The sequence below is a fragment of the Streptomyces sp. NPDC019443 genome, from assembly GCF_044389785.1.
Taxonomy (GTDB): domain Bacteria; phylum Actinomycetota; class Actinomycetes; order Streptomycetales; family Streptomycetaceae; genus Streptomyces.
On sequence record NZ_JBIRYJ010000002.1, the window covers coordinates 112,613 to 226,225 of the forward strand.

Here is a 113,613-nt window from a genome sequence, read left to right on the forward strand (position 1 = left end):
TCGTCAACGACGCAGACGCCGCCCGGTCCATCACGACGCTGCTCAGCCAGCTCCCCGATGCGGAACCCGCTGCACCGGTAGGTGACTCGACCTCGCTGCTCGACACCCTCGCCCGCCTGGCGGGGGAGTCACTCGACGAGCTGCCCGAGGTTGTACTGGTGCATGAGCGGATCGGGCCGGTGCCGGCGCTGGAGTTGATCCGGGAGGTCGCCCTCCGCTTTCCCGCGGTCGGCGTCGTACTGATCACCGCGGACGCCAGTCCTGGACTGTTCTCGGCGGCGATGGACTCCGGCGCGCGAGGCCTGATAGGGCTGCCGCTGTCGTACGAGGAACTGACGGCCCGGGTCCAGGCAGCGGCCCAGTGGTCGATCGGAGTGCGGCGCCACCTGGGAGCGAGCGGGGACGTCTTCACCGGCCCCGGTGGCACCGTGGTCGCGGTCACCGGCGCGAAGGGCGGTGTCGGCACAACGGTCACGGCTGTCCAACTGGCGCTCGCGGCACAGGCCTCAGGCAAGAGTGCCGCGCTTGTCGACATGGATCTGCAGACAGGGGACATCGCGTCCTACCTCGACGTCCAGTTCCGCAGGTCGATCGCCGACCTGGCCGCGATCACCGACATCTCGCCCCGCGTGCTGCAGGACGCCGTCTTCAGCCACCAGACCGGTCTGGCCCTGCTGCTCGCCCCTGGCGAGGGCGAGCGCGGCGAAGAGGTCAGTGACAGGGCAGCGCGACAGATCGTCAGTGCCCTGCGCAATCGTTACGAGGTAGTCGTCGTCGACTGCGGCACCCAGATGAACGGTGCCAACGCCGCAGCCATCGAGATGGCGGACGTGGCGCTGCTGATCACCACCCCGGACGTGGTGGCGGTGCGTGCCGCCAAGCGCACCGTGCGGCTGTGGGAGCGGCTGCAGATCCGCAAGGCGGAGGAGACCACGACCGTGGTCAACCGCTACTCCCGGAGCACCGAGATCCAGCCCCCGTTGATTGAGCGCATCACCGGAACTCGCGTGGCGCACGTCGCGGTGCCTGCGAACTTCAAGGAGTTGCAGGCCGTGGTGGACGCCGGCCGCATGCAGGACCTGGAGAGCAAGAGTGTCGTCAAGCAGGCTCTGTGGGGGCTGGCGGGAGAGCTGGGAATCGTGAAGGCCCCCGAGGGGGCCGAGAAAGCCGGTAAGTTCCGCAACGATCGCGGATCCGTGGGTCCGCGCCGCCGTCGCGGGACGCTAGGCGCCGAAAACGCGCACAACACGTCACGAAGGGGCGAGGGGGAGGGCTGAACAATGCTGCGTCCGGAAGCACGAACGGGCAACACACGAACGGGCTGCGGACAGGATCGCGGTCAGGTGTCCATCGAGTTTCTGGGCATGGTGCCGGTCATCCTGTTGACCTTGGTTCTGCTGTGGCAGTTCGTTCTGGTCGGCTATACCTACACGCTCGCCGGGAACGCCGCGGACGAGGCCGCTCGGACGGCGGCCGTGACTCAACTCGAGTATCGCCAGGCGGAGTGCGAAAGAGCCGCGCGCGCCAGGCTCGACGGTGCCTGGATGACAGGTGACGTGGCCGACTGTGACACGCATGCGGAGGAGGGCATGGTGACGGCCAAGGTGACGCTTCAGGTCCCGGTGCTGTTCCCCGGAAGCATCGACTTCCCGTTCCCGGTGGTGGCCGACGCAGGTGCCGTTCTGGAAGAGAGGTACTGACACATGTCCGGGGGAACAGAGGCAAGGAAGCGCGGCAAGGACCGCGGCCAGGTCGCGATCGAATACCTTGGGTTCCTCCCCATCCTGCTGTTGTTGGCGGTCGCGGGCGTCCAGTTGGGCCTGGCGGCGTACACGGCACAGCAGGCCGGTACCGCGGCACGCGCGGCCGCGCGTGCCGCGGCGGACGACAATGCCCGCTCGACTTCGCGGCAGGCGGGCAGAGCGGCCATGAGTGACTGGCTGGCCAATGACCGACGCACCCACATCGACCCCGCCCGGAACGGTGACGAGGCCGAGGTGACGGTGAGAGTGCACATCCCGTCGGTCGTCCCCGGCTGGGACTTCGGTGACGTGGTGAAGTCCGCCACCATGCCCGTCGGCTGAAGCACCCGAAGTACGAAACTGAGGAGCACGGATCCATGAGCCTGCGGGCACGCATCAGCGCCCCTGAGGAGAACGGCGGGGGGCGGGAGGACGGCCATTTGGTCGCCACGTACCGCTCCAAGCTGCTCGAGGAGATCGACCTCGCCGAGATGTCCGCGCTCGCCGCCACCGAGCGCCGGGCCAGGCTGGAGCGCGTGCTCGGGCACATCATCAGCCGGGAGGGCCCGGTCCTCTCCACGGTGGAGCGTGCCCAGCTGATCCGCCGGGTCGTCGACGAAGCCCTCGGGCTCGGGGTCCTCGAACCTCTCCTCGAAGACGCCTCCATCACCGAGATCATGGTCAACGGTCCCGATCAGATCTTCGTCGAGCGGGCCGGCCGGGTTGAACAGCTCCCGCTTCGCTTCGCCTCCAACGAGCAGCTGATGCAGACGATCGAGCGCATCGTGTCAACCGTCAACAGGCGCGTGGACGAGTCGAATCCGATGGTCGACGCCCGTCTGCCGTCCGGCGAGCGTGTGAACGTCATCATCCCGCCGCTGTCGCTGACAGGCGCGACGCTCACCATTCGGCGCTTCCCCCGGGCCTACACTCTGCGCGAGTTGATCGGCCTCGGCTCGCTGGACGAGCCCATGCTGCTCCTGCTCTCCAGCCTCGTGCAGGCCAAGTTCAATGTGATCGTCTCGGGTGCGACCGGTACGGGCAAGACCACTCTGCTCAATGCGCTCTCAGGGCTGATCCCCGAGGGTGAGCGGGTCATCACGATCGAGGACTCCGCGGAGCTCCAGCTCCAGCAATCCCATGTCATCCGGCTGGAGACCCGCCCCCCGAACGTCGAGGGCAAGGGGCAGGTCACCATCCGCGACCTGGTCCGCAACTCACTGCGTATGCGGCCCGACCGCATCATCGTCGGTGAGGTCCGCGGCGGCGAGACCCTCGACATGCTCCAGGCGATGTCCACCGGTCACGACGGCTCGCTTGCGACCGTCCACGCCAACACGGCCGAGGACGCGCTGATGCGCCTGCAGACGCTGGCGTCCATGTCCGAAGTGAAGGTTCCCTTCGAGGCGCTCCAGGACCAGATCAACAGTGCTCTTGATGTCATTGTCCAGCTGACCCGTAACGCCGATGGCTCCCGAAAGATCACCGAGATCGCCATTCTGGCCTCGAACGGACGTGAGCAGTTCAAGATCGCCACCGTCTGCCGGTTCGCCGCCCAGCCCTTGGCCGCAGACGGAAGGGTCTACGGCAAGTTCGAGTACTACCCGCTCCCACGACGCGTTGCCGAACGCATGTACATGGCGGGCCAGCCGATACCCCAGGCCTTCGGTGTGGCCTCGTCCGACGAACAGCTCGCCACCCGAGAGGCCAAGTAGGTAGCCGGACATGAACAATCTCGCTCTGCTGACGATCGGTGTCACGCTGATCTGCTGCACGCTCGGCGTCATGGGTGTGCATGCCTACTCTTCCGGCAAGGATCAGCAAGCTGCTCTTGTCGAACGCCTCTCCCAGACCGGGCAGATACCCGTGGTCGGTCGCCGACGACGATTCCGCGGTGTGGACCGGAGGGTTCGGCGTACCAAGCTCGGCAAGAAGCTCGAACTGCGTATCGGCGTCACCGGCCTCGACATCACACCGGGCGAATTCTTCATCTACATGACGGCGACGGTGGTGGGTCTGTGGTTGATCGGCCAGGCCATGCTCGCCTCGTTCTTCGGTCCGATCTGCGGACTCCTCGGTATTTACGTCGCGGTCGCTTTCCTCAACTGGCAGCGGCAGAAGCGTATTGAGAAGTTCATCAACCAACTGCCCGACCTGTCACGCATCCTCGCCAACGCCACCCAGGCCGGCCTCGCGCTGCGGATGGCGCTCAGTATGGCGGCGGACGAACTCGAGGCTCCGGCCGGCGAAGAACTGGAGAAGGTGGCCAACCAGCTGGCGGTCGGTCACTCCATCGACGACGCGCTGGGTGAACTCGCCGACCGGCTGCCCTCACGCGAACTCGTGGTTCTGGTCACCACTCTTGTGCTCTCCAACAAGGCGGGAGGTACGGTCGTCGGCTCACTGCGCAACCTCACCGAGACGCTGGAGGAGCGCAAGGAAACCCGTCGGGAAGTCCGTACTCAACTGTCGCAGGTGAGCATGACCGCCTACGCCGTCCCTGTGATCGGCGTGGGCTCACTGCTCCTCATCGACAACATGCAACCGGGTGCGCTCGACAAGATGACGGGATCAGGCATCGGCCAGATTTGCGTCATCGTTGCGTTCGCTCTCTACGCAGTGGGCTTCGCCATCATTCGCCGCTTTTCCAAGATCGACGTCTGACAGGGGGACCATGGACCTGCTGCTTGCACTGATATTCGGACTCTCTGTGGCCGGAGTGTTCTACAGCATCCGGATGTACCGGGCCGAGACCAAACTCCCTGGCGACCTTGCCGTTGCCCTGGAAGTGGGCTCGACCCGCACCGGTGCCATGGACTCGGCCGTGGACCGGCTCGGCATGCGCTACTCCCCAGCGGTGCTGCGCATGATGGGACCCAAGCGAGTCAGCATCGTCCGGCGAAAGATCGACCTCGCCGGTAACCCCGGCGGTCTCACGATCGACCGGTACGGTGCCCGTCGCGCGGTCTACGGATTCCTCGGCGGCCTCGGTGGTCTGGTCATGCTGTCGAAGGGCAGCGTGTTCGTTGCCCTGCTGCTCTTCGCCTTCGGCGCCTTCTGGACCGAAGTCGGTATCTGGTCCGCAATCAGGGTCCGCAAGGACCAGATCGAACGCACCCTGCCCGACTTCCTCGATGTGCTTGCCGTCGTCGTCAGCGCCGGTCTCGGGTTCCGGCAGGCACTCGACCGCGTGGCGGAAAAGTACGAAGGCCCATGGTCCGACGAACTCCGCATCACCCTGCGGCAGATGGACATGGGTGTCAGCCGTCGTCAGGCCTTCGAGGAGCTGCGCAAGCGCAATGACTCGGAGCAGGTCGCCCAGTTCGTCACCGCCCTTCAGCAGGGCGAGGAGCTCGGTGCCCCGATCGTCGACACTCTGATCCAGATCGCCAATGACATGCGCAGGACAGATGCGCAGAACGCCCGCCGCAAGGCTGCGAAGGCGGTGCCGAAGGCCACCATGGTGATCACCTCGCTGATGGTCCCGGCGACCATGATCCTGCTGGGCGCCGGCCTCTTCCTCGGCAGCGGCACCAACTTCGGTGCCATTACGGGGGAGTGAGCAGGTCGTGACGTTACGCGTGCCCCGGTCGCTGCGGATGCGACGCAACTCCGCGAACGGCGTGTCTCAGGACGGCATTTCAGCCGCTGCTGCCCGCTCGTGGCCCGTCCGCTCTCGGGACTTGGGCACCGGCGACACTGCGCAGCCGGCCATGCCTGCACCTGCGCTCAACATTCAGATCAGCGCACTCCAGGCCATGTGCCGTCAGGTCTTCGGGTTCCGCCTCGCGATGATCGCGCTGTCTGCGCCGACGGCCCTGGTGAATGCCGCCCCCGGACTCGCCAGTCAACTGGTCGGCGCCGCGGTGCTGGTCACCTTCATGGGCTCCTACGTTCTGTTCCGGGACTGGGAGCGCTTCGGCCCGCTGCTGCTGAAGTATCCGGTGCTACTCGCCGCGGACACCCTTTTCGGATCGCTGCTGCTGGTGGCGGCCGGCCCGCAGAGCACACTCGCCTACGTCGGCGTCTGCACCCCGCTCCTCGCCGGAATTGTCTACAGCTGGCGGGGTGCGGCGTTCTTCGCGGTGATGCAGTCCTTGATCCTCTTCGCGGCGTACGCCGCCGACCCCCGCCTCGACGCGAGCCTCGCCCAATCCACCATGCTGCCCGGGCTCTGCATCGTGGCCGGCGCGGCGGGTGTGACCCTGCGCAATCTGCTCCTGCGCTTCGGGACTGCCACACAAGCCCTCACCGAAGTACGGGCGCGGCTGGCCGTCACCGAAGCAGTCGACGGTGAACGGACCCGGCTGGCACGCGAGATGCACGACTCGGTCGCCAAGACCCTGCACGGCCTGGCCCTCGCCGCCGACGGACTCGCCTCTTCCGTGGACCGGATGGATCCGCTCACGGTGAAGCACCAAGCCGAGATTGTCGCCCGCTCTGCCCGCCGCGCCGCGTCCGAGTCGCGGGAGCTGCTCGCGGATCTGCGTCGTGAGGGCGATTTCGACACGACGGGCGTGCTGCTCGTCGACGAACTGTCCGCCCGAGTCTCCGACTTCGCCCGCCGGACGGGGATCTCCGCCGACTTCCGGGCGATCGGCTCCCAGGTTGTCCCGGCCATTCCCCATGCGGTGGCCCGGCAATTGCTGACAGTGGCCTCGGAAGCCCTGGAGAACACCCACCGCCACGCCCACGCTGCGCATGTGACCGTCGAGACCGGCATCGTGGCGGGCCTGCTGCGGGTCAGCGTGCAGGACGACGGGCGCGGTCTGCCGCCGGGTACCACCCTCGATGAACTGCGCCGGTCTGGTCATTTCGGGCTCGTCGGCATGGTCGAGCGGGCGGCCGGCATCGGTGCCCGTATCCGCATCGGGAAGGGCCGTGCCACCTCCGGCACCGAAGTCCGCCTCGATTTCCCGGTCACGGCACTGCCGGCGCCCGGTGCACCACCACCACTACCGCTTACGCACTGACCTCGTCCCCCACGCCTTCCGAGAGGAGGCCGCACCATGCCGGATGAATCGTCCCGCACCTCGGGGCAGCACTCGGTGTCGCCGCACGTGTCTCAGCACACGTCCTCACACACCGCTCCGCTCCGCTCCGAGCACACCCCTGCGCAGGTTCCCCTTCCCCCGCCGGCCGCTGCGTTCCCCGATCCTTCCCGGGCCCCCTTCACCACGGCTGCCCTCAGAGTCGTGGTTGCCGACGACAATCCGGTGGTACGGGCGGGACTCTCCGTTCTGCTCACAGACCGCGCCGACATCGAGGTCGTCGCCGAGGCCGCCGACGGCCGCCAGGCCTACGAGATGGCACAGCACCACCAGCCGGATGTTGTTCTGCTCGATGTCCGAATGCCCGGGGTGGACGGCATTTCCGTACTGCCGTACCTGGTTCAGGTCGCGCCGGTGGTGATGCTGACCTACAGCCGGGAGAGCGAGATCGTCCGCGAGGCACTGCGTCTCGGTGCGGGCGGGTACCTGGTGCATGGGGAGTTCACAGCGGAGCAACTCGTGGGCGCGATACGGGACATCAAGGAGGGTCGCGCCCCTTTCACCGCGACGGCCGCGAGCGCGCTCCTCGCCCAGGTGCGGGACGGATTGCAGCGGCAGTCGCTCCCGGAAGGCCTGGGGCAGTCCTATGCCTCAACGCTGCCGCATTCAGGAGGCGACCAGGCGCCGGCCGCTCCGTACCAACAGGTTCCTCCTGCGCATGGCGTACCGCCCCAACCGTCACAGTCCTGGCTCCCTGGATCGCCTCAGCAGGCTGTACCCGATGTGTCAGGTCCACCAAATCCTGGCCAGTCCTCTTCGCAAAAGCAACGAGATGTGGCAGGGTGGTCCGGGCAGCTTCGCAACAGGGCGGAGTTCGGGCTCAGTTCGAGGGAGGCGGAGGTGATGGACCTGATCGCGTCGGGTATGAGCAATCAGCAGATCGCCGCCACCTGCTTCATCAGTGAGAAGACCGTCAAGAACCACATCAATCGTATCTTCGCGAAGCTGCACAGTACGAGTCGCAGCGAAGCGGTGGCGGTGTGGCTCGGCACGGTCCGTGGCACGGGCAACGGGGGAAACGGGAAGGGGCTCGGCGGTGATGACTGAGCGGGGGGAGCGGGGCATGGGGCGAAAGACCCACGCCGGAAGGGGAAAGGCCCAATCCTCGTTTTGGGCCCTGGAATGGGCCCTGGGACCCTGTGGTGGGCCGGTTGCTCCGGCGTACGTTTCTCGTGTCGAAAGCGGCACCGGCCAGGAGGAAGCCGGAGCCGCGGAAGACGCCACAGAGACTTGCGTGTCGGCAGGCCGAGGATCGGCCGAATCCGGAGGGGACCATCATGAACGACCTGATGCTGAAGAGCATTGCCACCTACTCGGTTTACATGAACAGCTGGACGGACTCCGCTGCGACCCGCTTCCAGAAGCGCTACGAGAACAAGGACCGGGGTCAGACAGCGGTCGAGTATCTGGGCATCATCGTGGTGGTTGTGGCGATCGTGGTGGCGCTCTCGGGTACGTCGATCGGCGGCAAGATCAAGGGCGCAATCACCAAGAAGATCGGCGAGCTCACGGGCGGAGGCGGGGGCGAGGAGGAGTGACCTCGCGCTCCTCCAGGGATTCAGGGCAGGCCTTCCCCATCTACATCACGGTGGTGGCGGGTCTGCTCTTTCTCGCGTTCGCCTACTTTGCGGTAGGCCAGGCCGCCGCTACTCGTAACGGTGCTCAGACGGCGGCGGACGCTGCCGCCTTGGCCGCCGCTCAGGACGCGAGGGAGCAGCTTCGCACGGGGTGGCTCGAGGTCATCCTGAATCCTGCCGAGTGGGAAGACTTCCTTGAGGGCAGGCGCTTCGGCGAGTACACGGCCTGCAGGAAGGCAGAGGACTTCGCGGCCAGGAATGACGCGGAGGTCGTGAAGCCGCTCGACTGCAGATCCCTCCCAGGCGCGGGTGAGCAAGGCTTCACCGTCAAGGTGCGCACTCGCGGCACGGTCGGTGAATCCGTAGTCCCGGGTACGGAGACCAAGCACGCCACGGCGAAGGCGAAGGCTGTCATCAAGCCTCGCTGCACCTTCGATGAGCCGGAGCCGGAGCCGGAGGAGACCGGGGAGCCGGATCCGGGGGAGACCGGCAAGCCGGATCCGGACGAGGACAAGGATGAGAAGCCGATCCTCGGTCTTTCGTGCGACGGCGTTCCTTGGGACATCGATCCGAAGCACCCCAACCTCCCGAGCGCTGCAGACCTCTTCACTGTCCGGCTGGCCGACTGACAGGCGAACGACGAACAAAGGAAGCACACTTCATGAGCATTCGGTACACGACGAAGGCCCGTAGGGGGATGGCCGCAGCCGCGATCGCGGTCGGCTTGGCCCTTGCTGTGGCCGGCTGCGGTGGAGACGACGAGCCGAAAAATGAGGCCAATGGGACTGCCTCTTCGGCCTCCAAGGGCAACGGATCCAACAAGGACAAGAAGTCCGAAGAGCCATCCGAAACTCTGGCTGTGCTCAAAGGCCAGGAGGGGCTTGAACTCACCCTCAATTCCGCAAAGCGGGACTCCGGTGGCTTCCTTACGGTGACCGGAGTACTGAAGAACACCTCTGATGACTTGGTTGTACTCCCACCTGCGATGCGAGGGGATGAGACCGAGATCGTGAAGCACGACACCTCATTCGGTGGGGCGACTCTGGTGGACTCCGTCGGTAAGAAGCGTTACTACGTGCTGCGTGACACTGAGGGGCGCCCACTCACGACAATTGGGCTGGACGACCTTGCGGCCGGTGCGCATACATCCGTCTTCCTTCAGTTCCCTGCCCCTCCGTCCACCACGACCGAGGTCAACTTCCAACTGCCGACGTTCCGTCCCGGCACGATCAAGCTTTCCAAGTGAGTGCCGCCATGACGACGACCCGCTTCCCCAAAAAGCTCGCCCGCCACCACTGCATGGCGGCCTTCGCTACTGCCGTCATCGGCGCATCCGTGCTCACAGGCGTGACTGCGGGCACCGCCTTCGCCGACGATCCCCCCGGCTCCACGACCAGTGCTTCTCCACCAGTGGAGGTCGACCCGAACGCGCCTGGTCTCATGCTTCCGGACGGTGCGACTCTGGCCCCGCCCAAGGTCCTTGACATCAAGCAGATCGTCGAGGACGAGGGCGGTGAAGAGCGCCGCGAGGACACGAACGTGGATGTGACCTTCGCCCTCCAGGCCGAGGTCCTCTTCGGTAAGGACAGCGCGACTCTCAATGCTCGGGCCAACGCCCGCATCGCGGCGATCGCCGCGGAGATCAACAAGCAGGGTGCGAAGCGCGTCCGCGTCTTCGGCTTCACCGACAACCTTGGCTCGTACGAACACGGTTCGAAACTTTCCAAGCAACGAGCCGAAGCCGTGCAGAAGCAATTGGCCACGACTCTGGATCCGGGTGTGACGTTCGAGATCCGTGGATACAGCGAGGATTACCCCATCGCCAGCAACAGCACTGAAGAGGGCCGTAAGAAGAACCGCCGAGTCGAGATTTCCTTCCCGCGCGGAGCCGGCAACTGAGAGTCGGTCCTGGTCCTGACGGAATGGCCGTGGAAGACTGCGGGCCGCTCTCTTCATTGTGGAGACAGGGGGCGGAACCCCCGCCGTCAAGTCGGAGGAGTTGAGCGATGGCAAGGAGCGGAGCCGGTGTCGTCGCCATGAAGGCCGTGTGCGTACTCATGCTGGTTCCGGGCGTCGCGGGGGCGGCCTCCCAGGACCCATCCGGCGACGTCCCCAGGTACAGAATGGGCAAGGACGCGAGTCCCGTCCATGGCGCAGCAACCAACACCGGCGGGCCAGTGCTGGTTGCGGGTACGTACACAGATACCATCGCCGCGGGGGACAAGAAGTACTACAGGGTGAGACTCGACGCGAAATCCAATGCCTTCGTCTCGACGGTGCTCGCGCCACCCCCTGCGACCAAGGTCGGACTCATGGACGGAATCCGCGTTTCATTGGCGTCCCTGGACGGCACGGAATGCAGTTCCGGCGACACCGTCGTGTTCGCAAGCAACACTGCCCGTCCGCTTGCGGGGTACGGCACCCGCCGCATCCAAGCGAACGGGCCGTGCCAGAGAGCAGGAGAATACCTGTACACGGTGGCGCGGACCGGTTCGGCCAACTCCGGCTCGAAGGCGTGGCCGATTGAGCTGAAGTACATGTCAGAGCCGGGCCTCAAGTCTGATGCGGTGGCGCCGACGGCCCCGACGAAGTGGAGCTCGAAGGCTCCGGTGCCGCCGAAGACGTTGGCGAAGCCCGTGATTGGGGGCACGGGCTTCAACGATGCAGCACCAGTGGGTGAGGGGGCCTGGAAGGACGAGATCCGCCCTGGCGAGAGCCGCTTCTACAAGGTTCCTGTCGGCTGGGGGCAGCAACTCTTCGTCGACGCGGAGATGGCCAATTCCGGCACTGACCAGCAGCCCGTTGTTGTCGACGGCGTCAGGATGGCGCTCTACAACACGGCCCGAGGGTTGGCGGACAGTGAGCAGACCCAGTATTCCGGCAAGCCGTCGGTACTCGAACTCGGTACGGCCCCTGCGTCCTTCTCCAATCGATTCGGGGCAAAGCCCGAGGCGGTGAGCGCCCTGCGCTTCTCCGGCTGGTACTACGTGCAGCTCACCCTTGACCGCCAAGTCGCACAGAGCGTGCCCATGAGGCTGAGCGTGTCTGTCGAGGGTGATGAGCGGCCGGGACCGGAGTACGACGGGGATCCGGTCAAGGCCGGGTTCGGCATCTCGGACGCAGACAAGGAAGCGGTTCGGCCAGGTGGTGAAAGCCTGACAATGCAGACGATCGGTTTCACCGGGATCGGTATCGGGACACTCCTGCTGCTGAGCCTCGGCGGGTGGACGATCGTCGCGCACCGCAGGCACCTGCAGTAACTGCTCGCGGACGGCATGCTGCTGGGCCGGCCGGGTCGGTCATCACAGCAGTGAGAGGCCCGCTGTCGTGAGGAGTTGAGCCCGGTGTTGGGCCCAGGGGCCCATGACGGGTGCCCCGTCCACACCTAGCGTGGCGTCATGTCTGTTCTGGGGGATGTACGCCGAGGGGGCCGCCGGCTACTGCGGGCCCTCACTCCGCGGACCGATGCGCGGTTGCTCGGACTGCGCAAGCGCCGCCGGCGCGATCGGGGCCAGACCGCGATCGAGTACGTCGGCCTGGTGGTCGTCGTGGCGGCGATCGTCGGCGCTCTCGTGGGTACCGGCATCGGGCCGACGCTGGCGGAGGGGATCAGCAACCAGGTCTGCCGCATCACCGGCGGGGGCGAATGCGGCGGAGGCGGGCAGCCCGAGGCGCAGGACGACCGGACGACCGGTGACGACGATCCCGGCGGCGACAAGCCGGTCAACGACAACACGGGCACGCCGAAGTCACCGGAACAGATCGCGTACGAGAAAGCCCTGAAGGGCCTTCAGGATGCGCAGGACGCGGAAAAGGCGGACCGGGACAAGGCGATCGAGGCAGCCAAGGAGCTGGCGAAGATCCTGGCCGATGAGCTCGGCATCACGGACGCCCTCGACTGTGTCATCAAGGGCGACATGGGGGCGTGCACCGAAACGCTCGTCAATGTGCTGCTGAGTCTGGTCGGTGGCGCGGTCGGCAAGCTGGCCGCGAAGTACGGGGCGCCGTGGAAGTGGAAGAAGGCCGTGGAGCTCGTCAAGAAGCTCAAGAAGCACGGCGGCGACCTGTACGACGGCCTCAAAGGGCTGATCAAGAACCGCAAGAAAGTCAAGGACGCCGAGAAGGCGCTCGAGGACGCGAAGAAGAAGTACGACCCCAACCAGAAGAAACCGGATGAGAAGAAACCGGACGACAAGCCGACGACCTGCCCCGCCCGGCACAGCTTCCTGCCGGGCACGCTCGTCCTCCTCGCCGACGGGCGCCGGGTCCCGATCGAGACCGTACGCGCCGGTATGCGGGTGGAGGCGGCCGACCCTGGGACAGGGGTGGCCGGCGGGCGACAGGTCACGCGGACCTTCACGACGTACGACGACAAGGAGTTCACCCGGCTGACGGTGCGGACTCCGTCCGGTACGGCGCTCGTCACGGCCACGGACACGCACCCCTTCTGGCTCACCGACGAGCGCCGCTGGGCGGACGCCGGCGACATCCGGCCCGGCGCGCGACTGCGTACGGACATCGGCAGCAGCCTGCAGGTCCTGACCGCCCGCCACTATGTGCAGCGGCAGACGACGCACGACCTCGCCGTCGAAGGAGTGCACACCTACTTCGTCGGCGTGGGCGGGGCCAATGCCCTCGTGCACAACAACGACTGCGACATGTCGGACGGTGAGGTCGAGGCGGCGCGGAACCCGGATGTCGGTGAAGGGGACGCCAAGAAGTTCAAGGACCACTTCCTGCGGCACAAGAAGCTCGTCGAGGACGCGCTGGGCACCAAGTACAAGAAGCTCAAGGAGGACGGCCCGCGGTTCCGGGAGGACATCGCGAAGGCGATCAAGGACGGCACGTTCGAACTCGTAGGCAAGGGCACGCTGAAGAAGGGCGAGCCGGAGGGCCTGATCTATCGTGGCAAGGGTGTGACGGTCGTCCTGAGGGAGAACGGTGACTTCTGGACCGCCCTCAAGTCCGGCGAGGGCATGGACACCGGGATCGAGATCACCAAAAAGGTGCCGAAGAAGAAGGGCTGACCCATGAGCAGCGTGGCGCGGCAGGTCGCTGAGATGCTCACGGGGCGCCGTGTCCGTGACGTCCTCGTCCCGGGGTGGATCGACCGGGACGACGACCTCCCTGAATTCCGCCCGCAGCCACTGGTCCTCTGGCTGCGCCTGGACCAGGGCCTGATTCGGCTCGCGTCCGAAGGGCAGTTCGGCCACTTGGCCGCCCGCCCGGTCACGGCCGCCGGGTGGACCGATGTCGACCTGCTCGCCGAGGCGGAGGACGAGGTCGTCCTGGCCTCGTGCGGCGAGCAGCTGTTCGGCGACGGACGGGACCAGCTGACCTGCACGGAACTGCGCGGGTACGGGGGAGACGCCGGAACCACCATCGGCCTCGCACTCGACTTCGAGGGCGGACACACCCTCTTCCTCGACCCGGCGTGGACGTTCGGCATCCGCATGGGCAACAGGGCGGACGAGGCCCGCTGGGTGGAGGAGTACGGCAGTGACACCGTGCGGGAAACGCTGGTTCCGGGCGCGCCGAACGGCGCGTGAGGAATGGGCCCGTGGACCCATGCGCCGCCGGGAGCACCGTTGCTAGCGTGCGACGCATAAACACGATCAGATGGGAACGGGATGAGCACGGGGACCCGGAGTAAAACGCGGCGCGTCGTGACGGCCGTTGCCGCCGCCGCGCTCGCGATCGGAACGGCTACCGCCTGCGAGGGCGACGACAAGGGCATGAGCGAGGGCAAGCCCGCCAAGACGTCCGCGGCCCCGTCCGACCCCGCGACGGACGCCTCGCCGCCGTCCGAGTCCACCGCGCCGCCCGTCCCCGAGAAGCCGAGCAGCGGCAAGACCCTGACCAAGGCCGAACTGACGAAGGCGGCGCTGGTCAGCGGAGAAGTGGCAGGCTTCGACGTCACCCCGATGCAGGGCGGCGAGGGACCCGGCACGGAAAAGTCGGACAAGCCTGCCTGTGAGCCGCTCGCCGCCGTGATCAACGGAGCGCCCGAGCCCGCTGCCGCCGCCACCTTGTACCGCACGGCGGTCGACTCGACAGAGGAGGGCGAGGAGACCCAGACCGTGGTCACCTTGATTCTCACCTCCCACGCGGACGGGGGAGCACAGCAGGTCATCACGTCCCTACGAACTGCCGTGGACGCCTGCGCCGGTGGATTCACCACTCACGGCGGGGACGGGGTGTCGACCTACTCCGAGGCGAAGAAGCTCCCCACCCCGAAGGCCGGCGACGAGTCGATCGCCTACCAGGTGACGGGCGCGGTCGAAGGTGACAAGGTGCCGCTCGTGTTCTATGTCGTACGACGGGGAGCGAGCCTCGTCACGTTCTACACGGCCAACTTCATCGACGAGACGACGCCCGAGGTCCCGTCTGAGCTCATCCGGAAGCAGTCGGGGAAGCTTCCCTGAGGCCGCTGATACTGCAACCACATTCCGGGAATCGCCGCAGGTCGGGATAGGTCGGACACCCGCCCTTGCGTGACGGGGCGTAGTGCTCCGTCGGCGCGGCGCCGACCAGGCGGTTCGCGTCCCTTGGCCGGACACCGCGGAGTCGCCGACGGAGCCCGAAGGGCGAGTCCGGTTTGCAGTACTAATCCGCGTGCGACGCAGCCTCGATCGCCACCCGGACACCTGGCCGCAGCCCCCACTCCGCCATGGCGCCGGCTTCCGCCTCCAGCACATGACGCCCCCGGAAGCGGACCATCCCGAGCCGCCCCGGCTCCATCGTCCGCACGTCCACGACCTTCAACTCCTTGTCCAGATAGGCCACGTCGATGGTGAACCGCATCCGGAAGGTGTGAACGCTATTGCACGGCGTGAGCATGATCGCGCCGTCGATCCCGTCCCGCCCCAGCAGGCCGCGCCGCCTCGCCTTGTACGACGCGGCGATTTCCACCTTCACTGCCGTGTCCGTGTCCGCGGCGTCGACCTGTCCCGGGACGGTCATCGTGCCCACCCCATTGCGCCATTTCCTCATGGACGAAGACGGTAGCGGTAGTTGGCCGGCCGCTACGGTTCTGGGCCCCTGGTGCCCCGAACGTGGGCCCCCGGGCCCATGACCGTGCCCCAGGCACCGCTTACGCTCGCTGCGTGTACGCCACGTTGATCGCCGCCGCTGCCCTGTGGGGCGCCGCCGCCGGGCTGCTCGTCCCGCGCGCCGTGTACCGGCTCTCCGTCGAGCCTGAGGAGGCGTGGCGCGAGAGCTGCCCCGCCGGGCACGCGTTCACGGGGCCCGCGCGGGGCTGGCTGGGCGGCGCGCGTTGTGCGGACTGCGCCGCGGCCGTTCCGGTCCGCAAGACGGCCCGGAAGACGGCCCGGACCGCGGCACCCCGCGACACCGAAGCGCCCACACCGCGTCCCGTCCCCCTCGTCCCCCTCGTCACCGCCCTCAGCTGCGCCGCCCTCGCCGCCGCCACCGGGCCGCGCCCCGAGCTCGCCGTCTGGCTGCTCCTCACGCCCTTCGCCGTACTGCTCGCCCTCGTCGACCGCAACGTCCACCGGCTGCCCGACCAGCTGACCCTCCCGCTCGCCGCCGCGGCCGCCACGCTCCTCGGGCTCGCCGCGCTGCTCCCCGGTGACGCGGGCTCCTGGCCCGCGGCGCTGCTCGGCGGACTCGTCCTCGGCGCCGCCTACTTCTTGCTCTTCCTCATCCACCCCAACGGCATGGGCTTCGGCGACGTCAAACTCGCCCTCTCGCTGGGCGTCGTCCTCGGTTGGTACGGCTGGGCGGTGCTCTTCACCGGTGCCTTCGCCGGCTTTCTGCTCGGCTCGGTCTATGGGCTCGGGCTCATCGTCCTGCGTCGCGCCGGCCGCAGGACCGCGATCCCGTTCGGGCCTTTCATGATCGTGGGGTCGCTTGCGGGACTGCTGCTCGGCGGCCTTGCGGTGTCTGGTTTCTGATGTCCCCTTCCATGTGTTGTGGCCCCTGTCTGGCTCAGGGGACAGGGAAGTTGGACGTGCAGGTGTGCCGGAGTTCCCCTGCTCTGCGATCTACGAGTCGCGGCTCGAGCTGACACGACTGCTCTATGCGGAATTTGCCCGCGAGGTGACGGGCTTCTTCGCGCAGCCGTTCCTCCTCACCGCCGATGTGTCGCGCAAGATGTGCAGGCACATCCCTGACCTGCCGATCCTGCGGGACGGCGATGTCCCGCCAGTGGTGGACGTCAGCCCCATGGTCCGCGCCGCATACCGGGACGATGGCAGATCCGGTGGCGACTGGCCCGGAGCTTCAGCGTTCGGGGGCGTCGGCCCTGGCGGTCACCTTGATCACGAGCTTCTTCGCCCTATGCGGAACTGTAATGCGCCGCGCCACAACCCCACCCGCCCCCCGCGTGTCAGTTCTGTGCGCGGATAACGGAATCCGCGCCTCAGGTCTCGTGGGGGGACCCTTTGGAAACGCAGGACACACAGGCGCTGGAGCCCGTGCCGCAGCCCGCGCAGGAGCTCGCGGCGTTGCCGGTGCCGACAGCGGCCCCGGCCCCGGAGCCGGTAGCCGAGGGCGAGCCCGTGAGCCGACCCGCCCGCCGCCGCGGCCGCACCGCGCTGATCGTCGCCGCTGCCGCCGTCATCGGCCTCGTCGGCGGTACGGCCGTCGGCTACGGAGTGCAGGCCGACCGCGAGCCCACGCCGCTGCCCGCGCTGAGCCGGGCGGATGTGGCGTACCCGGCGAAGCCGCTCCCGGAGAACAAGCGCCCGGCGCCGCTGTCCGCCGGCGAGGACCGCAAGGTCAAGACGGACGGCGATCTGCGCAGGCTGCTGCTCGCCAAGCCGTCGGGTGCCCGCAAGACCGACATGTGGTCGGGAGACGCCGGCTGGGTGGATACGGCGAGCTACGTCCTCGTCTTCGAGAGCGAGGCCTACATGTTCGAGACTCTCGTGGAGTCGGACATCCGCCGGGTCGCTGCGGTCGCCTGGCAGCAGGGCGAGTTCAAGAAGACGAACATCAGGCTCGTCCAGTTCCGCTCGGGCGAGGGCGCCAGGGACCACGCAGAGGGCCAGCACGACTACATGCCGGAGGCCGAGGACGGCGCGGGCAACGAGGGCGACGCGCTGAAGGGCAGCGGGAACGGGCGGTACTACCTCTACAAGGTCCATGAGAAGGCGGGGTATCTGCCGCTTTACCGGGCCCGTGCCATCTTCCAGCGCGGCGACATCATGGTCGACATCAACATCTTCGACACCAAGCGCATCAGCAAAAGCGACATCCGCACCCTGGCCGAGCGACAGCTGGAGCGCCTGTGAACGAGGACCGGACACCCCAGGACCAGCTCGCCGAGCCGGTCGCGGAGCCCGAGGCCCAGTCCGTGCCGGAGCCCCAGGCCCGGCCGGTCGCGGCAGCTGACGCCCGGCCAGTTGCGGAAGCCGATGCCCCGCTGCCCGTACCGGAGCCGGAGGCCCAGCCCGTCGCGGAGCCCGAGGTCGCACAAGTACTCAAGCCCACGCGCGTGCGCCGCCTCCTCGCCACCGTGCTTCCCTCCGTGCTCGTCCTCGGCGCCGTCGCCGGCGGACTCACCTACACCGGGCTCACCGTCGACCGCGCCGACCGCACCGCCCCGACCACCACATGGGGCCCGGCCGATGACGACCCGGCCAAGGACCCGGCGAGCAACGCCGGGCGCGGCCGGGCAGCGACGCCACTCAGCAAGCTGCTGCTGCCGGTGCCGCTCGGCTACCGCCTCGGCCCGGACATCGACTCGTACGGAAACGACGGCGAGATCGGGGACAAGGAGGCCGTCGCCCTCATCAAGGAGGGAGGCCGCGGTCTGTCCGGCAAGAAGCGCCGCGACTTCGAGAAGCGGATCGACAAGCTGGGCGTCAAGGGCATCGCCCTGCGCTCGTTCGCCTCGGACGCGAACGACCTCGTCATCGAGGTGCAGATCACGCAGATGAAGGACAAGAAGCGGATCCACGATCTGTTCGAGCTCAGGACGGAGCTGGCCGAACTGCTCGAGTTCCGCAAGGGCCCGAAGATCAAGGATCACAAGAAGTCCGCCTGCTTCCTCTTGCCTCAGGGCAACACGGACGGGGAGGACAAGGACAAGTCCGACCTGGAGGCGATGGCCTGCTCGGCATACGACTCCGAGCTGTTCGTGAGCGTCACCGCCTACGGCACCAAGCCGTTCGACAAGTCCGCCGTCGCCGAGCTGGTGAAGAAGCAGCTCGACCACATCGCGTCTCCTGGGGAGTACGTATGACCGAGCCGACCACGGAAACGGCACCCGTGCCCCCGATGCCGGTGGCGCCACCCGCCGAGCCCGCAGAGCCCGTCGGCCCGGAAGCCCCCGCTGCCGCCCCCGCAGCCCCCGTTCCCGTACGCGACCGCCGGGTCCTGCGGGCAGTGGCCCGCTGGACCGTCGCGGTGCTCGTCTGCGGCGGCCTCGGCGCAGGGACCGCCGTGGGCATCACGTCGATGGAGCGCACGGACGTCCCGGGACTCGCCACCGAGAGCGACGGCCGCTGGGACTATCCCAAGCTGTCGCTGCCCGCGCTCCCGAAGGACACCCCGCGTCCCTTCACCGAAGGGAACAGGGAAGAGATCCATTACGCCGACGAGCGGAAACTCCTGCTGCCCGCGCCGGCGACGGCGACCGTCGACAAGAAGCTCAACGGCGGATGGGTGACGGCGAAGCAGTTCACCGCCGAATACGAGGAGGGGAAGCGGGCCGAGCTTGAGCTCGCGCTCAAGGACTACGCGGTGCGGCACATCGCGGCCCGCGGCTGGACCATGCCCGACGGCACGGCTTCCCGGGTGTATCTACTCCAGTTCGACTCGGCCGCCTCCGCGGACTCGTTCAATGACGACGAGATCCGTACCGGCGCGAAGCCCGGAGCCGCGCTGGCCGGCACGGCCGAGTTCAAGCTCGACCCCGACTGGGACACCTCGGGCAACGTCCTGCCGACCGCGACGTACGTCTACGTGGAGAACCCGCCCGCAGGCGCGCAAGAGACCCGCCAGGCCTATGTCGTCGCGGGCGACACCCTCGCCGTGATCGTCCAGTCCCGGAAGGACAAGGCCCACGCGGTCCCCTTCCACCAGACCGTCGTGCTGCAGAACCAGCTGCTGAGCTGACCTCGCAGAGAGGGCCGGGCCACCGCCCACCGGGCTCAGGTCCGGCCCGTTCTGCCGCCACTGCGCGTCTTGATCTTCAATCCTGTCCGCCGTCTGCAGAACGCGACGGGCGGTCAGAGGATGCTCGGTGACGCAGGTTGTGCGGGAGGGCAGGGCCTGTCCAGCCCAGGACGGCATGCAAAGCCCACGAAGCCGGCCGTCGGCCCCGGTGCCGCCAGGGGACACAAGACTCAGACGAACCAACGGGGACATCGGGGACATCGGGGACAACGGGCGAGACAGTCCGCTCCGCAGCAGACCAGACGCCTGCCGGGGGACTCTGAGATCTGGCACCTACAGCCTCGCCGCAGCGTGAGATTCGCCCAGCAGGCCCTCGGCGACATCGGGGCGGTCAAGCCCGTCCAGTACGGGCTGCCCGTCTAGCATCTGGACGCATGCGGACATTTTCTGACAATGCGGCGACTCGGCGTGGACTGCTGCGCTCTCTCGTTCCCGTCCCCTCTCCGGAGCCCGGATCCCGCCCCACTGCCCGCTTCCCCGCCGCCCTGCTCCCCTGGAGCTGGGCGGCGGCGTTCTTTCTGCTCTACGCCACCGTCTCCGTACGCCGTCATACGCTGCTCCGCACCACCGGCTACGACCTCGGCATCTTCGACCAGGCCGTCCGCTCCTACTCCCAACTGCGTCCGCCCGTCGTCCCGTTGCGCGGCGAGCAGTTCAATCTGCTCGGCGACCACTTCCACCCCGCGCTCGCCGTCCTCGCCCCCCTCTACCGCGTCTGGCCGTCCCCCGTCTGTCTTCTTGTCGCCCAGTCCGCGCTCCTCGCCCTCGCCGCCGTGCCGCTCGTACGCTGGGCCCTGCGGGTGCTCGGCCGGCGCTCCGCGCATGTCGTCGCCCTCGGCTACGGACTGAGCTGGGGCATCGCATCGGCCGCCGCCTTCGACTTCCACGAGGTCGCGCTCGCCGTTCCGCTGCTCGCCTTCGCCCTGGAGGCGATGGGCCGGCGGCGCTGGGGGCCGGCCGTCGCCTGGGCCGCCCCACTGGTCCTGGTCAAGGAGGACCTCGGGCTGACCCTCGCCGCCCTCGGCTGCTACATCGCCTGGAAGGGCCCGCGACGCCTCGGCGTCGTCACCGCGGTGGCCGGTCTGCTCGCATCGGCCGTCGAGATCAAGCTGCTGCTGCCCGCCTTCAATTCCGCGGGCGGGTACGCACACGGCGGCCTCCTCGCCGAGGGCGCGCACAGCTCCCTGCTCAGCACCCTCGCCTTCGCCCCGCTCGACGCGCTGCGCCCCGACATCAAGGCCATGACCATGATCCTGGTCTTCGCCCCGTCCGCGTTGCTCGCCCTGCGCTCGCCGCTCGCGCTCCTGGCCCTGCCCACGCTCGCCTGGCGCATGCTGTCGCAGAACGGCTTCCACTGGGGCACCTCCTTCCACTACAGCGCCGTACTGATGCCGATCGTCTTCGCCGGCCTCATCGACTCCCTGCGACAGTGGCGGGACTGTGACCATCCGCTGGCCACCCGCCAGATCCGCGCCTCGCTCGCCACCGTCCTGGCCGTCACCGCCGTCATGGCGCCGTCGTTCCCGCTGGCCCAGCTGGCCCAGCGCGCCACCTGGCGCACGACGCCACACATCGAGGCGGCCCGCTCGCTGCTCGACAGGATCCCCGACGGCGCGACCGTCGCCGCCTCCAACCGCCTCGCTCCGCAGCTCACCTCGCGCTGCGAGGTCGTCCTCTTCCCGGCCTTCCCCGTCGACGCGCGGCTCTATGAGTACGACAGGAAGCAGCTGCCCCGCCCCACCGCCGAGTGGATCATCCATGACAGTAAGGCGCCCGAGGCCTGGCCGTACAAGACGGGCCACTGGCCCTACCCGCCCGCGCAGCAGGCGGCCGAACTGGAGGCCGCGCAGCGGAAGTACGGCTACGAGCGCATCGCCCAGCGCGACGGCGTCACCCTGCTGCGCCTCAGGTATGCGCCCCGACCGTGACCTTCCCCGCCGTCAACTCGGCCGGCCCTTCGAGGACTTCCCCGACCCGCTCCACCTGCTCTTCGAGCTCCCGGCGCCGCGCGGCGCCGAGTGTCTTCCCGATCTGCTCCACCGTCACCGCGATCCGCCGTCCGGAGCGCCGCTGGTGCCACACTGCGCGTCGTCATGCGAACGACTGCAGGATTCATCTAGGACAGTTCTTGTCCTCATTGTGACTCCCGTAGAGTGACGTACTGGCGAAAAGGTAAGTGTTGGACGCATCGGAGGAGTTGCGGTGGCCAAGGTCAAGCCTTCCTACACCTGCGGTCTCGACGCCGCCGTGGACGTCGTCGGCGGGAAGTGGAAGCCGCTCATTCTCTGGGTGCTGCACGACGGGACGTACCGCTTCGGGGAGCTGAAGCGCCATGTGAGCGGCGTCAGCGAGAAGATGCTCATCCAGCAACTGCGCGAGCTGGAGTCGGACGGCATCGTGCACCGCGAGGTGTACCGGGAGGTGCCGCCACGCGTGGAGTACTCCCTCACCGAACTCGGACAGGCGCTCAACACCGCTCTGCTGCCGCTCGGCGAGTGGGGCGACATCTTCATGGAGCGGATTGTCGCCAACAAGACCAAGGAACCGGTGGCCTGACGAGTTGTCGGAACGGCACTGCGTCAATCCGGCGCCCGCGCCCGGGGGTCACCCTTGGGGGGTACGGCTCCGAGCCGCCGCGAGGCCGGCACCAGGCACTTTCCGCCCCGGGTCACCGGCCGCCCCGCCGTCTGCCGCATTCGGAGCGTAGTTACGGCATGGCGTGGCAGTCAGCACCACATGCGAAGGGTTATGGTGGAAACCCCCCCTCGGGCCGGTCCGTATCCCCCCCACGGACCGGCCCGTTTTCTCTTCTCCGGCCTTGTGTCAGCTCCGCCCGGCCCAGATGTTGGTGCCCTCGGTGTCCACGGCGAAGGCGTCGATCTCCTTCAACTCGTCGGCGCTCAGCGGCTGTCCGGCCAGCGCCGCGACGTTCTCCTCAAGCTGCTGCACGCTGGAGGCGCCGATCAGCGCGGAGGTCATCCGCGGGTCCCGCAGCACCCAGGAGATGGCCAGCTGGGCGAGCGACTGGCCGCGCCGGGCGGCGATGTCGTTCAGCCCGTTCAGCCGCCGTACGACCTCGTCGGAGAGCAGGCCCGGGTCCAGGGACTTGCCCTGTGTGGCCCGCGAACCCTCCGGGATGCCCTTGAGGTACTTGCCGGTGAGCAGGCCCTGCGCGAGCGGCACGAAGGAGATGCAGCCCATGCCGGCGCTCTCCAGCGTGTCGAGCAGTCCGTCGTCCTCGATCCAGCGGTTGATCATCGAGTAAGAGGGCTGGTGGATGAGGGCCGGGACGCCCATCTCCTTCAGCAGCCCGGCCGCCTCGGCGGTCTGCTCCGCGTTGTACGACGACACACCCACGTACAGCGCCTTGCCCTGCTGCACGGCGGAGGCCAGCGCGCCCATCGTCTCCTCGAGCGGAGTGTTCGCGTCGAAGCGGTGGGAGTAGAAGATGTCGACGTAGTCCAGCCCCATCCGCTTCAGGGACGCGTCGAGCGAGGACAGCAGATACTTCCGCGAGCCCCACTCGCCGTAGGGGCCGGGGTGCATGAGATAGCCCGCTTTGGTCGAAATGGCCATTTCGTCGCGGTACGGCGTGAAGTCCTGCGCAAAGATCTTGCCGAAATTCAGCTCGGCCGAACCGGGCGGCGGGCCGTAGTTGTTTGCCAGGTCGAAGTTCGTCACGCCCAGGTCAAAAGCGCGGCGCAGGATCGCGCGCTGCGAGTCGAGCGTGCGGTCGTCGCCGAAGTTGTGCCAGAGGCCGAGCGAAAGGGCGGGGAGCTTGAGCCCGGAGCGGCCGGTACGCCGGTACTCCATCGACTCGTAGCGGCTCGCGGCGGCTTGGTAGGGGGAGGAATCAGTCACGCATCCCTCCCTATCACGGACTTGTGACAGGCCGGGTTGGGCCGCTGTGGCCCGTGCGCAGTAATGTGGCGGCTTCGGGGACTGCCGCACGGAGGGTACAAGAACAGTGAACCTGCGCGACCTGGTGTACGGGCTCTACGCACGCCGGGTGGAAGGCCGACTCGACCACGCCCAGGTGCCCAAGCACATCGGCGTCATCCTCGATGGCAACCGGCGCTGGGCCAAGGCGTCGGGCGGCACGGCCGAGCAGGGGCACAAGGCCGGCGCGAGCAAGATCCAGGAGCTCCTCGGCTGGTGCGCCGAGACCGATGTCGAGGTCGTCACCCTCTGGCTGCTGTCCACGGACAACCTGGACCGCCCCGAGGAGGAGCTCATCCCGCTCCTCGGCATCATCGAGAACGCGGTCCGCGACCTCGCCGCCGACGGCCGCTGGCGTGTGCACCACGTCGGCACGCTGGACCTGCTGCCCGACCGCACCCAGTCCGTACTGAAGGAAGCCGAGCAGACGACCGTAGGACGGGACGGCATACTCGTGAATGTCGCCGTGGGCTACGGCGGCCGCCAGGAGATCGCGGACGCCGTGCGCTCCCTCCTCCTGGAGCACGCCGACAAGGGCACGAGTTTCGAGGAGCTCGCCGAGATCGTCGACGTCGAACACATCTCCGAGCACCTCTACACCCGTGGCCAGCCCGACCCCGACCTGGTCATCCGCACCAGCGGTGAGCAGCGCCTGTCCGGTTTCATGCTCTGGCAGAGCGCCCACTCGGAGTACTACTTCTGCGAAGTTTTCTGGCCGGCCTTCCGCAAGGTCGACTTCCTCCGCGCGCTGCGCGACTACGCCGCACGCCACCGCCGCTACGGCAATTGAGGCACCGCAGTCCCTCCCTTCCGTAGGCCCCCAGCAGAGGCAATCACCCTCTGTTCATCTACGCGTCGTCATATGCCATGGCATGGCTGCGCATGTTCGAGGGAATATCCCTTCCAGGTCGACGTCCGATCCACGAACGTCGTATCTCAGTGAGCGGCCCAGACCGTTCACCCGGGAGGCCCTTTGCACACGAAGGACCGCACCTCTGGTGCGGACTACGGGCCGGGCCGGAGCTCGGCCCGTGCATCGTGGCCGGAGCCCGGTCCCATCGCCCGCGACGCCGTCGCACCCCGACCTCATCCGAGGGGGTACGTCCTTCCGTGGTGAACAGCACAAAGCGCCGCATGCCCGACAGGCGCACCTACGTTCTCGACACCAGCGTCCTGCTGGCCGACCCGAATGCCCTGACCCGCTTCGACGAGCACGAAGTCGTGCTCCCGATCGTGGTGATCACGGAGCTGGAGGCCAAGAGGCACCACCCGGAGCTCGGTTACTTCGCCCGGCAGGCGCTGCGCCTGCTGGACGATTTCCGGATCCGGTACGGACGCCTCGACGCCCCCATCCCCATGGGCGACCTCGGCGGCACGCTCCGTGTCGAGCTCAACCACTCCGATCCCGGCGTCCTTCCGGCCGGCTTCCGATTGGGGGACAACGACTCACGGATTTTGGCGGTAGCGCGCAATCTGCAGGCCGAGGGGTACGACGTCACGGTCGTCTCCAAGGATCTGCCCCTCCGTATCAAGGCCTCGTCCGTCGGCCTGCTGGCCGAGGAGTACCGGGCCGAGCTGGCCATCACCGACTCCGGCTGGACCGGTATGGCCGAACTGCCCCTCTCCGCCGAACAGGTGGATCTGCTGTACGGAGAGGAGACGCTGTACGTTCCCGAGGCGACCGACCTTCCCGTCCACACCGGTCTCGTCCTGCAGTCCGAGCGCGGCAAGGCGCTGGGCAGGATCACGGCCGAGGGCAATGTCCAGCTGGTGCGCGGCGACCGGGAGGCCTTCGGCATCCACGGCCGCAGCGCCGAGCAGCGCATCGCCCTCGATCTGCTCCTCGACCCGGACGTCGGGATCGTCTCGCTCGGCGGCCGGGCCGGCACGGGAAAGTCGGCGCTGGCGCTGTGCGCAGGCCTCGAGGCGGTCCTGGAGCGCAGGCAGCATCAGAAGGTGATGGTCTTCCGGCCGCTGTACGCGGTGGGCGGGCAGGAGCTCGGCTATCTGCCCGGCACCGAGGCCGAGAAGATGAGCCCCTGGGCACAGGCGGTCTTCGACACTCTCTCGGCCGTGGCGGGCCGTGAAGTGATCGAGGAGGTGCTGGGGCGCGGCATGCTCGAGGTCCTGCCGCTCACCCACATCCGGGGCCGCTCGCTGCATGACGCGTTCGTCATCGTCGACGAGGCCCAGTCCCTCGAACGGAACGTCCTGTTGACTGTTCTGTCCCGAATCGGGGCGAATTCCCGGGTCGTTCTTACTCATGACGTGGCACAGCGGGACAATCTGCGCGTCGGCCGATATGACGGAGTCGTCGCCGTTGTCGAGAAGTTGAAGGGCCATCCGCTTTTCGCGCATGTCACCCTCACCCGCTCCGAGCGCTCGCAGATCGCGGCGCTCGTGACCGAAATGCTGGAGGAAGGCCACATCTAGTACGGAATAAGGCAGTTGACGCCGCCCGGCAGGAGCGCAAGAGCGTAGCCGGGCGGCGTCTTGCTGTCCGCCGTTTTCCGTAAAACTCCTGGCCCAAACAGGGTGTGAGCTTTCACACGCAACGAAGAATTGCCTTGCGGTGTCTGCTTCCGGCAGAGTCTTGCTTCCGTCAGGCCCCGCATACGGCACACCCGCACCACCAGAGGTGCACAGCACCACACAACTCAAGACCTGCCGTCGTATGCCGCCCGCGAGCATCATGCGGCTGCTCCCGCAAGGGAGTTGCCCACCGGGCCCGCGCCTCCCGTGACCCAGGAAATGGGGAGGCCAGCGTCAGGGGCACGATTGCGCCCGCGAGGTCACCTATGCGGGCGATGCTGGAAGGACACCGTGTGAGCCGGATCTCGGTCCGGGGATTCGCAGTGGCATCTGCCACCGCGGTCACCACCGTCGGCGCCGTAGTGGGCGTTGCGTCGGGCAATACCCAGCCCTCGGGGGACAACCTCGAGGCAGCGGCAGCCGACGGAACGCTCCTCGCAGACATACCCGTGGGCCAGCAGGCCCAGGTTCAGGTCTCGTCCCTGACGCAGCAGGCCGACGCACAGGCCGCTGCGGCCGACGCGGCCGCGAAGAAGTCTGCCGAGGAAGCCGCCCGCATCCAGGCTGCCAAGACCGCCAAGGCGAAGAAGGAAGCCGCCGAGGAGGAGGCCGAGCGCGAGCGGGAGGCCGCGGAAGCGCGCGCCAACCGTGACGCGGTGCGCGACGCTTCGAGCTTCTCCGCGCAGAGCTCCTACACCGTCGCCGAGGTCAAGGCGATCGCACGACAGATGGTCCCCGCGGACCAGTTCCAGTGCTTCAGCAACATCGTGGACCACGAGTCCACCTGGAACTACCGCGCGCAGAACCCGTCTTCAGGCGCGTACGGTCTCGTCCAGGCACTGCCGGGCTCGAAGATGGCCTCGGCCGGCGACGACTGGCAGACCAACCCGGCCACCCAGATCAAGTGGGGCCTCAACTACATGAACAGCCGCTACGACAGCCCCTGTGGCGCGTGGTCGTTCTGGCAGGCCAACCACTGGTACTAGGATCCGCCGGCACTCAACTTCGCGGAGCCCCTCACCGTCCTACGGTGGGGGGCTCCGTGCGTGTACGGTCGGTCCCGGGAAGCTCCCGGGGGGAGTGGTAGGGGGAAGAGGAAGCATCATGTCGACACTGCCAGGGTGGCTCGCCGGGCTGGGCGCCGGTCTGACCCGGATCTCGGAACGCCTGGACGAGCGCCGTGAGGCCGCGGCGGACGAGTTGTCCGATGTGCCCGATGACGTCATGCCAGCCCGGGACAGCGTCCCGCCGCCGCCCGCGTACGCGCCCACGATCGCGGCCAGGCCCGACCCGGTCGTCGCGATCCCCTGGGGCATCCGCGTCGCGGCCGAGGCCGGCTGGCGGCTGCTCGTACTGGCAGGCACGCTCTGGGTGTTGATGCGCATCATCAGCGCCGTACAGCTGGTGGTCCTCGCCTTCGTAGCCGCTCTGCTCGTCACCGCAATGCTTCAGCCCACCGTGGCCCGTTTGAAGAACCTCGGCCTGCCGCGCGGGCTCGCCACCGCGGTCACCGCGATCGCCGGCTTCGTCATCATGGGCCTGGTCGGCTGGTTCGTGGTCTGGCAGGTCATGGACAACCTCGACAATCTCTCCGACCGGGTCAGGGACGGTATCGAGGAGCTCAAGCGCTGGTTGCTCGACAGCCCCTTCCATGTCACCGAGTCCCAGATCAACGACATAGCGAAGAACCTCAGCGACACCATCGGGACCAACACCGAGGAGATCACCTCGGCCGGTCTGCAGGGCGTGACGGTGATGGTCGAGATACTCACCGGGATTCTGCTGGCGATGTTCTCCACGCTCTTCCTGCTGTACGACGGGAAGCGCATCTGGGAGTGGGTGCTCAAGCTGGTCCCGGCGCAGGCGCGTGAGGGAGTCGCCGGAGCCGGGCCGCGTGCCTGGCGCACGCTGACGGCCTATGTGCGCGGCACGGTGATAGTGGCTCTCATCGACGCGATCTTCATCGGCCTCGGCATCTACTTCCTCGATGTTCCGATGGCCGTGCCGCTCGCCGTCTTCATTTTCCTGTTCGCCTTCATCCCGCTGGTCGGCGCGGTCGTCTCGGGCGCGCTCGCGGTCGTCGTCGCGCTGGTCACGCAGGGCGTGTTCACCGCTCTGATGGTGCTGATCGTCGTCCTGGCCGTACAGCAGCTCGAGGGCCATGTGCTGCAGCCCTTCATCCTGGGCCGCGCGGTACGGGTGCATCCCCTCGCCGTCGTGCTGGCTGTCGCGGCGGGCGGGCTGACCGCAGGGATCGGCGGCGCGGTGGTGGCGGTGCCGCTGGTGGCGGTGACCAATACGGTCGTCGGCTATCTGCGCGCGTACGGCAAGGAGCAGGCTGCCCTGCGGAGTACGCCGCCCGCCGGGGCGCCGGCGGTCGAGGTCGCGCCTACTCCGGCGCCGTCCGCAGTGTCTGCGGAGGAGGGCGCGTGATCGGCGTTCAGGACTGGGGCTTCCCGGCCTGCGGCTCAGCGGCGCTGAGTAGCGCCTCGACATCGAGGGTGACGGCGGCACCGATCGAGTCGGGCAGAGTGACCTGCTCGCCCGGGGCGTGGAGGCGGTGGGTGGCGTAGCCGTTCTCCATGGGCTCGGTCAGGACGTGCAGGCGCTTGTGCTTGCGATCGACGATCACATAGACCGGGACGTTCGCGTTGCCGTAGGCGACGACCTTGGACTGTAGGTCGTTGCGGTGGTTGCCCGAGGTCACCTCGAGGACGAGGCGGAAGACCGCGGGGTCGTAGCAATTGTGCTCGACCAGGTGTTCCTCGGCGTCCGCGTCGATCACACAGAGGTCCGGTACGGCGAAGTCCTCGGGGCCGTCCGGCAGCCACAGGCCGACGCCTTCCAGGACCTCAGTCTCGCCGCCGTCCAGTCCGGCGGCCGCGAAGGGCCGCCTGAGACGGGCCAATGCCCTGGCGTGAGCGAGGTCAGGGGGTGGGGTCACGGTGAGGACGCCGCCGAGGATCTCGACGCGATACCCAGGAAGCTGATCCGTGAGCCGGTCCGCCTGCTCAAGCAACGTCAGCCGACGCCGCTGCTCCGGCGGCTCCGGGCAGGTGTACTCGACAGGTGCTGCGGACATCTCGTCCCTCCCATGGGCTGGTGCCGAGAGCATCATCGTAGGCCGGTCCGCCGCAGTGTGTCCGGTGCGCGACCATCCGCCCGTACGAGTGAACGAAGGGCCCCGTTGGCCAGGAGGTCAGCGGGGCCCTTCACGTACGTACGCGGACTACTCGGCCAGCGCCGCTTCCGCGTCCAGCGTCGTGCCCACCGCCTGGATCACCGCGGCGATTTTGAAGGCCTCCTGGATCGTCTCGCGGTCCACGCCGGCCTTGCGGAGCACCTGCTCGTGCGAGTCGAGGCACTGGCCGCAGCCGTTGATGGCGGAGACGGCGAGCGACCACAGCTCGAAGTCGGCCTTCTCCACGCCCGGGTTGCCGATGACGTTCATCCGCAGACCAGCGCGCAGCGTCCCGTACTCCGGGTCCGACAGCAGGTGCCGGGTCCGGTAGAAGACGTTGTTCATCGCCATGACGGCGGCGGCCGACTTGGCGGCGGTGTACGCCTCGGGTGAGAGGTTGGCCTTGGCCTCGGGCTCCAGCTCGCGCAGCACCTTCGGCGAGCGCGAGGCGATCGCGCAGGCCAGGACGGTGCCCCAGAGCTGCTGCTGCGGCAGCTCGCTGTTGCCGATCACCGAACCGAGGTTCAGCTTCAGGTCCTTGGCGAAGTCCGGTACCGCGGACTTGAGTTCATCGAGAGACATTCCGGATCACTCGCCCGACAGGAGCGCGACCGCGTCCAGGGTGCTCTCGCCCTTGTTCCAGTTGCACGGGCACAGCTCGTCGGTCTGCAGGGCGTCGAGCACCCGCAGGACCTCCTTGGGGTTACGGCCGACGGAGCCGGCGGTCACCATGGTGAACTGGATCTCGTTGTTCGGGTCGACGATGAAGACGGCGCGCTGCGCGAAGCCGTCCTCGCCCTCGATGCCGAGGTCGCGCATCAGCTCGTGCTTGGAGTCGGCCAGCATCGGGAAGGGCAGGTCACGCAGGTCGGCGTGGTCCTTGCGCCAGGCGTGGTGGACGAACTCGGAGTCGCCCGAGAAACCGAGGATCTGGGCGTCACGGTCGGCGAACTCTTCGTTCAGCTTGCCGAACGCCGCTATCTCGGTGGGGCAGACGAAGGTGAAGTCCTTGGGCCACGCGAAGACGACCTTCCACTTGCCCTCGTAGGACTTGTGGGTGATCTCCGCGAACTCCTTGCCACTCTCCATCGAGACGCAGGCGGTCAGTTCGAACGTGGGGAACTGGTCACCGACAGTGAGCACGCGCTCTCCTTGCATATAGGAAGTCCCTTTTGGGGTCTTCCGGGGGTTGGACGGATCTTGATAGTGGCACAGAGTGCATTGATCACGGAAATAGCTAGACTCGGTCATCGTGATCGGAGGTACTTATCAGTGTCCCAGTCAAACAGGGGTAAACAGCCCAGTCTCGCTCAGCTGCGCGCCTTCGCCGCCGTCGCAGAGCATCTGCACTTCCGGGACGCGGCGACCGCAATCGGGATGAGTCAGCCCGCGCTCTCCGGTGCCGTATCGGCGCTGGAGGAGACACTCGGTGTCCAGCTCCTGGAGCGTACGACCCGTAAGGTGCTGCTCTCCCCGGCCGGCGAGCGGCTCGCGGTGCGGGCCAGGGCGGTGCTGGACGCGGTCGGCGGGCTGCTGGAGGAGGCCGATGCGGTACGGGCTCCCTTCACCGGGGTCCTCCGGCTGGGCGTGATCCCGACCGTCGCGCCGTATCTGCTGCCGACCGTGCTGCGGCTGGTGCACGACACGTACCCCGATCTCGACCTCCAGGTCCACGAGGAGCAGACGTCGTCGCTGCTGGACGGGCTGGCAGGCGGGCGTCTTGATCTGCTGCTGCTCGCCGTGCCGCTCGGAGTGCCGGGCGTCACCGAGCTGCCGCTCTTCGACGAGGACTTCGTCCTGGTCACGCCCGACGACCACTGGCTGGGCGGCCGCCAGGACATCCCGCGCGAGGCACTGCGCGAGCTGCACCTGCTGCTGCTCGACGAGGGCCACTGCCTGCGTGACCAGGCACTGGACATCTGCCGGGAGGCGGGCCGTACCGAAGGCGCCCCGGTGACCACCACCGCCGCCGGTCTGTCGACCCTGGTGCAGCTGGTCGCGGGCGGGCTCGGCGTGACGCTGCTGCCGCGTACCGCGGTCGAGGTGGAGACCGGCCGGGGCGGGCGGCTGCAGACCGGGTACTTCGCCGAGCCGGCCCCCGCTCGCCGGGTCGCCCTGGCGATGCGCGCGGGTGCTGCACGTCAGGGCGAGTTCGAGGAGTTCGCACAGGCACTGCGGGACGCGATGCGAGCGCTGCCGGTACGAGTGGTGCGCTGACCGACGGCGCTGCGCCGACTACTCCGTACGCAGCCCGTCCGGGCGCATCATGCGCCACAGCGGCGGCAGGCTGAGCACCGTCACCAGCAGGATCAGCGCGGCCCCGACCCCGGTGATGGGCAGGAAGGCCCACCAGTCGGCGACCTGCTTGTCGACCAGCTTCAGCAGGACAAGACCGAGCCCGATGCCGCCCGTGACCGCGAGGGCGAGACCCAGCACGATCGGCACGGCCGTCTGCCACAGCACTGACCAGCTCAGAGTGGCGCGCCGGGTGCCGAAGGCGACCAGCACCGACAGCAGCCGCTTGCGGTCGCGGAGCTGCTCCAGAGTGGAGACGAGCATCGACGCGGCGATCAGCAGCATCGTCGCGGTCGCGCCGACGAACAGGCCGGTGCGCACGCTGGAGAACTGGCTGTCACGCTCGAAGTTCTGCATCGTGAAGACGCTGGTCAGCGGATCGATGGCGGCCGCGGTGTTACGGGCGTACTCGGCCGCATCCGGCACGTCCGGGTCGAGCCGGATCATCGCCTTGGCCGTCGGGCTCACCAGCTTCGACACATCGATGGTGGACGGCGTCGCCATGACGCCGAAGGAGACCTGCCCCACCGGGTCGGTACGCGATTCCACCGTCCTGGTGGATGCGGGGATACGCCACAGCACCGGCTTGGTCGTCTTCGCCTCGCCTCCCGGGCCGAACTGCTCCGAGTTGAGGTTGACCTGGGCGCCGGGCCGGGCGGTCTCGGCGAGAAATTCGTCCGGGGGTCCCTGATTGCCGTGTGTACGGGCGATGAAGACGTCGCCGTCCTTGCAGGAGGGCAGCTTCGCCAGCTCCCGCAGCGACGGGCAGTCGGCGACAGTGATCTGGGTGCTGGGGATGTAGCCCTCGCCCTTGCGTATCGGTCCCGGCCGGTCGACGGACGCCTGGATCATCCCGATCACGCTGGAGACGCCCTTGGTCGCCGAGTACTTCTCGATCATCCTGCGCGCCACGGAGCCGTCCGTGGCCTTCGCGCTGGTCTCGAGCTGGGCGCGGGCCGCGTCCATACCGGTCGGCTTCATGAAGTCGCTCTGCACGGAGCTGAAGAGCATCTGCAGCGCGATGGCGCCGGCCGCCGCGACGACGATGCCGCTCACCGCACGGGCCGCCGTTCCGCTGCTCAGCTGGAGCCGCCGTATGGCCAGTTGCCAGGGCACGGGCCCGCCGCGCAGTCGGCCGACCACTGCCTCCACCAGCCACGGCAGCAGCGCGGTGACCCCGGTCAGCACCAGCAGCGCGCCGCCGGCGATCTGATAGGTGGCGATTTCGGTGTCCGCCAGGCCGACCCGGCCAGACTGGGGCAGCAGCAGGGCGAGACCGGCGGCCGGCATCAGCAGCCGCCACCACAGCCGGCGGCGCCGCGGAGCGGTGTTCCGCACAACACCGAGCGGCTCGATCGTCACACCACGCAGCGTGAAGAGGGTGACTCCGATCGCGGAGGCCGGTACGGCGACGGCGATCAACGCGGTCAGCACCGGGCTCGGCACGATGTCGGAGGGGAAGGCGTTGACGTTCCAGACGGTCACCGAGCCGATGAACTGCCGTATCAGCGCGAGGAATCCGGCGCCGGCGACCAGCCCGAGCAGCGCGCCGCACAGTGACTCACCGGCCGCGATCCGCCGTGTCATCGCCTGGTCGGAGCCGACCAGGCGGAGCGCGGCGAGCCGCCGGTCGCGCTGCTCGCCGCCGAACCGCACGGCGGTGGCGATGAACACGGCCACCGGCAGGAGCAGGGCCACACAGGCCATCACGATGATGAGCAGGAGCACCGCGCTCATCGGGTCGCCCTTGCCCTGGTTGCCGCCGTAGCTGTCCGCGCGCCAGTTTGCCGCCGCCTGGGAGAGGGTGGAACTGCCTGCGTAGTAGAACAACTCACCGGGGCCGATCAGGCCGCGGTCCCCGATGGTGGCGGTGACCCGGTACGGCAGCCGGTCCTTCAGCAGCGTCCCTCCGGGGGAGCTGAGCAGGTCGGCGAGGGCGGGAGAGACAGCCATCTCGCCGGGGCCCGGCAGCTTCGCGAGGCCGGGCGGCGCCGGGGCGTCGCTGCCGTCGGTCCGGATCACGGCGCCGTTGACGGTGTCCGAGTGGTAGAGCGTGCTGGTCTGGGCGAAGAGGAACGAGCGCTCGGAACGCTTCACCTCGTCGTTGAAGGTGACCGTGCGGTCCGCTTCGCGGGTGTCGCGGCTCTCGATGAGATGCGGCACGGACGCGGCGACCAGCAGCAGCGAGACGCCCAGGCCGACGCCGATGGCGGTGAGGATCGTACGGGTCCAACCGCGCCGACCGCCGGTGACGGCGAACCGGGCGCCCAGGGTGAGATCCCGTATCCAGGTGGCGCCGCCGCTCATGCCACGCCCGCCATGTCGCGCACCTTGCCGTCGCGGACGATGACTTCGCGGTCGGAGTACGCGGCCACCCGGGCCTCGTGCGTCACCAGGACGACCGCGGCATTGGTGTCCCGTGCCGCGTCGGTGAGCAACTCCATCACGCGCTCGCCGTTGAGGGAGTCCAGCGCGCCGGTCGGCTCGTCCGCGAAGATCACCCGGGGCGATGTGACCAGCGCCCGGGCGACGGCGACCCGCTGGCACTGTCCGCCGGAGACCTCGCCGGGCCGCTTCTGGCCGACGTCGGAGACCTCGAGCCGCTCCATCCACTCCTGGGCGGTGCGCTCGGCGGCCTTGCGCCTGACGCCGGTGAGCCGGAGGGGCAGCGCCACATTCTCCGTACAGCTCAACTCCGGTACGAGCTGCCCGAACTGGAACACGAACCCGAACTCGGTACGGCGCAGGGTGCTGCGCTCGGCGTCCGACATCTCGGTGAGCTCGCGCTCGCCGTACCGGATGGATCCCGAGTCGGGCGGGACGATCCCGGCGAGGCAGTGGAGGAGGGTCGACTTGCCGGAGCCGGACGGCCCCATGACCGCGACGACCTCACCGGGGTGGATGGAGAACGATGCGCCGTCGAGTGCGGGGGTCGGGCCGTACGCCTTGTGCAGATCGCCCGCGACGAGGAGGGAGCCTGCGGGGGTCATCCGCGCACCGCCTTGGCGAGCTGGTCGAGGCGGGCGGCGGCCAGTTCCAGCCAGCGCAGATCAGCTTCGAGATGGAAGAGGGCGTGGTCGCAGATGAGCTGATCGGCGAGATCGCCGCGGCGCTTGCGGTCGGTGAGGACGCGCATCAGCCGCAGATGCTCGGCCCGCTGCGAATCGAGCAGATCGGCGGCACTGCGGCCGGTGAGCAGGGCGAGGACGACCTTGGTGTAGAGGGTCGACTGAAGATACGGCTCGGGCTTTTCGGGTTGCGCGAGCCACCGCGACACGTCGGTGATCCCGGCGTCGGTAATGGCGTACCGCTTGCGCTCGGGCCCGCCGCCGGCCTCTATGCCGTCGACCTCGACGAGGCCGTTCTTGAGGAGGCGGGACATGGTGGAGTAGACCTGCCCGTAGTGCAGGGGCCGGTCGTGGCCGAACTTTTCGTCGAAGGCGCGCTTGAGGTCGTAGCCGTGGCGTGGGCCGGATTCGAGGAGCCCGAGGAGGGTGTGACCGATGGACATGAGGAGCACTGTACACGCGGTGTATACCCCGTGTGTATACCGGGGATCCGCCCCGGGCCCCGCGCCTCAGTCACGGGGCTTGAATTTCCCGCCGGCCGGCCTGGACTTTCAGGCCGACCGACCGCGGGGTGGGGGACTACCCCTCCTCCGGTGGCTTCGGGGGGCGGCCCCGTCGCGGGATCGGGCGCACCGTGCCCGGCAAGCGGCCCGCGTCCGACAGGGCGCGGCGGAGGATGAATTCGATCTGCGCGTTCGCGCTGCGCAGCTCGTCGGACGCCCAGCGCGCCAGCGCCTCGTACACCGCAGGGTCCAGCCGCAGCAGCACCTGCTTCCGCTCGGGGGGCGTCACTGGTAGAGCGTGCCCGTGTTGAGGACCGGCTGCGCCGCGCGGTCACCGCACAGCACCACCATCAGGTTCGACACCATCGCCGCCTTCCGCTCCGCGTCCAGCTCCACGATGTCCTGCTCCTGGATCCGGACCAGCGCCGCCTCGACCATTCCCACCGCGCCGTCCACGATCTGCCGCCGTGCCGCGACCACCGCGCCCGCCTGCTGGCGCTGCAGCATCGCGGAGGCGATCTCCGGCGCGTACGCGAGATGCGTGAAGCGGGACTCGATGATGTGGACGCCCGCCGCCTCGACCCGCGCGTGCAGCTCCACCGCCAGCTTCTCGGTGATCTCCTCCGCGTTGCCGCGCAGCGACAGGCCGTCCTCGTCATGCGCGTCGTACGGGTACTCGATGGCGATGTGCCGTACGGCCGCCTCCGTCTGCGTGGAGACGAACTCCAGGAAGTCGTCCACCTCGAACATCGCCTGTGCGGTGTCCTCCACCTTCCATACGACCACCGCCGCCAGCTCGATCGGGTTGCCGTATGCGTCGTTCACCTTGAGTACCGCGGTCTCGTGGTTCCGCACCCGCGTCGAGATCTTGACCCGCGAGGTGAGCGGGTTGACCCAGCGCAGTCCGTCCGTACGGATCGTGCCCCGGTAGCGGCCGAAGAGCTGGACCACTCGCGCCTCGCCCGGCGCGACCATGTTCAGCCCGCACATCGCGAAGAAGGCCGCGATCGCGGCCAGGATGCCGATCACTATGAGAGCGGCCTTCGCGCCGGTCGAGCCGGCCGTGGCCCCGACGACGATGAGCAACACCCCCGCGGCGAGGCCGAGCAGGCCGAGTAGCAGCGCGAGGCCCCCGCCGATGCTGTGTGCCGGAATTTCACGGACCTGCGGGGTGGGCATCTCCGGCAGGTCGTCCGTGGTTGTCGTGCTGGTGGCAGGCATGGTCGCTCCCCGTTTTCGGCAGTCCGGCAGCAGTCGGCGACCCTCGCCGACGCTGCAATCATTCTGCTATCACTTTAACTTTCGTCGCAACCCTGTGTGCCTCTCGTGAGTCGGTTCCTTGAGACGGGGTGCTCATTGTCACGTCCGGAAAAGACCGGATGAGTGGGCCTTTGTCCGTACCAGCGGTGTTAGCTTTCTGAGCTGATCTGAGACCGAGCAGACCGAGTAGTGAGAGCGGAGCAACGAAGCGATGGGCCGAGCGGAAGCACGACGGGCCCGGCAGGGTGGGGCGCGCCGGGCGAAGAAGGCGGGGCCCACGGGCATACGGCGGTTCTTCACCTGGAGGAAGCTGCTGGGCACCTTCTTCGGCTTCTGCCTGCTGGCGATGGGCGCGTTCTTCGTGATCTATCTGATCGTGCCGGTGCCCACGGCCAACGCCCAGGCCGAGATGCAGAGCAACGTCTACAAGTACAGCGACGGCAAGATCCTCACCCGCACCGGCACTGTCAACCGCGAGATCGTCGGGCTCGAGCAGATCCCGAAGGACGTCCAGTACACCTTCGTCGCCGCCGAGAACAAGACCTTCTTCAAGGACTCCGGAGTCGACTTCAAGGGCACCGCCCGCGGCCTGATGAACACCCTCACCGGCAAGGGCAAGCAGGGCGGCTCGACGATCACACAGCAGTACGTCAAGAACTACTACCTCGACCAGGACCAGACGGTCACCCGCAAGCTCAAAGAGCTGGTGATCTCGCTCAAGGTGGACAGGAACGAGGAAAAGAGCGAGATCCTCGCCGGGTACATCAACACCAGTTACTACGGGCGCGGTGCATACGGAATCCAGGCGGCGGCCCAGGCGTACTACCGCGTCGACGCGTCCAAGCTGACCGTCGCCCAGGGCGCGTACCTCGCCTCCCTCCTCCAGGCCCCCAGCCAGTACGACTGGGCGGTCGCCTCCGACACCGGCAAAAAGCTGGTCACCGAGCGCTGGAACTACGTACTCGACAACATGGTCGAGGAGAACTGGCTCGACTCCGGCAAGCGCGGCGCCCTGAAGTTCCCCTTCCCCAAGGCCCCGAAGGCGGCCCCCGGCATGGGCGGCCAGACCGGCTACCTCGTCGACGCGGCCAACGCCGAGCTGGAACGCCAGGGCATCAGCGAGGACGAGATCGAGGCAGGCGGCTGGACGATCACCCTCAACATCGACGAGAAGCGCCAGAAGCAGCTGGTCAAGGCGGTCGACAAGCAGCTCGAGGAGAAGCTCGAGCGCAAGAGCGACAAGGCCGACGCGACCGTCCAGGCGGGTGCGACCTCCGTCGACCCGAAAACCGGCCATGTCGTCGCGCTGTACGGCGGCATCGGCGCCACCGAGCACTGGCTGTCCAACGCCACCCGCCGCGACTACCAGCCCGCCTCGACCTTCAAGCCCGTCGTCCTCGCCTCCGCCCTGGAGAACGGGTCCAAGACCCAGGACGGCGAACCGATCGGTCTCAAGACCACCTACGACGGCACCAGCAAGCGGCCCGTCGAGGGCAGCGACACCCCCTTCGCCCCGGAGAACGAGGACGACCGGGACTACGGCCCGGTCACCGTCCAGAGGGCCACGAACAGCTCGATCAACTCCGTCTTCGCGCAGATGATCGTGGATGTGAGCCCGGAGAAGGCGAAGAAGACCGCACTCGACCTCGGCATGAAGGACGGCAAGGGCTGGCCGGAAAGGCCCGCGATGTCGCTCGGCACGATGGGCGCCTCCACCTGGGACATGGCCGCGGTGTACGCGACTCTCGACAACCACGGCAAGAAGGTCACGCCGACGATCGTGAAGTCCGCCGAGCACCAGGTCCGCGAGGCCGACCTGGCGGACCCGATCGGCGACCAGGTCATCAGCCGCGAGGCGGCGGACACCACCACGGCGGCCATGACGGGCGTCGTGAAGAGCGGCTCGGGCCAGAACGCGGCCGGCGAGTACGAGGCTGCGGGCAAGACCGGTACCTCGGAGAACAACCGCTCGGCGTGGTTCGTGGGCTACACCCCCGAACTCGTCACCGCCGTCGCCCTGTTCGGCGAGGACCCCAAGGGCGGGCAGGTCACGCTGACCGACACGGTCAACGCGGGCCGTGCCAACGGCGGTGGCGTGCCGGCCAAGATCTGGAAGCAGTACACGACGGGTGCGCTGGACGGCGGCTCGGACGCCGAGTTCGAGCTGGAGGTCGACGAGACCGCGACCGCGGACCCGGATCCGAAGCCGTCGGACACCCCGACCCAGACGCCCTCTCCGACGGCGACCCGGGAGCCGGAGGAGACTCCGACCCATACTCCGACGAAGACACCCGTCGAGACGCCGACGGACGATCCGACGCAGACACCGACCAAGACGCCGACGGGTGAGCCGACCTTCACGCCGCCGACCGATCCGACCGACGGCGGCCCGGGCGGGCCGGACGGCGACCAGGGCGTCCTCAGGCCGTAATGCCACAACTGCATGCCATGGCCGTCATGCATGGCCGTCGCGACATGACTGTGCCCGCGGCACCCGGCTTCCGGGTCCGCGGGCACAGTCGTATCCGCTGTCAGCCGCCGTTCACAATGTTGGCGATACCGGTCGCCCGACTGCTTGTCGATGTTGCGCCAGTACTGCAGTGCCCGGTCCACGATCGGCCGGGTCATCCCCTGCAGCAGGTGCCCGCTGACGTTCGACACCAGCCGGTCACGCGCGGCGTCGTCGAGGACCTGGCGGACCATGGTGCCCGGCCGGCCCCAGTCGTCGTCCTCGCGGTGCAGCCTGTAGGCCTCGCGCACCATCTCGACCCCGGCCGCACAGCCCGCCGGGTCGCCGAAGTCCGCCACGCCGGCCGCCGGGCCGCCGTAGGAGTTCGGGGGCGCAGGGCCGTGCCGTGTTCGCCGGCTCGTACCGCATCGGGCCGTCCTTCGCGTACGAATTCACCTGCGAGCGCGCCCTGTTGGGAGGCGGCTGGGCGTAGTTCGGACCGATCCGGCAGCGGTGGGTGTCCGGATACGATCGGTCGATCCAGGGATGTGGTCGCTTCGGCCGCTTGCCCGGTCAACTCCGCAGATGCGATGTCGGCAACACTGGGACGGGGTCCAGATTTGGGCTATGTACGGGTGGGTAGCTCGAACCAGACCACCTTGCCGGTCGAGAGCCGGGTCGCTCCCCACCGTCTGGCCAGCCGGTTCACCAGGAACAGTCCGCGTCCGCCCTCGTCCGTGTCCCTTGCCCGCCGCTGCCTCGGCAGCTGCGGAGAGTCGTCGCCGACCTCGCAGCGCAGCACGTCCGTACGCAGCAGCCGCAGGGTCACCGGACGCTCGGCATACCGCACGGCATTGGTCACGACCTCGCTGACCAGCAGCTCCACCGAGTCGCTCAGCTCCTCCAGACCCCAGCGGGTGAGTGCGCGGCGGGCCAGTCTGCGGGCGCGGCCGGGAGCCGCGTCCTCCGGATCCAGGTACCAGTACGCGACGTCACTCGGCGCGATCCCGTCGAAGCGGGCCGCGAGCAGCGCGATGTCGTCGTCCCGGTCGCCCGGTCCGAGCATGTCCAGCACGTCGTCGCAGAGCGCCTCCAGCGGGGGCGAGTGATCGGGACCGGTCAGCTGGGCGGTGGCGGCCAGGCGCTCCCGCAGCTGCTCGATGCCGGTCCACACGTCCCGAAGCCGGGACTCGACCAGGCCGTCGGTGTAAAGGAGCAGGGTGGCGCCGGACGGGGCGTCCAGCTCGACGGCCTCGAAGTCCACGCCGCCGACCCCGATGGGCGCGCCGGGCGGTACGCGCAGCACCTCGGCCCGGCCACCCAGGTGCAGCAGGATGGGCGGCGGGTGGCCCGCGTTGGCGATGGTGATCCGGTGCGCGACGGGGTCGTACACGGCGTACATGCAGGTCGCCATCCGGTCGGTGCCGAGCCGCTGGGCCTGCTCGTCCAGATGGTGCAGGACCTCCTGTGGCGGAAGATCCAGCCCGGCGAGGGTCTGCGCGGTCGTCCGCAGCTGGCCCATGATCGCGGCGGAGGTCATGGAGTGCCCCATGACGTCGCCGACGACGAGCGCCACGCGGCTGCCCGGCAGCGGGATCGCGTCGTACCAGTCGCCGCCGACGCGGGCGGTCTCGGCGGCCGGGAGGTACCGGCTGGCGAGCCGTACGCCGGTCGGCTGGGGCAGCGAGTCCGGCAGCATGGTGCGCTGCAGCTCGTCGGCGATGTATGCCTCGCGGCCGTACAGCACGGCCTTGTCGATGCCGAGCGCGGTGTGCGTCGCCAACTGGGCTGCCACCAGCAGGTCGTTGGGCTCGAACGCGGGCCGGTCGGGCCGGCGCAGGAAGACCGCGGCACCGATCACGCGCCGCCTGCCGCGGAGCGGGGCCAGTATCGCGCGATGGCCGCCCGGCACGGTCCGGCCGTCGCCGAGCAGCTCGGGCAGCGCGGCCCGGGCGGCGGCGGAGTCGCCGAAGACGGGCCGCACGCCGCGCAGCACCTCGGAGAGCGCACCGCCGGAACGCACCTGGCACAGCTCGGCGGCCGGCGTGAGGTCGTTCTGCAGGTCGATGACCGGGATCGGGACGGTGGCACCGAAGTCGGCGTCCTCACCGGCTAAACGCAGCCGGTCGGTGCGGCGCAGCCGCAGCACGAACGGCGAGACCGGACGCTCGTCGCCCACCGGCAGCGGGTCACGCAGATAGACGAGGATCGCGTCGGAGAAGGTCGGCACGGTGGCCCGGCACAGCCCCAGCACGATCTCGTCCAGATCTATGCCGCGCGCGATCCGCCGCGTCGCGGCCCCCACGAACCGCAGCCGGTCCCCCTCCCGTCGCGCGGTCCCCGCCAACTCCTGCGTGGGCCCGGACGGCGCGGGCACGGCCGATGGCCCGGGCGTGGGCACGGCCGAGGGCCCGGTCGCCTCTGCCCGCGGCCGGGTGCGTTCCTGCGGCCGGGCAGCCAGGGGCTGTCGGCCTTCGTGGGAGGTGGGCTGCTCCGTCACGCGTGGGATTCCGTCCGTCCGGGCCGGTTGTGCGATGCAATCGCCTCGTGAGGCGGTATACCCGCTCTGCGGGCGGCGTCGACAGGGTGGCAGGCATCCGGCACAGCTCCACCCCCTAATGGTGACTTTGAGATGACTTACGGTCAGGTCGTGTGCTGCGCTCAATGGTTGCTGAAACGGCGCAGCCTTGCGGACGACGATCCTACGTTTGCCCCCAGGGGGCGCATCAAGAGTCTCACGAGGTCGTATGCGCCGGAGCGGGTTCCCGGGCCGGAATCAGTCACTTCGCTCACCGCCCGCGCCGGGCGCTCACGAGGCCAGCTCCGCGGCCGTCCGCCCCCAGTCCGCCGGCAGCTCGGGCACCTGCCACGCGGGGTCCGGCCGCCAGCGCTCCCAGCCGTCGGAGAACGGGGCTCCCCAGGCCCGGATCGCCTCGACGGCCGCCTCGCCCGCCTCACGTACCCCTCGCGCCTTCTCCGCGTCCATCAGGCCGACCCGCTGGGCCTGGTCGAACTCGTCCTCGTCCAGCCAGCTCCAGCTGCGGTCGGGCCGGACCGCGATGTCCAGGAAGTGGTCTTCGGAGTCGACGCCGCCCGCCCAGCGCGTATGCGGCTCCTCGAGGTTCACGTACCAGTTCTTGAACCGCCAGCCGCGCTCCCAGAACAGCCAGACCGACCACGGCTCGCCGGGCCGTGCCAGCTTCAGGACGCCCGTGCCGAACCAGCGGGACAGGGCGGTGGTGCGCGGGGCCGTGTAACGGGTCGCGAGCGGCTCCTGGTGGACCGGCGTGCCGTCCGCGAGCACCGGTCTCACGCACTCGGTGCCCGGCGCCATCCACACCGCGAGCAGCTCTTCGGTGTCCTGTACGACGGTCACGGGGCGGCAGATGTGGACGGTGGCGCCCGACAGGACCGGGGCATGGCCGCGATAGCGCCAGAGGATGTGGTCCCCGCGCGTCCAGCGTGCGATGCGTTCTGTGCCTGTCATGAGCAGATCCTAGGAGCACGGTCGGGGCCCAGCTGCGACGCAGATCACGGACGTCGCGTCATGGATGCGTCATACGCAGCACGTCGAGCGCCTCGTCGAGCTGTTCCAGGGTCAGCGCTCCACGCTCCACATAGCCGGACTCGAGGACGACCTCGCGGATTGTCTTCCGTTCGGCCAGCGACTTCTTGGCGACCTTCGCCGCTTCCTCGTAGCCGATGTACTTGTTCAGCGGTGTGACCACGGACGGCGAGGACTCGGCGTACTCCCGGGCCCGCTCTGCGTTCGCCGTGATGCCGTCGACGGTACGGTCCGCCAGCAGACGCGAGGCGTTGGTGAGGAGCCTGACCGACTCCAGCAGGTTCTTGGCGATGACCGGGAGCATGACGTTCAGCTCGAAGTTCCCCGCGGCGCCCGCGGTCGCGACCGTGGCGTCGTTGCCGGTCACCTGGGCCGCGACCATCAGCACGGCCTCCGGGATCACCGGGTTGACCTTGCCGGGCATGATCGAGGAGCCGGGCTGGAGGTCGGGGAGGTTGATCTCCGCCAGACCGGTACGTGGGCCCGATGCCATCCAGCGCAGGTCATTGGAGATCTTGGTGAGCGAGACCGCGATGGTGCGGAGCTGACCGCTCGTCTCCACCAGACCGTCCCGCGCGCCCTGCGCCTCGAAGTGGTCGCGGGCCTCGGTCAGCGGCAGCCCGGTCGCGCGCGCGACCTCGGCGATGACCGCGGCCGAGAAACCGGGCGGGGTGTTGATGCCGGTGCCCACCGCCGTACCGCCCAGGGGGAGTTCGGCGAGCCGGGGCAGCGAGGCCGTCAGTCGCTCCACGCCGTACCGGATCTGCGCTGCATAGCCGCCGAACTCCTGGCCCAGCGTGACGGGAGTCGCGTCCATCAGATGCGTACGACCGGACTTCACGACGTCCGCGAACTCGGCGGACTTGCGCTCCAGCGAGGCCGCCAGATGCTCCAGCGCCGGGATCAGATCGCCCGTCACGGCCGCCGTCGCCGCGATGTGGATGGAGGAGGGGAAGACGTCGTTGGACGACTGGGAGGCGTTCACATGGTCGTTGGGGTGCACCTCGCGGCCGAGGCGCTCGGTGGCCAGCGTCGCGATGACCTCGTTGGTGTTCATGTTCGACGAGGTGCCGGAGCCCGTCTGGAAAACGTCTACCGGGAAGTGCTCGTCCCAGCGGCCCTCGGCGACCTCCGCGGCGGCGTCGGCGATCGCGCCCGCGATGTCCTTGTCGAGCACACCCAGTTCGGCGTTGACCTGGGCAGCGGCCGCCTTGATCCGGGCCAGGGCCTCGATGTGGGACCGCTCGAGACGCTGCCCCGAGATGGGGAAGTTCTCCACGGCCCGCTGCGTCTGGGCCCGCCACTTGGCGTGTGCGGGCACCCGCACCTCACCCATGGAGTCGTGCTCGATCCGGTACTCGCTCGCGTCGCTCATCGTCTTCGTACCTCCCAGAAAAGGTGAGCACTTGTCTTGTTCTGTCTATTCCCAAGTGCGCTACCCGCCAGTAAATACCGGTGACAACCACAAACCGGGGAGGCGCAATGAGGCGCACCAGACGCAGACTTCGCTGTACGGTCGCGGCCGCCGCCGCACTGGCGGCAGGACTTGGCGGGGTGGCGGCCACGACCGCCGAGGCCGACGAGACCCGCACCGTCGCATCTGTACCGCTCCCTCCCGAACTGGAGTCCATCCGCGCGGCCGAGGCCGTCAAGCTCTACGGCAGCCCCGCCGAGCGCCCGCTCGCGGACCGCAAGTCTGGCCTGATCTCGCTCGGCGACAGCGAGATTTCGGGAGAGGGCGTCGGCACGTACGAGCCCGGCACCAACGGCCCCGACAACTGGTGCCACCGCTCGCCCGACGCCGCCATCCACCGCACGGGCATCGCGGCGGACGTCACGTACAACGTCTCCTGCTCCGGCGCGTACTCCGGGAACATCCGGATCGGCGGCTCGAAGCAGTACGCCGACGAACTCGTCCAGAGCGACAATCTGGCCATCAAAGCGCGCAACACCCGCATAAAGATGGTGCTGCTGGTGGCCGGCGCCAATGACGATCTGCGGTTCGGGCCGGTGATGACCGACTGCGTCACGCGCTTTCTGCTCATTCAGGGACCGTGCGAGCCCAAGTACGCACCGGGCTGGCAGGCCCGCATCGACGGCCTCGTCCCCAAGGTCGAGCAGACCGTACGGGACCTGCGCACCGTGATGCGCGACGCCGGATACACCGACGAGGACTACAAACTGGTCGTGATGGGCTACCCGAGTCCCATCGGCCCGGACTTCCGCGACAACCCCGGCTTCCCCGGCAAGCTGATCTGCGGCGGCATGGGCTACGACTCCGACACCGTCTGGGGCCGCAACACAGCCGTCCCCGCCTTCCAGCGCGGCATGCGCAAGGCCGCGCAGTCCACCGGAGCCGTCTACCTCGACAACTCGCGCCTCTTCCACGGCCATGAGGTCTGCATGGAGAACACCTGGGTGCGCGGGCTGTACGTGGACATCACCAACCCCTTCCCGCCGGACTCCAATTCGGTCCGCCAGTCCTTCCACCCCAATGTGCGCGGACACGCGGCGTTCGCCTCGTGCCTCACGCAGCTCTACAACTCAGGGCTGCGCGAGGCGAGTTGCGCGGATGTGGCGTCGGGCGGGAAGCCCGAGCTGTACGCGGGAGCGTGGGACGACGCGTACAAGCCGCTGAGGAACGAGGCGACGGGCTCCTGTGTGGACGTGTCGGGCGCCGTCACCCGCAACGGCACCGGAGTCGTCGGGTGGGACTGCCACGGCGGACGTAATCAGGGCTGGTGGTACGACGCGGCGCGGAGGTCGCTGCACACGGAGCTGACGCAGGACCGGTGCGTCGACGTGCCGGGTGGCCGCTATGCGGCGGGCGCGGCGCTGGTCGTGTGGGACTGCCACGGTGCCGCGAACCAGCAGTTCGTCCGCACCGGCGGCACGATCCGCCCGGCGGCGGCGCAAGGGCTGTGCGTGACACTGGCGGCGCCGAGGGATGCGGTGCGGTTGCGGGCGTGCACGGGCGGGCCGGACCAGCGCTTCGCCTGAACGAACCGGGGCGCCGCCCTCGGACCCCCGCTCCTCAATCTCCCCCCGGACTTCGTCCGGGGGGACCCCCAACGGGCTGAAAATCAGCCCCTCCGGCGATTGAGGAGCGGGGTCAGCGGGGTCTGGGGCGGAGCCCCAGTTCGGGAAGGGGGCGGGTAGGGCTGTGTCCGATTTTGCGGCTCCGCCGCGGGGCCCGCCGCAGGCGTTACGCCAGCCCCGGTCCCCGCACCGGGATCGACGTGAACGTCGGCGCCGGCGCCGGCTCCGTGAAGAAGTCGTTGCCCTTGTCGTCCACGACGATGAACGCGGGGAAGTCCTCGACCTCGATCCTCCACACCGCCTCCATCCCGAGCTCCTCGTACTCGACGACCTCGACCTTCTTGATGCAGTCCTGCGCAAGCCGCGCCGCCGGACCACCGATCGAGCCCAGGTAGAAGCCGCCGTGCGAACCGCACGCGTCGGTGACCTGGTTGCTCCGGTTGCCCTTGGCGAGCATGACCTTGGAGCCGCCCGCCGCCTGGAACTGCTCGACGTACGAGTCCATCCGGCCTGCCGTGGTCGGACCGAACGAGCCCGACGCGTAACCCTCCGGCGTCTTCGCCGGGCCCGCGTAGTAGACCGGGTGGTCCTTCAGGTACTGCGGCATCTCCTCGCCCGCGTCGAGCCGCTCCTTGATCTTGGCGTGCGCGATGTCGCGGGCGACGACGAGCGGGCCGGTCAGCGAGAGCCGGGTCTTGACCGGGTACTTGGTGAGCTCGGCCAGCACCTCGTCCATCGGCCGGTTCAGGTCGATGCGTACAGCGGCTTCGCCGCGGGCACCCGCCTCGTCGAGGTGCTCGTCCGTCGTGTCCGGCAGGAAGCGCGCCGGATCCGTCTCCAACTGCTCCAGGAACACGCCCTCCGCGGTGATCTTCGCGGTCGCCTGGCGGTCGGCCGAGCAGGACACGGCGATCGCGACGGGCAGCGACGCGCCGTGCCGTGGCAGCCGGACCACGCGGACGTCGTGGCAGAAGTACTTGCCGCCGAATTGCGCGCCGATGCCGATCTTCTGGGTGAGCTCGAAGACCTTCTCCTCCAGCTCCTTGTCGCGGAAGCCGTGGCCGGTCGGGGAGCCCTCGGCGGGCAGCTCGTCGAGGTAGTGCGCGGAGGCGTACTTCGCGGTCTTCAGCGCGAACTCGGCGGACGTGCCGCCGACGACGATCGCGAGGTGGTACGGCGGGCACGCCGCCGTACCGAGCGAGCGGATCTTCTCCTCCAGGAACTTCATCATGGAGGCCTCGTTCAGGACCGCCTTGGTCTCCTGGTAGAGGAACGACTTGTTGGCCGACCCACCGCCCTTGGCCATGAACAGGAACTTGTACGCGCCGCCGTCGGTCGCGTACAGCTCGATCTGGGCGGGGAGGTTGGAGCCGGTGTTCTTCTCCTCCCACATGGTGAGCGGAGCCATCTGCGAGTAGCGCAGGTTGAGCTTGGTGTACGCGTCGTAGATGCCGCGGGAGAGGGCTTCCTCGTCGCCGCCTGCCGTCAGCACGTTCTGGCCACGCTTGCCCATCACGATCGCCGTGCCGGTGTCCTGGCACATGGGGAGGACGCCGGCGGCGGCGATGTTCGCGTTCTTGAGCAGGTCGAGCGCGACGAACTTGTCGTTGGAGGAGGCCTCGGGATCGTCGACGATACGGCGCAACTGCGCGAGGTGGGCGGGCCGCAGGTAGTGCGAGATGTCGTGCATGGCCTCGGCGGCGAGCGTGCGCAGCGCCTCCGGCTCGACCTTGAGGAACGTACGCCCGTCGGCTTCGAAGGTGGAGACTCCCTCGGCGGTCACCAGCCGATACGGCGTGGTGTCCTCTCCCAGCGGGAGCAGATCGGAGTACGCAAACTCTGGCATTACGGCCATTCCTCACTCAGCAGACGGCGACGCGGCCTCCATTGGCAGCGCGCACCCCAGCGTAGAACGCCGCGCGGGAGCCGGGCTTGTGAGGTAGGGCTCACTGAAATCAAGCACTTGGGGGTCTCCCTGGACGGAGTCCCGAGGAGTTTGGGGACAACCGGCGTGGGCCACTAGTCGCGATCTATCGCGTTTCGCTACGCTGGATCCGTGGACCTCGACAAGCACCCCCAGAAGCCGGTCGCCCACGCGGAACCCGGCGCTGCCATCCGTGCCTCCGATGCCGACCGTGACCGGATCGCGGACATCCTCAGGGACGCCCTGGCCGAGGGCCGGCTGGACGCCGAGGAGCACTCCGAGCGGATCGAGGCCGTCTACCGCGCCAAGACCGTCGGCGAGCTCGAACCGATCGTCCAGGACCTGCCGGCGACCCGCAGGCGCCCGGACGCCACCTCGCACGCGTACGGGCCAGAAGGGTCCCCCGGACCCGGCGGACCCGCCGACAACCTGATCGCCGTCTTCTCCAGCTCCACCCGCAAGGGCCGCTGGCGCGTCGGCCGCCGCACCAACGCCTTCTCGCTGTTCGGCAACATCGAGATCGACCTCACCGAGGCGCTCTTCGGGCAGCGGCTGACCGTGATCAACGCGACCTCCATCTTCGGCAATGTCGAGGTCCGGGTTCCGGAGAACATCTCGCTGCGCGGCAGCGGCACCGGCTTCTTCGGCAACTTCGACGTCCTCACGCTGGAGGCCGAGGATCCAGAGGCCCCGGTCGTCGTCGTCAACGGGTACGCGGTTTTCGGCAATGTCGAGGCCAAGCCCAAGCGCGGCCGCCGCATCTCCGATCTCCATGACCGCCTGCGCAAACACCTCGGCTGACGACTGCGCTCCGGAGCGTTTTTCGGCCGCGAGCGCCGGTGCGCAATTCCGTGCGTCGGAACTGAGTGCCACTCAGTGAATAGGAGTGCGCACAGCGGGTAGGGAGTGCTGCATCGTCTCTCGCTCGCGAAGCCGTCGTCAGGAGTAGACCGTGCTGCAACTGCCGCATCAGTCCTTGCAGGTCGCCGCCGTTCCGCCCCAGCGAATTCCCGCTCGGGAAGATCAGGCCGGACCCTGGCATGCGGAGGCGGTGTGCCGCCGGGACGAAGCGGGACTGTTCTTCGCCCCGTCCAAGGAACCAACGGCAGCGCGGCTGTCACGCGAGGAGGCAGCCAAACGGGTCTGCGCCCGCTGCCCCGTGATGGTCGAGTGCCGGGAACATGCCTTGCTCCAGCCCGAGCCGTACGGCGTGTGGGGCGGGCTCACCGCGGCCGAGCGCCGCGTGGTGCTGGCCCGGCGCAGGCGGCGCGAGATCGAGCTCAAGAAGTCGGCGTCGGCGGCCTGACGGTCGACGAGGCGTCGGACGCGTAGGCACGGGAAGGGGCGCCCCACCGCACATGGGGCGCCCCTTCCCGTACCTACGACTGGTACCTACTTCGCGCGGTCGAAGTCGATGGCGCTGTACGCGCGCAGCTTCGACAGTCGGTGGGTCGAGTCGATCTGGCGGATCGTGCCGGACTTGGAGCGCATCACCAGCGACTGGGTGGTCGCGGTCTCCGCGCGGTAACGCACTCCGCGCAGCAGCTCGCCGTCCGTGATTCCGGTGGCGACGAAGAACACGTTGTCGCCGCTGACCAGGTCGTTCGTGTGCAGCACCCGGTCCAGGTCGTGCCCCGCGTCGAGCGCGCGCTGCCGCTCGGCGTCGTCCTTCGGCCAGAGCTTGCCCTGGATCGTGCCGCCGAGGCACTTGATCGCGCAGGCGGAGATGATGCCCTCGGGCGTGCCACCGATGCCCATGAGCATGTCGACGCCGGTGCCTTCGCGTACGGCCATGACCGAACCCGCGACATCGCCGTCCGAGATGAACTTGATCCGTGCGCCGGTCTCGCGGATCTCCTTGACGATGCCCTCGTGGCGCGGGCGGTCCAGGATGACGACCGTGACGTCCTCGGGCGTCGAGTGCTTGGCCTTGGCGACCCGGCGGATGTTGACAGAGACGGGGGCGTTGATGTCCACGAAGTCCGCGGCCTCGGGGCCGGTGACCAGCTTGTCCATGTAGAAGACCGCGGACGGGTCGAACATGGTGCCGCGGTCGGCGGCGGCGAGCACGGCGATGGCGTTCGGCATGCCCTTGGCGTTGAGCGTGGTGCCGTCGATCGGGTCCACGGCGATGTCGACCTCGGCGCCGGTCCCGTCGCCGACCCGCTCGCCGTTGAACAGCATCGGGGCTTCGTCCTTCTCGCCCTCGCCGATGACGACGACGCCGTTCATCGAGACGGTGGAGACCAGGGTCCGCATGGCCTTGACGGCCGCTCCGTCCGCGCCGATCTTGTCTCCGCGGCCGACCCACCGGCCTGCGGCCATGGCGGCGGCCTCGGTGACCCGGACGAGCTCCAGGGCCAGGTTGCGGTCGGGGGCCTCGGGGGAGACCTCGAGCTGGGACGGCAGATTGTGCTCGGTCATCGGAGCGCACCTTTCTGTACGACGACGGCCGGAAAAGAGGGTGATCCGACTCTATCTGTACGTCGACAAATTGAGCAGAGGGGGCCACGTTTGAGCACGCCACCATGATGCGACGATGGGGGCGTGGCAAGTATGCGAGGCAGACAGACGGTGCGCGACATGGTGCTGTCGATGGCGGTCATCGGGGCCGTCGTCGCGGTGATCTATGTGTTCATTCCGCACGATGACAAGGCCGACCCGATCAAGGCGGTCGACTACCGGGTGGAATTGCTTACCGCACGGCGTGCGGCGCCGTACCCGGTGGCGGCGCCGGAGGGCCTTGCGAAGGGGTGGAAGCCGACGTCGGTCTCGTACAAGGGGACCGACGGCAACGCCTGGCACCTCGGCTTCCTGGACCCGGACGGCGAGTACGTCGCGGTCGAGCAGTCCACGGCGCCGGCCCGCAAGTACATCCCGCAGGTCAGCCAGCAGGCCACGAAGACGGACCGCACGCAGCAGATCGCGGGCGCGGCCTGGGAGCGCTGGGAGGGGCCGAAGTACGACGCCCTGGTGCGCCACGACAAGGGTGGGACGACGGTCGTCACGGGCACGGCGTCGGCGCAGCGGCTCGCGGAAATGGCGGCCGCGCTGCGTACGTCATGACGAATCTCGAAGGCCGCCGCACCCGCTTCGGGTGCGGCGGCCTTCGCGTGATGACTGCGTGACGGCTCAGACAGTGGTGATGACCTCGTCGTACGCCAGTCGCGGGGAGCGCGGGAACGAGGCGTCCTCGCCCGGCTTGCCGATGTTGATGACCATCAGCGGGGTGTGGTCGTCGTCCAGGAACTCCTTCTGGACGCCCGCGAAGTCGAAGCCGGTCATCGGGCCCGCGGCCAGACCGGCGGCGCGGACGCCGACGATGAAGTACGCGGCCTGCAGTGCGGCGTTCAGGGCGGCGGCCTGCTCACGGACCGGGCGCTCGGCGAAGAACATGTCCTTGGCCTGCGGGAAGTGCGGGAACAGGGTCGGAAGCTCCTCGTGGAACTCGTTGTCGGCGGCGAGGATCGCGACCAGCGGCGCGGACGCGGTCTTCGCCTGGTTGCCCTCGGCCATGTGACTTACCAGGCGCTCGCGGGCCTCGTCGGAGCGGACGAGGACGACGCGCAGGGGGCTCTGGTTGAAGGCGGTGGGTCCGAACTTGACGAGGTCGTAGATCGCCTGGACCTGCTCCTCGGTCACCGGCTCGTCGGTGAACGTGTTGGCGGTGCGGGCCTCACGGAAGAGGAGGTCCTGAGCGGCGGAGTCAAGGGCGAGGGTCATTGCTGACGTACCTTCCGGGGCGTGCGGCGGATCATTACGACGGGTGTAACCACATCCCGGTAGATTAAATTTCAACTACACGTCCGGAGTGCCCCGGCTCACAGGGGAAGGGCCCCTGACCTGCTCAGTCCTCGGCGGGCTGGGCGGCACCGGCCTCGTGCTCGCCCTCGGACAGCGCCGCGTCGAGCCGGGCGCGGGCGCCCTCCAGCCAGCGGCGGCAGACCTTCGCCAGCTCCTCGCCGCGCTCCCACAGGGCCAGCGACTCCTCGAGCGTCGTGCCGCCCGCCTCCAGGCGACGTACGACCTCGATCAGCTCGTCCCGCGCCTGCTCGTAGCCGAGCGCGGCCTCGTCCGTGTTGGCAGCCATGCGATCCACCCTATGTGTGAGGTACGACAACGACGTTCAGCTCGCCCTCCGAGACCCGCGCGCGCAGCTCGTCGCCCGCCGCGACCTCCTCCGGCGAGCGGACGACCGCCCCGTCCGCCCGCTGCAGCACCGCGTACCCCCGCTCCAGGGTCGCCGCCGGCGACAGCGAGACCACCCGGGCCCGGGTGTGCGCCAGCTCCGAGTCGGCGCGGTCAAGGAGGTGGCCGAGCACCCGCCGGCTACGGGCCACCAGCGCGTCCACCTCCGCCCCGCGCTCGTCCACCATCCGGTGCGGATGCTCCATCGACGGACGGGCCAGCGCATGGGCAAGACCCCGCTCCTCGCGGTCGAGCAGCCCCTGGACGGTGCGCAGCGCACGGTCGCGCAACTGCCGCACCCGGTCCAGCTCCTCGCCGACGTCCGGCACGACCTTCTTCGCCGCGTCCGTCGGCGTCGACGCCCGCAGATCCGCCACCAGGTCGAGCAGCGGCGAGTCCGGCTCGTGCCCGATCGCCGACACCACGGGCGTACGGCACTCGGACACGGTGCGGATCAGCTGTTCGTCCGAGAACGGCAGCAGATCCTCCACGCTGCCGCCGCCCCTCGCCACGATGATCACGTCCACGTCCGTGAGCTCGTCCAGCTCCTTGACCGCCTGGACGACCTGGGTCACCGCGTGCACCCCCTGCACGGCCACATTGCGCACCTCGAAGCGGACGGCCGGCCACCGCCGCCGCGCGTTCTCCAGGACGTCGCGCTCGGCCGCCGATGCCCGCCCGCAGACCAGCCCCACCCGGTGCGGCAGGAACGGCAGCGCCTTCTTGCGCTCGACGGCGAACAGCCCCTCCGCTCCCAGGGTCCGTTTCAGTTGCTCCAGGCGCGCGAGCAGTTCGCCGATTCCTACCGGCTTTATCTCCACGGCCCGCAGCGACAGCTGCCCCCGCGGTGCGTACCACTCCGGCTTGGCGTGCACCACCACGCGCGCGCCCTCCGCCACGACGTCCGCGACCGCGTCGAAGACCTGCCGGAAGCAGGTGACGCTCACGGAGATGTCGTACGAGGGATCGCGCAGGGTCATGAAGACGACCCCGGCGCCCGGCCGCCGCGACAGCTGGGTGATCTGCCCCTCCACCCAGACGGCGCCGAGCCGGTCGATCCACCCTCCGATGAGCCGTGACACCTCGCCGACCGGCAGAGGAGCTTCCGCGGACGTATTGAGAGCCATACGGGCGAGCGTATCGGCCGGGTGCGACAACGCGGCTGATAGCGACGGTGGCACGAGTCTTCCCCTGGCGGGCGGCTCTCTCGCCCCTTCTGGGCGGCCTTACGATGGGGGGCATGACTGCTACGACTCCCGCCCGACGCGTCCTGCTCGCCGCTCCCCGTGGCTACTGCGCGGGCGTGGACCGTGCCGTGATCGCCGTGGAGAAGGCCCTGGAGCAGTACGGGTCGCCGATCTATGTCCGCCACGAGATCGTCCACAACAAGTACGTCGTACAGACCCTGGAGAAGAAGGGCGCGATCTTCGTCGACGAGACGGCGGAGGTCCCCGAGGGGTCGATCGTCATGTTCTCCGCGCACGGCGTGGCGCCGGTCGTCCACGAGGAGGCGGCGCAGCGCAAGCTCGCGACGATCGACGCGACCTGCCCGCTGGTCACCAAGGTCCACAAGGAAGCCGTCCGCTTCGCGGACGAGGACTACGACATCCTGCTGATCGGCCACGACGGCCACGAGGAAGTCATCGGCACGTCCGGCGAGGCCCCCGACCACATCACGCTCGTGGACGGCCCCGAAGACGTCGCGAATGTGTCCGTGCGGGACGAGTCGAAGGTCGTCTGGCTCTCGCAGACCACGCTGTCGGTCGACGAGACGATGGAGACGGTGGACAAGCTGAAGGAGAAGTTTCCGCAGCTGATCTCGCCGCCGAGCGACGACATCTGCTACGCCACGCAGAACCGCCAGGTCGCGGTGAAGCAGATGGGCGCGGAGGCGGACCTGGTCATCGTGGTCGGCTCCAAGAACTCCTCGAACTCGGTGCGGCTCGTCGAGGTGGCGCTGGGCGCGGGAGCGGGCGACGCCCATCTGGTGGACTTCGCGGACGAGATCGACGAGGCCTGGCTGGACGGCGTCTCGACGGTCGGCGTCACGTCGGGCGCGTCCGTGCCTGAGGTGCTGGTCGAGGGCGTACTGGAGTGGCTTTCGCAGCGCGGCTTCGAGGACGTCGAGATCGTGAAGGCAGCGGAGGAGTCGATCACCTTCTCGCTGCCGAAGGAGCTCCGGCGCGATCTGCGCGCGGAGGCGGCGGAGCTGTCCGGGAAGTAACTGACGGAGGCTGCCCGTAACGTTGTGTCCATGGACGTGTTCGGAGTGGACATCGGCGGATCCGGCATCAAGGGCGCACCTGTGGACCTTGAGCGCGGCGAACTGGCGCAGGAGCGCTACAAAGTCCTGACCCCGCACCCGGCGACGCCCGACGCGGTGGCGGACGGCGTGGCCGAGGTGGTCGGCAATTTCGGCTGGTCGGGCCCGGTCGGTATCACCTTTCCCGGCGTCGTCATGGACGGCGTTACGCGTACGGCGGCGAATGTCGACAAGCGCTGGGTCGACATGGACGCCGCGAAACTGCTGGGCGACCGCCTCGGGGGCCTGCCGGTGACGGTCCTGAACGACGCGGACGCGGCGGGCATCGCGGAGATGAGGTTCGGCGCGGGGCACGGCCGCAAGGGCACGGTGATACTGCTGACGCTCGGCACGGGCATCGGCAGCGCGGTCTTCATCGACGGCCGCCTGGTGCCGAACACCGAGCTCGGCCACCTAGAACTGCACGGTCACGACGCGGAGAAGCGCGCGTCGACGAAGGTCAAGGACGACGAGGGCCTGAGCTGGCAGCAGTGGGCGCACCGGGTGCAGAAGTATCTGGCGCACGTGGAGATGCTGTTCTCGCCCGAACTGTTCATCATCGGCGGCGGGGTGAGCCGCAAGGCGGACAAGTTCGTGCCGCTGATCGAGGGAATCAGGGCGGAGATCATCCCGGCGGAGCTCCGGAACAACGCGGGAATCGTGGGCGCGGCGATGGCAGCGGTTGGAAGGTAGCGGGCGAGCGGGCGGCGCCGGGTGCGCGGTACGAGCGGCGGCTGAGCCCGCCCCGGCCGGTCCCGTGCCGCCGGACTGCGTGGCCGCGGACGCCGGCCTCGGTCTGGCGGACGCCGGCCGTGATCTAGCTGCGGCGCGGCGGGGGACCCCCACGGGTGCGGCGCTGGCGGCGGGTCATCATGCGGATCTTCCGGACGCACGTGATGAGCCCCGCGATCAGCGTGCCGCCGTACAGCCAGCCGGCGTGCACCGCGAGTGCGGTGATCACCGCCATCGTCTGGCCGCCGAAGCCACCCGTGCCGCCGGAGATCGGCACGATCCCGACCGCGAACGCGATCGGCACGCTGATCGGCGCGGTGACCAGGTCCGCGTCCCGGACCCACAGCGCCGTCATTGCACTCACGGGCAGGAACAGCAGTCCGTACACCACGGCGGAGCCGCCGAGCAGCAGCCAGTCCAGGCAGCCGAGCGCGAACATCGTCGCGGCTCCGAACAGTCCGCCACCGAGGCCGGTCAGCCGGGGCTTGGGCAGTCTGCGCAGCGCGAGGACCACAGGCGGCACGGTGCGCGCGGGCCGGGCGGCAACCCGGTACACGGGGGTGCCTTCCGCCAGCGTGCCCTCGGCAAGCGCGCTCTGCGGAGTAAGGGGGACCTTCGGGGAGAGAGGGGGCTGCGGCCGCTGCCGGCGCTGAGATTGACTTGTCCTGGGCTGCTCCACCCGAACAAAGTAGGTCGCGAGTGGGGAGGAATCAGGCATGGGACACGCCCTTTGGCTGACCTTGGCGTTGAGTTCGACTCCGAGCTCCCCGTCGATGCCCGGCTTGACCCGCCCGTAAACTGGGGGATCGGCCCACCTCCGGGCCGTACGGCCATCAGCCAGTCCTCACTCCAGGAAGTCGCCAACGTGTCGCTCACGATCGGAATCGTCGGCCTGCCGAATGTCGGCAAGTCGACCCTGTTCAACGCCCTGACCAAGAACGACGTGCTGGCGGCCAACTACCCGTTCGCCACCATCGAGCCGAACGTCGGCGTCGTCGGCGTCCCGGACGCCCGCCTCGCCACGCTCGCCGAGATCTTCGGCTCGCAGCGGATCCTCCCGGCGACGGTCGACTTCGTCGACATCGCGGGCATTGTGCGCGGCGCGAGTGAGGGCGAGGGCCTGGGCAACAAGTTCTTGGCGAACATCCGTGAGTCCGACGCGATCTGCCAGGTCATCCGTGCCTTCAAGGACGAGAACGTCGTCCATGTCGACGGCAAGGTCTCGCCGAAGGACGACATCGAGACGATCAACACCGAGCTGATCCTCGCCGACCTCCAGTCGATCGAGAAGGCGGTCCCGCGTCTGACGAAGGAGTCCCGCCTCCAGAAGGACAAGGTCGCGGTCCTTGCCGCGGTCGAGGAGGCGCAGAAGATCCTCGAGGCCGGCACGACGCTCTTCGGCGCGGGCATCACCGCCGGCACGGAGAAGGGCCGTCTGCTGCACGAGCTGCACCTGCTCACCACCAAGCCCTTCCTCTACGTCTTCAACGTGGACGAGGACGAACTGGTCGACGAGGACTTCAAGAACGAGCAGCGCGTGCTGGTCGCCCCGGCCGAGGCGATCTTCCTGAACGCGAAGATCGAGTCCGAGCTGATCGAGCTCGACGATGACGAGGCGCTGGAGCTTCTCCAGTCGATGGGCCAGGAGGAGCCGGGGCTGGCGACGCTGGGCCGGGTCGGCTTCGACACGCTCGGCCTGCAGACGTACCTGACGGCGGGCCCGAAGGAGACCCGCGCCTGGACCATCAAGAAGGGCGCGACGGCCCCCGAGGCGGCCGGTGTGATCCACACCGACTTCCAGAAGGGCTTCATCAAGGCCGAGGTCATCTCCTTCGCCGACCTGGTGGAGACGGGCTCGGTCGCGGAGGCCCGCGCGAAGGGCAAGGCGCGCATGGAGGGCAAGGACTACGTGATGCAGGACGGCGACGTGGTGGAGTTCCGCTTCAACGTGTAGCGGGTGACGTAACGGCACGTCGTTGATCTGGCAAACATACAGGTCAGGTGGGGTCCGACTCTTCGGAGTCGGGCCCCTTGTTGTTCCCGTGCTGGGATGGTCCTGGGAGATCTGACCCCTCGTCACCCATGATCACACCTGCTCACCTCTACCGTGCTGGGTTTTGGGCAGGGCTTGCGCGCTAAGCGGCCCGCGTCCGTGCGCTCACCCGTCACCCTTGCCGAGCAGGATGCAGAGGCTCCAATCCGCAATCTCGCACTCCGTGCCCGCTTCTGCACTCGATCCACTAGGCCGCTTGAGGTGAAGTAAGATTCAATCTACGTAATACTCTATCTACGTTAATCCCATGGGGTGTGTCGTGGAGTTCCAAGGCCGGGTCGGCGATCTTGAACTGCTGGCCGAGCAGTACCGGACAGTGGCAGAGAGCGTTGGAGCCACCCGAGGGCGGGCTGTGATCATGACGGGTCGGCGGCGAGTGGGGAAGTCGCGACTGGTCCAGGAATTCTGCGACCGCTCGGGAGCGCCGTACGTGGTGTTCCAGGCCACCCGGGGGCGTAACCCTGTGACGGAGCGCGCCGACTTTGCAGCGACCCTCGCGCAGTCACTACTGCCGGGGGCGGAGCTGGTCGCCGGCCTCCAGGCGCAGGACTGGAACCAGGCCCTGCGCTCGCTGGCGCTCGCGGTACCCGATGACTCACCCAGCATCGCGGTGATCGACGAGGTGCCCTGGCTGGTCGAGCAGGATCAGGAATTCGAGGGCGCACTCCAGACTGCCTGGGACCGTCACCTGTCTTCCAGGCCCGTGCTTCTGCTGCTGGTTGGCAGCGATACATCGGTGATGGAGGCACTGCAGTCGTACGGACGCCCATTCTTCGGCCGGGCGGCGAAAATGACCGTCCACCCCCTGAACCTGGCCGACGTGCAGGCCGTGACCGAACTCGACGCCGCAGGGGCCGTGGACGCCCAGTTGATCACTGGTGGATTCCCCGAGATCGTGCAGTCCTGGCGGCCGGGAATGGGGCGTACGGCCTTCCTGCAGGCTTCCGTCGCCAACCCTCTCTCGCCCCTGCTGGTGGCCGGCGAGCTGTCCCTGCTGGGCGAATTCCCCGAGGCTTCGCACTCACGGGCCGTACTGGAAGCGGTAGGCAGCGGTGAGCGCACGTTCAGCGCAATCGCAGCCCAGGCCGGCGGCGCTAGCGCGCTGCCGTCCGGCACGCTCTCCCCGCTGCTGGCCATGCTGCAGGCCAAGCGAGTCCTGGCCGCTGATCTCCCCCTGTCCGTCAAGCCGGATAGCAAGAACAAGCGCTATCGGATCGCCGACCCGTATCTGCGGTTCTGGCTGGCGTTCCTGGCACGCGCCATCCCACTCATCGAGCGAGGCCGCGGCGACTTGGCACTGGAACGCATCGAGCGGTCATGGACCACTTGGCGCGGGCGAGCGGTCGAGCCACTGATCCGCGAGTCCTTGCTGCGTCTGATGCCCAATGATGAGTGGCCCGAGACCGAGGCCATCGGCGGTTGGTGGAACCGTCAGAACAACCCCGAGATCGACCTCATCGGTGCAGACCGCGAGCCGGTGGCCCGCCAGGTGCACTTCGTCGGGTCGGTCAAGTGGCTGGAGACCCAGCCCTTCGGCCGTCGTGAGTATGACGCCTTGGTACGCGACATGCTCGCCGTCCCCGGTACCGCCCCGGACACTCCACTGGTCGCGGTCTCCCGCTGCGGGGTGGCCGATGATCTGCCGCTGACCGCGCACTGGGGGCCGGAGGACCTCGTACGGGCGTGGCAGTCCCGATAGCCGCGGAGCAGCGATGTGACCGTCGTCGGCCGCGATGCGGCGCCAAGGCCGAGGGTGGTGTGAACATCGGGCGAGCTCAGAGTTCAGCTATATGGACGGCATATGGAGTGCTTACAAAAAGAAGAATTCATCTCTAATCTTGACTTACTCCAGAACAGGCATACGCTGGCGATAACAAGCCCAAATCACGCAAAACGGGCTTCCGGTAGTGGAGGTGCACGAACATGGGTCCCCTGAAAGACCCGGTCGATCAGCGCAGTGAGCAGACACGCGCATGGTCGGAGCCTTCGGGCGGCGTGGCCGGCGCGGCGCTGTTGGACCAGGAGCCTGCCTGCCCGCCTTCTCCCTGGCAGGATGGCGCGGGCGTGTCCTCGTGGCCGCTGCCCTGGACGCCGACCGCGGTCGCTCAGGCGCGCCGCGACATCCGCGGCGACCTGATGGCCGCATGGGTCCCCGCCACGCTGGTCGAGACGGCGGAACTGCTCGTCAGTGAGCTGGTCGGGAACGCACTGCGCCACGCGGTGGGGCCGCTGCATCTCTCCCTGGTGCTGGCCGACGTGATCCTCTGCTCGGTCGAGGACGGCAGCAGCGTGCTGCCGCGACTGCGGTGTGCCGCGCCCGACGACGAGTGGGGACGCGGTCTGGCACTTGTCGAGGCGCTGTCCCGACGGTGGGGCTGCTACCCGACCGCCCATGGGAAGATCACTTGGTTCGAGCTGGGCCCCTCCGGTGACCGCACCCGCTCCCCGGTGTGATGTGCCGCGAGACAGCGGGAAGGCGGTGGCCATGAGCGAGGCCGTGCAGGAACCGATGGCGCGCGCGGCGTCCCGGCTGCGTGAAGCGGGCCTGCGGGTGACCGCGCAGCGCATGGCCGTCCTGACGGCGGTGGAGGCGCTGCCGGAGCACCCCGACGCCGACTCGGTCCGGTCCCGGGCGCGCGAGGTGACCGGCCGGCTCTCCCTCCAGGCGACGTACGACGTGCTGCGCGCGCTGACCGAGGCGGGCCTGACCCGCTGCACCCAGCTCGCCGGCCATCCCGCCCGCTACGAGATCGAACGGGGCGACAACCACCACCATTTCGTCTGCCGGGAGTGCGGCGACGTAGCGGACGTGGAGTGTGTGATCGGGGCCGCCCCGTGCCTGGAAGCCCGTCTGCCCGCCACATACAGCGTGGACGAGGCGGCGGTGACGTTCTGGGGCCGCTGCCCGGCGTGCGCGGACGGCCCGTCCGAATGAGCGCGCTGCCCGCGGCCCGGGATCCCGGCTCGGACCACCGCCGGAGAGGCCCCGTCCCACAGTCGGTTCGGGCCGCCTTGGCGGACGAAGCAATCTCCCTTCGAGTCGTACCGCGTCAGCGGGCCTTCGCTGTGCGCTGCCCGGCCGCGTCCGCCAGTTCCGCGAGCACCTCCGCGTGGCAGCGCTGCGGGACGCACCAGCAGCCGAGGCGGCGGCCGCGCAGGGACGGGAGGTGGGCGAGGAGGTCGGGGCGGGCCAGTAGATACGCGCGGTACTTTTCGACCACCTCTTCGCGCGTGCCGTCCGGGCCCGGGCGGAATGGGCTGGCCAGAGGGGAGGCGTCGAGGTGCCAGCCGCCGCGGTGCATGGCGCGGCCCACGTAGACGACGTCCGCGTACTCGGGGTCGTCGCGATGGCCTTTGAGGTTGACGACTGTCGTCCTGTCCATGTGCTGGATCCTCCGGCCTCAGGCCGCGCCCGGCAACGTGAAGACCGGCGCGGGGTCGTCGTGGCGTGGCGCGTACGGCTTGGTCCCACGGGCAGCAGCTCGCGGCCCGCGGGACCTCGTCCTCGAGAAACGGTCAGGGAATCTTGACCGCCAGGAGGTCCACAGGGCGGATGTCCGGGGCCGAGCTCAGCATCGTCTCCGCCGCCTCCATCAGCGCCGCGGCGATCCGTCCCTGCAGATGACCGGACCGTCCCCGCTCGTCCTCGAACGTGTCGAAGACGCCGAAGGCCGTGGCGCTCTCCCGGAACGAGAACCAGGTGACCGTGTGCTCCTCCTCGCGGGCGAGCTGGAGCGCGTCGCGCAGCATGGCCTCCACCTTGTCGGCGTACTCGGGCTTGGCCTCGATGCGGGCCAGCAGACCGATGTTCATGGTGAGTCACTCCGTGGGTCGGCGTCGGTTTCCCCCGTCCCCGTCGTCGGGGACATCGGTAAACCTCGGGTGGTGATCAGCACCTTCCCAGTGTCGTAAACGACGCTTCACATATGGTTTCCGACATGGACGTGGCGGTGCTGGTCTACGACGGCGTGTTCGACTCCGGACTCTCGGCGATCCTCGACGTGCTCGACGCGGCGAACGCCATGCGCACCGAGCTTCCGCAGCCGCCGCCCGCCTGGGAGGTCACCACCGTCGGTTTCCGCCGCCGCGTCCGCACCGGCGCAGGACACGTCGTCACCACCCAGCCGACCGCCGAGGCCCGGCGAGCGGACCTGCTGCTGGTGCCGGCGCTCGCCGAGCGGCGGCCGGAGGCGTTGCTCGACCATGTCTCCGGCCCCGCATCCGCGGCGGTAAGGACGCTGGTGGCCGACACCCGTGAGCGGGGCACACCCGTCGCCTCGGCCTGTACGGGTACCTTCCTGCTGGCCGAGTCGGGAGTGCTCGACGGGCGGAAGGCGACGACGAGTTGGTGGCTTGCACCCGTCTTCCGGCAGCGCTACCCGGCTGTCACGATCGACGAGACCAGGATGGTCACCACATCGGACGGTGTGATGACCGCAGGAGCGGCCTTCGGGCATGTCGATCTGGCGCTCGCCATCGTCCGGATGAGCAGTCCGGCCGTGGCCGACCTCGTCGCCCGCTACTGGTCGTCGACGAGCGCCCTTCGCAGTCCTCGTACACCATTCCGAGCGCGCTCGCGCAGAGCGACCCGCTCGTTGCCGCCTTCGAGCGCTGGGCGAGGCTGCATCTGGAGGAGCCGATCAGCGTCGTCGACGCGGCGCGCTCGCTGGGCGTCAGCGAACGCACCCTTCAGCGGACCGTACGCCGCGTGCTCGGCATGTCTCCCGTGCGATTCGTCCAGGACCTGCGGGTCGAGCAGGCCTCGCACCTGCTGCGGACCACTGCCCTCTCGCTGGACTCGATCGCCCGCAAGGTCGGCTACGAGCACGCGAACACGCTGCGGGTCCTGCTGCGCGAGCGCACCGGCAGTACTACGGGCGCACTGCGCGGCCGCTGACGGCCCGCGCCCCTTTGACGGCCCGCGCCCGCTGCGCCGAGACCGTCAGGCTGCTCGACCAGCGACCCGTGGGCGCGCATCTCCTCGTACGTGACAACCCTCTCCGGGCGCGGCAGGGCCGAGTTAGTAGGTTTGAAGTTCAAACCGAGGCTGGGCTGGGGAGGTTGGTGCCGGCTTACGCGCTCCCCCTGAACGTCTGGATTCGCAGCCGACCGACCTAGAATGAAACGCATGTCCAAGAGCATTCAGCCCCGAGAGTGCTCCATCGCCGACACGCTCGACCTGGTCGGCGAGCGGTGGACGCTGCTCGCGGTGCGCGAACTGAGCCACGGGGTGCGGCGCTTCGACCAGATCGTCCGTAACACCGGGGCGTCCCGCGACATCCTCACGGCGCGACTGCGCAAGCTGGAGGCGGCGGGGGCGGTCCGCCGCAAGCAGTACAACGAGCACCCGCCCCGCTACGAATACCACCTGACGCCGGCCGGTCAGGAACTCGGAGACGTACTGCTCACGCTGATGAATTGGGGCGACCGGCACCTCAACTCCGATGATCCGCCGCTGAAGTGGCAGCACAGTTGCGGAGAGACGCTGGAGCCGAAGTTGATCTGCGCGCACTGCGGCGAGGCGGCGCGCAAGGGTGTGCACTCGCCGACGGGGCGCGGGGCGCTGCCCGTCGGCTGACACGCTCACGTGCTCAGCCGACCGCAAGTCCCGGAACCGGCCCAGCCGCCCGTGCGTCCGGGGCGGGTATGGGTATCGAACGCACGCGTGGGTGGGCCGGATGCCTGGCTGTGGTGGCCGGGTTCTGCACCGGGTTCTTCGTCTGGGAGTCGGGCGCCGAGCCCGGGCTGCGCGGCGGCTTCGAAGGGGAGCGGGACTGGAGCCTGCTCTATGTCGAGGGGCCGCTGATGGTGTTCGGGGTGCCCGCCCTGGCGCTCGCGGCCTGGGCCCTGGTGGGCGGGGTGCTGCGGGCGCGGGACTCGGTGGCCGCGGTGGTGGTTGTGCTCGTGCTGGCCGGAGCGGGGTGGGGATGCCTGGAGTGGCTGGAGATACGGACCGAGCCCTTCACCAAGAGATACGGGTGGTGACACGGGTGATGGAAGGCCGGGCGGTGCGGGAGGCGAGGTCGCCATCGAGTGGTCGCCGGGAGAACAGGCGGAGTTCTTCATCAAGCACGACACCTACTGGGCCGACGGAGGCTACGGCCCGGGCGCCAGGCCTGTCTTCAGGCCCGCCCCGCAGAGCGGCACTACGGCGTTGCGGTCGGTCCAACCGCCCGCTGCCGCCCAGCACGCGACGCCCGTGGACTCGACGAACAGCCCTCGGGCGGCCAGATCCAGCTGGGCGGCCCGGATCTGGTCCTCCGTCACCGTGAGGAAGGTGCCGCCGGATTCGCGTACGGCCCGCAGGATCTGCCGGGCGCGCGGAGGACGGGGGATCGCGATGCCCTCGGCGAGTGTCGGCCGCGGCGCCGGGCCGTCGTCGAGCAGTTCCTCGGCACCGGCGTGGAAAGCGGCCGCGAGCGGGGAGACCCTCTCGGTCTGGACCGCGATCAGCGCGGGACGCTCGGCGATCATGCCGTGGGCGTGCAGCTCGCCGATGCCGAGGGCCGCGCCGAGGAGCAGGGTGCCGTTGCCGACGGGGACGACGATCGCCTCGGGGAGCGTGCCGCCGAGGTCCTCCCACAGTTCGTAGACGTACGTCTTCGTGCCGTGCAGGAAGTACGGGTTGTAGACGTGGCTCGCATAGAACGTGCCGGGAAGGTCGGCGGCGCCGCGGGCGGCCTCAGCGGCGGCCTCGCGGTCGCCGGGGACGAGTTCGAGGTGCGCGCCGTGCGCCCGGATCTGCTCCACCTTCTTGGCGGAGGTGGCCTCGGGGACGTACACCGTGCAGTCGAGACCGGCGCGTGCGCAGTACGCGGCGATCGCCGTGCCCGCGTTGCCACTGCTGTCGGCGATCACCCGCCGCGGCGCGAGCCGGCGGGCCAGCTCCGCAAGCAGCACCGCGCCGCGGTCCTTGAAGGAGAGCGTCGGCATCAGGAAGTCGAGCTTGACGGAGACGGTTTCGGTGAGCGGTACGAGCGGGGTGCGGCCCTCGCCGAGGGAGACGGCGGGTGCGGAGACCGGCAGCGCCTCCTCGTAACGCCACAGTGAATTGACCCTGGCGGACAGCGACTTGAGGTCGACCGGAGCGGCGGTGAAGTCCAGATCCCAGGGGCCGCGGCAGTCCGGGCAGCACCAGGATGCCGACTCGACGGGGGCGCGGGTGGCGCAGTCCGGACAGCGGTACGAGCTCATGGGTCGCCAGCATGGCAGTTGTGTGGCGCATGTGTTACACCACTCTCCGGACTCTTGTGTGATTCCTATGGATCCGCCAATCTTTCGCTCGGCAGGCAAGACGAGGGCACGACAGATTCAACTGTCAGGCATTGTCATGGGCCTGCCGGTATCCCCCACAGAAGCGCACCACCAATGAGGAGGACCCCTCACATGTCAGTGATGCGTAATTCGCGTCGAAGACTTGCCGCGGCCACTGCGATAGCCGCCACCGCGCTCTCGCTCGGCGCGACTTCCGCCCTCACGGCCACCGCGGCCGAGACGGCCCGTGAAGGCGTCATTCAGAACGCCGGCGCACCCGGAGTCATCAAGGGCAGCTACATCGTCACCCTCGACGAGTCGGCGCCCGAAGCGGACTCCAAGGCAGGCAAGGCGCTCGCGGCCGAGTACGGTGCGAAGATCAAGAAGACGTACGAAGCCGCGCTGAACGGCTACGCCGTCGAGCTCTCCGAGGCGCAGGCGAAGAAGTTCGCCGCGGACCCGGACGTAGCGTCCGTCGTGCAGAACCGTGTCTTCAAGGCGACCGGCACCCAGCCGAACCCACCGTCCTGGGGCCTGGACCGGATCGACCAGAGGACCCTCCCGCTGAACCAGAGTTACACCTACCCGGACACCGCGGGTGAGGGTGTGACCGCGTACATCATCGACACCGGTGTACGGATCACCCACAGCGACTTCGGCGGCCGGGCGTCGTACGGCTATGACGCCATCGACAACGACAACACCGCGCAGGACGGCAACGGCCACGGCACGCATGTGGCCGGCACCGTCGCCGGTTCGTCCTACGGCGTGGCCAAGAAGGCCAAGGTCGTCGGCGTCCGCGTGCTCAACAACCAGGGCTCGGGCACGACCGCGCAGGTCGTCGCCGGCATCGACTGGGTGACGCAGAACGCCGTCAAGCCGGCGGTCGCCAACATGAGCCTGGGCGGCGGCATCGACACCGCTCTCGACACGGCGGTGCGCAACTCCATCGCCTCCGGCGTCACCTACGCGGTCGCGGCGGGCAACGACAGCTCCAACGCCTCCAACTACTCGCCCGCGCGCGTCGCGGAGGCCATCACCGTCGGCTCCACGACCAGCACCGACGCCCGCTCCAGCTTCTCCAACTTCGGCAGCGTGCTGGACATCTTCGCCCCGGGCTCGTCAATCACCTCGTCCTGGAACACCAGCGACTCGGCGACGAACACGATCTCCGGCACGTCGATGGCGACCCCGCACGTCGCGGGCGCGGCGGCGCTCTACCTCGCGGCCAACAAGACCGCGACCCCGGCTCAGGTCTCCACGGCTCTGACCACCGCCGCGACGAGCGGCGCGGTGAGCAACCCGGGCACCGGTTCGCCGAACCGCCTGCTGTTCATCGGCAGCGGTGACACCCAGCCGCCCGGCAAGAAGTTCGAGAACACCGCGGACTTCACGATCAGAGACTTCGCCACCGCCGAGTCGCCGATCACCGTCAGTGGCGTCACCGGGAACGCTCCGGCCGCCCTGCAGGTGCCCGTTGCCATCCAGCACACGTACATCGGTGACCTCCAGGTCCAGCTGATCGCGCCGGACGGCACCGCGTACACGCTGAAGGCGTACGGCTCCGGCGGCAGCACGGACAACATCAACACCACGTACACGGTCAACGCCTCGTCCGAGGTCGCGAACGGCACGTGGAAGCTGCGGGTCAGCGACAACGCGGCACAGGACGTCGGCAAGATCGACTCCTGGGCGCTTCAGTTCTGAGCTGTGCGGTTCTGAGCTGTGCAGTTCTGAACTCTGAGTGAGACGGAGGGGGCGGTCGCCACGGCGGCCGCCCCCTCCCGTCTGCGTGGGCGTATGATCCGCGCGCCTGTTCGTACGATCTCCATGAGGAGCGCCGTAGTTGTGGACCCATCCACCCAGGGCTGGCAGCCATATCCGCAGTACGCCCCCAGGCCGTCCGTGAACGGCCTCTCCATCGCCTCCCTCGTCGTCGGGATCGTCTGCTGTGTGCCGCCGCTCGGCCTGGTCCTCGGGCTGACAGCCCTCTCTCAGATCAAGAAGAGGGGAGAGCGCGGGAAGGGCATGGCGATCGCGGGCATCGCTCTCTCCTCGATCAGTACGGCGCTGCTGCTCGTCGTGGTTGCCAACGGCGGGATCGGCGAGGCCTGGGACGGGTTCCGCAAGGGCATGGACGAGGCCGCCCGCTCGCGCAGCACCCTGGATCTGCGCAAGGGCGACTGTTTCAACCTCCCCGGCAGCGGCGTTCAGGAGCAGGAGACAACGGACGTCGCTGTGGTGGACTGCGCGGACAAGCACGAGGCGGAGGTCTCCGGCGGCTTCCAGGTCCGCGGCTATGACTCCTATCCCGGCGAGAGCCGCCTCGACGAGCTCGCCTACGAGCGCTGCCAGGAGATCAACGACGCGTACGCACTGGACCCGTGGGCGGTGCCGAAGGGGACCGAGACGTACTACTACCTGCCGACCAAGCAGAGCTGGCGGCTCGGTGACGATGCCGTGACCTGTGCATTCGCCACCGACGGTGCCAAGATCCAAGGCTCGGTACGGCGCGATGCCACCACACTCGACCCGCACCAACTCGCTTATCTGAAGGCAGAGTCGGCTGTCCATGTGGCCGACCCGGACGGGGGATTCACCGACGACCCCGAGGGGTACCGGGGCTGGGCCAAGAAGACCTCCCTCGCGCTCGCCGCACAGGCGAAGAACCTGCGCGAGCACCGCTGGCCGGCAGCCGCGGCGGGAGGGGCACAGGCGCGGGCGAAGGAGTACGACCGGGCACGCGCCCACTGGGACAAGGCTGCCCTCGCGCAGGACGAGGACACCTTCTGGGACCACGGCTACGAGGGCGAGGACGCGCTCACGGGGAGCACCGAGATCTCGGTCCGCCGCACGCTCGGCCTGGAAACCGCCCCGCCGGCCGAAGAGTCCACGCAGGAGTCCACCGAGGGGCCCGCGGACGAGGCCACGACAGCGTCCGGCGCCTGAGCCCCGACAGCCCAGGCACCGGACTCGTCCGGGTACCCCGCCCGGCTGCTAGCGGCGCGAGAGCCCGCGGTCGACGGCGGTCATCAGCTCGCCGTCCGCGGTGTCCCCGTCCAGGGACCAGAACATCGCGCCGCCCAGACCGTGTTCACGGATGTACGAGGTCTTGGCGCGCAGCACCTGCGGATCGTCGTACGTCCACAGGGTGGTGCCGTCGAAGAGCCAGGCGTGGCCGCCGCGCCGGTCCCGGTGGAGTGTGTACGTCCCCGAGTCCGCCAGCTTCTTGAGAGCCTTGTAGTCCTCGTAACCGGCCGCCCAGGTCGCGGGCGCCGGCGCTGTCGCAGGCCGGCCCAGGCCGTCGCCGCCGCCGGTCACGCCCGTCCAGCCCTGTCCGTAGAAGGGCATGCCCATCACCAGCTTGCGGGCGGGCGCGCCGCGGCGCTGCCAGTCGCGGACGGTCTGGTCGACGCTGAAGTCGCCGCGTGCGTACAGCGCGGACTGCTGGGCGGTGGTCTTCTCGCCCGAGACATGGAAGTCGTAGCCCTGGAGGTTGACGAAGTCGAGGTCGCGCATGATCTTGCGGACCTCGAAGCCCGCGTCGATCTTGGCGGGGGCGGTCGGGACGAAGGCGGTCAGCTCGTAGTGCTTGCGCCCCTTCTTCCCGAGTGTGTCGAGCTGCGTCCTGAACTCCCGTACCAGCGCGGTGAAGTTCTGCTTGTCCTCGGGCCGGTACACGGTGTCCGTGTCGCCCGCCGAGCCCGGCCACTCCCAGTCGAGGTCGACGCCGTCGAAGAGCCCGGCCGCCGCGCCCGCGCCGCCGCGGGCTCCGTCGACGGGCAGATTGCCCTTGATGTAGAGGTCGATGCAGGAGGAGACGAACGCCTTGCGGGACGCGGGGGTGCGGGACGCGTCGGAGAAGTGGGTGGACCAGCTCCAGCCGCCCAGGGAGATCAGCACTTTGAGGCCGGGGTGCTTGGCCTTGAGCTCGCGCAGCTGGTTGAAGTTGCCCGCGAGCGGCTGCTCGGCGGTGTCGGCCACACCGTCCACCGAGTCGGCGGCGTCCAGCGGGCGGGCGTAGTCGGCCCAGGCGTCCGCCTCGCCGGGGACGCTGCCGGTGAAGCACTTGCCGTCGGAACTCACGTTCCCGAAGGCGTAGTTGATGTGGGTGAGCCTGGCCGCCTGGCTGCTGGTGTCCATGTCCTTGACCTGGAAGTCCCGGCCGTAGACGCCCCACTGGGTGAAGTATCCGACGCGCTTGTACGAGTGCTTTTGGTGCTGGCCGTGCCCGGGGGTGGCGGTGGCGGCGGGCGCGAGGGTGGCGAGGAGGGAGAGGGAGAAGGCGGCAACGGCTGCCCTGGCAAGGGATCTTCGGCAGTTTCGACGCATGGTCAGCAACGTATTGGTCTGGACCATTGCGGGTCAATGGTTCGACTCGAATCGATGGCCATACCTGCGGTAAGAGCCTGCTTAAACGCAAGTCATCACTTCGAGTGAAACTATGGCCCACGCTTGCGGTCAACAACCCACGGTTGCCAGTCTGTTGCTGTCTGTCAACCTGTTGGGAGTGGCCCGTGACATTCGGTGAGCAGCCCGCCTATCTGCGCGTTGCGAGCGATCTCCGACAGCAGATCGTCAACGGCTCGCTGCCGCCGCACACCCGACTTCCCTCGCAGGCCCGCATCCGCGAGGAGTACGGAGTCTCGGACACCGTCGCCCTGGAAGCCCGCAAGGTCCTGATGGCAGAGGGTCTGGTCGAGGGCCGCTCGGGCTCGGGCACGTATGTCCGCGAGCGGCCGGTCCCGCGCCGGATCGCCCGCTCCGGCTACCGACCGCCGACGGGCGCCAGCCCCTTTCGTCAGGAGCAGGCCGAGGAGGGGGCCCGGGGCACCTGGGAATCGAGCAGCGAACAGGAGGAGGCGGGCCCGGAGATCGCGTCCCGGCTCGGCATTCAGCTCGGCGACCGGGTGATGCGTACGCGCTATGTGTTCCGCGACGGGGGCGAGGCGATGATGCTCTCCACCTCCTGGGAGCCGATCGAAGTCACCGGGCGCACCCCCGTGATGCTGCCGGAGGAGGGCCCGCTCGGCGGCTGCGGCGTCGTCGAGCGGATGGCCGCCATCGACGTCGTCGTGGACAACGTCGCGGAGGAGGTCGGCGCCCGGCCGGGGCTTGCGGAGGAGCTTTTGGCCCTCGGCGGCGTACCGGGCCATGTGGTGATGGTCGTTGAGCGGACCTACTACGCATCGGGGCGGCCGGTCGAGACGGCGGACGTCGTCGTCCCGGCGGACCGCTACCGGATCGCATACCACCTTCCGGTGAAGTGACCGGTCCGCGAACAGTGCGTCCGCCCCCGTGATCACGAGTTGACGACCGCTCGCGTCCCGTAACGCCCGGGCAATCGCCCGCTGCGACGCGCTGTCATGTCCGGCTCCTGCCTTCCGGTCCGTACGCGCCCCCCCGCACCCGCACCCGGACCCGGAGTCGGGCCCGGTGCTGATGCCGGTGCCGACGATGCCGAAGGCCGTGGCGAAGGCCGGGTCGGCGGTCGTGCCGGAGGTCGTACCGGAGGCGCCGTCGTCCGGCGCGTAGAGGGGCTGGAACCAGCCAGAAGGGGTGCATCCAGACGGGTGCGCTCCTCTTCTTATCTCTTTGTGTAAATCCGTATCCGCTGAGTGAAGGTCAGGCGTAGGCTCGGGCATATGCGTAGTGCGGTTTCCTGGCGATCGTTACAGACCTGCAGGCCGGCCGAGGGAGGGGCGCGATGAACGACAGTGCCGCTGTGCTGCCCTGGCTCGTCATACGGCAGGACGACAACGGCAATCGCTATCGCGTTGGCAGATACGCCACCAGGGACGAGGCGCAGCAGATCGCGGACACGCTCGACGGCCGCGAACACAAGCAGCTGTACTGGGTCGAGCGCATCGGGCAGACGACGCACTAGCCGTCCGGCGCCGACGCGCGGCGGCCGACTGACCCGACCGTGCCGGGCGGGCCGCAGGCGGGCGCGAAGTACGCTCCGGCGCATGAATGAGCGTCACGTAGTGGTGGTGGCCGGGGCCGTCTTCGACCGGGGGCGGCTGCTTGCCGCTCGCCGCAGCGCCCCCGAAGAGCTCGCCGGCCGCTGGGAACTGCCCGGCGGCAAGCTGGAGCCGGGGGAGAGCCCCGAGCAGGCGCTGGTGCGCGAGCTGCGCGAGGAGCTGGGCGTCGAGACGGAGCCGTTGGCGCGGATCCCCGGCGAGTGGGTGCTGAAGCCCGGCTACGTACTCCAGGTGTGGACGGCTCGGCTGCTCTCCGGGGAGCCGCAACCGCTTGAGGACCACGACGCGCTGCGCTGGCTGGCTCCGCACGAGACCGATGCCGTCGACTGGCTCGATCAGGACCTGCCCGCCGTGGCCGAGGCCGCGCGACTGCTGCGGGAAGGCGAACGGGACGGCGCGCGCGACTGACGCATACGCCGTTCGTGCCACGGTGCGCCCATTGCTGCCCTCGCCGCGATACCTCGCCCCGAATATCGGGTATGTGCTGATTAACCGCTCTAAATAGGGCGCGTGTCTGCTGCCGGTCTGGGAAGTGAGCGGTGTGATCGACACCGAAGGCGAAGTCGCCGAGTGGACCTTTCCTGCCGAGCTCGGCGCCGTGGGTACCGCCCGGCACGCCGTGCGTGACACCCTGCGCGCCTGGGGGCTGGACCAGGTCATTGGTGATGTCACCGAGCTCCTGGTCAGCGAGCTGGTGACCAATTCTCTACGGTATGCATCGGGTCCGATCGGGGTCCGGCTGGTCCGCCCCGGGCTCGACCAGACCGCCCCCAGCCTGCTTGTCGAAGTCTCCGACCCGCTTCCGGATCCCCCCACCGAACGCGCCGCGGAGCCCGACGACGAGGGTGGACGCGGGCTGCAACTGGTGGCTTGTACTGCCCGCCGATGGGGCACCCGGCGTGGGAGGACCGGTAAGACCGTGTGGTTCGAGCTGCCCGTCACTGGTTAGAAGTGTGAGGGGACAACGATCACGCGAGGCCCGGCTCAAAATGAACGAGACCGTGCTGTGATCGTGAACGCCGTGTCGGTCGGGGCCGTAGTGCTGAATACTGCGGTCATGGCCGGTCCGGTGCGGTGAGCTGGAGGGGACGGTCGCGTGAGCGAAATACCTGAGACGGCGAGCGGTGTCGTATGGCAGAGCAGCCCGCCTGGCTCGATCTATGACTACATCAAGGTTGCCTCTTTCTCGATCGGTCCGGACGGGCTGGTCGACCAGTGGAGTCAGCGTGCCGTAGATCTCTTCGGTATCACCGCAGACGAGGTCAGGGGCAAGGACCCGGTCGAGGTCTTCATGCCCGCCGATCTGCGCCCGCGCGGCCGCCGTCATGTGGCCGAGATCCTTGACGGCAAGGAGTGGACCGGCCTGGTCCCCTTCCGCATGCCCAGGCAGCGCGGAGCGCACGGCGTCGCCGAGGTCTATGTGATGCCGAGTGAGACGGAGAGTGGCGACAAGGCTGCGCTCTGTATCGTCGTGGACGTCCGTGCACTGCGCCGGATCGAGACTGATCTCGCCGCCTCGCAGGCGATTTTCGGCCAATCTCCTTTCGGCTTCCTCCTGTTCGGCACGGACCTCACCGTCCAGCGCGCCAACCAGCGCTTCGCCACCGTCTTCGGGGGCGCCGCCGAAGACCACCGCGGACGCACCGTCCACGACTATCTCTCCCGCCCCGAGGCCGAGCGGATGAACGCATCGCTGCGCCGGGTCCTGGAGACCGGCGAATCCGCCATCGACCTCCAGATCGTCGGGGCGCCGCCGGGCAGCACGGAACGCAGGCACTGGTCGATCAACCTCTACCGGGTGCACAGCGGATCCGGCCGCGCCATCGGCGTGGCCGGAATCGGCACCGACGTGACCCGTCGTCAAAACGCCGCCCGCGAGGCCGCCAGCGCCCGCCGCAACCTTGCCCTCCTCAATGAGGCGAGCGCCCGCATCGGCAACTCCCTCGATCTGGAAACCACCGCCCGCGAACTCCTCGACGTCGCCGTCCCCGGCTTCTGTGACCTCGCATCGGTCGACCTCTATCAAGGACTCCTCACCGGTGACGAGGCTCCCCCCGGCAGTGCGGACGGCAGCGCCGAGCTGCGCCGGGTCGCCTTCGCCAGCGCCGTCTCGGACGCGCCACTGGTCACCACTCCGGGCTGCGGCCACAACGCAAGCATCCCCACCGCGGTCGGCGAGGTCCACCACTATCCCTTCAACTCGCCCTGCGCCAGCGCCCTGCGCACCGCCCGGGTCCAGTCGATCCCGGGTGAGGACGGCACCCTCGTCCAGTCCACGTTCGCGGTGCCGATGGTCGCGCACGACACCGTCGTCGGCCTGGTGCAGTTCTCCCGTACGAAGGGCAGCGAGCCCTTCGGGGAACGGGACCGGGCGCTCGCCGTCGAGCTCGCCGCCCGCGCCGCCGTCTGCATCGACAACGCCCGGCTCTACCGCAGGGAACACGAGCGCGCGCTGATCCTCCAGCGCAGTCTGCTCCCGCCCGGAGACCCGGAGGCCGCCGGCCTGGACATCGCCTGCCGCTATCTCCCGGGCAATACGGCCACCGAGGTGGGCGGAGACTGGTTCGACGTCATCGAACTGCCGGGCCACCGCACCGCCCTGGTGGTGGGCGATGTGATGGGGCGAGGGCTGCGGGCCGCGGTCGCCATGGGTGAACTGCGCACGGCCGTAAGGACCTTGGCCCTGCTGGACCTGGAGCCGGCCGAAGTGCTCTCCGCGCTCGACGAGATCGCCCGCGGCCTCGGCAGCCCGAGCGGGGCGCAGCAGGCCTCGCGCGTCGCCCACAAATCCCGCGAGGCCGACCTCTCCGAGGTCTATCTCGCCACCTGCGTCTACGCCGTCTACGACCCGGTCACCCGTCGCTGCACCTTCGCCAACGCCGGCCATCTGCCGCCTGTGCTCGTCGAACCGGGCGAGGAGGCGCTGCTGCTCGACGTGCCGCCGGGGATGCCGCTCGGGGTGGGCGGCGAGCCCTTCGAAGAGGTCGAGGTCGAGCTCCCGGAAGGGGCGCTGCTCGCGCTCTACACCGACGGGCTCGTCGAATCCCGTGACCACCCCCTCGACGAGGGGCTGCGCGCCTTCCGCACCGCGCTCACCGATCCAGTACGTCCCCTCGAAGACGTCTGTGACCATGTGCTGAACACCCTCGACACCCGGCACGGCGAGGACGACATCGCGCTCTTGATGGCCCGCATCCAGGGACTGCCCGTCGATGCCGTCGGCGACTGGCGGCTGCCGCGCGAGCCCCGCTCGGTGGGCAGGGCCCGCGAACTCGCCCGGGCCCAGCTGGTCGCCTGGAACCTCGAAGCGCTCGTCGACACGGTCGAGCTGCTGGTCAGCGAGCTGGTCACCAACGCGCTGCGGTACGGCGAGGGCGAGATCCGGCTGCGCCTGCTGCGCGACCGCACCCTGGTCTGCGAGGTGTGGGACTCGGGGCTGGTCCAGCCGAGAAGACGACGGGCGCGCGACACCGACGAGGGTGGCCGCGGACTGCAACTGGTCGGCCTGCTCAGCGCGGCCTGGGGCTCGCGCCGGACCCCGCGCGGCAAGACGGTCTGGTTCGAACTCGCCCTGCCCGACGGGGACTCGACGTCCGAGCCCACGGTCGAGCAGTTGCTCAGCATGTTCTGAGGCCCCCAGGAAGGCCGGCGGCCCGGGCCGAAGGGTCCGGGCCGGGCGGCGCGCCACCGACGCCTGCTTGAGCCAACGGCCGTCGCTCATCCGGCCGTGGGTCCTCCCGCCGCCGAAACTGCCGGGCCCGCCCCGCGCGAGCCGACGCGGGCCCGCAAGATGCCGCTGTCCATCGCCGCGCACCAGATCGACCCCCCGCCCGCCCTCCACTCACTCGCGGGTGGGGCGGTCCTGCCTGAGCCGCTAATCCTCCGCGTCACGCCGCCTGATCTTGTTGCCCAGCCACACCAGCGGGTCGTACTTCCGGTCCACCGCGCGCTCCTTCAGCGGGATCAGTGCATTGTCGGTGATCTTGATGCCCTCGGGGCACACCTCCGTGCAGCACTTTGTGATGTTGCAGTAGCCCAGACCGTGCTCGTCCTGGGCGGCCTTCTTGCGGTCCAGGCCCACCTCGGCGGCCGCGTCCAGCGGGTGCATGTCCAGCTCCGCCACCCGCATCAGAAAGCGAGGACCGGCGAACGCCGCCTTGTTCTCCTCGTGGTCGCGCACCACATGGCAGGTGTCCTGGCAAAGGAAGCACTCGATGCACTTGCGGAACTCCTGCGAGCGGTCCACATCCATCTGCTGCATCCGGTACTCGCCCGCCCGCAACCCCTGCGGGGGCACGAACGAGGGCACCTCGCGCGCCTTCGTGTAGTTGAAGGACACATCCGTCACCAGGTCCCGCACCACCGGGAACGCCCGCAGCGGTGTCACCGTGATCGTCTCCTCGCGCGAGAAGACCGACATCCGGGTCATGCACAACAGCCGCGGCCGGCCGTTGATCTCCGCGCTGCACGAACCGCACTTGCCCGCCTTGCAGTTCCAGCGGACCGCGAGATCGGATGCCTGGGTGGCCTGGAGGCGGTGGATGATGTCGAGGACGACTTCCCCGTCATTGACCTCGACGGCGAAGTCCTCCAGCTCCCCGCCGTCCGCGTCACCGCGCCAGACCCTGAAGGCCGCTGTGTAGCTGCTCACTCGTAGAGCTCCTCTTCGGCGAGGTACTTGACCAGCTCCTCCTTCTCGAAGAGGGCAAGCAAGTCGGGACGGATGGGATCGGTCGTCTTGCGTACGAGCGCGATCTGGCCGCGCACGGGGTCGGTGGCCGCCAAGCCGCCGGTGGGGTCGACGAGTTGGCACAGCAGGTTGGCCCGCCGCCACTCGCGCTCCATGGTCGGACAGTCCTCGCGGGTGTGCCCGCCGCGGCTCTCCGTGCGCTCCAGCGCCGCCCGCGCGATGCACTCGCTGACCAGCAGCATGTTCCGCAGGTCCAGCGCGAGGTGCCAGCCGGGGTTGAACTGCCGGTGCCCCTCGACCCCGGCGCGCCGCGCCCGTACCCGCAGACCCGCCAGCTTCTCCAGTGCCTGCTCCATCTCGGCCCCGCGCCGGATGATGCCGACCAGGTCGTTCATCGTCTGCTGGAGCTCCTGGTGGAGGGTGTACGGATTCTCCGGCGGCTTCCCGTTCTCCTCGCCCGGCTGCGGTCCCTCGGCGCTGAACGGACGCAGCGCCTCAGCCGCGGCTTCGTCGATCTGCCCGTCCTCCACCGCCGGGCGGTCGCTGAGCCCCTGCGCGTACCCGGCCGCGTGCAGACCCGCCCGCCGACCGAAGACCAGCAGGTCGGACAACGAATTCCCGCCGAGGCGGTTGGAGCCGTGCATCCCGCCGGCGACCTCGCCCGCCGCGAACAGGCCGGGAACCCCGACCGCGGCCGCGGTGTCGGACGCGACGGCGATGCCGCCCATCACGTAGTGACAGGTCGGTCCGACCTCCATCGCCTCCGCCGTGATGTCGACGTCCGCCAGCTCCTTGAACTGGTGGTACATCGACGGCAGCCGGCGCCGGATGACCTCGGCCGGCATCCGGGTCGAGACATCCAGGAACACGCCGCCGTGCGGGGAGCCGCGGCCGGCCTTGACCTCGGAGTTGATGGCACGGGCCACCTCGTCGCGCGGCAGCAGTTCCGGAGGACGCCGGTTGTTGTCCGGGTCCTCGTACCAGCGGTCGCCCTCCTCCTCCGACTGTGCGTACTTCTCCTTGAAGACATCGGGGACGTAGTCGAACATGAACCGCTTGCCCTCGGAGTTGCGCAGCACACCGCCGTCGCCGCGCACCGATTCGGTGACGAGGATCCCCTTCACCGAAGGCGGCCAGACCATCCCGGTCGGATGGAACTGCACAAACTCCATGTTGAGCAGCGGTGCGCCCGCGAGCAGCGCCAGCGCGTGCCCGTCGCCGGTGTACTCCCACGAATTGGACGTCACCTTGAACGACTTGCCGATGCCGCCGGTGGACAGCACCACGGACGGCGCTTCGAGAACGAAGAAGCGCCCGGACTCGCGCTCGTAGCAGAAGGTCCCGGAGACCCTGTCGCCATCCTTGAGTACGCGGGTGACCGTGCACTCCTGGAAGATCTTCAACCGGGCTTCGTAGTCGCCGAATTCTTCCTTGTCCTCCTGCTGAAGCGAGACGATCTTCTGCTGGAGCGTACGGATCAGCTCCAGGCCGGTCCGGTCGCCGACGTGCGCGAGCCGCGGGTACTCGTGCCCGCCGAAGTTGCGCTGAGAGATCTTCCCGTCGGCCGTGCGGTCGAAAAGCGCCCCCCAGGTCTCCAGCTCCCAGACCCGGTCGGGCGCCTCACGCGCGTGCAGCTCCGCCATCCGCCACTGGTTGAGGAACTTCCCGCCGCGCATGGTGTCGCGGAAGTGCACCTCCCAGCTGTCCCCGGGGTTCACATTGCCCATGGAGGCCGCGATGCCGCCCTCGGCCATCACGGTGTGGGCCTTGCCGAAGAGGGACTTGCAGATGACCGCCGTGCGTGCGCCCCGCTCGCGCGCTTCGATGGCGGCCCGCAGGCCCGCGCCGCCCGCGCCCACCACCACGACGTCCCACTGCTGTCGTTCGAGTTGCGTCATGTCAGAACAACCTCGGATCGTCGAAGGCACCGGACGCGACGAGAAAGACGTAGAAGTCGGCGAGCGCGACGCTGAACAGCGAGGTCCATGCGAGCAGCATGTGGCGCTCATTCAGCTTGCCGACCCAGCCCCACAGGCGGTAGCGCACCGGGTGTCTGGAGAAGTGCTTCAGCCGGCCGCCGATGATGTGCCGACAGGAGTGGCAGGAGAGGGTGTACGCCCAGATCAGCACGATGTTGACCAGGAAGACGAGGGTGCCGAGGCCCATATGGCCCCACTCGTAGTGCTCGTCGCGGAAGGCGAGCACGGTGTCGTACGTGAGGATCCCGGCGACCGGAATCGCCGCGTAGAAGAAGTACCGGTGGATGTTCTGCAGGATCAGCGGGAAGCGGGTCTCGCCGGTGTACTTCGTGTGCGGCTCGGCGACCGCGCAGGCCGGGGGCGAGGCCCAGAAGCCCCGGTAGTAGGCCTTGCGGTAGTAGTAGCAGGTCAGCCGGAAGCCGAGCGGGAAGATCAGGATCAGCAGGGCCGGGGACAGGCCCCACCAGCTGCCGAAGATCTCCCAGTTGGGGCCGTTCCGCATCGGCTCGCAGTTCTCCGCGAGACAGGGCGAGTAGAACGGCGAGACATACGGCGCTGCGTAGTAGTCGGCGTTGGCGAAGGCCCGCCAGGTCGAGTAGACGACGAAGGCGAGCAGTCCGCCGGCGGTCAGGGCGGGCGACAGCCACCAGCGGTCGGTGCGCAGATGGCGCGGTCCGATGGCGGCGCGCGTGGCACCGTGCACGCCCGTATTGACTTGTGGTGGTTCAGTACCTGTGGCCAACGAGGTCTCCTAGGGAGCGTGCCGGTCTCGGACGCCCAGGCCCTCGTCGTCCGAATCCGTCCACAGCGCGTTGTTGTACGGGACGTCGGGAATGGTGACCAGCTCGGGGCGGCCCGGTGTCTTCGTGCCCGGTGTGATCGGCTCGGCAGTCGTGGCCGGGCCGGCGCCTCGCAGCTGATCGACGGTCCGCTCCAGCTCTCCGACACGCTGGACCAGCTCGTCGAGGCGTCGCTGAATCACCATCAGGTCTTCCTGCTGGGACATGACTTGCCCTCACTTCCGCAGGGTGCGGTGGCATGGCTCATGCGCCTGCGAGTGTCGCGCGTCACGTCCCCGCTTGTGAAGGGGACGTACAGGGATTCCCGGCGCATGCGCTTTCAGCGCGCCCCTTGTGGTTCGGATATCACTACCCCCATTTTCTCCCTTTAAGTTGCACTCTGCCCCGTTCTGCGTTGGGCCGCACGGGTGACCTTGGGTCTGGTCGCGCCGTGTCGCCGCCACCTGCCGCGCTCCTTCCACTTCAGTGGACGGGAATCGGTGTGATCATCTCCAAATTCCGCAAAATTGGACGAAGAGGTACAAGCCATGTCCAAGGTCGACGCGCCACGCGGGAGGGCATGCTCCCGCACGCTCCGCTCTGTCGCGCTGCTCACCAGCGGGGTGCTCGCTCTGCCCGTACTGTCCGGCTGCAGCTCGGGTGAGCCCGACACCGGCAAGGCCGCGGCCCAGGACATCGCGGCCGCCGGGCGCGATCTGGTCGCCGACGGAGGGACGCTGCGCTGGGCGATCGACGCCCTGCCCACCACGCTCAACGCCTTCCAGGCCGACGCGGACGCCGCCACGACGCGTATCGCCGGGGCCGTGCTCCCCTCCCTCTTCATCCTCGACCGGAGCGGCCGTCCGCAGCGCAACCCCGACTACGTGGAGTCCGCCGAGGTCGTCAAGCGCGAGCCCAAGCAGGTCGTGCTCTACAAGCTCAACCAGGAGGCGGTGTGGAGCGACGGCCGGGAGATCGACGCGGCCGACTTCGTCTCCCAGTGGCGCGCGCTGAGCGGCAAGGACTCCGCGTACTGGACCGCGCGCAACGCCGGCTATGAGCGGATCGAGAAGATCGAGCGCGGCGCCAACGGCCTCGAGGTCAAGATCACCTTCAAGAAGCCGTACGCGGACTGGCGGTCTCTCTTCACCCCGCTCTACCCGAGGGAGGTCACCGGCACCCCGGCCTCCTTCAACGACGGGGCCCGCAGCATGCTCAAGGTGATGGCCGGCCCGTTCCAGCTGAAATCCGTCGACCGCGCGGCGGGCACGACCACTCTCGTACGCAACCCCCGCTGGTGGGGGGAGCGGGCAAAGCTGGAGCGGCTGGTGCTGACCGCCGTGCCGCGCGACCAGCGCGCCGCCGCGATCACCGCGGGCAGCCTCGATCTCGCTGAGGTCGACCGCGGCACCGCGGACGGGATCGCCCCCGCGGCGGGGGAGAAGAAGAGCACAGGCGGTCAGCCGCTCGCCCACGGCTATGTGGTCCGCAAGTCGCTGGAGCCCGTGTACACCCAGCTCGCGCTGAACGGCGAGAAGGGACCGCTCGCCGACGACCGGGTGCGCCGCGCTGTGGCCCGCGCGCTGAACCGCCAGGAGCTGGCCGAGACCGTACTCACCCCACTCGGCCTGCCCGCCACCCCGCCCGGCAGCCATCTGGCACTGGCCGGGCAGCGGGCGTACGCCGACAACAGCGCAGCGCTCGGTGAGCAGAACACCCAGGAGGCGCAGGCGCTGCTGGCCGACGCCGGCTGGACGCGCGCCGGAGCGCGTATGAAGCCCGACCCGGCCAAGGCGGGCGGCGAGGTCAAGGGCGACAAGAAGCCGTCACCCGGCCCGACCGAGGCGAAGAAGACCGAGGCGAACAAGAAGGACGACAAGGCTTCCGACGAGGGGCTCTACATCGTCGGCGACGACAAACCCGCGAGCGGCGGCCGCGGCCCCGAGTCCGGCAGCAGCGGTACGTATGTCCTCGCGCCCGCCCCCGCCGCGGCCCGCCAGGGCAGGGCCCTGCAACGCCAGGCCGAGGCCCTCGACGACGACCCCGCGACCAGGCCCCGGACGAACGCCGCAGAGAAGCAGGGCGGCCTCGCCGGAGCGTATGCGCCGCGCGGCACGGCCGCCCCCGCCCGGGCGGGCGGCCCGATCGGCAAGGACGGCAAGCCGCTCACCCTGCGCTTCGTCCTCCCCTCTGGCCATGGCTCAGAGGCGCTGCGCACTGTGGGCGACAAGATCGCGCAGATGCTGGCCCGCATCGGCGTGCGCACCGAGATCACCAAGGTCGCCGACGACAGCTACTTCAAGGACCACATCGCATCGGGCGACTACGACCTGGCGCTGTACTCCTGGCCCGCCACCGCCTACCCGGCGACCGACGCCCGCCCGATCTTCGCCAAGCCCGTGCCCGCCACCGACGGCTCACTGCTGGTGGAGCAGAACTACACCCGGGTCGGCTCCGACCACATCGACCAGCTCTTCGATCAGGCGGCCGCGGAGCTGGACGAGGACGCCGCCCGTGACCTGGTGCGCAGGGCCGACGCCCGGATCTGGGCCGCGGCCGGATCCATCCCGCTCTACCAGCGACCCGAGCTGGTCGCGGCCAAGACCCAGGTGGCCAACGCGGGCGCCTTCGGCTTCGCCGCACCCCGCTACCAGGACATCGGCTTCAAGAAGCAAAAGGCTGCCAAAGCTACTAAGAAGTAGCAGGTCAGAACCTCAGAACTGGCTCAAGTCCCTTGCCCGCCGGCGTCGTCGGCGGGCAAGATCGTGATCACCCTTGACCCGGGCTTTCGACCCCGCTCCACTGCACGATTCAGTACACCCCAGTGCTCCACGATCCTTCTCCCGATCGGGCCGGGAAGCCCCCGGCGCGGCGGCCCCGTACCATAGGACTAGCCGTGGCGTGTCCGCCCGGCGGGCGGACGAGGCTACGACCGTCAGACGCCTGATCCCACGATCGAGAGAAGCGCTAGTCAGCATGCCCACGCGCCACGACATCCGTAACGTTGCCATCGTCGCCCACGTCGACCACGGCAAGACCACCTTGGTCGACGCCATGCTGAAGCAGGCCGGCGCGTTCGCCGCGCACGCCGCCGAGCACCTCGACGACCGCATGATGGACTCGAACGACCTGGAGCGTGAGAAGGGCATCACGATCCTGGCGAAGAACACCGCCGTCAAGTACCACCCCAAGGCCGGCGGGGCCCCGATCACCATCAACATCATCGACACCCCCGGTCACGCCGACTTCGGCGGCGAGGTGGAGCGCGGTCTGTCGATGGTGGACGCGGTCGTTCTGCTTGTCGACGCCTCCGAGGGCCCGCTGCCGCAGACCCGTTTCGTGCTCCGCAAGGCTCTCCAGGCCCGGATGCCCGTCATTCTCTGCATCAACAAGACGGACCGCCCGGACTCCCGGATCGACGAGGTCGTCAACGAGACGTACGACCTCTTCCTGGACCTGGACGCGGACGAGGAGCAGATCGAGTTCCCCATCGTCTACGCCTGCGCCCGTGACGGCGTCGCCTCGCTGACCAAGCCGGAGGACGGCACCGTCCCGGCCGACAGCGAGAACCTCGAGCCGTTCTTCAACACGATCCTCGAGCACGTCCCGGCCCCGGAGTACGACGAGGCCGCGCCGCTCCAGGCCCACGTCACCAACCTGGACGCCGACAACTTCCTGGGCCGTATCGCGCTGTGCCGCGTAGAGCAGGGAGAGCTGAAGAAGGGCCAGACCGTCACGTGGATCAAGCGCGACGGCACCATGTCCAACGTCCGGATCACCGAGCTGATGATGACGGAGGCGCTCACCCGCAAGCCGGCCGAGAAGGCAGGCCCGGGCGACATCTGCGCCATCGCCGGTATCCCGGACATCATGATCGGTGAGACCCTCGCCGACCCCGAGAACCCGATCGCGCTCCCGCTGATCACGGTCGACGAGCCCGCCATCTCCATGACCATCGGTACGAACACCTCGCCGCTGGTCGGCAAGGGCGGCAAGGGCCACAAGGTCACCGCCCGCCAGGTGAAGGACCGTCTGGACCGTGAGCTGATCGGTAACGTCTCGCTCCGCGTCCTGGACACCGAGCGTCCCGACGCATGGGAGGTCCAGGGACGAGGCGAGCTCGCGCTGGCCATTCTGGTCGAGCAGATGCGCCGTGAGGGCTTCGAGCTGACCGTCGGCAAGCCCGAGGTGGTCACCAAGGAGATCAACGGCAAGGTCCACGAGCCGATCGAGCGCATGACGATCGACTCGCCCGAGGAGCACCTCGGCGCCATCACCCAGCTGATGGCCACCCGCAAGGGCCGCATGGAGACGATGACCAACCACGGCTCGGGCTGGGTCCGCATGGAGTGGATCGTCCCGTCCCGCGGACTCATCGGCTTCCGTACGGAGTTCCTCACCCAGACCCGCGGTACGGGCATCGCGCACTCCATCTTCGAGGGCCACGAGCCCTGGTTCGGCGAGCTGCGCACCCGTCACAACGGTTCCCTGGTCGCCGACCGCTCGGGCTCGGTCACGCCGTTCGCGATGGTCAACCTCCAGGAGCGCGGTGTCATCTTCACCGAGGCGGGCACCGAGGTGTACGAGGGCATGATCGTCGGCGAGAACTCCCGCGCCGACGACATGGATGTGAACATCACCAAGGAGAAGAAGCTCACCAACATGCGTGCCGCGTCCGCGGACACCACCGAGAACGTGGTGCCCGCCCGGAAGCTGTCGCTGGAGCAGTCCCTGGAGTTCTGCCGCGAGGACGAGTGCATCGAGGTGACCCCGGAGACCGTGCGTATCCGCAAGGTCGTCCTGGACCAGAAGGAGCGCGGCCGCACGGCCTCCCGCGCCAAGCGCAACTGACGCATCATCAGTGACGGTCCGGCCCCCCGCGGAAACTTGCGGGGGGCCGGACCGTTAGTCAACTCGTTTTCGTGGCCCGAGTGTCCGCATATCGGCTAGCGCTCTCCGGAACATGTGTTAACGGTCCGTTTCGCGGGTGTCTGTCTGTGCTCGCTTTGTCCGGATTTCGGGCTGCGAGGGTCCGGCGATGTTGTCAAAACGAGACCCTTTAAGTGTGGTTTACGGCTCGGGCGTACTTAATAGTTGGCTCCATTGAGCTCGGGTCAATGGGTCACGCGCTGTGGGGAGCGCCGACTCACGAGCACACTCGGGGTACTTGACGTGTTCGCTGTCAGGGGTGTCAGCGCGCGTAGATGTGCCCTTCTTGCAGTGACAAGTGGACTCATGAGGAGGAACCCATGCGCGGTGCCAAGAGCGCCAAGTGGGTAGCGGGTGCGATAGTCGTCGCTCTGGCAGCGACCGCCTGTGGTGGCGGTGGCGACAGCGGCTCCGACGCCAAGGGTGAAGTGGACCCCAACGGGATTTTCTCCATCGAGCTGGGTGAGCCGGAGAAGCTCCTGCACACCGGCGACACGATGGAGTCCAACGGCTCCGCCGTCATGGCCGGTCTGTTCTCGACCCTGGTCGACTACAAGGCCGACGGCTCGCTGGAGATGATCAACGCCGAGTCGGTGGAGACCACCGACTCCAAGACGTGGACCGTCAAGCTCAAGAAGGGCTGGACCTTCCACGACGGCACCCCGGTGACCGCCAAGTCCTATGTGGACGCGTGGAACTGGAACGCCAACATCACCAACGCCCAGGGGCTGTCCTCCTGGTTCGCGGACATCAAGGGCTTCGACGCCCTGCACCCGGAGAAGGAAGGCGCCAAGCCGACCGCCAAGGCCATGGAGGGCCTGAAGGTCGTCGACGACAGCACCTTCACCATCGAGCTGAAGAGTGCGGTCCCGGCCTTCGGTCACAAGCTTGCCTACATCGTCTTCGCGCCGCTGCCCGCGTCCTTCTACGCGAACCCGAAGGCTGCGGGCGAGAAGCCGGTCGGCAACGGTCCCTACAAGTTCGACAGCTGGGACCACAAGAAGCAGATCAAGATCGTCCGTTACGACGCCTACAAGGGTCCGAACAAGGCGAAGAACGGTGGTGTGCTCTTCAAGAACTACACCACCCTCGAGGCCGCCTACGAGGACCTGAAGTCCGGCAACGTCGACGTCCTGCGTCAGATCGGCCCGAAGGACCTCCCGGTCTACCGCGCCGACCTCGGCGACCGCGCCGTCGACCAGGCGTACTCCGCGATCCAGACGCTGGCCATCGCCTTCTACGCGGACCAGTGGAAGAAGCCGAAGCAGGTCGACCCGAAGGTCGTCCAGGGTCTGTCCATGGCCATCGACCGCGCCACCATCACCAAGACGGTGCTGCAGGGTACGCGTGAGCCGGCCACGGGCTGGGTCGCCAAGGGCGTCGTGGGCTACCAGGACAACGCCGCGGGCGACGTCACCAAGTTCGACCCCGCCAAGGCCAAGGAGCTCATCAAGGCCGGCGGCGGCGTCCCGAAGAACGAGATCTTCATCCAGTTCAACGCCGACGGCGGCCACAAGGAGTGGGTCGACGCGGTCTGCAACAGCATCACCCAGGCCACCGGTGTCAAGTGCACCGGTGACAGCAAGCCGGACTTCCAGGCCGACCTGACCGCTCGTAAGAGCAAGCAGGTCAAGTCGATCTACCGCTCCGGCTGGGTGCTGGACTACCCCGTCAACTCCAACTTCATCAGCGACCTGTTCCGTACGGGCGCGGCGGGCAACCAGGGTGACTTCTCCAACAAGGCGCTGGACGCCAAGATCGCGGCTGCTGACGGCGCCGCGACGCTCGACGAGTCGGTGAAGCAGTTCCAGGCCATCGAGAAGGACCTGGTCAACTACATGCCGTCGATCCCGCTCTGGTACTACAAGGTCAACGCGGGCTACTCGGAGAAGGTCTCCGGCGTGCAGTACGGCCAGGACGGTGACCCGATCCTGACCGGCGTCGAGGTCAAGAAGTAATCGCCCAGGCGTAGTCCGAAAGCCGTTGCGGGGCTGACGAATCGCCAGCTCCGCAACGGCGCCTTACGCAGCGGCCGGGGGGCCCTTCCACGACATTCGCGTACCCATTGGGGCGCGGTTGCCGGGGGAGGGCCCGTCGGCTGCGGCTGTCACATCTCAACGGAGGCATGATGGGGCGCTATGTCGCACGACGACTGCTCCAGATGATCCCGGTATTCCTCGGGACAACCTTTCTGATCTTCTTCATGGTCTACAGCCTGCCTGGCGACCCCGTGGCGGGTCTGTTCGGCGACAAGGGCGTCGACCCCGCGACTCTCGCCGCGAAGAGACACGAACTGGGGCTGGACCTCCCGATCTGGGAGCAGTACTGGAACTACATGACCAATATCGTCCTGCACTTCGACTTCGGTAACCAGATCCGCAACGGGCGGCCGGTCACCGAGGTGCTGGGCGACGCGTTCCCCATCACGCTGCAACTCGCGGCGCTGGCCTTCGCCTTCGAGCTCATCTTCGGCATCGGCCTCGGTGTCATCGCCGGCCTGCGGGCCGGTCGCCTCGCCGACAACGCGATCCTGATCTTCACTCTGCTGATCATCTCGATCCCGGTCTTCGTCCTCGGCTTCATCATCAAGATGGTCTTCGCCTTCGAGCTGGGCTGGATGGCGCCGAACGTCAGCAACGAGCAGAAGTGGTCCGAGCTGATCGCGCCGGCCATCGTGCTCGGCGGCCTCTCGCTCGCGTACGTCGCCCGGCTCACCCGCACCTCGATGGCGGAGAACCTGCGCGCCGACTACATGCGCACGGCTGTGGCCAAGGGTCTGCCCAGGAGCCGGGTCATCGGTGTCCACCTGATGCGCAACTCGATGATCCCCGTCGTCACCTTCCTCGGCACCGATGTCGGCGCCCTGATGGGCGGCGCGGTCGTCACCGAAGGCATCTTCAACGTCAAGGGCATCGGCGGCGTCATCTACGAGTCGATCAGCCGACGTGAGGGCACCACCCTGGTCGGCCTCGTCACCATCCTGGTGCTCGTCTACCTCGCCACCAGCCTGCTCATCGACCTGCTGTATGCGGTCCTGGACCCGAGGATCCGTTATGCCTGACGTGACCAAGACCGCGGCTGTCGCGACCGAGGACGCCATCGCGCCGCCCTCCGCCGCCGAGCCCGCGCCCCAGAAGCGTGACAAGGCGCGCAGCCTGTGGGGAGACGCCTGGCAGGACCTCCGCCGCAACCCCTACTTCCTGGTCGCGTCAGTCCTGATCTTCTTCCTGCTGGTCATCACGGCCTTCCCGAGCCTGTTCACCAGCGCCTCGCCCACTGTCGGCGACCTGGTGCATCACTATCTCGGCAAGCCTGACCTGGGCAGCGTCGGCTCGGAGGGTTGGCTCGGATATGACGGCCAGGGCCGCTCCGTGTACGCCCGCCTCATCCACGGCACCCGTGCCTCCGTCATCGTCGGCATCTGCGTCACGCTGATCGTCACCATCGTCGGCGGCATCACGGGCATGATCGCCGGCTACTTCGGCGGCATCACGGACGCGATCCTCTCCCGGGTCACCGACATCTTCTTCGGTATCCCGTTCCTGCTCGGTGCCATGGTCGTGCTGCAGTCCTTCACCGAGCGCACCATCTGGGTGGTCGTCTTCGCCCTCGCGTTCCTCGGCTGGACCCAGATCACCCGCGTCATGCGCGGAGCGGTGATAACCATCAAGCAGGCCGACTACGTCCAGGCCGCCAAGGCCCTCGGCGCCGGCACCACCCGGATCCTGTTCCGGCACATTCTGCCGAACGCCATGGCCCCGGTCATTGTCGTCGCGACCATCGCGCTCGGTGGCTACATCTCGGCCGAGGCGACCCTGTCGTACCTGGGTCTGGGCCTCTCCTCGCCCATCGTTTCCTGGGGCGTCGACATCTCCACCGGTGTCCAGCAGATCCGTACGGCGCAGCACATTCTGCTGTACCCCTCGATCATGCTGAGCATCACCGTTCTGGCGTTCATCATGCTCGGCGAAGCCGTGCGCAACGCCCTCGACCCCAAGCTGCGCTGAGGAGGGCGTAAGACATGACCATCATCGACAAGACCGCGTCTGTCCCCGCCCCGCGCGACGGCGACGATTACGAGGGCTCGCTGCTCGAAGTCCGCGACCTGCATGTGGAGTTCCACACCCGTGACGGTGTGGCCAAGGCGGTCAACGGCGTCAACTACAGCGTGAACGCCGGTGAGACGCTCGCGGTGCTCGGCGAGTCCGGCTCCGGCAAGTCCGTGACCGCGCAGGCGATCATGGGCATCCTCGACATGCCGCCCGGCAAGATCCCGCAGGGCGAGATCTTCTTCCGCGGCGAGGACATGCTCAAGATGTCCTACGAGGAGCGACGGCAGATCCGTGGCCGCAAGATCGCCATGATCTTCCAGGACGCGCTCTCCTCGCTGAACCCCGTCCTCACCGTGGGCTACCAGCTCGGCGAGATGTTCCGTGTCCACCAGGGCCTGTCCAAGAAGGACGCCAAGGCCAGGGCCATCGAGCTGATGGACAAGGTCAAGATCCCGGCCGCCAAGGCCAGGGTCAACGACTACCCGCACCAGTTCTCGGGCGGTATGCGCCAGCGCATCATGATCGCGATGGCGCTCGCCCTGGAGCCGGACCTGATCATCGCCGACGAGCCCACGACCGCGCTGGACGTCACCGTCCAGGCCCAGGTCATGGAACTGCTCGCGGAGTTGCAGCGCGAGTACAACATGGGCCTGATCCTGATCACCCACGACCTCGGCGTCGTCGCCGACGTCGCGGACAAGATCGCGGTCATGTACGCGGGCCGGATCGTCGAGACCGCCCCGGTGCACGAGCTGTACAAGCGCCCCGCGCACCCGTACACCCGTGGCCTTCTCGACTCCATTCCGCGCCTGGACCAGAAGGGCCAGGAGCTCTTCGCCATCAAGGGCCTGCCGCCCAACCTGCTGCGCGTACCGTCCGGTTGTGCGTTCAACCCGCGCTGCACCAAGGCGGAGGACATCTGCCGCTCCGAGATCCCGGCACTGCTTCCGGTCACCGAGCAGGACGGCACGGAACTGGTCGGCCGCGGCAGCGCGTGCCACTTCTGGAAGGAGACGATCCATGGCTGAGCTCAAGAAGACTGACGAGCCGACGGACGCCGTGGACGCCACCCCGAACGTCACCGACGTCGAGACGGTCGACGCCGCCACCGAGGCCGAGGCGGTGGCCGCCATCGAGGCGCCCGTCTCGCAGGGTGAGCCGATCCTTCAGGTCCGCAACCTGGTCAAGCACTTCCCGCTGACCCAGGGCATCCTGTTCAAGAAGAAGGTCGGCGCGGTCAAAGCCGTGGACGGGATCTCCTTCGACCTCTACCAGGGCGAGACCCTCGGCATCGTCGGCGAGTCCGGCTGTGGCAAGTCCACCGTCGCCAAGCTGCTGATGACGCTGGAGACGGCGACCGCCGGCGAGGTGTTCTACAAGGGCCAGGACATCACCAGGCTCTCCGGCCGTGCGCTCAAAGCCGTACGCCGCAACATCCAGATGGTGTTCCAGGACCCGTACACCTCGCTGAACCCCCGTATGACGGTCGGCGACATCATCGGGGAGCCCTTCGACATCCACCCGGAGGTGGCACCCAAGGGCGACCGCCGCCGCAAGGTCCAGGAGCTCCTGGACGTCGTGGGCCTCAACCCGGAGTACATCAACCGGTACCCGCACCAGTTCTCGGGCGGTCAGCGCCAGCGCATCGGCATCGCCCGCGGCCTGGCGCTCAACCCGGAGATCATCATCTGCGACGAGCCGGTCTCGGCCCTGGACGTCTCCGTCCAGGCGCAGGTCATCAACCTGATGGAGAAGCTGCAGGACGAGTTCAACCTCTCCTACATCTTCATCGCCCACGACCTGTCGATCGTCCGGCACATCTCGGACCGGGTCGGCGTGATGTACCTCGGCAAGATGGCCGAGATCGGTACGGACACGCAGATCTACGACCACCCGACGCACCCCTATACCCAGGCGCTGCTGTCGGCGGTCCCGGTCCCCGACCCGGAGGCCCGCGAGGGCCGCGAGCGGATCATTCTCACCGGCGACGTGCCGTCCCCGGCGAACCCGCCGTCCGGCTGCCGCTTCCGCACCCGTTGCTGGAAGGCGGAGGACAAGTGCGCCGAGGAGATCCCGCTGCTGGCGGTCCCGGAGCGCTTCAAGGGCGCGGACACGCCGGCGGCGCACGAGTCCGCGTGCCACTTCGCCGAGGAGAAGGACGTCGTCCACGCGGTGTAGTGCTGCGCAGTACGTGAACGGGGGCGTCCCGGGCCCATATCGGCCCGGGACGCCCCCGTCGTCGTACGCGACTGCGTCCGCTCGTCCGGACGGGCGATAAGAACTCGTCCGGACGGGCGATGAGAATATGCGCGCGATGGCGTGTGAGGTGATATTTGGGCCTAAGTGAGACTCGGGACACTGGAGGCGACCTCATGCGTGGAGCCACGCACGCCAGATGGGCCGCATGCGCCGTGGCCGTCGCCCTCGTGGCCACGGCCTGCGGCGGCGGCGACAGCGGTGGCAGTGGCGCCGACGGGATCGTGAGCTCCTCGTGGGGCGACCCGCAGAACCCGCTGGAGCCCGCGAACACGAACGAGGTACAGGGCGGCAAGGTCCTCGACATGCTCTTCCGTGGCCTCAAGCAGTACGACCCGAAGACCGGCGAGGCCAAGGACATGCTCGCCGAGAAGATCGACACGACGGATTCCACAACCTTCACGGTCACGGTCAAGGACGGCTGGACTTTCAGCAACGGCGAGAAGGTCACCGCCAAGTCCTTCGTGGACGCGTGGAACTACGGCGCCAACCTCAAGAACAACCAGAAGAACGCGTACTTCTTCGGCTACATCGAGGGCTACGAGCAGGTCCACCCGGAGCAGGGCCAGCCCACCGCCGAGACCCTCTCCGGGCTCAAGGTCGTCGACGACAAGACCTTCACGGTCAAGCTCTCCCAGAAGTTCTCCACCTGGCCCGACACCCTCGGCTACGCCGCCTTCTCCCCGCTGCCCAGCGCGTTCTTCGACGACCACGCCGCCTGGCTGTCCAAGCCCGTCGGCAACGGCCCGTACATGGTCGACTCGTACGCCAAGGGCTCGAAGATCTCGATGCGCAAGTGGGACGGCTACCCGGGCAGCGACAAGGCACAGAACGGCGGCGTCGACCTCAATGTGTACACGGACAACAACACCGCCTACACCGACCTGACCGCGGGGAACCTCGACCTCGTCGACGATGTGCCGGCCTCGCAGCTGAAGAATGTGCAGGCGGACCTCGGCGACCGGTACATCAACACCCCGGCCGGCATCATCCAGACCATCGCCTTCCCCTTCTACGACAAGGCATGGAACACCCCGGGCGCCGCGAAGGTCCGCACGGGCCTGTCCATGGCGATCAACCGCGAGCAGATCACCGACACGATCTTCCAGAAGACGCGTACGCCCGCGAAGGACTGGACCTCGCCGGTGCTCGGCGCGGACGGCGGCTTCAGCGAGACCCTGTGCGGTGACGCCTGCACCTACAACCCCACCGAGGCGAAGAAGCTGATCACCGAAGGCGGCGGCATCCCCGGCGGCCGGCTGAAGCTCTCGTACAACGCGGACAGCGGCTCGCACAAGGAGTGGGTCGATGCCGTCTGCAACAGCATCAACAATGTGCTGGGCAAGGACACGGCGTGCGTCGGCAACCCGGTCGGCACCTTCGCCGACTTCCGCAACCAGATCGGGCAGCACAAGATGCCCGGCCCCTTCCGGGCCGGCTGGCAGATGGACTACCCGCTCATCCAGAACTTCCTGCAGCCGCTCTACTACACCAAGGCCTCGTCCAACGACGGCCTGTGGAGCAACCCGGAGTTCGACAAACTCGTCGACGAGGCCAACGCCGAGTCCGACACGAAGAAGGCCGTCGAGACCTTCCAGAAGGCCGAAGAGGTCCTACGCGACCAGATGGCCGCCATCCCGCTCTGGTACCAGAACGGCAGTGCCGGCTACTCGGAGCGGGTCTCCAATGTCTCGCTGAACCCCTTCAGCGTCCCCGTCTACAACGAGATCAAGGTCAACTGACGGCGGAAGGCGACCGGCCCGGCGTGCCCTACGCGCCGGGCCGTCCCCCTTCCCACGACCCCCGGAGCCCTTCATGGGACGTTATGTGATCCGGCGTCTGCTGCAGATGATCCCTGTCTTCTTCGGCGCCACACTGCTGATCTTCCTCATGGTGAACGTGATGGGCGACCCCATCGCGGGCCTCTGCGGCGACCGGCAGTGCGACCCGGCGACGGCCGCCCAGCTGCGCAAGGAGTTCGGCCTCGACAAGCCGGTGTGGCAGCAATACCTGACGTACATGGGCAATGTCTTCACCGGCGACTTCGGCACCGCCTTCAACGGGCAGAAGGTCACCGAGCTGATGGGCGAAGCCTTCCCGGTCACGATCCGGCTGACGATCGTCGCGATCGTCTTCGAGATCGTCATCGGCGTCACGCTCGGAGTGATCACGGGCCTGCGGCGCGGCCGTCCCGTGGACACCTCCGTGCTGCTGCTCACGCTGGTCGTCATCTCGGTCCCGACCTTCGTCACCGGTCTGATCCTCCAGCTGCTGCTGGGCGTCGAGTGGGGCGTCATCAAGCCCGCCGTCTCACCGGAAGCGCCCATAAACGAGCTGCTCATCCCCGGACTCGTGCTCGCCTCGGTCTCTCTCGCGTACGTCACCCGGCTCACCCGGACCTCGATCGCCGAGAACGCCCGCTCCGACTACGTCCGCACCGCGAAGGCGAAAGGGCTCCCCAGAGGGCGTGTGATCAGCCGTCATCTGCTGCGCAATTCACTGATCCCGGTGGTCACCTTCATCGGCACCGACATCGGCGCCCTGATGGGCGGCGCGATCGTCACCGAGCGCATCTTCAACATCCACGGCGTCGGCTACCAGCTCTACCAGGGCATTCTGCGCCAGAACACCCAGACCGTCGTCGGCTTTGTGACCGTGCTCGTCATCGTCTTCCTGCTGGCGAATCTGCTGGTCGATCTTCTGTACGCCGTTCTCGACCCGAGGATCCGGTATGCCTGAGCGATACGATCCGGGCGAAGCCATCGCTCCCACCGGAGCGGGTGGCGCGATGGACCTCGCGACCAGCGAGGGGACGACGCTGGAGCTGGATGCGTCAGCCGCCTCCGGCGGACGGGCACCCGGCGGCCCGATGGGCACCAGGCCCGCCGAGCGGCCCCGCAGTCTGTGGTCCGACGCGTGGCGCGATCTGCGGCGCAACCCGGTCTTCATCGTCTCCGGCCTGGTCATCCTCTTTCTGGTCGTCATCTCCATCTGGCCCTCGCTGATCGCCACCCAGAACCCGCTTCAGTGCGACCTCGCCAAGGCCCAGCAGGGTTCCCAGCCGGGCCACCCCTTCGGCTTCAACGGACAGGGCTGTGACGTGTACACGCGCACGGTCTACGGCGCCCGCGCCTCGGTCACGGTCGGCGTCTGCGCCACCCTCGGTGTCGCGCTGATCGGTTCCGTCTTCGGCGGTCTCGCGGGCTTCTTCGGCGGGGCGTCGGACGCGATCCTGTCCCGCGTCACCGACATCTTCTTCGGCATCCCGGTCGTCCTCGGCGGACTGGTTCTGCTGTCCGTCGTCACCAGCTCCACCGTCTGGCCGGTCATCGGCTTCATGGTGCTGCTCGGCTGGCCCCAGCTCTCCCGTATCGCGCGCGGCTCGGTCATCACCGCGAAGCAGAACGACTACGTCCAGGCGGCGCGGGCGCTCGGCGCGTCCAACTCCCGGATGCTGCTGCGGCACATCGCCCCCAACGCCGTCGCTCCCGTGATCGTCGTGGCGACCATCGCGCTCGGCACCTATATCTCCCTGGAGGCGACCCTCTCGTTCCTCGGTGTCGGCCTCAAGCCACCGACCGTGTCCTGGGGCATCGACATCTCCTCCGCCTCGCCCTACATCCGCAACGCCCCGCACATGCTGCTCTGGCCGGCCGGTGCGCTGGCGATCACCGTGCTCGCGTTCATCATGCTCGGCGACGCGGTGCGCGACGCCCTCGACCCCAAGCTGCGCTGAGGAGCCCGCCATGTTGCTCGAAGTGCGCGATCTGCACGTGGAGTTCCTTACGAGGGACGGGGTGGCCAAGGCCGTCAACGGTGTCAGCTACACGGTGGACGAGGGCGAGACGCTCGCCGTCCTGGGCGAGTCCGGCTCCGGCAAGTCCGTCACGGCGCAGGCGGTCATGGGCATCCTGGACACGCCCCCGGGGAAGATCGCCGGCGGCGAGGTGCTCTTCCGGGGGCAGGATCTGCTGAAGCTCAAGGAGGACGAGCGACGGAAGATCCGTGGGGCCGGGATGGCCATGATCTTCCAGGACGCGCTCTCGTCCCTGAACCCGGTGCTGAGCGTGGGCGACCAGCTCGGCGAGATGTTTGTCGTCCACCGCAAGATGTCGCGGAAGGACGCGCGCGCCAAGGCCGTCGAGCTGATGGAGCGGGTGGGCATCCCGGCGGCGAAGGAGCGGGTGGGGCAGTATCCGCACCAGTTCAGCGGCGGTATGCGCCAGCGCATCATGATCGCCATGGCGCTCGCCCTGGAGCCCTCGCTGATCATCGCGGACGAGCCGACGACCGCGCTGGACGTCACCGTCCAGGCCCAGGTGATGGATCTGCTGGCCAAGCTCCGGAGCGAGCTGAACATGGGGCTGATCCTGATCACCCACGACCTCGGTGTGGTCGCCGACGTCGCGGACAGGATCGCGGTGATGTACGCGGGGCGGATCGTCGAGACGGCCCCGGTTCACGACATCTACAAGGCCCCGGCGCATCCGTACACCAAGGGGCTGCTCGAATCGATCCCGCGCCTGGACCAGAAGGGCCAGGAGCTGTACGCGATCAAGGGCCTGCCGCCGAACCTGATGAACATCCCGCCCGGCTGCGCCTTCAACCCGCGCTGCCCGCTGGCTCGGGACGTGTGCCGGACCGACGTGCCGCCGCTGTACGAGGTGTCGCAGGACCGCAGGAGCGCGTGCCACTTCTGGCAGGAGGCGCTCAATGGCTGAGCAGGCCGGGCAGGCTGAGGCGATTTTGGAAGTGCGCGACCTGTACAAGCACTATCCGCTCACCCGGGGCATTCTCTTCAAGAAGCAGGTCGGCTTGGTGAAGGCGGTCGACGGCGTCGACCTCGACCTGGCGGCGGGCGAGACGCTCGGCATCGTGGGGGAGTCGGGCTGTGGCAAGTCCACCCTCGCCAAGCTGCTGGTCCATCTGGAGCGGCCGACGGCCGGGGTGATCCGGTACAAGGGCGACGACATCACCAAGCTGTCGGGGCGTGCGCTCAAAGCCGTGCGCCGGAACATCCAGATTGTGTTCCAGGACCCGTATACGTCCTTGAACCCACGGATGACGGTCGGCGACATCATCGGTGAGCCGTACGAGATCCACCCGGAGGTGGCACCGAAGGGCTCGCGCCGGAAGAAGGTCCAGGACCTGCTGGATGTGGTGGGGCTCAACCCGGAGTACATCAACCGCTATCCGCACCAGTTCAGCGGAGGCCAGCGGCAGCGCATCGGCATCGCGCGCGGGCTCGCCCTCCGGCCGGAGATCATCATCTGCGACGAGCCGGTTTCGGCGCTCGACGTCTCTGTCCAGGCGCAGGTGATCAATCTGCTGGACAAGCTGCAGAGCGAGTTCAGCCTGAGCTATGTGTTCATCGCACACGACCTGTCGATCGTGCGGCACATCTCCGACCGGGTCGGCGTGATGTACCTGGGCCGGATCGTGGAGATCGGCAAGGACGAGGAGATCTACGACCACCCGACGCATCCGTACACCCAGGCACTGCTGTCGGCGGTCCCGGTGCCGGACCCGGAGGCCCGTGAACGCCGCGAACGGATCATCCTGCGCGGTGATGTCCCGTCGCCCGCGAACATCCCGTCGGGATGCCGGTTCCGCACGCGGTGCTGGAAGGCGCAGGAGCGCTGCGAACTGGAGGTGCCGCTGCTGGCGGTGCCGGCGGAGTTCCGGCTGCAGGAAGGGCCCGCGCAGCATCCGTCGGCGTGCCACTTCGCGGAGGAGAAACGCGTGGTCCCGTCGGAACCCGAGGCGGAGTGATGTCTCTCTCCGCGCCCCCGCCGTTCATGACCCTGGATTCATCACGCAGCCCGCATCGGGGCATGCAAAATCAAACAAATAACCATCAATTTCGTTAACACGCAGGCAACTTGACCGTCGCAACTCCGATATACGAACGCGCCACGCTGGACAGCGTACGGCCGTGCGGGTGCCGTAGACCGGCTGGGGCTCGCCATGTGGCCCCGGCCGGTCGCCCACCCGGTGCAGGGGCCCTTGTTCAACGGTGCACAGCGATGCAACATCGCACCTGTGACTCTTACCCGGGGGGCTCGGATCACTGGAGCGGTGCTGTGCGCCGCGCTTGCTCTCATCGTGGGCGGCTGGATCGGCCGGGATCTCACCACCGTGGACGACCCGCTCGATCTCTGGCGGTACTGGACCGGGAACGGCAGCGCAGGGGCCTCGGACCCGCTGACGACGTCCCTGGAGGACCTGCTGCTCTTGGCGGTGTACGTCACCGTGGTCGTCGCTGCCCTGCGCTCGGCCGTCGCGGCCGCCGCGCTGGTGGCCGTCGGAGTGATCACCCTCGCCCTGCGGCTGCCTGGCCTGTGGGTCCTCAGCACCTCCTGGATGGGCCTGCGGGCCACCGACGAACTGCGCACCCGGGCGCTGTACTGCGCCTTCGCGGCCCTCGGGCTCGGCCTCGGGCTGATGATCACGGCCGCCGCGGGCCGCCGTGCGCCCGGCGGCTACGACCCGTACGTCACGCACGACGCCCACCCCGCCCATGAGTTGACGCCGACCCGGCCCACCCAGGGCGTGTCCGTGCTCGCCTTTCTGCTGCTGGGCGCGTCGGCAGGGATCCTGGCGGCCTGGGAGGTCTACACGGCGACGGAGATCGGCGGCTCGCGCTATCTCGACCGGTTCACCGGCAGCGAGACGGTCCTGCTGCCGCTGCTCGGTACCCCGCCCGGCTGGCTGGTCGCGGTGATCGTCGTGCTCGCACTGGTGGCAGCGTTCGGCGCGCTCTTCCACGCGGTCTTCTCACGGCCGCTGGGGTTGGTGGTGGCGGTGTTCCTGCTGGGTACGGGCGGGCGGGGCGTCGACATCGCGGTCCGGAACGAACTCGTCTCCCGGCTCGGCGATCTGCCGATCCGCGATCAACTGCTGGTCCTGTCCTGGCTGTTCGAGCTGGCGGCGGGGGTGGTGCTGATGATGGCGCTGGCCCGGCGGGGCGAGAGGGACGAGGTGTCGGGGGGTGCGCCGGTGTGGCAGCAGCCGCGGGCCGGCTATGGCTATCCGCAGAGCGGCGGGGGGCCGCCGCCGCCGACGTCGCCGCCGCCGGGTTGGTGACGGGGCTGCTTTTCCCCTACCCTCCCCCTACGCCCTGGCGGGCGTGGGGGGACCCCCACTTCCCGACCTGGGGGCAAGCCCCCAGACCCCGGTACTCCCCCTACGGGCTTGATTTCCGCCGGTCCGGCCGAAACTAGCGGCCGCCCGGGCAAATCCAGCCCCGTGGGGGTCCCCCCGGACGAAGTCTGGGGGAGTTTGAGGCGCGGGGTCCGGGACGGAGCCCCGGCCGGGCGGACCCGGTCACCCCCCCGCACCCCCGCTACCGCCTCGCCAACGACCGCTTCAAGAAGTCCACCTGAAGCAGCAGCAGATTCTCCGCGATCTGCTCCTGCGGCGTCATATGCGTCACCCCACTCAGCGGCAGCACCTCATGCGCTCGCCCCGCCGCCAGCAGCGCCGACGAGAGCCGCAACGTATGTGCCATCACCACATTGTCGTCCGCCAGACCATGGATGATCATCAGCGGCCTGGCCGGATTCTCCGGCGTCGTCAACCCGTCCTCCGTGACAAGCGAGTTGGCCGCGTACACCTCGGGCCGCCCAGCCGGATCGCCCAGATAGCGCTCCGTGTAATGCGTGTCGTACAGCCGGAGATCCGACACCGGCGCGCCCGCGACCGCCGCATGGAACACGTCCGGGCGGCGCAGCACCGCCATCGCCGCCAGATAACCGCCGTACGACCAGCCGCGGATCGCCACCCGGTCGAGGTCCAGCGGGAACGCTCCCGCCAGTGCGTGCAGCGCCTCGATCTGGTCGTCGAGGGTGAGCGGGAAGTTGTCCTTGATCGCCTTCTCCCAGCCGGGGGAGCGGCCGGGCGCGCCCCGGCCGTCCGCCACGATCACCGCGAAACCCTGGTCGGCGAACCACTGCGAGGTGAGGTATGGATTCTGCGCGGCGAAGACACGCTGGCCGTGCGGGCCCCCATAGGGATCCATCAGCACCGGCAGCGGACCGTCCGACTCCTGGTAGCCCTCGGGAAGCAGCACGCCGCACGGAATCCGCAGCCTTCCCGCCTCGCAGAGCCGCACCCGGGCAGTCAGCACCGGCTGCTCCGCGTACGAGGCGACGGTCGCGACCGGCTTGCCTTCCCGCAGCACCTGCACGGACGCGCCGCTCACCTCCGTACGCGACGAGGCAAGCACCGTCACCGGGCCGGAGCGTACGGCCGAGTGCACCCCGGGGCCCTCCGAGATGCGCTCGATCCCCAGCTCGTTGACCCGGTACACATGGATCTCGCCGACCTCCGGATCAGTGGCCTCCTCGCCCGCCGCCGCGGACACCAGCACATCGTTCTCGCCGATGTCCAGCACCGCCCGCAGCTGCAACTGGGCCCCGGTCAGCGCCCGGTCGCCCACCGCGAGCACCCGCGCGCCGCCCTCGTCCGCGATCCGCACAAGTCGCCCGTCCGGCGCCCAGGCCGGCACCCCGGGGAACAGATCAAGCCACACCGGATCCTCGTCGACATGCACCGTCCGGGTCACGCCCGTCTCCGGATCAACCGCCAGATATAGCTGCGTGCGCTGGTCACGAGCCTGTACGAGCAGCAGCGGGGCGCCCGCCGCCGACCAGTGCACCCGGGCCAGATACGGATACCGGGACCGGTCCCAGCCCACTTCCGTACGCTCCCCGTCCAGCGTGACCAGATACAGCCGGACCTCCGCGTTGGGCGTCCCGGCCGACGGATAGGCGACCTGCTCCGGCTCCCGGTCCGGATGCGCGGGATCGGAGATCCACCAGCGCCGCACCTCCCGCTCGTCGACCCGGGCGACCAGCAGCCGGTCCGACTCGGGCGACCACCAGAAGCCGCGCGAGCGGTCCATCTCCTCGGCCGCGATGAACTCCGCGAGTCCGTACGTGGTGTGCTCGTCCTCCGGCTCGGCCAGCGCCCGGTCCTGCTCGCCCTCCGCACCGGCCACCCGAAGCGCGCCCCGCGCCACATACGCGATGTGCCGGCCGTCTGGGGACGGCCGCGGGTCGATCACCGGGCCGGGCACGGGCAGTTCGCGCGCGGTCCCGGCCCGCAGCTCCGCGGCGTACAGCCGCCCTGAGAGCGTGAACGCCGCCAACTCGACCGCCTGGTCCACCGCATAGCCGACGATGCCCGCAGACCCCTCACGGCTGCGTTCCCGCCGGGCCCGCTCCTGCGCGGACAGCTTCTCCTCCGCCCCGCCCAGCAGCGCGTCCGGATCCGCGGCCAGCCGCTCCTGCGGCCGGCGTGCGTCGCCGTCGAGATCGAGCACCCAGAGCCGGCCCGCCCGGTCGGTCCCCGAGGCCGACCTGAGGAACACCACCCGGGATCCGTCCGGCGACACCGTGAAGGCGCGCGGGGCGCCGAGAGTGAAGCGCTGGGTCCTGGCGTACTGACGCGGGAAGGAGAGCTGCAGCCTCGTGGTCATGCGACCGAACCTAGCGTTCGTGCGCCCCCGTGTGCTGCCGTGCACCGATCGATGCGTTCGTACGGATAGTTATGATCCGTAGCGCAAGGTGGGTATGACCCCCCTGGCACATGCAACCTGCCCGTCCCGACCGAATATCTGTGGAGGTGAACCGCCGTGGCACTCTCGATTTCGGCGGTGGTGCTGCTGGCGATCGTCGTCTTCCTGCTGGTCCGGAAGTCCGGGCTGAAAGGTGGGCATGCGGCGGTCTGCGTGTTGCTCGGGTTCTATCTCGCAAGCTCGTCCATCGCCCCCACCATCACCGAACTGACCACCAATGTGGCCGGGATGATCGGGGGCATCAAGTTCTAGCGCGGCGGGTCCGGCCTCGTAGGCTGTCCGCATGAAGGATCTTCCCGCCCGTCGTCTGCTCCTGGTGCACGCGCACCCGGACGACGAGTCGATCAACAACGGCGCGACGATGGCCCTGTACGCGGCCGCCGGCGCCCAGGTCACGCTGGTGACCTGCACCCTCGGGGAGGAGGGCGAGGTCATTCCGCCGGATCTCGCCCACCTCGCGTCCGACCGGGAGGACCGTCTCGGGCCCCATCGCGCCGGAGAACTGGCCGCCGCGATGAAGGAGCTGGGCGTCACCGATCACCGCTTCCTCGGCGGCCCGGGCCGGTTCCGGGACTCCGGGATGATGGGCGTCCCGCAGAACCGCCGCGCGGGTGCGTTCTGGAACACCGACGTGGACGCCGCCGCCCCGTACCTCGTCGAGATCATCCGTTCCGTACGTCCCCAGGTGCTCGTCACGTACGACCCGGACGGCGGCTACGGACATCCCGACCACATCCAGGCCCACCGGATCGCGATGCGCGCCGCCGAGCTGGCCGCGGAGCGCGCCTTCCGGCGCGACCTGGGCGACCCGCACACCATCGCCAAGATCTACTGGAACCGGGTGCCGCACTCGGTGGCCGAGGAGGGCTTCGCCCGGCTGCGCGCCGCGGGCGGAGTGAACTTCCCGGGCATCGCCGAGATCGACGACATTCCGGGCGTCGTGGACGACTCCGAGATCACCACGGAGATCGACGGCACTGCGTACGCGCAGCGGAAGACGGCGGCGATGCGCGCCCATGACACCCAAATCGCCGTGGACGGCCCCTTCTTCGCACTTTCGAACTATCTGGGGCAGCCGATCTTCGCGACGGAGTACTACCAGTTGGTGCGGGGCGAGCCGGGCGCGCCGCCCGGAGAGCGTGAGCACGACCTCTTCACAGGAGTTGCACCATGAGCGGGAGTTGCGGGATTTCAGGAGTTGCGGCATGAGCGGACACGACGTACCCGGCTCCTGGCTCACCCAGTCGCCGAAGCCCGGCAGGATCGCCGCCTACCTCGGTCTCGCCGTGCTCGGCGCGCTCGTCGGCATCGCGGGCTCCCTGGTCCAAGGCGCCTGGTTCCCGGGCGGGTTGGTGCTCGCGCTGCTCGCCGCGGTGGGGCTGTTCTACGGCTCCCTGCGGGCGACCGAGACGCAGCTCGGGGTCGTCGCGCCCGCCGTCGGCTGGCTGGTGGCGATCGTGCTGCTGAGCATCGGACGCCCCGAGGGCGACGGGGCGTTCTCCGCCGGGATCGGGCCGCTGGTCTACATGCTTGGCGGGATGGCGGTGGCTGTGATGTGCGCCACCATGTCGCGGCCTGCGCAACCGGGCGGCGGGCCCGGCCGACTTGGCAAGTAGGGGGCTGTGGGACCCGCTGGTAGGCAGCAGATGGGGCGGGCCCTATGGTGGGTCGCCCCTAGGGGTGGGAAGCCACTGAACTGACCATGCCCGTACGGTCGGCGGAATGTCGCTTCCCACAGTCCCGGGGCGTCTGTCTTCGGCGGCCAGTATGGTGGTGCGCGCCGCCGAGCCGCCCGCAGCAGTAGCTATCCAGTAAGAAACGGGCGGCGAAGCCAACCGGGAGAACCTGCTTTGAGTCGTGAAACTGACAGTTCGTCCTCCGGCCCCCAGGGGCGCGGTGGAGCCGCGTACCCCTCGGGAACACCGCCGTACGGATCCCGCCAGTATCCGTCGCTGCATCCCACGCAGGACGCTCCGGACGAGGACGGCGCGGCTCCCGAGCCGCAGCCGGACGAGCCCAGGACCGAGACCACGCTGACCACCCGCATCCGGATCAACATCCCGGGTTCGCGGCCGATCCCGCCGGTCGTCATGCGTACGCCGATGAGTGAGGCGGACGCCTCCGCGGCTTCGTCGGGCGGCACCCTGGGCGGGTCTTCGGGCGGACGGGACAGCGAGCGTACGGGCAGCACTCCGCGGCCGGACGTTGCGCAGGACGCCGCGGCGGCGGAGCCGCAGGCGGAGGAGAAGCCGCCGACGAGCGACTGGTTCGCGCCGCGCAAGTCGTCCGGCACGAATTCCGGCACGAATGGGGCGGGTCTGTCGGCTTCGGCCGCGCCTGCCGGTCCTTCCGCACCGGCGCCGGCTTCGGGTCCGGGTCAGGGGGCCGCGAACGGCGGCGCTCCCGGGGCCGGTCATCCGTACTTCTCGGACAGTCCGCAGTCCGGCCCTGCTCAGGGCGGACCCGGTGCGCCCCGCTCCGGTAGCTCGCTGAGCGACCTGGCGGCGAACGCAGACAGCCCGGCATCCGGTACGAACGGATTCGCTCCCGGGAACGAAACGCCTCCGCTGGGTGCACGGCCGCCCGCCGGGCCGACGGCGGGCCCGTCGACCGGCAGCATGCCGATCCGCCCGCGTCCGGCCGCCCAGGGCGGTCCGGGTGGTCCCGGTGCGCCTGGGCACGGCCCCGGCGGACCCGCCGGTCCCGGACAGGGTCCCGCGGCTCCGGGCATCGGCGGTCCCGGTGCTCCCGGTGTTCCTGGTCAGGGGCCCGGTTCCGGCGTGCCCCGGATGTCCGACGACACCGCCGTGCTGACCCCGCAGAAGCCCGCTGGTCCGGCGCCCGATCCCACCGCCGGCCATGTCTCCGGTGACACGCTCACCAGCGGCATCCCCGTCGTACCCCCGGAGCACCGCGCGCCTTCGCCCTTCCCGCCGCTCGGCGCTCCGCAGCACGGCCCCGGCACCGGACCGAACCCCCTCTTGCAGTTCCCCGGCCCGCAGGACGAGGGCGACTTCTCCGCACCGGAGTTCCCTGGCGGCCCGGGCGGTGGCCCCGGCGGCCCCGTGGTGCCGGCCCCGCGCCCCGCCGCGGCCAGGCCCGCCCCCGCCCCCGCCCCCACGCCCGCGCCCCGCCCCGCGCCCGCAAAGAAGGGCCGCTCCAAGCTGGTGCTCGCCGGCGCCGGAGTGGTCGGCCTGCTCGGCATCGCGTACGGCGCGGGACTGCTGATGAACCACTCCGACGTACCGAAGAGCACAACGGTTCTCGGCGTCGACATCGGCGGCGGCACCAAGGAGGACGCGGTCGGCAAGCTCGACGCCGCCCTCGGCAAGCGCGCCGCCAAGCCCCTTCAGCTCACGGTCGGCGGCAAGAAGGAGCAGCTCGCCCCGGACAAGGCCGGACTCTCCCTGGACAGCCAGGAGACCGTCCGCAAGGCCGCGGGCAGCGACTACAACCCCGTCTCGGTGATCGGCTCCCTCTTCGGTGCCGAGCGCGTCTCCGAACCGGTGATCCTGGTCGACGAGGAGAAGCTGGGCGTCGCGCTCACCGACCTCGCGGGCGTCTCGGGATCGGCCACCGAGGGCACGATCAGGTTCGAGCCCGGCAAGGCCGTCGCCATACCGGGCAAGGCGGGCCAGGCACTGGACGTCGGCCGCTCCATGATCTCGGTCAAGGACGCCTACCGCGCCCAGGTCGAGACCGGTCGGCCGAACATCGTCGAACTGCCCGTCGCCACCCGCGAGCCGACTGTCAGCCAGACCGAGCTCGACCGGGCGATGAAGGAGTTCGCGGAGCCCGCGATGTCCGACCTTGTCACGATCAAGGCAGGCGGCAAGCAGATCCAGTTCGGCCCGGCCAAGTCGCTGCCGAAGATCCTTTCGATGAAGGCGATCGACGGCAGGCTGGTCGAGGTCTACGACAAGAAGGCGATCGCCGAGCTGCTGGACGGCGTGTTCGAGGGCGTCCTGATCACCAAGGGCGACGGCAAGAAGCACCAGCTCTCCGAGGACGACGTGGCCCAGGCGATGGGGACGGCCCTGCGCGGCAAGACGCCGGCCGAACGCACCGCCACGATCGAGCTCAACCCGAGCTAGCGGCCGCGTCGTCGCTGAATCAGAGCCCCTGCCCGGTCTCGAGCGGGGGCTCTGCCACATCCCGTGCGGCCTGCGCGCCCGCCCGCACGTTCGCGGTACGGCCGTCCGCCGGGCAGGCGTCAGGCGGCGCCGCTCACGCCGGGGCCACGAAGCGCCGGTGAAGGGGGAAGAACCGGGGCTCGGGCTCACCGGTGATGCCGGTTTCCACAACCGCGGGGGCGAGCCGCTCCGCGAAGAAGCGCTCGAAGTCGTCTTGTGAGTTCCACACGTCGATCACGCGCAGAATGCCGGGCTCGAACCAGGCCACATGCAGGACGGCGCCGTCCGGCGCCTGTTCCTCCCAGCGCACCGCGGTGCGCACCGTGTCGTACTGCTCGGGCGTGACACCGGACCAGCGCAGTGACAGCACAACAGCCATCGGAAACCCTCACTTCTGTTCGGCTCTGCTCGGCGCCCCTTCGCCAGCAGACCGCCCCGGACCGCAGGCCGCATGTCGTCGTATCATGTCCGACTGTCGCCCGGTTTCTGCGGTTGGCCACGGGTCTGCCCATCGGCCGGACCTCGGCCCGTGATCCTCATAGAATCGCCGGATGAGCGCTACGGACCTCGATACCCTGCCCGAGGCGAGTGACGCGCTGCGGGTGCTGCATCGCGTCTTCGGTTATGGCTCCTTCCGGGGGAGTCAGCAGGAGATCATCGAGCATGTCGTCGCAGGTGGTGACGCGCTCGTGCTCATGCCGACCGGTGGCGGCAAGTCGCTCTGCTACCAGATCCCCGCGCTCGTGCGGAAGGGCGTGGGTGTTGTCGTTTCGCCGCTCATCGCGCTCATGCAGGACCAGGTTGATGCGCTGAGGGCGCTCGGGGTGCGGGCGGGGTTTCTCAACTCCACGCAGGATTTCGACGAGCGGCGGCTCGTGGAGGCCGAGTTTCTGGCCGGGGAGCTGGATCTGCTCTATCTCGCGCCGGAGCGGCTGCGCGTCGAGTCGACAGTGCGGTTGTTGGAGCGCGGCACCATCTCGCTGTTCGCCATCGACGAGGCGCACTGTGTGGCCCAGTGGGGGCACGACTTCCGGCCCGACTACCTTGCTCTGTCCGCGCTGCACGAGCGCTGGCCCGATGTGCCGCGGATCGCGCTGACCGCTACCGCCACCGAGGCCACCCATGCCGAGATCGCGTCCCGGCTGAAGCTGCAGGATGCCCGGCACTTCGTGGCCAGCTTCGACCGGCCGAACATTCAGTACCGGATTGTGTCGAAGGACGACCCGAAGCGGCAGCTGCTTGCGCTCCTGCGTGCCGAGCACGGCGGCGACGCGGGGATTGTCTACTGCCTGTCCCGGGCCTCTGTGGAGAAGACCGCCGAGTTCCTGGTGAAGAACGGGATCGAGGCGCTGCCGTACCACGCTGGGCTCGATGCCCGTACGAGAGCCGGGCATCAGGCGCGCTTTCTGCGGGAGGACGGGCTGGTGATGGTGGCGACCATCGCCTTCGGCATGGGGATCGACAAGCCCGATGTGCGCTTCGTCTGCCATCTCGACCTGCCCAAGTCCGTGGAGGGGTACTACCAGGAGACCGGGCGGGCCGGGCGCGACGGGCTGCCGTCCACGGCCTGGCTGGCGTACGGGCTGCAGGACGTTGTGCAGCAGCGGAAGATGATTGAGGGCTCGGAGGGGGACGAAGCACATCGGCGACGGCTTTCCGCGCACGTCGACGCGATGCTCGCGCTGTGCGAGACGGCCGAATGCCGGCGCGTGCAGCTCCTCGCCTACTTCGGGGAGGAGAGCAGCCCGTGCGGCAACTGCGATACGTGCCTGACGCCCCCGGAGTCCTGGGACGGCACCGTCGCCGCCCAGAAGTTCCTGTCGACCGTCGTCCGGCTCAAGCGCGAACGCGGCCAGAAGTTCGGCGCGGGCCAGGTCACGGACATCCTGCTGGGCCGGAAGACGGCCAAGGTCATCCAGTTCGACCACGATGCGCTGAGTGTCTTCGGTATCGGTACGGAGCTGCGCGAGGCCGAATGGCGTGGTGTCGTACGGCAGTTGCTGGCGCAAGGGCTCATCGCCGTCGAGGGCGACTACGGGACGCTCGTACTCACCGAGACGAGTGGTGAGGTGCTGGGCGGGCGGCGTGCCGTCTCGCTGCGGCGCGAGCCCGAGAAGAAAGCGGCGGCGCGGACGGAGAAGGCGTCCAAGAAGCGAGCCCCCGTCGACCTGCCCGAAGAGGCAATGCCCGTCTTCGAGGCGCTGCGCGCTTGGCGGGCCGCCACCGCGAAAGAGCAGGGCGTGCCCGCGTACGTCGTCTTCCACGACGCGACGCTCCGCGAGATCGCGGTCACCTCCCCATCGACCCTGGCGGAACTCGGCACGGTGAACGGGGTCGGCGAGAACAAGCTGGCGAAGTACGGGCAGCCGATCCTGGACACTCTCGCCGAGGCGACGAACGCCCTGTCCGAGTAGCGGCCCCCTTCCCGGGGGAATCCCGCCGGTCCCGGACCCCAACGGCGGCCGTGGTCATGGCATTGAACTCTGCAAATGCCGTTTGCATCGCGGGCGAGGCGAGGACATCAGCCGGACCGCATCGGTCGACTCCACCCTCAGCTCGGGTCAGGCCCCGGAGCGGCGGGTGCGATCGGTACGCCATGTGCGGTGCGCCCTCAGCAGCTCGGCACGCTGCTCGGGGGCGGTGTCGCGCAAGACCATGCGCAGCGTCAGGAGATCCCGCAGGCCGCGGGCGAGGTCGGCCCTGGCCCGCGACACCGGCCTGACGGACAAGCAGCGTCTCAGGGCCGCCGGCTTCCTGGCCGAACTCGGCGACGAACGCGGCGCGGAGCTGCTCATGCGCCTGGCCCGCAACGCCGACGTGGGGTATCGGCAGCGCGCCGAGGCCGCCGCGTGGCTCGCCGACATCGACCGCCACGCCACCGACACCGCAGCCCGGACGAACGCCACCCGGATGCTGACGGCCTTCGGTGACGAGAGCGGCGCCGACATGCTGATCGCCTTCGCGCAGGACAGCACCTGGCGCAGCTCCTGCCGGCTGCTGGCCGCAGACCTGCTGGCCGAGCTCCCTGACGGGCGCGCCGGCGAGACCTACGCCGCGCTGGCGAGTGATGCCACCCTGAAATGGTGGCATCGCAGGCGGGCTCGCCGTACGGCGGAAGCGACCGGGTAGCGGGCCTCAGGGCGGGGCTATCTGCGGAGCCCCCAGCGCGGCCGCCGTCTTCGGGACGCCTGACCTGCGTCGCATCGTCCGACGTGCCTGTGCGGTTCATGGGGTCCAGGGGGTCCCTCCTGCTGCGCCACCCTCTGATACCCCTGAGAGTCGTGTTTCGGCGCGCGAGTGTGACACCGGGACTCAGTTCAGCATCGCCCGCGCCGCCCGCGCCCGCCCCTTGATCGCGTCCGCCGCGGTCTGGTCCACCGCCGCCACCACATCCGCGTACGCGTCCAGCTCCGCCGCCCCCATCGCGAACTCCCCGCGCTGTACGAGCAGTTGGGCCCGTTCGTAGCGCAGGCGCGCCGGGTGGGAGGGCAGCAGCAGGGACAAGTCGACCGCCCACAGAGCGACGTCCGACTGTTCCGGGCGGGTCGCCGCCCAGGCGCGGATGTTGTTCAGGATGCGCACCACCACGTCGAGCGGATCCGCCGGGCTCAGCATCGACGGGTCCAGCGGCGCGCCCGTGGCACCCGCGACCAGCAGTTCCGCGTCCGGGCCCGTCAGCAGGCGGCCGCCCGCGAAGGGGTCCACGAGGACCTGCTCGTGGGGGTCGCCGAAGCCGACCACGAAGTGGCCCGGCAGGGCGACTCCGTACACCGGCGCTCCCGCGCGGCGTGCCACCTCGATCCAGACCACCGAAAGGAGGATCGGCAGGCCCCGGCGGCGCCGCAGGACCTCGTGGAGCAGGGAGGACTCAAGGCGCTGGTAGTCGCCGGGGGTGCCTCTGAAGTCGCAGCGGCCGCCGAGGAGGTCGGCCAGGGCGGATGCCCACTCGCGGGGGCGGGTCAGACCGAAGGGGAGCAGGCCGGCGAGGCGGTCCAGTTCGATCTGGGCCGCGTCCAGAGCCGCCTCGTCCACGGAGGGGTCCGCCTCCGCGCCTAGGAGCAGGCACAGCATCGCGAGGTCGGGCCGCCCGGAGCGGGCCTCCTCGGCGAACAGCCGCCGCCGGTCGGCAGGTCCGCCGGCGGGTGGGTCGGGGGATTCGTCGTGCATACGCGATTCGTACCCGCTTACGCAGATCGGAAGTGGTGGTATCGGTGGTGGGTCGCGAAGCCCATTCCGTCGTACAGCGCACGCGCACCGTCGTTGTCGGACTCCACCTGCAGCCAGGCCGCCGACGCGCCCTCCTCGAGCGCGCGCCGGGCGAGCGCGGTCATCACCGAGGTCGCGAGGCCCTGGCGCCGGTACGCCGGGTCCACCTCCACCGCCATGAAGCCCGCCCAGCGGCCGTCGACCACACACCGCCCGATCGCCGCAGGTGGACCGCCTATGACTCCGGGTACGGATGCGAACCACACAGAGGGGCCGCTCCCCAATACCTTCAGCACATGTGGCCCGGGCACACCGGACCGCTGGTAGCGCTGTAGCCAAGCCTCGTCGACGGTGCGCGCGAGCCGCGCCCGCTCCACATCCGCGTCCAGGTCGCCGATCGGGGCCAGCGCCCCGATCCGCACCTCCGCCGAGACCTCGCGGCGCCAGCCGCGCGCCTCGAGCTCCGCGCAGAGCTCCTCCTGCGTGCCCGCCGCCCCGGTCGCGGTCTGCACATACGCGGGCAGGCCCCGGTGCTCGTACCACGTACGCACCGTGGCCAGCGCCTCGTCGAGCGGCATCCCCGGGTCTCCGAGCGGCAGCACCGAGTTGGCCCGCCGGGTGAACCCGGACGACGCCCGCAGCTCCCACTCGCCGAGCCGCTCGCTCTCCACCGGCTGCCAGGCGCGTGCGGTCACCCTCGCGAGCTCCAGGAAATCCGCCGCGGGCCCCCGCCGCCGGGCCGGTGCGGCGGGCACCACCTTGCCCGCGACCAGCGACGATTCCGGAATGCGGACGCTCTCACCGGTCCGGCGTGTGATCAGCAGCACACCTTCGTTCCAGGATGTGAGAACTCCGACCGTGTCGGTGAACTTCGCGGGCACCCCGCCGGAGCCGGTCAGGCGCCTGACTGATACACGTTTGCCCACGTCAGCGGGTGTAATGCGGACCTCGAGCCGTCCGCCGCGGGTGAATTCCACAGGTCTGCGAGCCCCTCCTGTTCGGATCGTCGCCAAGAACGGAGATACTAGGGGCGGGCATCGACGACGCCGCGCTCCCGCGCAATGCCAGCCCTACCGAGGAGGAACGACAGCGTGACCTACGTCATCGCGCAGCCTTGTGTCGACGTCAAGGACAAGGCGTGCATCGAGGAGTGCCCCGTCGACTGCATCTACGAGGGCTCCAGGTCCTTGTACATCCACCCGGACGAATGCGTCGACTGTGGTGCTTGTGAGCCGGTCTGCCCGGTTGAGGCGATCTTCTACGAGGACGACACCCCGGAGGAGTGGAAGGACTACTACAAGGCGAATGTCGAGTTCTTCGACGAGCTCGGTTCTCCCGGTGGTGCTTCCAAGCTCGGCCTGATCGAGCGCGACCACCCCTTCATTGCTGCACTGCCGCCACAGAACCAGTAGTTCCCGCAGTAGACGGCCTGCAGCAGTGCCGCTCCCGGTCCCGTACGGTTCGTCGTCCGTACGGGACCGAGGCCTTTGCCTGACGTACGAGAAAGAGAAGCCAGTGCCCGCAGTCTCTTCGCGCCTTCCCGTCTTCCCCTGGGACAAGCTCGAGCCTTACAAGGCGACGGCGGCGGCCCACCCGGACGGCATCGTGGACCTCTCCGTCGGCACGCCCGTCGACCCCGTCCCCGAGCTGGTCCAGAAGGCCCTCGTCGCGGCAGCCGACTCGCCCGGCTATCCGACGGTGTGGGGGACGGCCGAGCTGCGGAACGCGCTCACCGGATGGGTGGAGCGGCGGCTCGGCGCCGTCGACGTGGCGCACACGAACGTCCTGCCGGTCGTCGGCTCCAAGGAGCTGGTGGCCTGGCTGCCGACCCAGCTCGGTCTCGGCCCGGGCGACAAGGTCGCCTACCCTCGGCTCGCCTACCCGACGTACGAGGTCGGCGCGCGCCTGGCCCGCGCGGAGGCCGTCGTCTACGACGACCCGACGGACCTCGACCCCGCCGGTCTGAAGCTGCTCTGGCTCAACTCGCCCTCCAACCCCACCGGCCGGGTGCTGGCCAAGGACGAGCTGATCCGCATCGTCGCGTGGGCGCGCGAGCACGGCGTTCTGGTCTTCAGCGACGAGTGCTACCTGGAGCTCGGCTGGGAGGCGGAGCCGGTCTCGGTCCTGCACCCGGATGTCTGCGGCGGTACGTACGAAGGCGTCGTCGCCGTCCACTCCCTGTCCAAGCGTTCCAACCTGGCCGGCTACCGCGCCGCGTTCATCGCCGGTGACGAGGCCGTGCTGGGCGAACTGCTCCAGATCCGCAAGCACGGCGGGATGATGACCCCCGCGCCGGTACAGGCAGCGACCGTCGCGGCGCTCGGTGACGACACGCATGTCACGGAGCAGCGGGCGCGGTACTCAGCCCGGCGCACCGCCCTGCGCACGGCGCTGGAGGGGCGCGGCTTCCGGATCGAGCACAGCGAGGCCAGCCTCTATCTGTGGGCGACGCGCGACGAGCCGTGCTGGGACACGGTCGCGCACCTGGCGGAGCTCGGCATTCTGGTGGCGCCCGGCGACTTTTACGGAACGGCCGGGGAGAGTTTCGTACGGGTGGCATTCACCGCGACCGACGAACGCGTCGAGGCCGCGGTCAAGCGCCTGGGCTGACGGCGACAGGGCAGCGCGGAACAGCGCAGAGAACCGCAGAGAAACGCAGAGAAACGCAGAGAGGGGCCTCGGGAGTTCGCGCTCCCGGGGCCCCTCGGCCGTATCTCCGCCTGTCTCTGCCGATCTCGGCGTATCTGCGCGGACTAGAGCGGGGACTTCACCGGCAGCTGCTCGGTGGGCAGGCCGCTGCCGACGGGCAGGCCGCCGAGCGACTGGGTCGCGGTGCCGGCAGTCTCGCCGCCGAGCGACTGGGTCGCAGTACCGGCGGTCTCGCCGACGACGGCGGCGGCGTTGCCCGCGGTGTCACCGGCGGCCTCCTTGGCGGTGCCGGGCGCCGACCTGCCGGTCTTGCCGACGGTCTTGCCCGCGGCCGGGACGGTCTTCTTGACCGCTTCGGCGCCGGTCTCGCCCGCAGTGCCGGTGGCCTTCTGCGCGGCACCGTCGACAGTGTTGCCGACGCTGTCCGTGTCGAGGGCGGTCAGGCCGCCGAGCGGGCTCTGGGGAAGTTCCACGGCGCTTGCGGAGCCGGCCGCACCGACCACGGGGGCTGCACCCGCCGCGATGAGCAGCGCGGCACGGGCGATCCGACGGGTCAGGGGGAGGGACATGATGCTCCTTGAGACGAGAAGGACGTTGGTTCGTACGCACTGACAACCGCCTGAAGGGCGGGGGAAGTTGCGGTGCACCAAGGTAAAGAGTTGGTAATGCGTCGCATTATCGGCCCTGGATAAAAATGGACAAACATTCCATTGTGCAGGGGTCTGCTGAACCGTCACTTCCCTTTGTGTACAAGGGGTTTGATGGATCATTGGCAACGCGTGCGAATAGCCGTCCGGCTTCTCGTCCGAACGTGACTGAAGCGCCTCCTTCGAGGGAGCGCCCGGATTACTGTGCGATGCGAATTCGGACGTCGGCAGCCTCGGAACCCGGCGCGGAACCCGACGCGGCGCCCGTGGGACGCCAGCCCTCGTCGGACTCGCTCGCGCTCCACACCCGGCCCCCGTACGAGATCTCCTCGATGCGCAGCCCCTCCGCCCGCGCCACCGCCCAGTGCGCCAGCTCCCAGCCGCGCTGCGAGGCTCCGCCGCCGTCCGTCCCGACCGTCGACGGCACCGGTACGGCCACCTCCCGCGGGCCGGGCGCTCCCGCCCTGCCCGAGGTCCTCGCCTCCGGCAGCACCTCGGGGCCGAACGCCCGCACCAGCTCCTCGCGCACCTTCGCCGGATCGCCCGGCTCCCCACCCTTGCCCGATTCGCAGGTCAGAGCCCCGGTCGCGCGGCCGGTCAGGGCGGCGGCCAGCAGCGTCGCGTCCGGCTCGTGCTTCGCGTACGCCTGCGGGAAACCGCTGCGCTGGACGCGCTGCGCCGCGACGGTCAGCGGCAGCCGCGAGTAGCCCGGGACCTCGGCGAGATGCTCGTAGAACTTCCCGGCGGCGTAGACCGGGTCGAGGATCTGCCGGGTCGTGCCCCAACCCTTGGAGGGACGCTGCTGGAACAGGCCGAGCGAGTCCCGGTCGCCGTGGTTGATGTTGCGCAGCCCCGACTCCTGGAGCGCCGTGGCGAGCGCGATGGTGACCGCGCGCTCCGGCAGGCCGCGGGTGGTGCCGACCGCGGAGATCGTCGCGGCGTTCGCGGCCTGCTCGGTGCTCAGTTCGTACGTGGGGCCCTCGCCCTCGGCCGTACGGACGGTGCAGCGGGGGGCGCCGCCGCCGGTGACGTACTGCACCACGACGTAGCTGATGAGTGCCAGCAGCACGGCGAACGCGGCCGCGATACGCAGGAGGCGGCCGCGCCGGACGGGGGAGGCGGTCTCGGACACGCTGCCCACCGTACTGGAGCCCGCGTTAAGGTCGGAGCCATGCCCGACACCGTGCTTGACCTCACTCTTGATGCTCCTGCGCTCACCGCCCGGCTGGTCGACTTCCGGTCGGTCAGCGGCGAGGAGAAGCCCCTCGCCGACGCGATCGAGCAGGCGCTGCGCGCCCTGCCGCACCTCACCGTCGACCGGCACGGCAACAACGTCGTGGCCCGTACGAACCTGGGGCGCGCCGAGCGGGTCATCCTGGCCGGGCACATCGACACGGTTCCCGTCGCCGACAACGTGCCGTCCCGGCTGGACGAGAACGGCGTGCTGTGGGGCTGCGGCACGAGCGACATGAAGTCGGGCGTCGCGCTCCAGCTGCGCATCGCCGCGACCGTCCCCGAGCCCAACCGCGACCTCACATTCGTCTTCTACGACAACGAAGAGGTCGCCGCACACCTCAACGGTCTGGGACATGTGGCCGAGGCCCATGCCGACTGGCTGAAGGGCGACTTGGCGGTCCTCCTCGAACCGTCCGACGCGCAGGTCGAGGGCGGCTGCCAGGGCACGCTGCGGGTCTTTCTCCGTACGACGGGGGAGCGGGCACACTCCGCGCGCAGCTGGATGGGGTCCAACGCCATTCACGCCGCGGCGCCGATCCTGGCCAGGCTCGCCGCGTACGAGCCGCGACGGCCGGTGATCGACGGGCTTGAGTACCGGGAGGGGCTCAACGCCGTGCGGATCGAGGCCGGAGTGGCCAACAACGTCATCCCCGACGAGTGCACCGTGGTGGTCAACTACCGCTACGCGCCCGACCGCAGCGAGGAGGAGGCCCTGGCGCACGTCCACGAGGTCTTCGCGGACTGCGGGGTCGCGGAGTTCGTGGTGGACGACCACACCGGCGGGGCGCTGCCCGGGCTCTCGCACCCGGCGGCGGCCGCGTTCATGGCGGCGGTCGGCGGCACGGCGCAGCCCAAGTTCGGCTGGACGGACGTCTCACGCTTCAGCGCGCTGGGCGTGCCCGCGGTGAACTACGGGCCCGGTGACGCGCTCTTCGCCCACAAGCGGGACGAGCATGTCGCGGTCGACAAGATCACGCACTGCGAGGTACGGCTCCGGGACTGGCTCACTGTCTGACAACCCCGATTTCACATGTCGTAACGTTCACCGACCTACCCTGACTCAAAGCAACAATGTTCGGCCGGAGGGAGCAGGTCATGGGCAACCCCGAGGGTTTGCGGGCGCTGGAGGAACAGCGACTGGGACCGGTGCTGCGCCGTAGGGACCAGGTGCAGCCCGGCACCACCGACCAGCGGCTGCTGGACACCGAGGGCGATTCCGAGTGGGTGCACACAGACCCGTGGCGGGTCATGCGCATCCAGTCGGAGTTCGTGGAGGGCTTCGGCGCGCTGGCCGAACTGCCCAGCGCGATCAGCGTCTTCGGCTCCGCCCGCACGGGGCCCGGGACCCCCGAGTACGACACTGGCGTCCGCATCGGCAAGGCGCTGGTCGACGCCGGCTTCGCGGTGATCACGGGCGGCGGCCCGGGCGCGATGGAGGCGGCGAACAAGGGGGCGCGGGAGGCGGAGGGCATCTCGGTCGGCCTGGGCATCGAGCTCCCCTTCGAGCAGGGCCTCAACCCGCATGTCGACATCGGCGTGAACTTCCGCTACTTCTTCGTCCGCAAGACGATGTTCGTGAAGTACGCGCAGGGCTTCGTGGTGCTGCCGGGCGGACTGGGCACACTGGACGAGCTGTTCGAGGCGCTGACGCTGGTCCAGACCCGGAAGGTCACGCGCTTCCCGATCGTGCTGTTCGGTACGGAGTACTGGAGCGGACTGGTGGACTGGCTCCAGAACACAGTGGTGGCGCAGGGGAAGGCGTCGGCGCACGACCTGCTGCTCTTCCATGTCACGGACGACGTGGAGGAGGCGGTGGCGATGGTGACGAAGGAAACGGGCCACTGACCCGCCGGGTCCGCCCAGGACCCGAGCCGGGGCTCCGCCCCGGATCCCGCTCCTCAATCTCCCCCGGACGAAGTCTAGGGGCGATTGAGGACAATGCCCGAAGGGCGTACCGGGGTCCGGGGGCTTGCCCCCAGTTCGGGAAGTGGGGGTCCCCCCACACTCGCCAGGGTGTAGGGGGAGGGTCGGGGAACAGGCCCGCCGCAGGCGCACCGCACCCGCCGCTACGCCAACCCCCGCCGGGCCACCGCCGGTCCCCGGTGGCCCGCGATCGTCGACACCATGTCCAGCACCTGCTTCGTCTCCGCCACCTCGTGCACGCGATACACCTGCGCCCCCAGCCACGCCGACACCGCCGTCGTCGCCAGCGTGCCGATCACGCGTTCCTTCACCGGCCTGTCGAGCGTCTCGCCGACGAAGTCCTTGTTCGACAGCGAGACCAGCACCGGCCAGCCCGTTGCCGTCAGCTCACCGAGGCGACGCGTCGCCTCCAGCGAATGGCGCGTGTTCTTCCCGAAGTCATGACCGGGGTCGATCATGATCCCGTCCCGCCGGACCCCCAGCTCCACCGCTCGGTCCGCCAGCGAGAGCGTCACCCGCAAAATGTCCGCCACCACGTCGTCGTACGAGATCCGGTGCGGCCGTGTCCTCGGTTCCGTGCCGCCCGCGTGCGTGCACACCAGGCCCGTGCCGTACCGCGCGGCGACCTCCGCCAGCTTCGGGTCCACCCCGCCCCACGCGTCATTGAGCAGGTCCGCGCCCGCCTCGCAGACCGCCTCGCCCACGTCGTGCCGCCAGGTGTCGACGCTGATCACCACGTCCGGGTGGCGCCTGCGCACCTCGGCCACGAAG

Annotated in this window: 105 protein-coding genes and 3 pseudogenes (2 of these 108 only partly in view); 72 read left to right on the plus strand and 36 right to left on the minus strand. The window is 68.9% G+C overall.

Going from position 1 to position 113,613, the window contains the following annotated elements; genetic code table 11:
- The 16 genes from ACH492_RS06650 to ACH492_RS06725 form a co-directional block, all read left to right on the plus strand.
- On the plus strand, positions 1 to 1,277 hold the 3' portion of the coding sequence (locus ACH492_RS06650) for a CpaE family protein (protein ID WP_398983535.1). Its footprint begins 22 nt before the window's first position; 1,277 of the gene's 1,299 nt are visible here — the last part of the coding sequence; its start codon lies beyond the left edge, outside the window; its stop codon occupies positions 1,275 to 1,277.
- Positions 1,278 to 1,280: 3 nt separating this feature from the next.
- A complete protein-coding gene (locus ACH492_RS06655) occupies positions 1,281 to 1,700 on the plus strand; it encodes a TadE/TadG family type IV pilus assembly protein (RefSeq protein ID WP_356226657.1) in 420 nt (139 codons plus the stop codon).
- A 3-nt stretch (positions 1,701 to 1,703) separates the two neighbouring features.
- Positions 1,704 to 2,084 (plus strand): TadE/TadG family type IV pilus assembly protein, encoded by a 381-nt coding sequence (locus tag ACH492_RS06660; RefSeq protein WP_398983536.1) that lies wholly within the window; start codon positions 1,704 to 1,706, stop codon positions 2,082 to 2,084.
- 35 nt (positions 2,085 to 2,119) lie between these two features.
- A complete protein-coding gene (locus ACH492_RS06665; protein ID WP_398983538.1) occupies positions 2,120 to 3,457 on the plus strand; it encodes a CpaF family protein in 1,338 nt (445 codons plus the stop codon).
- 10 nt (positions 3,458 to 3,467) lie between these two features.
- Complete coding sequence (locus tag ACH492_RS06670; protein WP_307661406.1) at positions 3,468 to 4,406, plus strand: type II secretion system F family protein; 939 nt, start codon at positions 3,468 to 3,470, stop codon at positions 4,404 to 4,406.
- 10 nt (positions 4,407 to 4,416) lie between these two features.
- Positions 4,417 to 5,304, plus strand: a complete 888-nt coding sequence (locus tag ACH492_RS06675) for a DUF5936 domain-containing protein (RefSeq protein WP_307661405.1) — start codon at positions 4,417 to 4,419, stop codon at positions 5,302 to 5,304.
- 37 nt (positions 5,305 to 5,341) lie between these two features.
- Positions 5,342 to 6,715: a sensor histidine kinase gene (locus tag ACH492_RS06680; protein WP_398984784.1), complete on the plus strand. Its 1,374-nt coding sequence runs from the start codon at positions 5,342 to 5,344 to the stop codon at positions 6,713 to 6,715.
- Between the two features lie 36 nt (positions 6,716 to 6,751).
- Positions 6,752 to 7,840 (plus strand): response regulator, encoded by a 1,089-nt coding sequence (locus tag ACH492_RS06685; protein WP_398983540.1) that lies wholly within the window; start codon positions 6,752 to 6,754, stop codon positions 7,838 to 7,840.
- A 230-nt stretch (positions 7,841 to 8,070) separates the two neighbouring features.
- Positions 8,071 to 8,331: a Flp family type IVb pilin gene (locus ACH492_RS06690; protein WP_398983542.1), complete on the plus strand. Its 261-nt coding sequence runs from the start codon at positions 8,071 to 8,073 to the stop codon at positions 8,329 to 8,331.
- A complete protein-coding gene (locus tag ACH492_RS06695; RefSeq protein ID WP_398983544.1) occupies positions 8,328 to 8,999 on the plus strand; it encodes a pilus assembly protein TadG-related protein in 672 nt (223 codons plus the stop codon). The genes ACH492_RS06690 and ACH492_RS06695 overlap by 4 nt, the downstream gene beginning before the upstream one ends.
- Before the next feature lie 32 nt (positions 9,000 to 9,031).
- Positions 9,032 to 9,616: a hypothetical protein gene (locus ACH492_RS06700; RefSeq protein ID WP_398983546.1), complete on the plus strand. Its 585-nt coding sequence runs from the start codon at positions 9,032 to 9,034 to the stop codon at positions 9,614 to 9,616.
- Positions 9,617 to 9,624: 8 nt separating this feature from the next.
- Entirely contained in the window at positions 9,625 to 10,269 is a 645-nt protein-coding gene (locus ACH492_RS06705) for an OmpA family protein (RefSeq protein ID WP_398983548.1), read from the plus strand.
- A 224-nt stretch (positions 10,270 to 10,493) separates the two neighbouring features.
- The gene (locus tag ACH492_RS06710) at positions 10,494 to 11,630 is read left to right on the plus strand and encodes a hypothetical protein (protein WP_398983549.1); all 1,137 of its coding nucleotides are present in this window, start codon (positions 10,494 to 10,496) and stop codon (positions 11,628 to 11,630) included.
- A 138-nt stretch (positions 11,631 to 11,768) separates the two neighbouring features.
- Positions 11,769 to 13,397 carry a Hint domain-containing protein gene (locus ACH492_RS06715; RefSeq protein ID WP_398983551.1) on the plus strand — a complete coding sequence of 543 codons (1,629 nt, stop codon included), beginning with the start codon at positions 11,769 to 11,771 and terminating at the stop codon, positions 13,395 to 13,397.
- A 3-nt stretch (positions 13,398 to 13,400) separates the two neighbouring features.
- Positions 13,401 to 13,919: a hypothetical protein gene (locus ACH492_RS06720; protein ID WP_398983553.1), complete on the plus strand. Its 519-nt coding sequence runs from the start codon at positions 13,401 to 13,403 to the stop codon at positions 13,917 to 13,919.
- Positions 13,920 to 14,036: 117 nt separating this feature from the next.
- On the plus strand, positions 14,037 to 14,795 hold the full coding sequence (locus tag ACH492_RS06725) for a hypothetical protein (RefSeq protein ID WP_398983555.1): 759 nt from the start codon (positions 14,037 to 14,039) through the stop codon (positions 14,793 to 14,795).
- 181 nt (positions 14,796 to 14,976) lie between these two features.
- Here ACH492_RS06725 and ACH492_RS06730 read toward each other — a convergent pair whose 3' ends face one another.
- Positions 14,977 to 15,363 (minus strand): DUF192 domain-containing protein, encoded by a 387-nt coding sequence (locus tag ACH492_RS06730; protein ID WP_398983557.1) that lies wholly within the window; start codon positions 15,361 to 15,363, stop codon positions 14,977 to 14,979.
- A gap of 113 nt (positions 15,364 to 15,476) precedes the next feature.
- Here ACH492_RS06730 and ACH492_RS06735 point away from each other — a divergent pair, with 113 nt between their 5' ends.
- The 5 genes from ACH492_RS06735 to ACH492_RS06755 all read left to right on the plus strand — a co-directional run bounded on the left by ACH492_RS06735 (position 15,477) and on the right by ACH492_RS06755 (position 21,443).
- Positions 15,477 to 16,286 (plus strand): prepilin peptidase, encoded by an 810-nt coding sequence (locus tag ACH492_RS06735; RefSeq protein ID WP_398983559.1) that lies wholly within the window; start codon positions 15,477 to 15,479, stop codon positions 16,284 to 16,286.
- Between the two features lie 489 nt (positions 16,287 to 16,775).
- A complete protein-coding gene (locus tag ACH492_RS06740; protein ID WP_398983561.1) occupies positions 16,776 to 17,627 on the plus strand; it encodes a hypothetical protein in 852 nt (283 codons plus the stop codon).
- Entirely contained in the window at positions 17,624 to 18,580 is a 957-nt protein-coding gene (locus ACH492_RS06745) for a hypothetical protein (RefSeq protein WP_398983562.1), read from the plus strand. The genes ACH492_RS06740 and ACH492_RS06745 overlap by 4 nt, the downstream gene beginning before the upstream one ends.
- Entirely contained in the window at positions 18,577 to 19,455 is an 879-nt protein-coding gene (locus ACH492_RS06750) for a hypothetical protein (RefSeq protein ID WP_398983564.1), read from the plus strand. The genes ACH492_RS06745 and ACH492_RS06750 overlap by 4 nt, the downstream gene beginning before the upstream one ends.
- Before the next feature lie 434 nt (positions 19,456 to 19,889).
- Positions 19,890 to 21,443: a DUF2079 domain-containing protein gene (locus ACH492_RS06755; RefSeq protein WP_398983566.1), complete on the plus strand. Its 1,554-nt coding sequence runs from the start codon at positions 19,890 to 19,892 to the stop codon at positions 21,441 to 21,443.
- Here the strand turns inward: ACH492_RS06755 and ACH492_RS06760 are convergent.
- A pseudogene (locus tag ACH492_RS06760) lies at positions 21,421 to 21,597 on the minus strand (winged helix DNA-binding domain-containing protein); the annotation flags it as partial. The gene ACH492_RS06755 and the pseudogene ACH492_RS06760 overlap by 23 nt on opposite strands.
- Before the next feature lie 120 nt (positions 21,598 to 21,717).
- On the opposite strand from ACH492_RS06760, the gene ACH492_RS06765 reads away from it, so the two are divergent.
- Positions 21,718 to 22,071, plus strand: coding sequence for a winged helix-turn-helix transcriptional regulator (locus tag ACH492_RS06765; RefSeq protein ID WP_398983568.1), 354 nt, complete (start codon positions 21,718 to 21,720; stop codon positions 22,069 to 22,071).
- Between the two features lie 267 nt (positions 22,072 to 22,338).
- On the opposite strand, the gene mgrA is transcribed toward ACH492_RS06765, so the two are convergent.
- Positions 22,339 to 23,376 (minus strand): L-glyceraldehyde 3-phosphate reductase, encoded by a 1,038-nt coding sequence (gene mgrA / locus ACH492_RS06770; protein ID WP_398983570.1) that lies wholly within the window; start codon positions 23,374 to 23,376, stop codon positions 22,339 to 22,341.
- A 106-nt stretch (positions 23,377 to 23,482) separates the two neighbouring features.
- Between mgrA and ACH492_RS06775 the strand changes: the two genes are divergently transcribed.
- From ACH492_RS06775 to ACH492_RS06790, 4 genes are all read left to right on the plus strand, one after another.
- Positions 23,483 to 24,244 carry an isoprenyl transferase gene (locus tag ACH492_RS06775; RefSeq protein ID WP_307661385.1) on the plus strand — a complete coding sequence of 254 codons (762 nt, stop codon included), beginning with the start codon at positions 23,483 to 23,485 and terminating at the stop codon, positions 24,242 to 24,244.
- A gap of 320 nt (positions 24,245 to 24,564) precedes the next feature.
- Complete coding sequence (locus tag ACH492_RS06780; RefSeq protein ID WP_307661384.1) at positions 24,565 to 25,887, plus strand: PhoH family protein; 1,323 nt, start codon at positions 24,565 to 24,567, stop codon at positions 25,885 to 25,887.
- 374 nt (positions 25,888 to 26,261) lie between these two features.
- Positions 26,262 to 26,972 carry a transglycosylase SLT domain-containing protein gene (locus ACH492_RS06785; RefSeq protein WP_398983572.1) on the plus strand — a complete coding sequence of 237 codons (711 nt, stop codon included), beginning with the start codon at positions 26,262 to 26,264 and terminating at the stop codon, positions 26,970 to 26,972.
- 118 nt (positions 26,973 to 27,090) lie between these two features.
- Positions 27,091 to 28,419 carry an AI-2E family transporter gene (locus ACH492_RS06790; RefSeq protein ID WP_398983574.1) on the plus strand — a complete coding sequence of 443 codons (1,329 nt, stop codon included), beginning with the start codon at positions 27,091 to 27,093 and terminating at the stop codon, positions 28,417 to 28,419.
- Positions 28,420 to 28,426: 7 nt separating this feature from the next.
- Here the strand turns inward: ACH492_RS06790 and ACH492_RS06795 are convergent, their stop codons facing one another.
- The 3 genes from ACH492_RS06795 to ACH492_RS06805 all read right to left on the minus strand — a co-directional run bounded on the left by ACH492_RS06795 (position 28,427) and on the right by ACH492_RS06805 (position 30,310).
- Positions 28,427 to 29,068, minus strand: a complete 642-nt coding sequence (locus ACH492_RS06795) for a Uma2 family endonuclease (protein ID WP_398983576.1) — start codon at positions 29,066 to 29,068, stop codon at positions 28,427 to 28,429.
- 147 nt (positions 29,069 to 29,215) lie between these two features.
- Positions 29,216 to 29,749: an alkyl hydroperoxide reductase gene (locus ACH492_RS06800; protein WP_398983578.1), complete on the minus strand. Its 534-nt coding sequence runs from the start codon at positions 29,747 to 29,749 to the stop codon at positions 29,216 to 29,218.
- A 6-nt stretch (positions 29,750 to 29,755) separates the two neighbouring features.
- On the minus strand, positions 29,756 to 30,310 hold the full coding sequence (locus ACH492_RS06805) for a peroxiredoxin (protein ID WP_398983580.1): 555 nt from the start codon (positions 30,308 to 30,310) through the stop codon (positions 29,756 to 29,758).
- A gap of 129 nt (positions 30,311 to 30,439) precedes the next feature.
- Between ACH492_RS06805 and ACH492_RS06810 the strand changes: the two genes are divergently transcribed.
- Positions 30,440 to 31,384 (plus strand): LysR substrate-binding domain-containing protein, encoded by a 945-nt coding sequence (locus ACH492_RS06810; RefSeq protein WP_398983582.1) that lies wholly within the window; start codon positions 30,440 to 30,442, stop codon positions 31,382 to 31,384.
- A gap of 18 nt (positions 31,385 to 31,402) precedes the next feature.
- On the opposite strand, the gene ACH492_RS06815 is transcribed toward ACH492_RS06810, so the two are convergent.
- The 5 genes from ACH492_RS06815 to ACH492_RS06835 form a co-directional block, all read right to left on the minus strand.
- Complete coding sequence (locus ACH492_RS06815) at positions 31,403 to 33,769, minus strand: FtsX-like permease family protein (RefSeq protein ID WP_398983585.1); 2,367 nt, start codon at positions 33,767 to 33,769, stop codon at positions 31,403 to 31,405.
- Positions 33,766 to 34,452 carry an ABC transporter ATP-binding protein gene (locus ACH492_RS06820; RefSeq protein WP_398983587.1) on the minus strand — a complete coding sequence of 229 codons (687 nt, stop codon included), beginning with the start codon at positions 34,450 to 34,452 and terminating at the stop codon, positions 33,766 to 33,768. The genes ACH492_RS06815 and ACH492_RS06820 overlap by 4 nt, the downstream gene beginning before the upstream one ends.
- Positions 34,449 to 34,973 (minus strand): PadR family transcriptional regulator, encoded by a 525-nt coding sequence (locus ACH492_RS06825; RefSeq protein WP_398983589.1) that lies wholly within the window; start codon positions 34,971 to 34,973, stop codon positions 34,449 to 34,451. Before ACH492_RS06825 ends, ACH492_RS06820 begins: the two co-directional genes overlap by 4 nt.
- Before the next feature lie 136 nt (positions 34,974 to 35,109).
- Positions 35,110 to 35,322 carry a hypothetical protein gene (locus ACH492_RS06830; RefSeq protein WP_398983591.1) on the minus strand — a complete coding sequence of 71 codons (213 nt, stop codon included), beginning with the start codon at positions 35,320 to 35,322 and terminating at the stop codon, positions 35,110 to 35,112.
- The gene (locus ACH492_RS06835; RefSeq protein ID WP_398983593.1) at positions 35,319 to 36,254 is read right to left on the minus strand and encodes an SPFH domain-containing protein; all 936 of its coding nucleotides are present in this window, start codon (positions 36,252 to 36,254) and stop codon (positions 35,319 to 35,321) included. The genes ACH492_RS06830 and ACH492_RS06835 overlap by 4 nt, the downstream gene beginning before the upstream one ends.
- 250 nt (positions 36,255 to 36,504) lie before the next feature.
- Between ACH492_RS06835 and ACH492_RS06840 the strand changes: the two genes are divergently transcribed.
- A complete protein-coding gene (locus tag ACH492_RS06840; protein WP_398983595.1) occupies positions 36,505 to 38,724 on the plus strand; it encodes a transglycosylase domain-containing protein in 2,220 nt (739 codons plus the stop codon).
- A gap of 100 nt (positions 38,725 to 38,824) precedes the next feature.
- Here the strand turns inward: ACH492_RS06840 and ACH492_RS06845 are convergent.
- The 4 genes and pseudogenes from ACH492_RS06845 to ACH492_RS06860 form a co-directional block, all read right to left on the minus strand.
- Positions 38,825 to 39,273: pseudogene (locus tag ACH492_RS06845) on the minus strand (catalase-related domain-containing protein); the annotation flags it as partial.
- 94 nt (positions 39,274 to 39,367) lie between these two features.
- Positions 39,368 to 41,242: a SpoIIE family protein phosphatase gene (locus tag ACH492_RS06850; protein WP_398983598.1), complete on the minus strand. Its 1,875-nt coding sequence runs from the start codon at positions 41,240 to 41,242 to the stop codon at positions 39,368 to 39,370.
- Between the two features lie 309 nt (positions 41,243 to 41,551).
- Positions 41,552 to 42,229, minus strand: a complete 678-nt coding sequence (locus ACH492_RS06855; protein WP_398983600.1) for a DUF402 domain-containing protein — start codon at positions 42,227 to 42,229, stop codon at positions 41,552 to 41,554.
- A gap of 58 nt (positions 42,230 to 42,287) precedes the next feature.
- On the minus strand, positions 42,288 to 43,682 hold the full coding sequence (locus ACH492_RS06860; protein ID WP_398983601.1) for a class II fumarate hydratase: 1,395 nt from the start codon (positions 43,680 to 43,682) through the stop codon (positions 42,288 to 42,290).
- Between the two features lie 107 nt (positions 43,683 to 43,789).
- Here ACH492_RS06860 and ACH492_RS06865 point away from each other — a divergent pair, with 107 nt between their 5' ends.
- On the plus strand, positions 43,790 to 45,307 hold the full coding sequence (locus tag ACH492_RS06865) for a ricin-type beta-trefoil lectin domain protein (RefSeq protein WP_398983603.1): 1,518 nt from the start codon (positions 43,790 to 43,792) through the stop codon (positions 45,305 to 45,307).
- Positions 45,308 to 45,512: 205 nt separating this feature from the next.
- On the opposite strand, the gene ACH492_RS06870 is transcribed toward ACH492_RS06865, so the two are convergent.
- Positions 45,513 to 47,192 (minus strand): fumarate hydratase, encoded by a 1,680-nt coding sequence (locus ACH492_RS06870; RefSeq protein WP_398983605.1) that lies wholly within the window; start codon positions 47,190 to 47,192, stop codon positions 45,513 to 45,515.
- Between the two features lie 210 nt (positions 47,193 to 47,402).
- On the opposite strand from ACH492_RS06870, the gene ACH492_RS06875 reads away from it, so the two are divergent.
- Entirely contained in the window at positions 47,403 to 48,071 is a 669-nt protein-coding gene (locus ACH492_RS06875; RefSeq protein ID WP_398983607.1) for a DUF1707 domain-containing protein, read from the plus strand.
- Positions 48,072 to 48,222: 151 nt separating this feature from the next.
- Entirely contained in the window at positions 48,223 to 48,576 is a 354-nt protein-coding gene (locus ACH492_RS06880; RefSeq protein ID WP_398983609.1) for a WhiB family transcriptional regulator, read from the plus strand.
- A gap of 86 nt (positions 48,577 to 48,662) precedes the next feature.
- Here the strand turns inward: ACH492_RS06880 and glpX are convergent, their stop codons facing one another.
- Positions 48,663 to 49,694, minus strand: coding sequence for a class II fructose-bisphosphatase (glpX, locus tag ACH492_RS06885; RefSeq protein ID WP_398983611.1), 1,032 nt, complete (start codon positions 49,692 to 49,694; stop codon positions 48,663 to 48,665).
- Between the two features lie 123 nt (positions 49,695 to 49,817).
- Between glpX and ACH492_RS06890 the strand changes: the two genes are divergently transcribed.
- Positions 49,818 to 50,336 carry a DUF4245 domain-containing protein gene (locus tag ACH492_RS06890; protein ID WP_307661362.1) on the plus strand — a complete coding sequence of 173 codons (519 nt, stop codon included), beginning with the start codon at positions 49,818 to 49,820 and terminating at the stop codon, positions 50,334 to 50,336.
- A 66-nt stretch (positions 50,337 to 50,402) separates the two neighbouring features.
- On the opposite strand, the gene ACH492_RS06895 is transcribed toward ACH492_RS06890, so the two are convergent.
- The 3 genes from ACH492_RS06895 to xseA form a co-directional block, all read right to left on the minus strand.
- Positions 50,403 to 50,993, minus strand: coding sequence for a malonic semialdehyde reductase (locus ACH492_RS06895; RefSeq protein ID WP_398983612.1), 591 nt, complete (start codon positions 50,991 to 50,993; stop codon positions 50,403 to 50,405).
- A 124-nt stretch (positions 50,994 to 51,117) separates the two neighbouring features.
- Positions 51,118 to 51,360: an exodeoxyribonuclease VII small subunit gene (locus tag ACH492_RS06900; protein ID WP_398983614.1), complete on the minus strand. Its 243-nt coding sequence runs from the start codon at positions 51,358 to 51,360 to the stop codon at positions 51,118 to 51,120.
- Positions 51,361 to 51,370: 10 nt separating this feature from the next.
- Entirely contained in the window at positions 51,371 to 52,585 is a 1,215-nt protein-coding gene (gene xseA / locus ACH492_RS06905; RefSeq protein WP_398983616.1) for an exodeoxyribonuclease VII large subunit, read from the minus strand.
- 104 nt (positions 52,586 to 52,689) lie between these two features.
- Here xseA and ACH492_RS06910 point away from each other — a divergent pair, with 104 nt between their 5' ends.
- Positions 52,690 to 53,682 carry a 4-hydroxy-3-methylbut-2-enyl diphosphate reductase gene (locus tag ACH492_RS06910; RefSeq protein WP_398983618.1) on the plus strand — a complete coding sequence of 331 codons (993 nt, stop codon included), beginning with the start codon at positions 52,690 to 52,692 and terminating at the stop codon, positions 53,680 to 53,682.
- A gap of 30 nt (positions 53,683 to 53,712) precedes the next feature.
- Positions 53,713 to 54,453 carry a polyphosphate--glucose phosphotransferase gene (gene ppgK / locus ACH492_RS06915; protein ID WP_398983619.1) on the plus strand — a complete coding sequence of 247 codons (741 nt, stop codon included), beginning with the start codon at positions 53,713 to 53,715 and terminating at the stop codon, positions 54,451 to 54,453.
- Between the two features lie 124 nt (positions 54,454 to 54,577).
- On the opposite strand, the gene ACH492_RS06920 is transcribed toward ppgK, so the two are convergent.
- Positions 54,578 to 55,171 (minus strand): DUF6542 domain-containing protein, encoded by a 594-nt coding sequence (locus ACH492_RS06920; RefSeq protein WP_398983621.1) that lies wholly within the window; start codon positions 55,169 to 55,171, stop codon positions 54,578 to 54,580.
- Positions 55,172 to 55,357: 186 nt separating this feature from the next.
- Here ACH492_RS06920 and ychF point away from each other — a divergent pair, with 186 nt between their 5' ends.
- The 4 genes from ychF to ACH492_RS06940 all read left to right on the plus strand — a co-directional run bounded on the left by ychF (position 55,358) and on the right by ACH492_RS06940 (position 59,480).
- Positions 55,358 to 56,446 (plus strand): redox-regulated ATPase YchF, encoded by a 1,089-nt coding sequence (gene ychF, locus ACH492_RS06925; protein WP_398983623.1) that lies wholly within the window; start codon positions 55,358 to 55,360, stop codon positions 56,444 to 56,446.
- Between the two features lie 346 nt (positions 56,447 to 56,792).
- Positions 56,793 to 58,244, plus strand: a complete 1,452-nt coding sequence (locus ACH492_RS06930; RefSeq protein WP_398983624.1) for an ATP-binding protein — start codon at positions 56,793 to 56,795, stop codon at positions 58,242 to 58,244.
- A 224-nt stretch (positions 58,245 to 58,468) separates the two neighbouring features.
- A complete protein-coding gene (locus tag ACH492_RS06935; protein ID WP_398983625.1) occupies positions 58,469 to 58,999 on the plus strand; it encodes an ATP-binding protein in 531 nt (176 codons plus the stop codon).
- A 31-nt stretch (positions 59,000 to 59,030) separates the two neighbouring features.
- On the plus strand, positions 59,031 to 59,480 hold the full coding sequence (locus ACH492_RS06940; RefSeq protein WP_398983627.1) for a Fur family transcriptional regulator: 450 nt from the start codon (positions 59,031 to 59,033) through the stop codon (positions 59,478 to 59,480).
- Between the two features lie 115 nt (positions 59,481 to 59,595).
- On the opposite strand, the gene ACH492_RS06945 is transcribed toward ACH492_RS06940, so the two are convergent.
- Complete coding sequence (locus tag ACH492_RS06945) at positions 59,596 to 59,928, minus strand: DUF4326 domain-containing protein (protein WP_398983628.1); 333 nt, start codon at positions 59,926 to 59,928, stop codon at positions 59,596 to 59,598.
- Between the two features lie 133 nt (positions 59,929 to 60,061).
- The gene (locus ACH492_RS06950; RefSeq protein WP_398983630.1) at positions 60,062 to 60,358 is read right to left on the minus strand and encodes a putative quinol monooxygenase; all 297 of its coding nucleotides are present in this window, start codon (positions 60,356 to 60,358) and stop codon (positions 60,062 to 60,064) included.
- Positions 60,359 to 60,483: 125 nt separating this feature from the next.
- Here ACH492_RS06950 and ACH492_RS06955 point away from each other — a divergent pair.
- The 4 genes and pseudogenes from ACH492_RS06955 to ACH492_RS06970 all read left to right on the plus strand — a co-directional run.
- Positions 60,484 to 60,969: pseudogene (locus ACH492_RS06955) on the plus strand (DJ-1/PfpI family protein); the annotation flags it as partial.
- Positions 60,970 to 61,262: 293 nt separating this feature from the next.
- The gene (locus ACH492_RS06960; protein ID WP_398983631.1) at positions 61,263 to 61,442 is read left to right on the plus strand and encodes a helix-turn-helix domain-containing protein; all 180 of its coding nucleotides are present in this window, start codon (positions 61,263 to 61,265) and stop codon (positions 61,440 to 61,442) included.
- Between the two features lie 231 nt (positions 61,443 to 61,673).
- Positions 61,674 to 62,123, plus strand: a complete 450-nt coding sequence (locus tag ACH492_RS06965) for a winged helix-turn-helix transcriptional regulator (RefSeq protein ID WP_398983633.1) — start codon at positions 61,674 to 61,676, stop codon at positions 62,121 to 62,123.
- 68 nt (positions 62,124 to 62,191) lie between these two features.
- Complete coding sequence (locus ACH492_RS06970; RefSeq protein ID WP_398983635.1) at positions 62,192 to 62,530, plus strand: hypothetical protein; 339 nt, start codon at positions 62,192 to 62,194, stop codon at positions 62,528 to 62,530.
- Between the two features lie 111 nt (positions 62,531 to 62,641).
- Here the strand turns inward: ACH492_RS06970 and ACH492_RS06975 are convergent, their stop codons facing one another.
- Positions 62,642 to 63,739, minus strand: a complete 1,098-nt coding sequence (locus ACH492_RS06975) for a threonine synthase (RefSeq protein ID WP_398983637.1) — start codon at positions 63,737 to 63,739, stop codon at positions 62,642 to 62,644.
- Positions 63,740 to 63,931: 192 nt separating this feature from the next.
- Here ACH492_RS06975 and ACH492_RS06980 point away from each other — a divergent pair, with 192 nt between their 5' ends.
- Positions 63,932 to 65,506, plus strand: a complete 1,575-nt coding sequence (locus ACH492_RS06980) for a S8 family peptidase (protein WP_398983639.1) — start codon at positions 63,932 to 63,934, stop codon at positions 65,504 to 65,506.
- A 141-nt stretch (positions 65,507 to 65,647) separates the two neighbouring features.
- The gene (locus ACH492_RS06985) at positions 65,648 to 66,748 is read left to right on the plus strand and encodes a DUF4190 domain-containing protein (RefSeq protein ID WP_398983641.1); all 1,101 of its coding nucleotides are present in this window, start codon (positions 65,648 to 65,650) and stop codon (positions 66,746 to 66,748) included.
- Positions 66,749 to 66,796: 48 nt separating this feature from the next.
- Here the strand turns inward: ACH492_RS06985 and ACH492_RS06990 are convergent, their stop codons facing one another.
- Complete coding sequence (locus ACH492_RS06990) at positions 66,797 to 68,131, minus strand: glycoside hydrolase family 18 protein (protein ID WP_398983643.1); 1,335 nt, start codon at positions 68,129 to 68,131, stop codon at positions 66,797 to 66,799.
- Between the two features lie 185 nt (positions 68,132 to 68,316).
- On the opposite strand from ACH492_RS06990, the gene ACH492_RS06995 reads away from it, so the two are divergent.
- The 5 genes from ACH492_RS06995 (at position 68,317) to ACH492_RS07015 (ending at position 73,414) form a co-directional block, all read left to right on the plus strand.
- Positions 68,317 to 69,069, plus strand: coding sequence for a GntR family transcriptional regulator (locus ACH492_RS06995; protein WP_398983645.1), 753 nt, complete (start codon positions 68,317 to 68,319; stop codon positions 69,067 to 69,069).
- Between the two features lie 437 nt (positions 69,070 to 69,506).
- Entirely contained in the window at positions 69,507 to 69,686 is a 180-nt protein-coding gene (locus tag ACH492_RS07000) for an SPOR domain-containing protein (RefSeq protein ID WP_398983647.1), read from the plus strand.
- An 82-nt stretch (positions 69,687 to 69,768) separates the two neighbouring features.
- Positions 69,769 to 70,191 carry a (deoxy)nucleoside triphosphate pyrophosphohydrolase gene (locus tag ACH492_RS07005; RefSeq protein ID WP_398983649.1) on the plus strand — a complete coding sequence of 141 codons (423 nt, stop codon included), beginning with the start codon at positions 69,769 to 69,771 and terminating at the stop codon, positions 70,189 to 70,191.
- Between the two features lie 124 nt (positions 70,192 to 70,315).
- A complete protein-coding gene (locus ACH492_RS07010) occupies positions 70,316 to 70,732 on the plus strand; it encodes an ATP-binding protein (RefSeq protein WP_398983650.1) in 417 nt (138 codons plus the stop codon).
- A gap of 147 nt (positions 70,733 to 70,879) precedes the next feature.
- The gene (locus ACH492_RS07015; RefSeq protein WP_398983652.1) at positions 70,880 to 73,414 is read left to right on the plus strand and encodes a SpoIIE family protein phosphatase; all 2,535 of its coding nucleotides are present in this window, start codon (positions 70,880 to 70,882) and stop codon (positions 73,412 to 73,414) included.
- Positions 73,415 to 73,657: 243 nt separating this feature from the next.
- Here the strand turns inward: ACH492_RS07015 and ACH492_RS07020 are convergent, their stop codons facing one another.
- From ACH492_RS07020 to ACH492_RS07035, 4 genes are read right to left on the minus strand one after another with little or no spacing between them, the layout of a single operon-like run.
- Complete coding sequence (locus ACH492_RS07020; protein WP_398983654.1) at positions 73,658 to 74,434, minus strand: succinate dehydrogenase/fumarate reductase iron-sulfur subunit; 777 nt, start codon at positions 74,432 to 74,434, stop codon at positions 73,658 to 73,660.
- On the minus strand, positions 74,431 to 76,371 hold the full coding sequence (locus ACH492_RS07025; protein WP_398983656.1) for a fumarate reductase/succinate dehydrogenase flavoprotein subunit: 1,941 nt from the start codon (positions 76,369 to 76,371) through the stop codon (positions 74,431 to 74,433). Before ACH492_RS07025 ends, ACH492_RS07020 begins: the two co-directional genes overlap by 4 nt.
- 1 nt (position 76,372) lies before the next feature.
- On the minus strand, positions 76,373 to 77,194 hold the full coding sequence (locus ACH492_RS07030) for a hypothetical protein (RefSeq protein WP_398983658.1): 822 nt from the start codon (positions 77,192 to 77,194) through the stop codon (positions 76,373 to 76,375).
- Between the two features lie 9 nt (positions 77,195 to 77,203).
- Positions 77,204 to 77,458, minus strand: a complete 255-nt coding sequence (locus tag ACH492_RS07035) for a hypothetical protein (protein ID WP_307661331.1) — start codon at positions 77,456 to 77,458, stop codon at positions 77,204 to 77,206.
- A gap of 321 nt (positions 77,459 to 77,779) precedes the next feature.
- Here ACH492_RS07035 and ACH492_RS07040 point away from each other — a divergent pair, with 321 nt between their 5' ends.
- The 13 genes from ACH492_RS07040 to ACH492_RS07100 all read left to right on the plus strand — a co-directional run bounded on the left by ACH492_RS07040 (position 77,780) and on the right by ACH492_RS07100 (position 95,554).
- Positions 77,780 to 79,933 (plus strand): ABC transporter family substrate-binding protein, encoded by a 2,154-nt coding sequence (locus tag ACH492_RS07040; protein WP_398983659.1) that lies wholly within the window; start codon positions 77,780 to 77,782, stop codon positions 79,931 to 79,933.
- A 274-nt stretch (positions 79,934 to 80,207) separates the two neighbouring features.
- Positions 80,208 to 82,082 (plus strand): translational GTPase TypA, encoded by a 1,875-nt coding sequence (gene typA, locus ACH492_RS07045; RefSeq protein WP_398983661.1) that lies wholly within the window; start codon positions 80,208 to 80,210, stop codon positions 82,080 to 82,082.
- A gap of 398 nt (positions 82,083 to 82,480) precedes the next feature.
- Entirely contained in the window at positions 82,481 to 84,118 is a 1,638-nt protein-coding gene (locus ACH492_RS07050; RefSeq protein ID WP_398983663.1) for an ABC transporter substrate-binding protein, read from the plus strand.
- 170 nt (positions 84,119 to 84,288) lie between these two features.
- Positions 84,289 to 85,221: an ABC transporter permease gene (locus ACH492_RS07055; protein ID WP_398983665.1), complete on the plus strand. Its 933-nt coding sequence runs from the start codon at positions 84,289 to 84,291 to the stop codon at positions 85,219 to 85,221.
- The gene (locus ACH492_RS07060; RefSeq protein WP_398983667.1) at positions 85,214 to 86,167 is read left to right on the plus strand and encodes an ABC transporter permease; all 954 of its coding nucleotides are present in this window, start codon (positions 85,214 to 85,216) and stop codon (positions 86,165 to 86,167) included. The genes ACH492_RS07055 and ACH492_RS07060 overlap by 8 nt, the downstream gene beginning before the upstream one ends.
- A gap of 14 nt (positions 86,168 to 86,181) precedes the next feature.
- Positions 86,182 to 87,240: an ABC transporter ATP-binding protein gene (locus ACH492_RS07065; protein ID WP_398983669.1), complete on the plus strand. Its 1,059-nt coding sequence runs from the start codon at positions 86,182 to 86,184 to the stop codon at positions 87,238 to 87,240.
- Positions 87,233 to 88,390 (plus strand): ABC transporter ATP-binding protein, encoded by a 1,158-nt coding sequence (locus tag ACH492_RS07070; protein ID WP_398983671.1) that lies wholly within the window; start codon positions 87,233 to 87,235, stop codon positions 88,388 to 88,390. The genes ACH492_RS07065 and ACH492_RS07070 overlap by 8 nt, the downstream gene beginning before the upstream one ends.
- A 194-nt stretch (positions 88,391 to 88,584) precedes the next feature.
- A complete protein-coding gene (locus ACH492_RS07075) occupies positions 88,585 to 90,210 on the plus strand; it encodes an ABC transporter substrate-binding protein (protein ID WP_398983673.1) in 1,626 nt (541 codons plus the stop codon).
- Between the two features lie 73 nt (positions 90,211 to 90,283).
- Positions 90,284 to 91,207 carry an ABC transporter permease gene (locus tag ACH492_RS07080; RefSeq protein ID WP_398983675.1) on the plus strand — a complete coding sequence of 308 codons (924 nt, stop codon included), beginning with the start codon at positions 90,284 to 90,286 and terminating at the stop codon, positions 91,205 to 91,207.
- On the plus strand, positions 91,200 to 92,204 hold the full coding sequence (locus ACH492_RS07085; protein ID WP_398983677.1) for an ABC transporter permease: 1,005 nt from the start codon (positions 91,200 to 91,202) through the stop codon (positions 92,202 to 92,204). The genes ACH492_RS07080 and ACH492_RS07085 overlap by 8 nt, the downstream gene beginning before the upstream one ends.
- 10 nt (positions 92,205 to 92,214) lie before the next feature.
- Positions 92,215 to 93,189: an ABC transporter ATP-binding protein gene (locus ACH492_RS07090; RefSeq protein ID WP_398983679.1), complete on the plus strand. Its 975-nt coding sequence runs from the start codon at positions 92,215 to 92,217 to the stop codon at positions 93,187 to 93,189.
- Complete coding sequence (locus tag ACH492_RS07095; protein ID WP_398983681.1) at positions 93,182 to 94,240, plus strand: ABC transporter ATP-binding protein; 1,059 nt, start codon at positions 93,182 to 93,184, stop codon at positions 94,238 to 94,240. Before ACH492_RS07090 ends, ACH492_RS07095 begins: the two co-directional genes overlap by 8 nt.
- 270 nt (positions 94,241 to 94,510) lie before the next feature.
- On the plus strand, positions 94,511 to 95,554 hold the full coding sequence (locus ACH492_RS07100; protein ID WP_398983683.1) for a hypothetical protein: 1,044 nt from the start codon (positions 94,511 to 94,513) through the stop codon (positions 95,552 to 95,554).
- 259 nt (positions 95,555 to 95,813) lie between these two features.
- On the opposite strand, the gene ACH492_RS07105 is transcribed toward ACH492_RS07100, so the two are convergent.
- The gene (locus ACH492_RS07105; protein ID WP_398983685.1) at positions 95,814 to 97,949 is read right to left on the minus strand and encodes an alpha/beta fold hydrolase; all 2,136 of its coding nucleotides are present in this window, start codon (positions 97,947 to 97,949) and stop codon (positions 95,814 to 95,816) included.
- Between the two features lie 156 nt (positions 97,950 to 98,105).
- Between ACH492_RS07105 and ACH492_RS07110 the strand changes: the two genes are divergently transcribed.
- From ACH492_RS07110 to ACH492_RS07125, 4 genes are all read left to right on the plus strand, one after another.
- Positions 98,106 to 98,300: a hypothetical protein gene (locus tag ACH492_RS07110; protein ID WP_307661316.1), complete on the plus strand. Its 195-nt coding sequence runs from the start codon at positions 98,106 to 98,108 to the stop codon at positions 98,298 to 98,300.
- A 31-nt stretch (positions 98,301 to 98,331) separates the two neighbouring features.
- Positions 98,332 to 99,222, plus strand: coding sequence for an N-acetyl-1-D-myo-inositol-2-amino-2-deoxy-alpha-D-glucopyranoside deacetylase (mshB, locus tag ACH492_RS07115; RefSeq protein WP_398983687.1), 891 nt, complete (start codon positions 98,332 to 98,334; stop codon positions 99,220 to 99,222).
- A 31-nt stretch (positions 99,223 to 99,253) separates the two neighbouring features.
- Complete coding sequence (locus ACH492_RS07120) at positions 99,254 to 99,664, plus strand: DUF6113 family protein (RefSeq protein WP_398983689.1); 411 nt, start codon at positions 99,254 to 99,256, stop codon at positions 99,662 to 99,664.
- Positions 99,665 to 99,898: 234 nt separating this feature from the next.
- Entirely contained in the window at positions 99,899 to 102,142 is a 2,244-nt protein-coding gene (locus ACH492_RS07125) for a hypothetical protein (RefSeq protein ID WP_398983691.1), read from the plus strand.
- 133 nt (positions 102,143 to 102,275) lie between these two features.
- On the opposite strand, the gene ACH492_RS07130 is transcribed toward ACH492_RS07125, so the two are convergent.
- Positions 102,276 to 102,560, minus strand: a complete 285-nt coding sequence (locus ACH492_RS07130) for a hypothetical protein (RefSeq protein ID WP_398983693.1) — start codon at positions 102,558 to 102,560, stop codon at positions 102,276 to 102,278.
- A gap of 172 nt (positions 102,561 to 102,732) precedes the next feature.
- On the opposite strand from ACH492_RS07130, the gene recQ reads away from it, so the two are divergent.
- Positions 102,733 to 104,595: a DNA helicase RecQ gene (gene recQ / locus ACH492_RS07135; RefSeq protein WP_398983695.1), complete on the plus strand. Its 1,863-nt coding sequence runs from the start codon at positions 102,733 to 102,735 to the stop codon at positions 104,593 to 104,595.
- A 226-nt stretch (positions 104,596 to 104,821) separates the two neighbouring features.
- Positions 104,822 to 105,310 (plus strand): hypothetical protein, encoded by a 489-nt coding sequence (locus ACH492_RS07140; protein ID WP_398983697.1) that lies wholly within the window; start codon positions 104,822 to 104,824, stop codon positions 105,308 to 105,310.
- A gap of 183 nt (positions 105,311 to 105,493) precedes the next feature.
- On the opposite strand, the gene ACH492_RS07145 is transcribed toward ACH492_RS07140, so the two are convergent.
- Together ACH492_RS07145 and ACH492_RS07150 are read right to left on the minus strand one after the other, a co-directional pair.
- Positions 105,494 to 106,348: a tetratricopeptide repeat protein gene (locus ACH492_RS07145; protein WP_398983699.1), complete on the minus strand. Its 855-nt coding sequence runs from the start codon at positions 106,346 to 106,348 to the stop codon at positions 105,494 to 105,496.
- Between the two features lie 17 nt (positions 106,349 to 106,365).
- Positions 106,366 to 107,364: a GNAT family N-acetyltransferase gene (locus ACH492_RS07150; protein WP_398983701.1), complete on the minus strand. Its 999-nt coding sequence runs from the start codon at positions 107,362 to 107,364 to the stop codon at positions 106,366 to 106,368.
- Between the two features lie 114 nt (positions 107,365 to 107,478).
- Between ACH492_RS07150 and fdxA the strand changes: the two genes are divergently transcribed.
- A complete protein-coding gene (fdxA, locus tag ACH492_RS07155; RefSeq protein ID WP_018089397.1) occupies positions 107,479 to 107,799 on the plus strand; it encodes a ferredoxin in 321 nt (106 codons plus the stop codon).
- Positions 107,800 to 107,902: 103 nt separating this feature from the next.
- Entirely contained in the window at positions 107,903 to 108,997 is a 1,095-nt protein-coding gene (locus tag ACH492_RS07160; RefSeq protein ID WP_398983703.1) for a bifunctional succinyldiaminopimelate transaminase/glutamate-prephenate aminotransferase, read from the plus strand.
- A gap of 143 nt (positions 108,998 to 109,140) precedes the next feature.
- Here ACH492_RS07160 and ACH492_RS07165 read toward each other — a convergent pair whose 3' ends face one another.
- Entirely contained in the window at positions 109,141 to 109,605 is a 465-nt protein-coding gene (locus tag ACH492_RS07165) for an ATP-binding protein (RefSeq protein WP_398983705.1), read from the minus strand.
- Between the two features lie 277 nt (positions 109,606 to 109,882).
- The gene (locus ACH492_RS07170; protein ID WP_398983707.1) at positions 109,883 to 110,815 is read right to left on the minus strand and encodes a hypothetical protein; all 933 of its coding nucleotides are present in this window, start codon (positions 110,813 to 110,815) and stop codon (positions 109,883 to 109,885) included.
- Positions 110,816 to 110,854: 39 nt separating this feature from the next.
- Here ACH492_RS07170 and dapE point away from each other — a divergent pair, with 39 nt between their 5' ends.
- Together dapE and ACH492_RS07180 are read left to right on the plus strand one after the other, a co-directional pair.
- Complete coding sequence (gene dapE / locus ACH492_RS07175) at positions 110,855 to 111,934, plus strand: succinyl-diaminopimelate desuccinylase (RefSeq protein WP_398983709.1); 1,080 nt, start codon at positions 110,855 to 110,857, stop codon at positions 111,932 to 111,934.
- Between the two features lie 80 nt (positions 111,935 to 112,014).
- A complete protein-coding gene (locus ACH492_RS07180; protein ID WP_398983711.1) occupies positions 112,015 to 112,764 on the plus strand; it encodes a TIGR00730 family Rossman fold protein in 750 nt (249 codons plus the stop codon).
- A 221-nt stretch (positions 112,765 to 112,985) separates the two neighbouring features.
- Here ACH492_RS07180 and folP read toward each other — a convergent pair whose 3' ends face one another.
- Positions 112,986 to 113,613: the 3' portion of a dihydropteroate synthase gene (gene folP, locus ACH492_RS07185; protein WP_398983713.1), read on the minus strand. The gene runs 233 nt beyond the window's last position; 628 of the gene's 861 nt are visible here — the last part of the coding sequence; its start codon lies off the right edge, out of view; it ends in the stop codon at positions 112,986 to 112,988.

Excerpts from the sequence above, each read along its gene's own strand:
- ACH492_RS06710 (WP_398983549.1), top strand. The coding sequence starts at position 10,494 with ATGGGCAAGGACGCGAGTCCCGTCCATGGCGCAGCAACCAACACCGGC.
- dapE (WP_398983709.1), top strand. The coding sequence starts at position 110,855 with ATGCCCGACACCGTGCTTGACCTCACTCTTGATGCTCCTGCGCTCACC.
- ACH492_RS06980 (WP_398983639.1), top strand. The coding sequence starts at position 63,932 with ATGTCAGTGATGCGTAATTCGCGTCGAAGACTTGCCGCGGCCACTGCG.
- ACH492_RS06960 (WP_398983631.1), top strand. The coding sequence starts at position 61,263 with ATGTCTCCCGTGCGATTCGTCCAGGACCTGCGGGTCGAGCAGGCCTCG.
- ACH492_RS06680 (WP_398984784.1), top strand. The coding sequence starts at position 5,342 with ATGCGACGCAACTCCGCGAACGGCGTGTCTCAGGACGGCATTTCAGCC.
- ACH492_RS07165 (WP_398983705.1), bottom strand. The coding sequence starts at position 109,605 with ATGTCCCTCCCCCTGACCCGTCGGATCGCCCGTGCCGCGCTGCTCATC.
- mshB (WP_398983687.1), top strand. The coding sequence starts at position 98,332 with ATGAAGGATCTTCCCGCCCGTCGTCTGCTCCTGGTGCACGCGCACCCG.
- ACH492_RS06895 (WP_398983612.1), bottom strand. The coding sequence starts at position 50,993 with ATGACCCTCGCCCTTGACTCCGCCGCTCAGGACCTCCTCTTCCGTGAG.
- ACH492_RS06930 (WP_398983624.1), top strand. The coding sequence starts at position 56,793 with ATGGGGTGTGTCGTGGAGTTCCAAGGCCGGGTCGGCGATCTTGAACTG.
- xseA (WP_398983616.1), bottom strand. The coding sequence starts at position 52,585 with ATGGCTCTCAATACGTCCGCGGAAGCTCCTCTGCCGGTCGGCGAGGTG.
- ACH492_RS06655 (WP_356226657.1), top strand. The coding sequence starts at position 1,281 with ATGCTGCGTCCGGAAGCACGAACGGGCAACACACGAACGGGCTGCGGA.
- ACH492_RS06910 (WP_398983618.1), top strand. The coding sequence starts at position 52,690 with ATGGGGGGCATGACTGCTACGACTCCCGCCCGACGCGTCCTGCTCGCC.
- ACH492_RS06750 (WP_398983564.1), top strand. The coding sequence starts at position 18,577 with ATGACCGAGCCGACCACGGAAACGGCACCCGTGCCCCCGATGCCGGTG.
- ACH492_RS06970 (WP_398983635.1), top strand. The coding sequence starts at position 62,192 with ATGGGTATCGAACGCACGCGTGGGTGGGCCGGATGCCTGGCTGTGGTG.
- ACH492_RS07070 (WP_398983671.1), top strand. The coding sequence starts at position 87,233 with ATGGCTGAGCTCAAGAAGACTGACGAGCCGACGGACGCCGTGGACGCC.
- ACH492_RS07025 (WP_398983656.1), bottom strand. The coding sequence starts at position 76,371 with ATGACGCAACTCGAACGACAGCAGTGGGACGTCGTGGTGGTGGGCGCG.
- ACH492_RS07145 (WP_398983699.1), bottom strand. The coding sequence starts at position 106,348 with ATGCACGACGAATCCCCCGACCCACCCGCCGGCGGACCTGCCGACCGG.
- ACH492_RS06990 (WP_398983643.1), bottom strand. The coding sequence starts at position 68,131 with ATGCGTCGAAACTGCCGAAGATCCCTTGCCAGGGCAGCCGTTGCCGCC.
- ACH492_RS06855 (WP_398983600.1), bottom strand. The coding sequence starts at position 42,229 with ATGACAGGCACAGAACGCATCGCACGCTGGACGCGCGGGGACCACATC.
- ACH492_RS06715 (WP_398983551.1), top strand. The coding sequence starts at position 11,769 with ATGTCTGTTCTGGGGGATGTACGCCGAGGGGGCCGCCGGCTACTGCGG.
- recQ (WP_398983695.1), top strand. The coding sequence starts at position 102,733 with ATGAGCGCTACGGACCTCGATACCCTGCCCGAGGCGAGTGACGCGCTG.
- ACH492_RS07080 (WP_398983675.1), top strand. The coding sequence starts at position 90,284 with ATGGGACGTTATGTGATCCGGCGTCTGCTGCAGATGATCCCTGTCTTC.
- ACH492_RS07120 (WP_398983689.1), top strand. The coding sequence starts at position 99,254 with ATGAGCGGACACGACGTACCCGGCTCCTGGCTCACCCAGTCGCCGAAG.
- ACH492_RS07065 (WP_398983669.1), top strand. The coding sequence starts at position 86,182 with ATGACCATCATCGACAAGACCGCGTCTGTCCCCGCCCCGCGCGACGGC.
- ACH492_RS07040 (WP_398983659.1), top strand. The coding sequence starts at position 77,780 with ATGTCCAAGGTCGACGCGCCACGCGGGAGGGCATGCTCCCGCACGCTC.
- ACH492_RS07035 (WP_307661331.1), bottom strand. The coding sequence starts at position 77,458 with ATGTCCCAGCAGGAAGACCTGATGGTGATTCAGCGACGCCTCGACGAG.
- ACH492_RS06820 (WP_398983587.1), bottom strand. The coding sequence starts at position 34,452 with ATGACCCCCGCAGGCTCCCTCCTCGTCGCGGGCGATCTGCACAAGGCG.
- ACH492_RS06700 (WP_398983546.1), top strand. The coding sequence starts at position 9,032 with ATGAGCATTCGGTACACGACGAAGGCCCGTAGGGGGATGGCCGCAGCC.
- ACH492_RS06900 (WP_398983614.1), bottom strand. The coding sequence starts at position 51,360 with ATGGCTGCCAACACGGACGAGGCCGCGCTCGGCTACGAGCAGGCGCGG.
- ACH492_RS06835 (WP_398983593.1), bottom strand. The coding sequence starts at position 36,254 with ATGCCTGCCACCAGCACGACAACCACGGACGACCTGCCGGAGATGCCC.
- ppgK (WP_398983619.1), top strand. The coding sequence starts at position 53,713 with ATGGACGTGTTCGGAGTGGACATCGGCGGATCCGGCATCAAGGGCGCA.
- ACH492_RS07000 (WP_398983647.1), top strand. The coding sequence starts at position 69,507 with ATGAACGACAGTGCCGCTGTGCTGCCCTGGCTCGTCATACGGCAGGAC.
- ACH492_RS07180 (WP_398983711.1), top strand. The coding sequence starts at position 112,015 with ATGGGCAACCCCGAGGGTTTGCGGGCGCTGGAGGAACAGCGACTGGGA.
- ACH492_RS07060 (WP_398983667.1), top strand. The coding sequence starts at position 85,214 with ATGCCTGACGTGACCAAGACCGCGGCTGTCGCGACCGAGGACGCCATC.
- ACH492_RS06720 (WP_398983553.1), top strand. The coding sequence starts at position 13,401 with ATGAGCAGCGTGGCGCGGCAGGTCGCTGAGATGCTCACGGGGCGCCGT.
- ACH492_RS06965 (WP_398983633.1), top strand. The coding sequence starts at position 61,674 with ATGTCCAAGAGCATTCAGCCCCGAGAGTGCTCCATCGCCGACACGCTC.
- ACH492_RS07105 (WP_398983685.1), bottom strand. The coding sequence starts at position 97,949 with ATGACCACGAGGCTGCAGCTCTCCTTCCCGCGTCAGTACGCCAGGACC.
- ACH492_RS06945 (WP_398983628.1), bottom strand. The coding sequence starts at position 59,928 with ATGGACAGGACGACAGTCGTCAACCTCAAAGGCCATCGCGACGACCCC.
- ACH492_RS06825 (WP_398983589.1), bottom strand. The coding sequence starts at position 34,973 with ATGTCCATCGGTCACACCCTCCTCGGGCTCCTCGAATCCGGCCCACGC.
- ACH492_RS07055 (WP_398983665.1), top strand. The coding sequence starts at position 84,289 with ATGGGGCGCTATGTCGCACGACGACTGCTCCAGATGATCCCGGTATTC.
- ACH492_RS06665 (WP_398983538.1), top strand. The coding sequence starts at position 2,120 with ATGAGCCTGCGGGCACGCATCAGCGCCCCTGAGGAGAACGGCGGGGGG.
- ACH492_RS06690 (WP_398983542.1), top strand. The coding sequence starts at position 8,071 with ATGAACGACCTGATGCTGAAGAGCATTGCCACCTACTCGGTTTACATG.
- ACH492_RS06870 (WP_398983605.1), bottom strand. The coding sequence starts at position 47,192 with ATGCCAGAGTTTGCGTACTCCGATCTGCTCCCGCTGGGAGAGGACACC.
- ACH492_RS06675 (WP_307661405.1), top strand. The coding sequence starts at position 4,417 with ATGGACCTGCTGCTTGCACTGATATTCGGACTCTCTGTGGCCGGAGTG.
- ACH492_RS06660 (WP_398983536.1), top strand. The coding sequence starts at position 1,704 with ATGTCCGGGGGAACAGAGGCAAGGAAGCGCGGCAAGGACCGCGGCCAG.
- ACH492_RS07130 (WP_398983693.1), bottom strand. The coding sequence starts at position 102,560 with ATGGCTGTTGTGCTGTCACTGCGCTGGTCCGGTGTCACGCCCGAGCAG.
- ACH492_RS06840 (WP_398983595.1), top strand. The coding sequence starts at position 36,505 with ATGGGCCGAGCGGAAGCACGACGGGCCCGGCAGGGTGGGGCGCGCCGG.
- ACH492_RS06730 (WP_398983557.1), bottom strand. The coding sequence starts at position 15,363 with ATGAGGAAATGGCGCAATGGGGTGGGCACGATGACCGTCCCGGGACAG.
- ACH492_RS06755 (WP_398983566.1), top strand. The coding sequence starts at position 19,890 with ATGCGGACATTTTCTGACAATGCGGCGACTCGGCGTGGACTGCTGCGC.
- ACH492_RS07085 (WP_398983677.1), top strand. The coding sequence starts at position 91,200 with ATGCCTGAGCGATACGATCCGGGCGAAGCCATCGCTCCCACCGGAGCG.
- ACH492_RS06670 (WP_307661406.1), top strand. The coding sequence starts at position 3,468 with ATGAACAATCTCGCTCTGCTGACGATCGGTGTCACGCTGATCTGCTGC.
- ACH492_RS07005 (WP_398983649.1), top strand. The coding sequence starts at position 69,769 with ATGAATGAGCGTCACGTAGTGGTGGTGGCCGGGGCCGTCTTCGACCGG.
- ACH492_RS07095 (WP_398983681.1), top strand. The coding sequence starts at position 93,182 with ATGGCTGAGCAGGCCGGGCAGGCTGAGGCGATTTTGGAAGTGCGCGAC.
- ACH492_RS06940 (WP_398983627.1), top strand. The coding sequence starts at position 59,031 with ATGAGCGAGGCCGTGCAGGAACCGATGGCGCGCGCGGCGTCCCGGCTG.
- ACH492_RS06705 (WP_398983548.1), top strand. The coding sequence starts at position 9,625 with ATGACGACGACCCGCTTCCCCAAAAAGCTCGCCCGCCACCACTGCATG.
- ACH492_RS06785 (WP_398983572.1), top strand. The coding sequence starts at position 26,262 with ATGCTGGAAGGACACCGTGTGAGCCGGATCTCGGTCCGGGGATTCGCA.
- ACH492_RS07075 (WP_398983673.1), top strand. The coding sequence starts at position 88,585 with ATGCGTGGAGCCACGCACGCCAGATGGGCCGCATGCGCCGTGGCCGTC.
- ACH492_RS06685 (WP_398983540.1), top strand. The coding sequence starts at position 6,752 with ATGCCGGATGAATCGTCCCGCACCTCGGGGCAGCACTCGGTGTCGCCG.
- ACH492_RS06860 (WP_398983601.1), bottom strand. The coding sequence starts at position 43,682 with ATGAGCGACGCGAGCGAGTACCGGATCGAGCACGACTCCATGGGTGAG.
- typA (WP_398983661.1), top strand. The coding sequence starts at position 80,208 with ATGCCCACGCGCCACGACATCCGTAACGTTGCCATCGTCGCCCACGTC.
- ACH492_RS06790 (WP_398983574.1), top strand. The coding sequence starts at position 27,091 with ATGTCGACACTGCCAGGGTGGCTCGCCGGGCTGGGCGCCGGTCTGACC.
- ACH492_RS06815 (WP_398983585.1), bottom strand. The coding sequence starts at position 33,769 with ATGAGCGGCGGCGCCACCTGGATACGGGATCTCACCCTGGGCGCCCGG.
- ACH492_RS06795 (WP_398983576.1), bottom strand. The coding sequence starts at position 29,068 with ATGTCCGCAGCACCTGTCGAGTACACCTGCCCGGAGCCGCCGGAGCAG.
- ACH492_RS06950 (WP_398983630.1), bottom strand. The coding sequence starts at position 60,358 with ATGAACATCGGTCTGCTGGCCCGCATCGAGGCCAAGCCCGAGTACGCC.
- ACH492_RS06865 (WP_398983603.1), top strand. The coding sequence starts at position 43,790 with ATGAGGCGCACCAGACGCAGACTTCGCTGTACGGTCGCGGCCGCCGCC.
- ACH492_RS06935 (WP_398983625.1), top strand. The coding sequence starts at position 58,469 with ATGGGTCCCCTGAAAGACCCGGTCGATCAGCGCAGTGAGCAGACACGC.
- ACH492_RS06800 (WP_398983578.1), bottom strand. The coding sequence starts at position 29,749 with ATGTCTCTCGATGAACTCAAGTCCGCGGTACCGGACTTCGCCAAGGAC.
- ACH492_RS06975 (WP_398983637.1), bottom strand. The coding sequence starts at position 63,739 with ATGAGCTCGTACCGCTGTCCGGACTGCGCCACCCGCGCCCCCGTCGAG.
- ACH492_RS07090 (WP_398983679.1), top strand. The coding sequence starts at position 92,215 with ATGTTGCTCGAAGTGCGCGATCTGCACGTGGAGTTCCTTACGAGGGAC.
- glpX (WP_398983611.1), bottom strand. The coding sequence starts at position 49,694 with ATGACCGAGCACAATCTGCCGTCCCAGCTCGAGGTCTCCCCCGAGGCC.
- ACH492_RS07050 (WP_398983663.1), top strand. The coding sequence starts at position 82,481 with ATGCGCGGTGCCAAGAGCGCCAAGTGGGTAGCGGGTGCGATAGTCGTC.